Below are 113,137 nucleotides of genomic sequence, written 5' to 3'. Positions count from 1 at the left end.
TCCTTCTTCGTCGAGGGTGGGGTCGCGCTGACGCGCCGCCGATCACCGGGCGGTGGTGACCGTCCGGTGGGGGTGAGGGGAGAGCGGCGTCGTCGATCCCGACCGTATGACCGGGATCCCGAGAGGTCACGGAGGTTGACAGCTCCCCCCGCCGCGCGAGAGAGTGCGCCGTATTCGGGGGACACGATGTGTCAGCGCACGGTCGCGTCCGGCTCGTCCCAGTTCTCGACGGTCTGCAGCACCCAGAACGCCGCGAACAGCGCCAGCGCGGCCGCCTCGCCGATCAGGAGCCACTGGTCGCCCAGCAGACTCGCGCCGCTGCCCGTGGCGACGAGCGCGATCAGCAGCACCTCGACCAGAGCGATCAGGGCCGCGAGGGCCGCGTAGCAGCGCGCGTAGACGACGGGCGAGCCCGGTCCGGTGACCCCCTCGGCGCCGACCTCCGCCGCGTGGATCCCGGCGACGGCGGCGATCAGCACGAAGAAGGCACCGGCGGCCGCGTAGTGCGCGACGAGGCCGAACGACGGCTGCGTCGACCAGAGCCCGACGGCCGCGAGCAGGAGCGCGGCGATGCCGCAGCGCAGGACGGCCCAGCGGTCGAGGGAGCGGTCGAGTGCGAGGAAGACGACGGAGGCGGCGAGCACCGCGGCCGACACGGTCAGGTAGGCGAGCATCCCCACCGCGACCTCGTCGACAGTGCCCGCGGGCAGGCAGCGCGCGGCGCCGTCGGCGCAGCCGGCGCCGGGCAGCTCGCCGGCGTCGAGCGGAACGGGGACCAGCGCGATGATCGGCGCGATCATCCCGGCCAGGAGGAGCAGGTAGCGCCGGACACTGCGGCCCGCCAGCACGACGAGCGCGACGGCTACGGCGACGAGGGCGCCGACGAAGACGCTGCGCGCCGGCGTGTAGTACGCGGCGCTGATCGAGCGGAGGGGACCGAGAGCGATCAGGTGCCAGACGACGCCGACGCCGAGCAGGAGAACGGCTGCGCAGAGCGAGACGCGGACGTAGCGGTAGGTGCGCTGCGACGAGACGGGTGCACCCCGGCCGAGGGCGTCGGAGCGGGGCACCCGGCTACTCCGCGCGGAGGCCCGAGGAGGCGAGGGCGAAGTCGACGTCGATGCGGATGGCGACGCGGAGCGGGTTCGGGCGCGGCGTCCGGTACCGAGCGGAGTAGAGCTCGACCGCGTGCGCGACGGCATCGGGCTCCTCCTCGATCGTCGCGGGGCCGCCGAGGCTGAGCCAGCGGATGCCGTCGACCTGGCTGACGGTCGCGGTGCCGCCGCGACGGACGTTCAGCACCTTCTGGCTCTCGCGCGAGGTGATGACGCGCACCACTCCGTCCTCATAGGTGAACCCGACGGCGACGACGTGGAGGCGCCCCTGCTGCCACGGGGTCGAGAGGGTGGCCAGGTGGCGATCGGTCACGAAGGCGAGGCCGTCGGCGCTGAGGATGCTCATCCGTCGAGCGTATCCGGGAGCGGAGCTGCGGCCCTCGGGCTCGGTGCTCCTCCACGGCGTCGCACTTGGTTGCCTGTGCACGGCCGGCGTCGCGGAGTGCATACTGAGATGGTACTGCGACATATGCTCACCTCGTCGAGACGGATCGGCCGTCTCGCATCGAGGAGGAACACCATGTCACTGCGCACACGTCGGATCGCGGCAGCGATCGCCGCCGCTCTTCTCGCCGGAGCGGTCGCCGCTCCGGCGGAGGCGTACGGGTCGGGCCAGGCCAGGATCACCCCGGGAGGCGGCTGCAATGCCGGCACCTACTACTACCGGAGCGATGCGGGCAGCGGCAGAGCCAACGCCTTCACCTCGTTCGACGGGTACTGCTGGGGCAACAAGTCGGCGGGGGCGCAGCCGATCGCCGGAGCGTCGGTCGGCAAGTGGCAGTACAACTGGGGCTCGGTGAGCGCCTCGATCACGAAGCCCGCGAACGCCACGGTGTACGGCAACCACTCCATCAACGGCGGATACGTGCGGAGCACCTGATGGGGCGTCGAGGTCTCGCGCTCTCCGGCTCGGGAGCCGTCGTGCTGCTCGTGCTCGCGGGCTGCTCGGGAGCGGTGCCGGACGACTCCGTCCGGCACGAGCCGCTGTCGTCCGCGCAGATCGAGGCCCTCGGGGAGCAGGAGCGCGAGTCGGGTCACGACGAGCAGGCGGAGTCCCTCGAGGACGGCGTCGTGACGTTCGAGGAGTACGACGCGTCCTTCACCCGCTACGCCGAGTGCCTGACCGGCAAGGGCTTCACGGTCGAGGGTCCTCAGGTCAGCCCGGTGGACGGTGTCAGATACGAGTCGTCGACCGACATCGGCACGCGGGAGCGGTCCGCCGCGCTCGCCGACATCGACGAGTGCCAGGCGAGGTACTCGACGAGCGTCGCCCAGGCCTACGAGCTGTCCCGACCGCAGGTCATGGATCCCCCGCTCGCGACGGCGACCGGGGAGTGCCTGACCGGGAGGGGCCTCTCCGCGACGGGGGAGGAGGCGAACGTCGTCGACTTCGTCGAGTCGGTCGGAGAGGCCGAGGACGACGTGGTGATGGACTGCGTCCTCGATGAGGCGACCCGCCTCTATCCCGAGATGCCCGCCCTCTCGGTGGGGTACTGAGGCGGCACCGGACCGCGGGGAGCGGCATCGGCGGGCCCGCGATTGACGCTTCGCTCCTCCACAGGAGCGGAAGAGCACGCAGTCGTCCCGAGACGTGCCGATCACCATCCGAGTATGGGAGGCTGAGTCCTACGATCTGAGCACTACTCACCTCGGGGCGGATCCCACCCGCCCCGCCATCAAGGAGGAATCATGTCTCGTCGATCACGGCGCACAGCTCTGGTCGCCCTCGCCTCGGCGGCCCTCGTCGCAGGTCTCGCCGCGCCCACGGCTCTCGCCTACGGCTCGGGGTCGAGTCAGATCACGCCGGGCGGCGGCTGCAACTCGGGCGCGTACTACTACCGCAGCAACCCGAGCGGAGGCCAGGCCGTCGCCTTCACGTCCTTCAACGGGTACTGCTGGGGCAACAAGTCCGCGGGTGCCCGCGCGATCGCCGGAGCCTCGGTCGGATCGTGGCAGTACAACTGGGGGAGCGTCACCGCGAGCCGGTCGAACCCGCAGTCCGCGACGGTCTACGGCAACCACTCGATCAACGGCGGATACCCGCGGAACACGTGATGCGACGATCCATCACCGCGCTCGCCGGTCTCGCCGCGCTCCTCGGGCTCGCCGGCTGCGCCGCCGGAGGCCCGAGCGGCTCCGTCCGTCACGAGCCGATGTCGTCCGGTCGGATCGAGGCGCTCGCGGCCCAGGAGCGGGACGCCGGGCACGAGGAGCAGGCGGAGCTCCTCGAGGACGGCGTCGTGACCTTCGAGGAGTACGACGCGTCGTTCGTCCTCTACGCCCGCTGTCTCACCGACAAGGGCCTGAGCGTCGAGGGCCCGCAGATCAGCCCGGTGGACGGGGTGAGGTACCAGTCCTCGGTCGACATCGGCACGCGCGAGCAGACCGCCGCGCTGGCCGACATCGACGAGTGCGAGGCCGTCCACCGCACGAGCGCGGCCCAGGCCTACGAGCTGTCGCAGCCGCAGGTGATGGACGCACCTCTGGCGGAGGCGACCGCCGAGTGCCTGCGCGGCAAGGGGCTCACGGCGACGGGCGAGGAGACCGAGGTCGCCGACTTCGTCGACTCCGTCGGCGAGGCCGAGGCCGAGGAGGCGGTCGACTGCGTGCTGAGCGAGGCCTCGCGCCTCTACCCCGAGATGACGTCGCTCTCGGCGGGGTACTGACGTGGTGCGAGGAGCGGCGCGGCGATCGCGGATCTCCGCGGGTTCCGTGATCGTGCGCGCTTCCCTCGCACTCGGGCTGCTCGCGTGGATCGCGCTCCCCATCGGCGGGTACCTCGTGCTCGCGGAGTCCACCCGGACGGCGGGGCTCGCACCGAGCATCGACGTCTGGTCGCCGGTGCAGGCGAGCACGGCCGCGTCCCGGCGCGCGGTCGGCGTCGTCGTCGGCAGGCGTGCCGCCGTCGAGCTCTACGCCCCGGCGTGGAGCGGGATCGTCGAGGCGACCGGGATCGCGCCGGGCACCCTCCTGCGCGACGGAGACGTCGTGGCGACCGTCGGCGGGATCGACCGGCCGGCCGTCGCCTCCGATCGACCGTTCGGCCGGGAGCTCCGGCGCGGCGACGAGGGGGCGGACGTCGCCTCGCTCAACCGCCTGCTCGCCCGCCGGGACCTCTCCGCGTCCGACTCGGATGAGTTCACCGCTCGGACCCTGACCGGAGTCCGCTCCCTCGCGGACGATCTGGGGGTGCCGGGGTCTGACGCGCTCGAGGCGTTCGACCCCGCCTGGCTGGTCTTCCTGCCGCAGCCGGAGGTGCGCATCGCGACGACGACGCTCCGCGTCGGAGCGCCGGCGCCCGTCCCGGGAGACGCCGTGGCGACGAGCCGGCCGCCCCTCTCGTCCGCGCTGCTCGACGCGGTGGGGACCTCGGAGGCGGGCGAGGGCGCCGAAGCGACCGTGCAGAGCGCCGTCGTCGCGGCCGCGGGGGAGCGGCTCGAGATCGGCGGGCGGGAGCTCCCCCTGTCGGTCGACCGGCTGGGTGTCGACGCCACCGGCTGGGGTGCGCTCGACGAGATGATCGACCCCGCTCTGGCGAGGATCGACGCCGTGCTGATCGCCGAGCCGACCCCCGGCACCTGGGTGGTCCCGAGCACCGCTGTCGACGAGAGCGGGTCGGGCGCGGCCTGCCTCCTCAGGCGGCGGGCGGGGGCGAGCGGGGAGCCGGTCGAGGTCACCGTCGAGTCGAGCGCGCTCGGTCGCAGCACCGTCTCGGGTCCGCTCGGCGACGACGACGAGGTGCTCGTCGCCTCCGCGACGGGGGAGCCGCCGTGCTCGTGACGCTCGACGGCGTGGGGGTCGTCCGCGGCTCCCGCCCGATCCTCCAGGACGTGTCGCTCGCCCTCTCGTCCGGAGAGACCGTCGCCCTCGTCGGCCCGTCCGGAGCAGGCAAGTCCACCCTCCTCGGCGTCGTGGCGGGAGACCTCCGCCCGACCCGCGGCACCGTGCGGACGGTGGCGCGGGAGAGTGCTGCCTGGATCGTCCAGTCGACCCCCGTGCTCGCCCGCCGCAGCGCCCTCGACAACGTCGCCCTGGGGGCTCTCTCCTCGGGATCCACCCGCCGTGCGGCGGAGAGAACGGCGATCGGGGTGATGACGGCTCTCGGAATCGAGACGCTCGCTCCGCAGGCGGTGCACCGGCTCTCCGGCGGTGAGCGGCAGAGAGTGGCCGTGGCCCGGGCGATGGCCGCGGAGAGCGCGCTGATCCTGGCCGACGAGCCCACCGCCGCGCTCGACGCGGTGTCGCGATCCTTCGTGATCGACGCCCTGACGAGGGCGGCGCAGGAGGGCGCGGCGGTCGTCGTCGCCACTCACGATCCCGTCGTCGCCGAGGCCTGCGACCGCCTCCTCCGGATCGACGCGGGGCTGCTCGTCGACCCTCGGGAGGCCCGCAGTGGCTGACCGGCGCTTCCGTGGAGGCGTCCTCGCGCAGGAGGCGGTCCGGACAGTCGCCGGGCATTCGGCGTTGAGCGCGCTGGCGGTGTCGACCGCGCTCCTCGCGGGTCTGCTGGTGCCCGCGCTCACCGGCGCCGAGGTCGGCGCCGTCGAGACGGAGGCGGCGGAGCGCGTCCTCGCGGGCTCCACCGTCCTGACGATCTCGGCGAAGGATCGCGTCCCTCTCCCCGCAGCCCGCTGCGACGCACTCCGGTCCGTCGCCGGGGTGGCCGGGGCGGGAGGGGTCACCGAGAGCGCCACGGTGCCGGCGGCCGACGGCTCGTCCGTCACCCTGGTCACGGCGACACCGGGCTACGCGGAGGTGGTCTGGCCCGGCGCGGCACTCCGACGGGACGAGTCGCGATCGGCTGTGGCGGGCTCGCTCCTCGGCTCCCGCGCCGGACTCAGCGGATCAGGCACCCTGGCGGGCGTCGTCGTCGACGGCGAGTCCCGCGCCCTCCGGATCGATCAGGTGGCCGCCGCGTCACCCCGGATCCCCTTCCTCGATCGAGCCGTCGTCGTCGCGGAACCCGCCACCGGGACGGTCGTCGAGTGCTTCGTCGAGGCCGACGACGAGGCGCTCGCGGGAGTCGAGGCGATCGCCCTCTCGTGGTTCCCCGCCGAGTACGAGTCGACGATCGCGCCCTTCGATCCCGCTCTCGGCCCCGGCGACGCGCTCGACTCCCGCCTGGCCGGTCGCCTCTCCGCGGCCGGCCCACCGCTCGGAGCCGCGCTCGGCGCGCTGGGCATCGGCGCGACCTGGCTCGCTCGACGCCGCGACCTCGCCCTGTACCGCAGCCTCGGGATGTCGAGCCCGCGCCTCCTGCTCGCCCTCACCGTCGAGACGGCCCTGCAGACGGGAGTGGGGCTGCTGATCGGAGTGGGTGCGGCAGCGGTCCTCCTCCCGTGGTCACCGCTCGCCCTCCGGCTCGCCGCGAGCGATGTCGGAGCACTGCTGGCGCTCACCGCTCTGATCCCCCTGGCGGGCCTCGCCCTCTCTCCGCGCGGCCGAGGCCTGGAGGCGCTGCGGGGCCGATGAGCGAACGGTCACACCCGCAGCAGCAGCGCCTCGCCCTGTCCGCCGCCGCCGCAGAGCGCGGCGACCCCGAGGCCTCCGCCGCGCCGCCGGAGGGCGAGCGCGAGATGCAGGGCGAGGCGCGCCCCGGAGGCGCCGACGGGGTGCCCGAGCGCGATCGCGCCTCCGTCGACGTTGACCGACTCGGGAGCGACGCCGAGATCGTCGGCCGACTGCAGCACCACCGAGGCGAACGCCTCGTTGATCTCGATCAGGTCGAGGTCGGCCACCGCGGCCCCGCGGCGGGCCAGGGCACGGAGGATGGCGGCCGACGGCTGCGAGTGCAGCGAGTTGTCGGGTCCGGCGACCTGCCCGTGCTCGAGGATCTCGGCGATCCAGGGCAGCCGGCGCGCCGCAGCCCAGCCCTTCGACACGACGACGAGCGCGGCCGCCCCGTCGCTGAGTGGAGAGGAGCTGCCTGCCGTGATCGTCCCCTCCGGGGAGAAGGCGGGGGCCAGCCCCGCGAGGATCCCGACCGTCGTCCCGGGCCGGATCCCGTCGTCCTCGGTGACGACCAGGTCGTCGCCCCGGCGCTGGGGCACCGCGACCGGCGCGATCTCCTCGGCCAGGACGCCCGAGGCCCGTGCGGTGGCGGCGCGCTGGTGCGAGAGGGCAGCGTAGGCGTCCTGCCGTTCGCGGCGGATGCCCCGCTCGGCGTTGCCGTCGTCGGTGACCCGCCCCATGATGCGGTCGTCGAAGGGATCGAGCAGCCCGTCGTGCAGCAGCGCGTCCTCGAGCGGGCGTGCACCGACTCCGAGACCCGATCGCGCGCCGAGCAGGAGGTGCGGGGCGCCGGTCATCGACTCCTGACCGCCGGCGACCACGACCGACGCCTCTCCGGTGCGGATGAGACGCGCCGCGTCGATGACGGCGGTGAGGCCCGACAGGCAGAGCTTGTTGATCGTGACGGTCGGCACGTCCCAGCCCAGCCCCGCGCGGACCGACGTCTGCCGCGCCGGACCCTGCCCGGCCCCCGCCTGCAGCACCTGCCCGAGGATCACCGCATCGACGTCGGCCGGCGACGCACCCGAGCGCTCGAGGGCCGCCCGTACGGCGGCGGCGCCGAGCTCGACCGCCGACAGCGAGGCGAAGGCCCCTGAGAAGCGCGCGAACGGAGTCCGCGCTCCTCCGAGGATCACGGGGGTGGTGGCATCGTCCGGCACGGCGGGCTCCTTCGGTGCGGTGGGGGCGCCTACGGCACCAGGAGGATCTTCCCGCGGACGTGGCCGTCCTCGCTCAGCCGGTGCGCCTCCGCGACCTCGTCGAGCGAGAACCGCGGCCCGGTCTCGACCGAGAAGCGCCCCTCGGCGGCGAGCCGCGCCGCGTGCGGCACCGCCTCGCGGCGCAGGCGCTGCTCCTCGTCGGTGAGCGGCACCGGGCTGCCGCCCATCCACGCTCTGATGCCCAGCTCGGCCGCTCGCGCACCGACGACGACCGTCCCGACGTGCTGCGGGTCGTCCACGAGCGCGAGGGAGGCGGCGATCGCCTCGTCGGTGCCCGCCGCGTCGAGCACGCGGTCGACCCCGTCGGGGGCGGCCTCGCGCAGTCGCTCCTCGAGCCCCGGCCCGTAGGCGACGGGCACGGCACCCAGCTCGCGGAGTCGATCGTGGTTCGCCGGGCTGGCCGTCGCGATCACGGTCGCGCCGCGCTCGCGGGCGAACTGGACCGCCGCCTGCCCGACCGCGCCGGCTCCCGCGTGGACGACGAAGGTCGATCCCTCCGCGACTCCGAGCGACACGACGGCCTGGTAGGCGGTGCCGATCGGGATGCCGAGCGCCGCCGCCTCCTCGAACCCCAGGCCCGCGGGCTTCGCGTCGAGCGCCTCGGGCGCCACGACGACGGAGGAGCCGTACGTCCCGGTCGCGCCGGTCACGATCACCTCGTCGCCGATGCTCCAGCCGGAGACGTCGGCACCGACCGCGGTGACGACTCCCGCCCCGTCAGCGCCGAGTCGGCGGGGCGACGTGAGGGGCGGGCTCGGTCGGAGCCCCGAGCGGATCTTCCACTCGATCGGGTTGACGCCTGCCGCGCGGATCGCGACGACGACGCCGTCGGCGGGCGCCTCCGGCTCGGGAGCGTCGACCACCTCGAGCACCTCGGGTCCGCCGATCTCGCGGTACTGCACGATCCTCGCCACGGTGTCCTCCTCAGTTCAGCTGTTCGTGGCCATCAGCCGCTGGCGCACCTCGCGCCGCAGCACCTTGCCGATCAGCGACGTCGGCAGCTCGGTGACGACGTCGACCCGCTTCGGCACCTTGTAGGGGGTGAGGTGCCCGCGGCAGAAGTCGCGGAGCGCCTCGGTGTCGACCGCCGTGCCGGGGCGCAGCACGACCGCGGCGGCCACGCTCTCGCCTCCGTCAGCGCGGGGGAGCCCGACGACCGCGGCGCGCACGACGTCGGGGTGCGACTCGAGCACGCCCTCGACCTCGGAGGGCGAGACGTTGAAGCCGCCCGTGATGATGAGCTCCTTGGCGCGGTCGACGATCGTGACGAAGCCGTCGGCCGAGATGGTCGCGATGTCGCCGGTGCGGAGCCAGCCGCCCGCGAGGAGCGTCTCGGCCGTCTCGTCGGGACGCTTCCAGTAGCCCTGGAAGACCTGCGGGCCGCGCAGCAGCAGCTCGCCCGACTCGCCGGCCCTGCGATCGACGGAGGGGTCGGCCGGGTCGACCAGGCGGATCTCGGTGCTCGGGAACGGCACACCGACCGTGCCCGGGCGCCGGGTCGGACCGACCGGATTGCCCAGTGCGACGGGGGAGGACTCCGTCATCCCGTAGCCCTCGACGAGCAGGCCGCGGCTGGCGCGCTCCCAGCGGTCGACGGTCGCAACCGGGAGCCCCATGGCGCCCGAGATGGCGAAGCGGATGCTGCGCAGGTCGAGCTCGCCCCGCTCGGAGGCGCGCGCGAGCGCCTCGTAGACCGGCGGCACCGCGGGCAGGAACGTCGGGGGAGACGTCTTCGCCGCACCCTTGACCAGCGCCACGTCGAAGGTGGGGAACAGCACGACCTTCGCGCCGATGCTGATCGCGAAGGTGAGGCAGAGCGTCAGTCCGTAGGCGTGGAAGAGCGGCAGCACCGCGTAGAAGGTCTCGTCGCCCTCACGCAGGCCCGGCACCCAGGCGCGCCCCTGCATCGCGTTGGCGCGGAGGTTGGCGTGCGAGAGGATCGCGCCCTTGGGGGTGCCCGTGGTGCCGCTCGTGTACTGCAGCAGGGCGGTGTCGCCGAGCGAGGGCCGCGGGTGCGACCGCGCGAGGCGCCGAGTGCCCAGGAGGCGGTCGAACGGGATGAGAGTGCGGGTTCGGGGCTTCGCGGTCAGCTTCGCGCGCGTCTCCCTGACCGTGGGGAGCGGGAGGCGCAGCGCGAGGCGCTTGGCGAGCGGGAACGACTCCGTCATGTCGACCGAGACGACCCGCTCGATGCCGACGTCGGCCGGCATCGTCGCGACGACGTCGGCGACCTTGTCCCAGACCACCGCGAAGCGCGCGCCGTGGTCCTCGAACTGCCGGCGCAGCTCCCGCGGCGTGTAGAGCGGATTGTGCTCGACGACGATCGCGCCGAGTCGGAGCGCCGCATAGAAGGCGATGACGTGCTCGGGGCAGTTGGGGAGCACGAGCGCGACGCGGTCGCCGGGCCGCACGCCCAGGCGCCGCAGCCCCTCGGCGGCCCGCGCCACCTTCTCGCCGAGCTCGGCGTAGCTGGTCTCGGCGCCGAAGAACTCGAGGGCGGTGCCGCGCCGGTAGCGGGCCACCGAGTCCTCGAGCAGATCGACGAGAGTCTGGGTGGGCGGATCGATCTCGGTGGGGACGCCCTCCGCGTAGGAGGACAGCCACGGCTTCGTCGCCAGGTCGGGGGTTCCGGGGGTCACCCGTGCGAGTATCCGGCACCTGCCTCGGCGGATCCTCCGAGCCGGGCGCAAGGGGTGCCGGGCTCACCCCCTCCGCGAGCAGACTGGCGCCATGAGCGCAGCCATCGACCTCCTCCGCGACGCCTTCGGCCGGGTGCACGAGACCGTGCACGCCGTCCTCGACGACTCCACCCCCGAGCAGCTGGCGTTCCGCGCCGACCCCCAGGCCAACTCCGCCGCCTGGCTGATCTGGCACCTGACCCGCGTGCAGGACGACCACCTCGCGCCTCTCGCCGAGCGCGAGCAGGTCTGGACCGCCGACGGCTTCCACGAGCGCTCCGGTCTGCCGTTCGCGCCGGAGGCGAGCGGCTACGGCCACTCGCCGGCCGAGGTGGCGGCGCTCGCCGCGATGCCGGCCGACCTGCTCTCCTCCTACGTCGACGCCGTGCACGAGAAGACGCTCGCCTATCTCGACACGCTCGCCGACGACGAGCTGGCGCGGGTCGTCGACACCCGATGGGACCCTCCGGTCACCCTCGCGGTGCGCCTGGTGTCGGTCGTCGACGACGACATCCAGCACGCCGGCCAGGCCGCCTTCGTGAAGGGCCTCGCCGAGCGCGCGGGCCGCTGAGCCGACGGCCGTCGCCTCCCGCTACCCTTGACCCCGGCACCGTCGCTCGCGGCGGGGCTCGCGGAGCGAGGACCGCGCCACCGAGAGGACACACCCACGTGACGTCGACCATCCCCACCCCCCTGGTTCGCAAGGGGCGCGACGTCGCCCCCGAGATCGCGCGCTCGTGGCTGCTCGTCAATGCGACCCGCACCGAGACGTTCGACGCCGCTCACGCGTCGCGCGCCGACCAGATCGTGCTCGACATCGAGGACGCGGTCGACCCGAAGGCGAAGCCCGACGCCCGCGCCGATGTCGTCGAGTGGCTGAAGGGCGAGAAGCGCGCCTGGGTCCGCATCAACGACCACTCGACCCCGTTCTGGTCGGACGACGTCGATGCGCTGAAGGGCCTCCCGGGCCTGGCCGGCGTGATGCTCGCCAAGACGGAGGCGGCCGAGCACGTCACCGAGACCTTCGACCGCCTCGGCGGCTCCACCCCCGTCCTCGCCCTCGTCGAGTCCGCGCTCGGCATCGAGGAGGCGGTCTCGATCGCCCGCGCCCGCGGCTGCTTCCGACTCGCCTTCGGCAGCGGCGACTACCGCCGCGACACCGGAACCAGCGCCGACGACCTGGCGATGGCCTACCCCCGCTCGCGCCTCGTCGTGGCCTCGCGCATCGGCGACCTGCCCGGCCCGATCGACGGCCCGACCGTCTCGAACAGCCACCCCGTGCTCCGCGAGCAGTCGGCGCTCACCGTCTCGCTCGGCCTCACCGGCAAGCTCTGCCTCGACACCGAGCAGCTCGCGGTGATCAACGAGGTCATCAGCCCCACCCCGTCGGACGTGGCGTGGGCACGCGACTTCCTCGACGACTTCGAGGCGCGCGGCCGCGTGATCCGCGACGGCAGCGACCTGCCCCGCCTCGGACGGGCCAAGAAGATCGACAAGCTCGCGGCCGCGTTCGGCGTGAACCCGCTCTGACCCCGTCCGGCCGGGGGTGCTCGCGGTACGCGACGCTCCGGGCCGCACCGGCCTCGACGAAGGAGACGCTCATGGGTTCGGTCAGCACGTTCCTCTGGTTCGACAACGCGGCGGGAGAGGCGGTCGACCTCTACACGAGCCTCGTCCCGAACTCCCGCATCCTCGATCGGCAGGTGCTGCCGGAGGGCTCGCCCGCGCCCGGCACCGTGCTGTCGGTGACCTTCGAGCTCGACGGTCAGCGCTTCCAGGCGATCAACGCGGGGCCGCAGTTCTCCTTCACCGAGGCGATCTCGATCGTCGTCTCGGTCGAGGACCAGGCCGAGCTCGACCGGCTGTGGGACGCGCTGGTCGCCGACGGCGGGCAGGAGAGCCGCTGCGGCTGGCTCAAGGACCGCTGGGGCCTCTCCTGGCAGATCGTGCCGAGCGTGCTCGGATCCCTCCTCGGCGGTCCTGACCCCGAGGGTGGACGGCGTGCCCTGCAGGCGATGCTGGCCATGAACCGTCTCGACATCCAGACCCTCGAAGAGGCCTATGCCGGCGCGTGAGTCCGGGCGCCCGCGCCGCTCCACCTCGATGCGCCGCGCCTACCTCCGCGACTACCGCTACGCCTACTCGTCGCGCTTCGCGCACCTGCGCGACGGCTGGGACGTGTCGCACTACGCCTCCGGAGACGGCGCACCCGTGCTGCTCGTCCCGGGTGTCTACGAGACGTGGCAGTTCCTCCAGCCGATCGCCGACCGGCTGCACGCGGCCGGCCATCCGATCCACGTGCTGCCGGCCCTCGGCTACAACACCCGGCCGATCGTCGCCTCCGCCGCCCTGGGGCAGGAGTACCTGCGCGAGAACGACCTGCGCGGAGTCGTGATCGTCGCGCACAGCAAAGGCGGCCTGATCGGCAAGCACATGATGGTCGTCGACGACCGCGACGATCAGCGCATCGAGCGGATGATCGCGGTGTCGACCCCGTTCAACGGGTCACCGCTCGCCCGCATCGCGCCGGCCAGGGCGCTGCGCGAGTTCGCACCGCACCGGCCGGTCATCCGCACGCTGCTCGCCGAGCGCGACGCCGACTCCCGCATCACGTCGATCTACGGGATGCGCGATCAGTACATCCCGGGCGGGAGCCGGCTCGTCGGTGCGCGCGAGAACATCGCGGTCTCGGTGGTCGGGCACTTCGCGCTGCTGTCGCATCCGCGAGTGCTCGACCTCATCGCCGAGCGGGTCGACCCGGCGTGACCGTCAGGCCCAGGGGGTGAGCAGCACGAGCGGGATCTCGCGCTCGGTCTTCGTCTGGTACTCGGCGTAGTCGGGCCAGGCGGCGACGGAGCGCTCCCACCAGATCGAGCGCGCCTCGCCCTCGAGCACGGACGCGGTGTAGTCCTTCTTCTCCGCGCCGTCCTGCAGCTCGACGTGCGGCTCCTTGAGCATGTTGCCGTACCAGACGGGGTGCTCGGGGGCACCGCCCTTCGACGCGACGACGACGTACTCCCCGTCGTGCTCGACGCGCATGAGGGCCGTCTTGCGCAGCTTGCCGCTCTTCGAGCCGACCGTGGTCAGGACGATGATCGGCTTGCCGCGGAGGAGGTTCCCCTCCTGGCCGTTCGTGGCTTCGTACAGCTCCGCCTGCTCGCGGGCCCAGGTCGACGTGCTCGGTTCGTATTCTCCGGTGAGGGGCATGCTCCGATCGTACGACCGGTGTCGCACCACGTCGGCCGAGTCCGCCGGCGAGCTGCGAGAGGTCCTCGTGGCGGACGGTCTGCGGATCGCCCGTGCACGAGGATGGTCCGGTGCAGCCTGCAGACCAGCTCGACCGTGCGCTCCTCGCGCTCCTCCGCGACGACCTCGACCACGCCCACTACCGCGTCGACGCGGTCCGCGAGCTGTGGGGCGAGGCGGCCGGCGAGGCGCTGCACCGCGGCGACCGCGTGCCCGCCCGGCGCGCCCTCGCGGCCGACGACTCCCCGCTGGCGACGCTCGCCCGGCTGTTCCTCCTCGCCGACCCGGTCTCGACGGAGGCGGCGTTCGCCGCGTTCTCGCTGCTCGGTCTCGAGGGGGCGATCTCGCTGGGTCTTGTGCAGTCGGAGGCGGGAGCGGTCGTGACCGCCGCGGTCGACCTGCGTCCGTACGACCTCGTCGACCTGCGCGGTGCCGCCTCGTGGTGGATCGCCTCCGACCTGGGCGAGCTGGCTCTCGGCCGCGCTCTGTCGGAGGACCACGTGCTGGGAGTCGGCGGCGCGAGCCTGACCCTGACCGGCCTGATGATCCAGCGACCGGTCGGCAGCGTGCTCGACCTGGGCACCGGCTGCGGGATCCAGGCGCTGCACGCCTCCCGCCACGCCGAGCGGGTCGTCGCTACCGACATCTCGGAGCGGGCGCTCGCCTTCGCGGCGTTCAACGCGGCGCTGAACGGGATCGAGAGCATCGAGTTCCGGCTCGGCAGCCTCTACGAGCCCGTCGCGGGGGAGCGCTTCGACCACATCGTGACCAACCCGCCGTTCGTGATCACGCCCCGTGCCGCGGGGGTCCCCTCCTACGAGTACCGCGACGGCGGCCTCGAGGGCGACGAGATCGTTCACCGCGTGATCGTCGGCGCGGCCGACCACCTCGTCCCGGGCGGAGTGGCGCAGCTGCTCGGCAACTGGGAGTACCGCGCATCGGCCGACGCCTTCGACCGCGTGCGGGGCTGGCTCGACGACGTCAGGAGCCCCCTCGTGCAGGCGCTCGAGCCGGGCCCCGAGGGGCTGGACGCCTGGATCGAGGGCGCCGCCTCACCGCTCGACGTCTGGATCGTCGAGCGCGAGCGCCAGGATCCGGCGGTGTACGCCGAGACGTGGATCCGCGACGGAGGCACGACCCGCGGCGCGGAGTTCGACCAGCTCGTGGACGCGTGGGTCGGCGACTTCGAGCGCCGCGGAGTCACGGGCGTCGGCTTCGGCTACGTGACGCTGCGCCTGCCCGCGACGGCCCGCCCGCCGCTCCGGCGCTTCGAGCGGATCGACGCGGCGTTCGCCACCGCGGGTCTCGGTGGGCACCTGGCGCACTGCCTCGACGCGGGGGAGGCCCTGGCCGGCCTCGACGACGCGGCTCTCGCCGGTCTCGCGCTCACGGTCGCGGGTGACGTGACGGAGGAGCGGCACTACTGGCCCGGCAACGACGACCCGACGGTCCTGCGGCTGCGGCAGGGCGGCGGCTTCGCACGCGTCGAGGACGTCGACACGGCGCTCGCCGCAGTCGTCGGCGCCTCAGACGGCGAACTGTCGCTCGCGGCGATCGCGTCGGCCGTGGCGTCGCTCCTGCACGTCGACGAGGCGGCGGTGCTGGAGTCGGTGCTGCCGCCCGTGCGCGAGCTCATCGCGACGGGCCTGCTGCACCTGCCCTGATCTTCGGCGCTGCCCGTCCCTCCGTGGGCGGAGAACGCCGGTCCGACAGGATCCGCCGTTTCGCGACTGCGGTGAGGGCGAGAAGTGCCGAACGCCGACGCGGGCCCGGATCGATTCGACAGCTTCTGCCGTTTCCCCGCTCCGGAGAGGGCGAGAAGTGACCAACTCGCGGTCACGTCGGTCGTCGATGGCGAAGCGTGCGTCCGCGGCAACGTCTCGTTGAGAAGCGACTCCCTCGAGGCGCTCAGAAGAGGGTCGCGGGGGCGTCCTCGACGGCGGGGGCGGGAGCGGCGGCGGGCGCGGTGGGCCAGCCCGGCCCGGCGTCGACCGGCCGGCGGCGCTGGTAGGCCGTCGCGGCGGCGCGGGCGCGGACGTCGGCGGCCTCGTTCATCCGGTGATTCGCGTGGCCCTTCACCCACTCGAAGGTGACGGCGCGACCCTGGAGCGCCTCGTCGAGCGCCTTGATGATCTCCACGTTCATCACGGGCTTGCCGTCGGCCTTGCGCCAGCCCTTCCGCTTCCAGCCCGGCAGCCACTCGGTGCAGGCCTTGATGGCGTACTGGCTGTCGCAGAGGATGTGCAGCGGATCGGTCTCGTCCGCCGTCGAGCGCAGCAGCTCCAGCACGGCGGTCAGCTCGCCGATGTTGTTGGTGCCGTGCGACCAGCCGCCGGCGGCCCAGCGCTCGTCGTCGACGTACCAGGCCCAGCCGGCGGGGCCCGGGTTGCCCAGTGCCGAGCCGTCTGCGGCGGCGATGATGGTGCCCACGTGGTGCTCCTCGAGTCCTCGGTGCGCCCGACCCGGCGCCCTTCGAGGGTAGTCGCCCCCGTCCCAGGCCTCGTGCCCGGCGCAAGCCGGTGTCGGATGTCGGCGGTTCGCGGCAGGGTGGAGGCATGACCAGCATCCCCACCCTCACGCTCAACGACGGCACGACCATCCCGCAGCTCGGCTTCGGAGTGTTCAAGGTCGACCCGGAGGAGACCGAGCGCATCGTCTCCGAGGCGCTCGAGGTCGGCTACCGCCACATCGACACCGCGGCGATCTACGGCAACGAGGTCGGCGTCGGCCGCGCGATCGCCGCCTCCGGTCTCGCGCGCGACGAGCTGTACGTGACCACCAAGCTCTGGAACGACGACCAGGGTCGGGCGACCGCACCCGGTGCCCTCGACGCGAGCCTCGAGAAGCTCGGCCTCGACTCCGTCGACCTCTATCTCATCCACTGGCCCAAGCCGGCTCAGGATCGCTACGTCGAGAGCTGGGAGGCGATGCAGGAGCTGCGCGAGTCGGGCCGCACCCGCTCGATCGGCGTCTCGAACTTCCTCGTCCCGCACCTCGAGCGCCTGCTCGACGAGACCGAGGTCGTGCCGGCCGTCAACCAGATCGAGCTGCACCCCTACCACCAGCAGCCCACGGTCACCGCGTTCGGTGCCCAGCACGGCATCGCGACGGAGGCGTGGGGCCCGCTCGGCCAGGGCAAGTACCCGCTCCTCGAGCTGCCCGTGATCACCGGCCCGGCCGAGGCGCACGGGGTCACGCCCGCGCAGGTCGTCCTGCGCTGGCACCTCGACCGCGGCCACATCGTCTTCCCCAAGTCGTCGACGAAGGCCCGCATCGCCGAGAACCTCGACGTCTTCGGCTTCGAGCTCACCTCCGACGAGCGCGACGCGATCACCTCGCTCGAGCGCGCCGGCCGCGTCGGCGGCGACCCCAACGAGGTCTGACCCCCGTGGCCCGCTGCTCGAGCAGCCGCGGCGTGCGGCCCCTCATGCTGGTCGAGTAGCCGCCGCAGGCGGCGTATCGAGACCCACCGCCGTCAGCAGATGGAGCATGCAGAACCTTCTGCTGACGCTGGTGGATCTCGATACGCCCGCTGCGCGGGCTGCTCGATGAGCGGGGACACGCCGCGCTCCGCGGGCTCCGGGCTCGATCAGCGGGAGGCCCGCCGCGCGATCGTCACCCGCGTCGCGTACGGCATCGCGACGCGCCCCTCCGCGCCGAACTCCTCGTCGAGCACCCGCCCGACGGCCGCCAGAGTCGCCGCGCGCTCCTCCTCCGTCATCGCGATCACGTAGCTCCGCGACGCGAACATGTCGAGCACGCCCGCCCGGTCGAGCTCGAACACCCAGTCGAACTCGGCGTACGCCACTCGCGTCAGCGCGGAGCCGAGAGGCGGCTGCACCGTCTCGAACCGCTCCGCGGTCGAGGATCCGGCGACCTCGCCCAGCCGGCGCACCCACGGCACCGACTCGTCGCGGATGTTCCAGACCAGCGCGAGCACACCCTCCGGCACGAGTACCCGCGCGACCTCGGAGCTCGCCCGCTCGGCGTCGACCCAGTGCCACGACTGCGCGGCCGTGACCAGCTCGACGGACGCGTCGGCGAGCGGCAGCGCCTCCGCCGTCCCCTCCACCGCCGTGACCGTCGGCAGATGCTCGCCGAGCCGCGCCAGCATCGTCGCATCGGGCTCGACGGCCGTCACCGTCAGCCCGCGCGCGACGAGCGACGCGGTGAACTTGCCCGTCCCGGCGCCGAGATCCACCACCCGCACCCGGTCGGAGGCGTCCGCACCCGCCTCCCGCGCGCGCTCCGGCACGTAGGCCCCCGCCACGCGCGCCGGCGCGTGCGCGACCAGCCAGTCCACCGCGTCGTCCGGGTACCCGGGCCGTCCGCGGTCGTAGGCGTCGACGGCGGTGCCGAAGGAGCGGGAGAGATCGGAGTCGGTCATGCCCCCGACGCTACGCCTGGCGGGTGTCCGCCTCCAGGCGGCGGGCCAGCACGTCGACCGCGTAGCCGTACCCGGCGATCCCCGCGCCGACGATGACCGCGACCGCGATGTCGGAGAGGTAGGAGTGCTGCCGGAACTCCTCGCGCCGGTGCACGTTGCTGACGTGCACCTCGACCATCGGCAGCTCCGTCGCGAGCACCGCGTCGCGGATCGCGATCGACGTGTGCGTGTAGGCCCCGGCGTTCAGCACGATCCCGGAGGAGGTGCCGCGGGCCGCGTGCAGGCGGTCGATGATCGCCCCTTCCGCACTGCTCTGGAAGACCTCGACCTCGAGGCCCAGAGCGCGGGCGCGATCGGCGGCGAGCGCCTCCGCGTCGGCGAGCGTGTCGGAGCCGTAGAGCTCGGGCTCGCGCGTGCCGAGCAGATTCAGGTTCGGGCCATTGACGACGAGGATCGGGAGGGTCACGGTCCGACCCTACTGCGGGCCTCCGCGTCGGGCGGAGTGGGGCGCTCGACCCGTGCAGAACCGAGGTCCGCACTCCCGAAGCTCCCCTCAGCGCGCCGTCGGCCCCGCTCACCCTCTGTACTGCACGCCGAGCCGAGGCTCACCGGGTCGCGATCGGCAGCGGCGGCAGCTCCGCCCGCAGCCGGATCAGCTCCCGCGCGTGCGCATCGAGCCGCCGGTCCTCGTCCGAGTGCAGCGGGAGCGGCGGCACAGCCTCCGCAGCACCGTCGGACCCGCGTACGACGAACACGCTCATGCACTGCGTGGTCAGCTCGAGCACCCCCGTCCGCGGATCGCCCGAGCGCACGTGGATCGCGAGGTGCATGCTCCGCGGGCCCGTGTGGATGAGCCGCGCCTCCACCTCCACGAGATGCCCGATCCGCACCGGCCGGTAGAAGTGGATGCCGCCGGAGTAGACGGCGACGGTGTCGCGCCGCGTCCAGCCCATCGCGACCGCGTCCGCCGCCTCGTCGATCCAGCGCATCACGATGCCGCCGTGGGCGTTCCCGCCCCAGTTGACGTCGCCGGGAGCGGCGAGGAAGCGGAAGACGATCCGAGGCCCGGTGCCCGCCGCCGTGTACTCCTGCTCGCGCATCACCTCGTGCAGCGCTCGCCGGCCGGTGATGCGGGCAGCGGCGCCCTCGGCGAGCGCCGAGTCCTCGACCGACTGCGGCCGCCACTCCGGCACCGCGCGCGGCCGCTTCTCCTCGTCGACGGCGACGAAGATCAGGAGGCAGTGGGTCGCCTCCTCGTAGCGGCCGGTCCGCGGGTCCGCCTGTGCGACCTCGACCAGGACGTGCATGCTCGTGCGCCCGGTGTGGATGATCCGCGCGCTGGCCTCGATGAGGTTGCCGACCGCGATCGGCCGGGTGAAGTGCACGTTGCCGACGTAGGCGGTGACGCAGTAGCCGGCGCTCCAGCCGACCGCGCAGGCGTAGCCCGCCTTGTCGATCCACTCGAGCACGCGGCCGGCCTGGGCGCTGCGGCCGTCGGCGGTCGCATCCTGCGGGGCGGCGAGGAAGCGGAGGGTGATGCGGTCCATGACGTCCATCGATCGGGAGGGGAGTGGACCCGCGGAGAGGGGTGCGAGGAAAGGGGGGATGTCCCCTCCGCGGGCCACAGGGAGTGCCGGGAGCGCCGGCAGGTTCAGGGTGTCACGCGGCGACCGGCAGTCGCGCGGCCAGCAGCCGGAGGCGCAGCGCGCTCAGCTCGGCGGTCAGAGCGCTGGGGAGGCGGTCGCCGAACCGCGCGAAGAACCGCTCGGTCAGGTCGCACTCGTCGAGCCAGGCCTCGACCGGCACCGAGAAGAGCTCCTCCTTCACGTCGGCCGGCAGGTTCAGCCCGTGCGTGTCGATCGCGAGGGGGAGGTCGCCGATCGCGCTGGGACGCGCTTCCGCCAGCCCTTCGACCCGGCGGACGAGCCACTGGATGACGCGGGCGTTCTCGCCGAAGCCGGGCCAGAGGAAGGATCCGTCGGCGCCCTTGCGGAACCAGTTGACCTGGAAGATCGCGGGAGCCTTCTCGCCGAGGTCCTCGCCGACCGAGAGCCAGTGCGCGAAGTAGTCGGCCATGTTGTACCCGCAGAAGGGCAGCATCGCGAAGGGGTCGCGTCGCAGCTCGCCCACGGTGCCCTCGGCCGCGGCGGTCTTCTCGGAGGCGATGGTCGCCCCCATGAAGACGCCGTGCTGCCACGAGGTGGCCTGCGTCACGAGGGGCACGTTGGTCGCGCGCCGGCCGCCGAAGACGATCGCGTCCAGCGGCACGCCCTCGAACGAGTCCCAGTCGTCCGAGAGCGACGGGCACTGCAGGGCCGGAGCGGTGAAGCGGGCGTTCGGGTGGGCGGCGGGGGTGCCGGAGGCGGGGGTCCACGGCTGTCCGCGCCAGTCGGTCAGACGCTCGGGCGTCTCGTCGGTCAGGCCCTCCCACCAGACGTCGTCGTCCTCGCGGAGCGCGACGTTGGTGAAGATCGTGTTGCCCCACAGGGTCTGCACGGCGTTCGGGTTCGAGGACTGACCGGTCCCGGGGGCGACTCCGAAGAACCCGGTCTCGGGGTTCATCGCCCAGAGGCGCCCGTCCTCGCCCTTCTTCATCCAGGTGATGTCGTCGCCGAGGGTCTCGACGCGCCAGCCCGGGATCGCGGGCTGCATCATCGCGAGATTGGTCTTGCCGCACGCGCTCGGGAACGCCGCCGCCACGTGGTAGCGGCGGCCCTCGGGCGAGACGATGCGGATGAGCAGCATGTGCTCGGCGAGCCAGCCCTCCTCGCGGCCCATCGCCGAGGCGATCCGCAGGGCGAAGCACTTCTTGGCGAGCAGCGCGTTGCCGCCGTAGCCCGAGCCGAACGACCAGATCTCGCGGGTCTCGGGGAACTGGGTGATGTACTTCGTCTCGTTGCACGGCCAGGCGACGTCGTCGCGCGTCGTGCCGTCCGCATCGCGCAGGGGGAACCCGACCGAGTGCACGCCCCGGACGAACGCGGTGTCCTCGGTGAAGGCGGCCAGCGGAGCGGCGCCGACGCGGGCCATGATCCGCATGTTGAGCACGGCGTACGCCGAGTCGGTCAGCTGCACGCCGAGCTGCGACAGCGGACCGCCGACGGGTCCCATCGAGAACGGGACGACGTACATCGTGCGGCCCCGCATCGCGCCGCGGAAGTAGGGGGCGATCTCGTCCTTCATCGAGGAGGCCTCGCGCCAGTTGTTCGTGGGGCCCGCGTCGGCCTCGTCGCTCGTGCAGATGAACGTGCGGTCCTCGACCCGGGCGACATCGTCGGGATCGGTGCGCGCGAGGAACGAGCCGGGGCGCCACTCCGGGTTCAGAGCGATGAGCTTGCCCTCCGCGACCATGCGGCCGGTGAGGCGGTACCACTCGGCGGGCGAGCCGTCGCTCCACTCGATCGCGTCGGGCTCGAGGATCGCCGCCATGTCGCGCACCCAGCGGCGCAGCGCCAGGGGAGCGGCGGGGACTGTGGGCGCCGCGACGGCGGTCGGGGCGGTCATCGTGGCCGGCTCGATCCGGACGGTGTTGGTGAAGATGCTCATGGTGGCTCCGCTTTCTTGTCTGTCGTCGTCGACGGGTGGGGAGTCGTCCTCGAGCGGTGTCGCCGCGGTCGAGGGGCACTCTGTGGCGCCTGGAGCCAGAATGGAGGAGGATCGGGACGTATTCCCGGGACTGATGCAATCAAGAACGGCCGTTTTTTCGCCTCTGTCACAACCGATCACTGGAGCTCGCCGTGACCGACACCGCCGGTACCGATGCCGCCCTGCTGGGGCAGCGCATCCGCCACTTCCGCACCCGTCGAGGGCTGACGCTCGGACAGCTCGCCGAGCAGGTCGGGGTGTCGGGGAGCCAGCTCTCCCTGATCGAGACCGGCCGGAGGGAGCCGCGGCTCTCGCTCCTGCAGCGCCTCGCCTCCGCGCTCGGCGTCGAGCTCGCCGCGCTGCTCTCGGACGAGCCGCCGAGCGAGCGGGCGGCCCTCGAGATCGAGCTCGCCCGGGTGCAGAAGGGGTCGCTGTACCGTTCCCTGGGCCTGCAGGAGTTCAAGGTCAACAAGGCGCTGTCCACGCCCGTCCTGGAGGCGTTCCTCGGCGTGTACCGCGAGCTGGCCCGCCGCAAGAGCGAGGCCAGCGCGACACCGGAGGAGGCCCGCCGGGCCAACACGGCTCAGCGCCTCCAGCTGCGCGAGCGCAACGCCCACCTGCCCGAGATCGAGACGATCGCGGGCGAGATGCTCCGCACCGTCGGCCACCGCGGCGGCGCACTCACCCACAGCTCGGTCTCGAAGATGGCGCGGCACCTCGGCTTCGAGATCATCCACGTCGGCGACCTGCCGCACTCGGCGCGCTCGGTGATCGACCTGGCGAACGGGCGGATCTACCTCCCGCCCGCCTCGATCCCGGGCGGCCACGGGCTGCGAGCGCTCGCCCTGCAGGCGATGGCGCACCGACTCCTCGGGCACGAGCGCCCGGTGACCTACGCCGACTTCCTCCGACAGCGCCTCGAGATCAACTACTTCGCCGCCGCCTGCCTGATGCCGCTCGAGCCGGCCGTCGCCTTCCTCCAGGACGCGAAGCGCGAGCGCGACATCTCGGTCGAGGATTTCCGCGACGGCTTCGGCGTCACGCACGAGGCCGCGGCGCTGCGCTTCACGAACCTCCTGACCTCGCACCTCGACATCCGGATGCACTTCCTGCGGGTCCTCGGCGACGGCTCGATCCAGAAGGCGTACGAGAACGACGGCCTGCCGCTGCCGACCGATGTGACCGGGGCCGTCGAGGGTCAGACGGTCTGCCGCTACTGGTCGGCCCGCTCGGCCTTCAGCCGCACGAATCGCACGACGGAGTACTACCAGTACGTGGACACGCCCGCCGGCACCTTCTGGTCGGCGTCGCAGACCGGCACGACCGCGACGGAGGAGTTCTCGATCACCGTCGGCGTCCCCTTCGCCGAGGCCCGCTTCTTCCGAGGCCGCGACACCGACCGCCGCGAGCTCTCGCGCTGCCCCGACGAGTCCTGCTGCCGCCGCGCCCCCGCCGAGCTCGCCGCACGCTGGGACGGCAACGCCTGGCCCAGCGCGCGCCTGCACGCCCATGTGCTCGCCCCGCTGCCCTCCGGCACCTTCCCCGGCATCGACGACGCCGAGGTCTACGCCTTCCTCGACGCCCACGCCCGCGAATCCTGACCCCCTGGTCGGCTTCGCGAGATGCCACTTTGGTACGCGTGCACCGGCGTGTCGCGTACCCAAGTGGCATCTCGCGGAGGGGGCTGTGGACAACTCGAGCGGGGGAGGGTGCGCTCCGGGCACGCTCTCGTGCATGGAGCACGAGGAGAGTCACGTCATGGCGTCCCGGGATGGTGAGTCGCGGCGCCGCCTCGCCGCCGAGTACCCGGTCGTCGCCTTCCGAGGAGCACGCACGGATGTCGAACCGGGCAGCTATGACGAGAGGATCGCGGCCTACAGCGCGATCATGCGACCCGGCGAGTTCTTCTCGCACGACACCGCCGCCCATCTCCTCGGCCTCCCTGGTCCGATCCTCACGGAGCTGTCGCCGCTGCACGTCTCGGTGGCGCCTCCGCTGCGCGCCGCGAGGCGCCTGGGCGTGCGCTCTCATCACCTGTGGGACGAGGCTGTCTCGGTCGTCGACGCCGGCTTCCCCGTCGCGGACCCGGCGTCGACTTTCTGCCACCTCAGCGATTCCCGCTCCGCCGACGAGCTCGTCGTACTGGGTGATGCGCTCGTCCGCCCCGATGAGGGGGCCGGACGCCGGGGACTGAGGGTCGACCTCGAGATCCTCGCCGAGCGAGCGTCGAGGTTCCGGGGGAGGGGAGGTAGACGCGCTCGCGAGGCGATCGGCTTCGTCCGCGTGGGATCCGAGTCGCCGATGGAGACGCGGCTCCGGCTGCTGCTGATCCGCGCCGGACTGCCCGAACCCGAACTGAACGTGCGGCTCTTCGACGCCGACGGAACGTTCGTCGCCCGGGTGGATCTGCTCTATCGGGACCAGTGGCTCGTCATCGAGTACGACGGCGACCACCACAGAACCGACAAGCGGCAGTACGAGCGCGACATCGCCCGGATGGAGGCGATCGAGGCCCTCGGCTACCGGAGGATCCGGGTGCGGGCCTCCGGCATCTACGACCACCCGGAGGCGACGGTCGCGCGAGTGCGCAACGCCCTGCTCGCCGCCCGGTGACTCCCTGAATACCCCTCGCGAGATGCCACTTGAGTACGCGACGCGCCGATGCGGGCGTACTCAAAGGGCATCTCGCGGAGCCCGCCAGAGGTCAGGAGGAGATCAGCGCGCGCGCCGTGCCCTCGTCGAGGATCAGGTCCGTGATGAGGCCGGCGGCCAGCGCCCCGCGCAGCCCCGGCAGCTTCGACGAGCCCGAGACCACGCAGATCCGCCGCGCCGCGCGTCGCACCGTGGAGAGGTCCGGACCGCTTGCACGTTCGTTCATGGGGATGTCGTCCCATGTCCCGTCCGCGCGATAGAACACCGTCGCCACATCGCCGACCACGCCCGATTCGCTCAGCGAGGTGAAGTCGCTCGCCTCGAGGTACCCGCCGATGTAGACCTTCGACGGCACCGCGGCGAAGGGTGAGCCGAGGCCGAAGAGCGCCACGTCCATCCGCTGCTGGAGCTCGAGCACCCGCTTCGTCGAGCGCTCGCGCCACACCGCCTGCTTCGTGAGCGGGTCGTCGAAGAACGCCTGCACCGGGAACTGCTGCACCTTGGCCGCGTACGCGTCGCCGAAGCGCCGGAGGATCTCGCTCGAGTAGTTGATGCCCGTCGTCTCGGTGTTGCCGGCGCCGTTGAGCTGCACGATCTGGGTGTTGTGCGTCTCCTTCGCGATCAGGTGCCGACTGATCGCGCTCATCGTCGAGCCCCAGGCGATGCCGACGATCATGTTGGAGTCGATGAACTGCCCGAGGATCCGCGCGGCCGAGAGCGCGACCCGCTCGAGCCGGTCGATCTCGCTGGTGTGATCCGGCACCGGCACGATGTGCGCCGTGATGTCGTAGTGCGCCCGCACCTCGGCCGACAGCGCGCTCGCCCGGTCGAGAGGGGAGCGGATCTGGATGTCGACGAGTCCGGTCGCCCGCGCGTGCGAGAGCAGCCGCGACACGGAGGAGCGCGAGGTGTGCAGCTCGTGCGCGATGGCGTCCATCGTCAGGTCCTGCATGTAGTAGAGCTGCGCCGCACGAAGCGCATCCCGCGTCTTGTCCGGATGGGTCGCGTGCGTCGTCTCGTCGAGTTCGACGACCGGTCGGACAGGGGTCATTGCCGCTCCTTGCACGTATTTCCACCCGTATTGACCGGATGTGTTGTCGGGTCAAGGATGGCTGTATTCCTCCGCGAAATCAATCGTCCACCTCTGAGATGGACACTCCGTGAAGGCCTCGACGAAACACCTACGACACGAAGGCGAGTACGAAGTGGCACAGTCTGCCGGAACTCCCGGAAACACCGACCTCCGCGAGAGCGTCACCGCCCTGCGCGACAACCCCCGAGCGACCGTCCTCGTGATCGGAGGCGGCATCAACGGCATCGGGACCTTCCGCGAGCTCGCTCTCAACGGCGTCGATGTCGCCCTCGTCGAGCGCGGCGACTACGTCTCGGGCGCCTCCAGCGCCTCGAGCCACATGATCCACGGCGGCATCCGCTACCTCGAGAACGGCGAGTTCCGTCTCGTCAACGAGGGCGTGCACGAGCGCAACGGTCTGCTGAAGATCGCTCCGCATTACGTGAAGCCGCTGCAGACCACCATCCCGATCTACTCGACCTTCTCCGGGATCCTCGCGGCCCCGCTGCGCTTCCTGACCCACAAGTCCGGAGCGCCCCAGGAGCGAGGCGCGCTGCTGATCAAGGTGGGCCTCACCCTGTACGACTTCTTCTCGCGCGACGGCGGCTCCGTTCCCCGTCACCAGTTCCACGGGCGCAAGCGCTCGCTGGCCGAGCTGCCCAAGCTCGACCCGAAGATCAAGTACACGGCGACCTACTTCGACGCCTCGGTGCACGAGCCGGAGCGCCTCGCGCTCGACGTCCTCCACGACGCGCTCATCGGCGGCAAGAAGGCCCGCGCGGCCAACTACGTCGAGGCCGTCGGCGCCGACGAGAAGGGCGTCGTCCTCCGAGACCGCGAGAGCGGCGAGGAGTTCACCTTCGAGGCCGACGTCGTGGTCAACGTGTCCGGCCCCTGGACCGACTTCACCAACACCGCGCTCGGGACGACCACGAGGTTCATGGGCGGCACCAAGGGCTCGCACATCGTGCTCGACAACCCCGAGCTGGTCGAGGCCTGCGAGGGCCGCGAGATGTTCTTCGAGCACAGCGACGGCCGCATCGTCCTGATCTACCCGCTCAAGGGCCGCGTCATGGTCGGCACGACCGACATCGACGCCGACCCGAACGAGCCTGCCGTCTGCACCGAGGAGGAGATCGACTACTTCTTCGAGCTGGTCAACCACGTCTTCCCGTCGATCCCCGTCGACCGCTCGCAGATCGTCTTCAAGTTCTCGGGCATCCGCCCGCTGCCCCGTCACGACGACGAGGCGCCCGGATTCGTCTCCCGCGACTACCGCATCGAGCCCTCCACGCTCCCCGGAGCGGGCGGCGCGACCGTGCTCAGCCTGGTCGGCGGCAAGTGGACCACGTTCCGCGCCCTCTCGGAGCACCTCTCCAACGAGGTCTTCAAGCGGATCGGCGTCACCCGCCGGGTCTCGACCGTGAAGACGCCCATCGGAGGCGGCAAGGGCTTCCCTCGCACCGACGCGTCCCGCGCGCAGTGGATCAGCCAGCACCGCTCGGGTCTCTCCTCCGCCCGCACCGGCCAGCTGCTCGAGCGCTACGGCACCCGTGCGCAGGAGGTCATCGAGGCGCTCGCCGACGGTCACGACGAGGCCCTCGACTTCGACAAGGACTTCACGACCGGAGAGATCCGCTACCTCGCCCAGCGCGAGAGCGTCGTGCACCTGATCGACCTCGTGATGCGCCGCACCAACCATGCGTTCACCGGTGGTCTCAGCCGCGAGCTGCTCGAGGAGCTCGCCGAGCACACCGGGGCGGTCCTGGGTTGGGACGAGGCCGCCCGCGCCTCCGAGGTCGACGCGACCATCGCGCACCTCAAGCAGTACAACGGGGTCGATGTCGGAGGCTCCTCCGTCCAGACCCCGACCGCCGTCCCCGCGTCCTAGACACGGCGACTGGCGCAGAACGACGGGAGCCCCGGCCGAGGCAGGACCTCGGGCCGGGGCTCCAGTCGCGACTCCGCACAAACGTGCACGCGTCGCTCCTTGTCGGAGGGTCGGGGCGCGGATAACTTCACACACGTCGGGCATCGATGCCCGCTGCGGACGCCCGCGTGCGTCCGTTCTAACAAGAGGAAAAGGTCAACGTGGACAATCTCGGAGTGGTCTTCCTTGCTGAGCTGGTGGGGACGGCGATGCTCGTCCTGCTCGGCTGCGGTGTCGTCGCCAACGTCGCGCTCGTCAAGAACAAGGGCTTCAACGGCGGATTCCTGATGGTCAACATCGGCTGGGGCTTCGCGGTCTTCGCCGGTGTGATCGTCTCCTACAACTCGGGTGCGCATCTGAACCCGGCGGTCACGCTCGGTCTGGTCGCGAGCGGAGCGACGGAGTTCGGATCGGGCGTCCCGGTCAACATCGTCTCGATCCTCATGTACATCCTGGCTCAGATGATCGGAGCCATCCTCGGCGCCGTCTTCTGCTGGCTGGCCTACAAGCAGCACTTCGACGAGGAGCCCGACGCGGCCAACAAGCTCGGCGTCTTCTCGACGGGTCCCGCGATCCGCTCCTACGGCTGGAACTTCGTCACCGAGATCATCGGCACCTTCGTCCTCGTCTTCGTGGTCATCGGCTTCGGCCGGAACGGCGACGCCGGCGGGCTCGCCGCACTCGGCGCTCTGCCCGTCGCCATCCTCGTGATCGCGATCGGCGCCTCCCTCGGTGGCCCGACCGGCTACGCCATCAACCCGGCGCGCGACCTCGGCCCGCGCATCGCGCACGCCCTGCTGCCGATCAAGGGCAAGGGCTCGAGCGACTGGAGCTACGCGTGGGTCCCGGTCGCCGGACCCATCGTCGGTGGTGTGCTGGCGGGCCTCGCGTCCACCGCGCTGCTCCCCATCCTCTGAGCAGACGCACTCCACTTCACCCCCATTACGAAGGAGTAATCACACATGGCTGACTACGTCATCGCTATCGACCAGGGGACCACGTCGTCCCGCGCGATCATCTTCGACAAGAAGGGATCGATCGTCTCGACGGGCCAGAAGGAGCACGAGCAGATCTTCCCCCGCGCGGGCTGGGTCGAGCACGACCCGATCGAGATCTGGAACAACGTCCGCGAGGTCATCGGCCAGGCGCTCTCCCGCGCCGACCTGACCCGCCACGACATCGCCTCCGTCGGCATCACCAACCAGCGCGAGACCGCCGTGGTCTGGGACAAGACCACGGGCGAGCCCGTCTACAACGCCATCGTCTGGCAGGACACCCGCACCCAGTCGATCGTCGACCGCCTCGCGGGCGACGAGGGCGCCGACCGCTTCAAGTCGATCGTCGGCCTGCCGCTGGCGACCTACTTCTCGGGCACCAAGATCGTCTGGATCCTCGAGAACGTCGAGGGCGCCCGCGAGAAGGCGGAGGCCGGCGACCTGCTCTTCGGCACCACCGACACGTGGGTCCTCTGGAACCTCACCGGCGGCACCGACGGCGGCGTCCACAAGACCGACGTCACCAACGCCTCCCGCACGCTCTTCCTCGACCTCGAGACCCTCGAGTGGCGCGACGACATCCTCGAGGCGTTCGGCGTTCCGAAGTCGATGCTGCCCGAGGTGTGCTCCTCGTCCGAGGTCTACGGCCACGTGGAGGCGTCCTCGCTGCTGCGCGAGGTGCCGATCGCCGGCATCCTGGGCGACCAGCAGGCCGCGACGTTCGGCCAGGCGGCGTTCGATCCGGGTGAGGCCAAGAACACCTACGGCACCGGCAACTTCCTGATCTTCAACACCGGCACCGAGATCGTGCACTCCAAGAACGGTCTGCTCACGACCATCGGCTACAAGCTCGGCGACGGCGAGGTGCACTACGCGCTCGAGGGCTCGATCGCGGTCTCCGGCTCGCTGATCCAGTGGCTGCGCGACAACCTGGGCCTCATCGGCTCGGCCCCCGAGGTCGAGGCGCTGGCCGCCACGGTCGAGGACAACGGAGGCGCGTACTTCGTCCCCGCGTTCTCGGGACTCTTCGCGCCGTACTGGCGCTCCGACGCCCGCGGTGCGCTGGTCGGTCTGACCCGCTACGTCAACAAGGGCCACATCGCCCGCGCCGCGCTCGAGGCGACCGCGTTCCAGACCCGCGAGGTCCTCGACGCCGTCAACGCCGACTCCGGAGTGCCCCTGCAGGAGCTCAAGGTCGACGGCGGCATGATCGCCAACAACCTGCTCATGCAGTTCCAGGCCGACATCCTCGGCGTCCCGGTCGTCCGACCGGTCGTCGCCGAGACCACCGCCCTCGGTGCCGCCTACGCCGCGGGGCTCGCGGTCGGCTTCTGGGAGAACCTCGACGACCTGCGCCAGAACTGGCAGGAGGACTCGCGCTGGACCCCGCAGATGGACCAGGACGAGGCCGCGCGCCAGTACCGCCTCTGGAAGAAGGCCGTCACCAAGACGTTCGACTGGGTCGACGACGACGTCGTCTGAGTTCATGTCCACGGCGGTCCTCGCCCGCCGTGGCGCAGTCGGCTTCACGGGGCGGTTGCGTCCCGAGGAGCGTCTCGCGTCCGGCTAGGAGAAATGGCTGACACGCGATCTCTCCGTTCGCCTCGGCCCTGTCTGCTGCTGTCCGGTCATCGACCGGCGGAGCGCCTCGGTTCGACCTTCGGGTCGGGCCGGGGCGCTTCGGCGTTCCGGCGAGGCACGCTCCCGCGAGGCCCGCTCCCGCGAGGCGGAGCCGTCCGGTCCGCCTTCCATGCTGGTCCAGCCCGCAGCCCAGCAGGGGCGTATCGAGCGGCGAAGCCGCGTCGCGTCTCGGTGGTGAGGGAGAAGTCGGCGCTCGTCGCCATGCATGCCGGTCGGGTAGCCCCGGAGGGGCGTATCGAGCGGCGAAGCCGCGCTGCGTCTCTGTGGTGAGGGAAAAGGGGCGCCCGTCGCCCTGCATGCTGGTCGAGTAGCCCCGCAGGGGCGTATCGAGACCCGCCAGCGTCAGCAGATCGGGCTTCTGATCTGGACTTCTGGCGCTGGTGGATCTCGATACGCCCGCTGCGCGGGCTACTCGATCAGCAAGGCAGGGACCACACGCAGGAGGTCACTTTTCCTAGGAGACCCACCGGCGTCAGCAGGTGAGGCGTCTGCCGTCGCCTTCTGATGGACGTGGATCTCGATACGCCCGCTGCGCGGGCTACTCGATCAGCGAGGAGGGGACCACGCGCAAGAAGTCGCTTCTCTTGAGAGACCCCTCTCCCTCCGAACTCCGTCCGCACGCCCGAGGGCGCCGTCAGCGCTCGAGCAGCGGCGGGAGGTCGTCGAGGGTGCCGATGCGCCGCACGCCGAGAGCCACCGCCTCCGTGGGGAGCTCGCGGCCGTGCTCCGGGCCGCCGGGCCGGTCGAGCCAGACGCCGCGGAGGCCGGCGCGGGCGGCGCCGAGGGCGTCGGTGGTGAGGCGGTCGCCCACGTACAGGGCGTCGGAGGCGGCGACGCCGAAGCGCTCGCAGGCGAGCTCGAAGATGCCGGCGTCGGGCTTGGTGACTCCGACCTCGCCCGAGGCGATCAAGTGCTCGATCCACGGCGTCAGACCCAGCTTCTCGACCTTGTTCTGCTGGAAGGCGAGGTCGCCGTTCGTGATGATCCCGATCCGCGCACCGGAGGCGTCGAGGCGGTCGAGCACACGCAGAGCGTCCTCGTGCAGGGTCCAGTTGGCCGTGTAGTGCTCGAGATACGCCGCGAACCACTCGCTCGCCTGCTCCGGTGAGAGCGCGACTCCCGACTCCGCAGCGAACGCGGTCGCCCGGGCGCGACGCTGGCCCTCGTAGTCGAGCTCACCGGCGAGGTAGCGGTGGTAGTGCTCCTCCTCGAGCAGGTACCAGCGGCGCTGGACGTCGTCCCGGGTCGCGGCGTAGGGCGCACCGAGCGCCGCGACCTGGTCGACGATGCCCTCGCGCACCGCGTGGGCGTGAGCGAAGAGGGTGTCGTCGAGGTCGAAGAGCGCCAGCCGGAGGGTCACGTCAGCGGCCGCGGCGGAGGAATCCGAGGCGCTCGTAGGCGACGGCGAGCGTCTGCTCCGCGCTCTCGGAGGCGCGGTCGGCGGCGCGGGCGAGGACCCGGTCGAGCTCGGCCGGGTCGGCCAGGAGCTCTGCGGTGCGCGCGCGGATCGGGTCGAAGGTCGCGGCGACCACCTCGACCAGCCCCTTCTTGAGGTCGCCGTAGCCGCGGCCCGCGTACTCCTGCTCGAGCGACTCGACGGTGCGGTCGGCCAGCACGGAGTAGACGGTGAGCAGGTTCGAGACGCCGGGCTTCTCGGCGCGGTCGAAGCGCACCTCCGACTCCGTGTCGGTGACGGCCCGCATGATCTTCTTCGCGGTCGCCTTCGGGTCGTCGAGCACGCTGAGCAGGCCGGCGTCCGACTCCGCCGACTTCGACATCTTGGCGGTCGGGTTCTGCAGGTCGTAGATCTTCGCGGTCTCGCGGACGATGTGCGGCTCGGGGATCGTGAAGGTGTCGCCGAATCGGGTGTTGAAGCGGTTGGCCAGGTCGCGCGTGAGCTCGAGGTGCTGACGCTGGTCCTCGCCGACCGGCACCGCAGCCGTCTGGTAGAGCAGGATGTCGGCCGCCATCAGGATCGGGTAGGTGAAGAGGCCGACCGAGGCGGCCTCGGTGCCCTGCTTCGCCGACTTGTCCTTGAACTGGGTCATCCGGCTGGCCTCGCCGAAGCCCGTCAGTGTGTTCAGCACCCAGGCGAGCTCGGCGTGCGCGGGTACGTGCGACTGGATGAAGAGGGTCGAGCGCTCCGGGTCGATGCCCGCCGCGATGTACTGCGCGGCGGTCGCGCGAGTGCGCTCGCGGAGCTGCTCCGGATCCTGCGGAACGGTGATGGCGTGCAGGTCGACGACGCAGAAGTAGGCGTCGAACGCCTCCTGCATCGCGACCCACTGAGTGAGCGCGCCGATGTAGTTGCCGAGGTGCAGCGATCCGGAGGACGGCTGCATGCCGGAGAAGAGGACGGGCTTGGCGGGGGAGGTGCTGGTCATGGAGAGGCCTCGGTCGGTCTTCGGTCGTTCGGGGGAGGGGAGGATCAGAGGTCGTAGTCGACGACGACAGGGGCGTGGTCGGACCATCGCGTGTCCCAGGCGGAGGCCCTGTCGATCTCGTAGGTGCGTGCGAGGGCCGCGAGCTCGGGAGTGGCGAGCTGGTAGTCGATCCGCCATCCGGTGTCGGTGTCGAAGGCCTGCCCGCGCTGCGACCACCAGGTGTACGGCCCGGGGACCTCGCCGGCGAAGCGGCGGCCGAGGTCGACCCAGCCGAGGCCGGCACCGGCGTTGTAGTCCTCGTCGCCCTCGGCGCCGACGAACTCGTCGAAGTAGGCGCGCTCCTCGGGGAGGAAGCCCGCCTTCTTCGTGTTGCCCTTCCAGTTCTTGATGTCGAGCGTGCGGTGGCCGACGTTGAGGTCGCCCATCACGACGGCGAGCGGGTTGTGGGCCTGCAGCTCGGGCAGTCGCGCCCTCATCGCGTCGAGGAACTTGTACTTCTCGACCTGCTTCTCGGTGCCGACGCCGCCCGAGTGCACGTACGTCGAGACGACGGTGATCGTGCGGTCGCCGACCTCGTAGTCGGCCTCGAGCCAGCGGCCCGCGGAGTCGAAGTCGTCTGCCCCGAGGGAGACGCGGTGGATCGCGGCGCGCTTGCGCGAGGCGAGCGCGACTCCGGCGCGGCCCTTCGCGGTCGCCTCGTCGTGCAGGACGGCCCACTCGTCGCCCAGCAGGCCGGTGACGTCGTCGGTGGAGGCGCGGACCTCCTGCAGGGCGAGGATGTCGACGTCGCGCGAGGCGAGCCACTCGCCCATGCCCTTGCGGAAGGCGGCGCGGACGCCGTTGACGTTGACGGAGGCGATGCGGAGCTGTGTCACCGTGTCATTCTATTTGGAGCAGCTGCGCTGCTCTTCCGCGGCGGTCCTCGCCCGCCGCGGCGCGGTCGGCTTCTCGACGCGGTGCGCTCCACAGAGCGGGTTGCGCCCGGCTAAGAGAATTCGCTGCCACGCGAATTCCCGGTTCGCCTCGACCTTGAGGAGAACGCGCCGCTGGCTGCCGCGGACCGCGGACGGAAAAGCCGGCGGTGCCAGAGCCGCCGCCGCCCTCGGAGAAGGGGAGGCGACAGCGGTGGCACCGCCGGCAGGACCGCTCAGGACGGTCGGTCGGGGAGCGTCAGACCGCTACGGCGCGGGCCGCGGCGGGCTCCGGCACCTCGGCGACGATCGGAGCGCGCTTGATGCTCTTCGCGATGATCACGGCGATCGCGGTGACCACCATGCCGACGAGGATCGCGACCAGGTACAGAATCGGCTGGCCGACCAGACCGGTCACCCAGACGCCGCCGTGCGGGGCGCGGAGGGTCGAGCCGAACAGCGCGACGAGCGCGCCCGTCACGGCCGAGCCGATCATGGCCGAGGGGATCACGCGCAGCGGGTCGACCGCCGCGAACGGGATGGCCCCCTCCGAGATGAAGGACGCGCCGAGCAGGTACGCCGCCTTGCCGTTCTGGCGCTCCGCATCGGTGAAGAGGCGCTTGCGCAGGGTGGTCGCGAGGGCGAGGCCCAGCGGAGGCGTCATGCCCGCCGCCATCACGATCGCCATCACCTTGAACTGCACCGAGTTCGGGTCGCCGTCGGCCGGGACGGAGGCGAGACCGGTGGTCGCGAAGGCGTAGGCCACCTTGTTGACCGGTCCGCCCATGTCGAACGCCATCATCAGTCCGAGGATGATGCCGAGGATGACGAGGTTGCCGCCCGAGAGTCCCGACAGCCAGGCCGAGAGACCCTCGCTCAGCGCGCGCAGCGGAGCGCCGAGCACCACGAACATCAGGAACCCGGTGATGAAGGTCGCGATCAGGGGGATGATCACGACGGGCATCAGCGACTTGAACGCCGCGGGCAGCTTGATCCGCGAGATGTAGAGCGCCGCATAGCCCGCGATGAAGCCGGAGGCGAGGCCGCCGAGGAAGCCCGCGCCGACGGTGACCGCGACGGCGCCGCCGAGGAAGCCGGGCGCGATACCGGGCCGGTCGGCGATGCCGAAGGCGATGAAGCCCGAGAGCACGGGGACCAGGAACGCGAAGGTCGCGCCTCCGATCAGGAACATCACCCCGGCCCAGTCGGTGATGTTGAAGGCGTCGAAGCCGTTGTCGATGATCTGCTGCGCCGAGAAGTCGACGATCTGGTAGCCGCCGAAGAGGAACGACAGGGCGATCAGCAGACCGCCCGCGGCGACGAACGGGATCATGTACGAGACGCCGGTCATCAGGTTCTGCCGGATGCGCGTGCCGACGCCGACCTTCTTCGGGGCGGCGGCGGGCGCGGGCGCGGCCGTGCGGGCGGGGGCGCCGGCGGCCGGCTTCGCGGAGCGCAGCGCGAGGGCGCGGTCGAGCACCTCGTCGGGCTTGGCGAGCGCCTCGGCGACGCCGACCTGGAGGATCGGCTTGCCGGCGAAGCGGTCCTTGCCGCGCACCTCGAGGTCGGCGGCGAGGATGACGACGTCGGCGGCGGCGATGTCGCCCGCGGTCATCTCCTCGGAGCCCGCGGCCCCCTGCGTCTCGACGTGGATCGGGTAGCCGCGCTTCTTCGCGGCCTGCTCGAGCGCCTCCGCCGCCATGTAGGTGTGAGCGATGCCGGCGATGCAGCTGGTCACGGCGACGAACCGCGGTGCGTCGGAGGAGACGGCCGCGGCGGGCGCGTCCTGCACCTTCGCGACGGCGCGGTCGATGACGTCCGCGGCCTTGGCGAGAGCCTCCGAGGTGCCGACCTCGAGGGTCGGCTTGCCGGCGAAGCGCTCCTTGCCGCGGACCTCGAGGTCGGCGGCGAGGATCACGACGTCGGCGTCGGCGATCGTCCGGTCGGACATGGGGTCGGAGCCTGCTGCGCCCTGGGTCTCGACCTGGATCTCGTAGCCCTTCTTCTTGGCGGCCTGCTCGAGGGCCTCAGCCGCCATGTAGGTGTGCGCGATGCCGGCGATGCAGCTGGTGACGGCGACGATCCTCATGAGACGACGACCTCTCGGGCGATGATGTCCGCGACCTCCTGGCCGCTGGTGGCGGCGCGGAGGGAGCCGGTGAAGGACTCGTGGATCAGCTTGCGGGCGAGCTGGGCGAGGATCTTGAGGTGCGCCTGGTCGGCGCCGTCCGGAGCGGCGATCAGGAAGATCAGGTCGGCGGGCCCGTCGGGGGCGCCGAAGTCGACGCCCTGCTTCGCGATGCCGACGGCGACGCTGGGCGAGACGACGTGCGACGAGCGGGCGTGGGGGATCCCGATGCCGCCGGGCATGCCGGTGGCCATCTGGGCCTCGCGGTCGCGGACGTCGGCGAGGAAGCCGTCGAGATCGGTGACGCGGCCGGCGTCTGCGAGCGTCTTCGCGAGCTGCGCGGTGGCCTCGTCCTTCGTGGCGGCGGTGAGGTCGACGATGACCGTCGACGCCTCGGTGAGAGCAGTCATGCGCTCAGTTCTCCAATCGGGAGGTGTGAATCGGGGTTCTCGACGACGGTGACGTCGCCGAGGCGGAGGGAATCGGGTCCCGGGGCTTCGCTGCCCGGGAGCTGGACGGCGGCGGTGCCCCAGGCGACGGCGGTCGTGAGGCGCTCCGCCTCCGTGGCGTCGGTCGCCGAGAGATAGCCCGCGAGGGTGCTGTCGCCGGCGCCGACGGTGCTGAGGGGCACGACGGCGGGGGCGCCCGCCCACCACGACGAGTCCGCCGTGACGAGGAGGGCGCCGTGCTCGCCGAGGCTGACGAGCGCTCGCGCGTCCGGAAGCTTCAGCAGCGCACGGGCTCCCGCGACGACGTCTCCGACCGTCGGCAGGGAGCGGCCGAGGAGCTCTTCGAGCTCCTCGAGGTTGGGCTTCACCAGGGTGGCGGTGCCGGCCGCGATGATCGCGGTCAGCGGGGCACCCGAGGTGTCGACGGCGAGAGGGACGCCGAAGTGCAGGGCGAGCCGGCCGAGGGCCGGGTAGAAGTCGTCGCCGAGTCCGGGAGGGACGCTGCCGCACGCGACGAGCCAGCGGGGGGCGCCGACCACGTGGTCGCAGATCAGCTGCGAGAAGGCCTTCGCCTCCTCCGGGGTCACGGCCGGGCCGGGCTCGTTGATCTTGGTGGTGCGGCCGGTGCGGTCGTCGACGACGGTGATGTTGGTGCGGATGGGCTGGGCGATCGGCGTGCTGGCCGACGCCACTCCCGCCGCCTCGAGCATCGTCGAGAGGTCGAGCCCGGTGGAGGCGTCCGCCGGGTAGACCGCCGTGGCCTCGACTCCGTTGCGGGCGAGGGCCCGGGCGACGTTGACGCCCTTGCCCGCGGGATCGCGGCGGACGTCGTGCGCTCGGTTGACCTCGCCGAGCTCGAAGCCGCTGGTCGAGAGGGTGACGTCGATGCTCGGGTTGGCGGTGACGGTGACGATCATGCGCGGACGACCTCAGGGCCGGCGGACTCGATGTCGTCGGCGAGCTCGTCGTCGACGTCCGCATCGGTGATGACCGTGTCGACCGCGGACAGCGGGGCGACGTGCCCGAAGTCCTGGCGGCCGAACTTCGAGTGGTCGGCGAGGACCACGACGCGGCGCGCGGAGGCGATGATCGCGGTCTTGACGACGGCCTCGTCGAGATCGGGGGTGGTGAGTCCGCGCTCCCGGCTGATGCCGTTGGTGCCGATGAAGGCGACGTCCACCGAGACGGAGGCGATCGCCTGGGAGACCCAGGGACCGACTGCGGCCTGCGTCACTCCGCGCAGGTGCCCGCCGAGGAGGTGGAGATCGATGTTGGGCCGGCCGACGAGCGCCATCGCGACGGGGAGGGAGTGGGTGACGACCGTCAGCCGGCGGTCCAGGGGGAGCAGCTCTGCGAGGCGGACCGTGGTGGTCCCGGCGTCGATGGCGATCGATCCGCCATCGGGGACCTCGGCCAGAGCGGCGGTCGCGATGCGGTCCTTCTCGGCGGCGAGGTGGCCCTCGCGGGCGGCGACCTCGGGCTCGATGCCCAGTCGCTCGACGGGGATCGCGCCGCCGTGAGCGCGGCGCAGCAGGCCGCGCTTCTCGAGGCTGGTGAGGTCGCGGCGGATGGTCTCGGGCGTGACCGCAAGGGACTGCGCGAGGTCGCGGACCTCGACCCGCCCGTTCGAGCGCGCACGGTCCAGGATCGCCTGGTGCCGCTCCGGTGCGTACATGTGGACTCCGTCGTCTCGCCGTGATGATGCTCGCGATCCGCGGTGTCGTTGCCGACCTCGAATCTGCGTTTACATCTTTTTAGACCCGTTCGTGTGGGATGTCAACAGAAACGGACATGTCCGACAGGAGTCGAGCATCGGAACGTCGTGCCGGCCCTAGGCGTCGAGCTCGGCCAGCTCCTCGTCGAGACGGGCCAGCTGCTTGTCGATCCTGCGGCGCCGGAGGAGGGACGCGTCCGGCAGGGCCGCCCGCAGGCGCTCGCGCTCGGACTCCGCGAGAGTGCGGCGGGCGTCTCGCAGCTGCTCCTCGCGCTCCTGCTCCCGTTCCTCCGCGGTGAGCTTGCGGGTCGCGATGCCCGCGTCGCTCATGCCGACCGAGATCCAGGAGGCGACGATCAGGACGACCTGGCAGACGAGGTTGAACCAGATCAGCAGACCGATCAGCACGGCGACGGAGGCGAGCAGCGGATTCCGCGAGGCACCGCCGAGCAGCTGCGTCCCGAGGATCTTGAGCGCGCCGAGGGCGACGCCGCCCATCAGCGATCCCACCCAGAGGTTCTTCCACGGGATAGGGATGCCCGAGAGGATCCGGAACGAGCCGGCGAGCGTGGCGGTGTCGAGCGCGAGCATGATGAGCAGACCGACGACGCTGCCCGTAACGCGGCCGAGCGTCGAGTCGCTGCCGATCCCGAGGAAGTCGTAGGCGATGTCGACGAGGGACGTGGAGAACACCGAGAGGGCGGCCGACACGATCAGCACCGCGCCGAAGACGAGAGCGAGCCCCGCGTCCTTCAGCTTGAGCAGGATGAAGAGCGTCGTGGGCCCGGGCAGCGCGAAGAGGATCCGGACCGCCTGACGGAGGCTGCCGAGGAAGTTCAGGGCGGTGACGAGGAGTCCGGCTGCGGCGATCGCACCGGTCCAGCCGAGGATGGACGAGTCGAGCAGGGTGTCGACCGACACCAGCGAGCCCTTCCCCTCCCCGATCAGGCCGGGGACGGAGCGGGTGAGCAGGTCGAGCAGCGACTCACGGATGACCGGGTTGGCGCGGACCCAGAATCCGAAGACCGCGAAGAACACGAAGAGCGAGGCGAAGACGGCGAACAGCGCCTGGAACGCCAGCCCCGAGGCGAACAGCGGCCCGCCGGTCTCGGAGTAGTGCAGGAACACCCGGACCGGCCGTGTTCGCATGACCCGCTCGAACAGCGCCGGGATCCCGCGCGGGGTGTCGGGTGCCGCGTCGGTCATGCCTCCAGGGTAGGGCCGCGGGCAGGCCCACCCGCGCCGTGCGGACCGCTTCCGTCGGCTCGTGGCTCGCGGAACCCCGTCGGCCATCTCCGGCTCGTCGTTCCCCGTTCGGCTCGCTGAATCGCGCGATTCCCGCGGGCCGGACGACTCTCCGCGAGCCTGACTCGACTCCGGATGACCTTCGGCTCGTGAAACGACGTTCGGCTCGTCGAATCCGAGGATTCTGACGAGCCGAACGCGCTTCTACGAGCCGGACTTGCTTCTGCGAGCCGGAGGTGGTCAGGCGCGGCCGCGGATGACGGCCTGCTTCACCTCGGCGATCGCCTGCGTGATCTGGATGCCGCGCGGGCACGCCTCCGTGCAGTTGAAGGTCGTGCGGCAGCGCCACACGCCCTCCTTGTCGTTCAGGATGTCGAGGCGCGCTCCGCCCGCGTCGTCGCGCGAGTCGAAGATGAAGCGGTGCGCGTTCACGATCGCGGCCGGGCCGAAGTACTGGCCGTCCGTCCAGAAGACCGGGCACGACGAGGTGCACGCGGCGCAGAGGATGCACTTGGTGGTGTCGTCGAAGCGGGCGCGGTCGGCGACCGACTGCACGCGCTCCTTGCCCTTGGGGGCCGCGGTGTTGGCTATCAGGAACGGCTGCACCTCGCGGTACGACGCGAAGAACGGCTCCATGTCGACGACGAGGTCCTTCTCGAGGGGCAGGCCCTTGATCGCCTCGATGTAGATCGGCTGCGAGATGTCGAGATCCTTGATCAGCGTCTTGCAGGCGAGCCGGTTGCGGCCGTTGATCCGCATCGCGTCCGAGCCGCAGATGCCGTGCGCGCACGAGCGGCGGAAGGTCAGCGACCCGTCCTGGTCCCACTTGATGCGGTGCAGGGCGTCGAGGACGCGGTCGGTCGAGAACATCTCGACGTCGAAGTCCTGCCAGCGCGGCTCGGCGTCGACCTCGGGGTCGAAGCGGCGGATGATGAACGTGACGGTGAACGCCTCCGGGGCGGCGGGGGCCGCGGGCGGCTGCTCGAGGGTAGCGGTCGACATGGCTAGTACTTCCTCTCCATCGGCTGGTACCGGGTGATCACGACGGGCTTCCAATCGAGGCGGATGTGGTCGCCCGCATCGGAGGAGTGCGCGTCACCGGAGAGGTACGCCATCGTGTGCTGCATGTATCCGTCGTCGTCGCGCTTGGGGAAGTCGTCGCGCATGTGACCGCCACGGCTCTCCTTGCGGTTGCGAGCGGAGTAGACGACGACCTCGGCCAGATCGAGCAGGAAGCCCAGCTCGACCGCCTCGAGGAGGTCGGTGTTGAAGCGCTTGCCCTTGTCCTGCACCGAGATGTTGCGGAACCGGTCGCGGAGGCGCTGGATCGTGTCGGTGACCGACTCCAGCGACTCGTCGGTGCGGAACACCTGCGCGTTCTTGTCCATCTCGTCCTGCAGCTCCTTGCGGATCGCGGCGATCCGCTCGGTGCCGGTGGCGTTCCGGAGCGAGGCGAGCATGTCGCGGATCGCGCCGGCCGGGTTCTCGGGCAGGGGAGTGAAGTCGACGGTCTGCGAGTAGTCGGCGGCGTTGTTGCCGCTGCGCTTGCCGAAGACGTTGATGTCGAGCAGGGAGTTGGTGCCGAGGCGGTTCGAGCCGTGCACCGAGACGCACGCGCACTCGCCGGCGGCGTAGAGGCCGGGGACGACCGTGGTGTTGTCCGAGAGGACCTCGGCCTTCACGTTGGTCGGGATTCCGCCCATCGCGTAGTGCGCGGTCGGCATCACGGGCACCGGCTCGACGACCGGGTCGACGCCGAGGTAGGTCCGCGCGAACTCGGTGATGTCGGGGAGCTTCGTCTCGAGCACCTCGGCACCCAGGTGCGTGCAGTCGAGCAGCACGTAGTCCTTGTGCGGGCCGGCACCGCGCCCCTCCGCCACCTCCTGCACCATGCAGCGCGCGACGATGTCGCGGGGGGCCAGGTCCTTGATGGTGGGGGCGTAGCGCTCCATGAAGCGCTCGCCGGAGGCGTTCCGCAGGATCGCTCCCTCGCCTCGCGCTCCCTCGGTGAGGAGGATGCCCAGGCCCGCGAGCCCGGTCGGGTGGAACTGGAAGAACTCCATGTCCTCGAGCGGCAGGCCCTTGCGCCAGATGATGCCGACGCCGTCGCCCGTGAGGGTGTGCGCGTTCGACGTCGTCTTGTAGATCTTGCCGAAGCCGCCGGTCGCGAAGATGATCGCCTTCGCCTGGAACACGTGCAGCTCGCCGGTCGCGAGCTCGTAGGCGACCACGCCGGACGGCTTGTCGACTCCGTCGACCTTCGTCATCACGAGGTCGAGGACGTAGAACTCGTTGAAGAAGTTGATGCCGAGGCGGACGCAGTTCTGGAACAGCGTCTGCAGGATCATGTGGCCCGTGCGGTCGGCCGCGTAGCAGGCCCGGCGGACGGGCGCCTTGCCGTGGTCGCGGGTGTGGCCGCCGAAGCGGCGCTGGTCGATCTTGCCGTCCTCGGTGCGGTTGAAGGGCAGGCCCATGTTCTCGAGGTCGATGACCGCGTCGATGGCCTCCTTCGCGAGGATCTCGGCCGCGTCCTGGTCGACGAGGTAGTCGCCGCCCTTGACGGTGTCGAAGGTGTGCCACTCCCAGCTGTCCTCCTCGACGTTGGCGAGGGCGGCGGCCATGCCGCCCTGCGCCGCTCCCGTGTGGGAGCGCGTCGGGTAGAGCTTCGAGATGACCGCGGTCTTCGCCTTCGGACCGGCCTCGATGGCCGCGCGCATGCCGGCACCGCCTGCTCCGACGATCACGACGTCGAACTGGTGGTAGTGGACTCCGTCGGGTCCGACGGTCTGCGTGAAGGCGCTCTGGTCGGCGCCGCCGTGGGTGTGGCCTGGTGTGCTCACTGGGGAGATGCTCCGATGTGCGGGAAGGGAGGACGGGGGGAGGAGAGTGCCGGGTGCCTGTCGATCACGCCGAGCAGAACGACGCCAGCAGCGCCGGATCCGCTCCGGGCGGGCAGGGGTCGAACGCGAAGACGACCCAGGTGCCGAGGGCGATCAGCGACACCACCGCGACCAGGATGCCGCCCTTGAAGGCGCGGGCCAGCAACGGCGAGGTGGCGTAGTCGTTGACCAGCGTCCGCATTCCGTTGCCGCCGTGGATCAGCGCGAGCCACAGCATCAGGACGTCCCACCACTGCCAGAACGGGTTCGCGAGCTTGCCGCCCACGAAGCCGAAGTCGATGGCCTTGATGCCGTCGCCGAGGAGGAGGTTGAAGATCAGGTGCCCGAAGATCAGGACGATCAGCACGACGCCGGAGGCGCGCATGTAGATCCAGCCCCACTTCTCCCAGTTGGTGCCGGAGGAGCGGGTCGGGGTGTGCGGGGTACGAGGTGCTGCGACGGTGCTCACGGGGACCTACTCGCTGAAGACGTTGATCAGGTGGCGGGGTGCGAAGCCGAGCATCAGCACGACCCACAGGCCGATGACGACCCAGAAGAGCAGGCGCTGGTTGCGGGTCGCCCAGCTCCAGAAGTCGACCAGGATGATCCGCAGACCGTTCAGGGCGTGGAACGCGATCGCGCCCACGAGGCCCGTCTCGCCGAGACCCATGATCGGGTTCTTGTACGTGCCGATGACCGCGTTGTACGCCTCGGGGCTCACGGCGATGAGAGCCGAGTCGAGGACGTGCACGAGGAGGAAGAAGAAGATGGCGACACCGGTGATGCGGTGCAGCACCCACGACCACATGCCTTCGCGACCGCGGTACAGGGTGCCGGCCGGACGCCGGATCTTTCCCTGCTTCCGGGGTGCGAGGGTCTGAGCAGCTGAAACTGACACGGACAACCCTCCCTGGTTGTGCGCTCCGACGGCCTGACCTGATCCGCGTCTCGAGGACGCGGGCGGGGCGGGGGAGCGACGAGAATCTCGCCCTTGGATTGTAAGCATCGCCGCCGACATCCGCGGCTAAGGCGAGCCTTAGCTGCGGTGCGCCACCGCGGACGCGGCGCCCGCGGTCTCGTAGTGCAGCAGCAGCTCCTCGGTCAGCGCGCTCCAGGTTCGGTGGAGCACGCGGCGGCGGCCGGCCTCGCCGAGCCGGGCGCGGAGCCCGGGGTCGCGCACCAGCCGCTCGACCTGCTTGCGCAGGTCGGAGTCGCTCTCGGGTGCGTAGAGCAGACCGTCGACACCGTGCTCGATGAGGTCGGTGGGTCCGCCGGCGTGCGGGGCGACCACCGCGGTGCCCGACGCCTGCGCCTCCTGCACGGTCTGGCCGAAGGTCTCCTCTGTGCCGGTGTGCACGAAGACGTCGAGCGCGGCGAAGGTGGCGGGCAGTCGTTCACCGTCGAGCCGTCCGAGCATCCGCGCCTGCGGCCCGAGACGCGAGGCGACGCGAGCGGAGGAGGGGCCGTAGCCGCCGACCACGATCTCGGCGCCCGGGACCGAGGTCAGGCACGAGAGCCGCTCGACCCGCTTCTCGGGCGAGACGCGGCCGATGTAGCCGACCAGCGCGTCACCGTCGGCGAGGGTGGCCCGGAGATCGAGGGCGTAGGGAGAGGAGCGCATCCGCGGGTGGAAGCGGTCGCTCTGCACGCCGCGGCCCCAGAGGGCGGTCCGCTCGATGCCGGCCGCGGCGAGGTCGTCGAGGGCGCTGCTCGAGGGGGCGAGGGTCAGGTCTGCGCCGGCGTGGATCTGCCGGATCACCTTCCAGGCCAGGGCGCGGGCCCCGCGGATGCCGTAGCGGGCTGCGAAGCGCGCCACATCCGTCTGATAGATCGCGACGCTCGGGACGCCGAGCCGGTTCGCGGAGGCGATGGCGCGTGCCCCCAGTAAGAAGGGCGAGGCGACGTGCACCACGTCGGGCGCGAAGTCGGCCAGCTCGCGGGTGAGGGCGAGCGTCGGGATGCCGACGGGGAAGTCGCGGTAGGCGATCGCGGGGTGCTCCACGACGCGGTGCCCCGCGTAGGAGGCGGGCGCTCCCGCGGCAGGACAGACCACCAGCGCTTCGATGCCGCGGGCCGCGAACTCGTCGAGCACCCGCAGGACGCTCGTGGTCACTCCGTTCAAAGACGGAAGGAAGCTCTCGGTGACGACCGCGACTCTCACACCCCGGACGCTACGGGCTCCGTGTGAACGACGGCGCGCGACCGGGTGAACGGCGGACGCTGTCGGGCGCCCTTGTATCCTGCGGTCATGACACCACCTGAGACCGATGGCCGCGCCCCGCTCGACCGCTTCTACAGCGTGATCCCCGCCGGTGGGATCGGCTCGAGGCTGTGGCCGCTCTCCCGGGCCGATGCCCCGAAGTTCCTGCACGATCTGACCGGCTCCGGCCAGACGCTCCTCCGCGACACCTGGGACCGCCTCGCGCCGATCTCGGGCGCCGACCGCATCATGGTCGTCACGGGCCGGGCGCACCGCGCCGCGGTCGAGCAGCAGCTCGAGCACCTGGAGGACCTGAACGTCGTCCTCGAGAGCGAGCCCCGCGACTCCTCGGCCGCGATCGGCCTCGCCGCGGCGATCCTCGAGCGCCGCGAGCCCGGAGTGATCATCGGCTCCTTCGCGGCCGATCACGTGATCAGCGGTCAGCCCCTCTTCTTCGACGCGGTCGCGGAGGCGGTCGTCGCCGCCGACGCCGGCTACATCGCCACCATCGGCATCACGCCCACCGAGCCCGCCGTCGGGTTCGGCTACATCCGCACCGGAGACCACCTCGGGATCGAGGGCGCACCGCACACCCTCGCCGTCGACTCCTTCGTCGAGAAGCCCGACGCCGAGACCGCGCGCGGCTACGTGGCGAGCGGTCAGTACCTCTGGAACGCGGGCATGTTCATCGCCCGCGCCGACCGCCTCCTCGAGGAGCTCGGCCGGTCGAAGCCGAAGCTGCTCGCGGGCCTCCTCGAGCTCGCCGAGGCCTGGGACACCCCGGAGCGCGGTGCGGTCGTCGACCGCATCTGGCCGGGTCTCGAGAAGATCGCCATCGACTACTCCGTCGCCGAGCCGGCGGCTGTCGAGGGCAAGCTCGCCGTCATCCCGGGTCACTTCTCGTGGGACGACGTGGGCGACTTCGCGTCCATCGCGAAGCTGCACGCGAGCGGCCTGCGCTCCGATCTGGCGATCCTCGGCGAGGACGTCCGCGTCCTGGCCGACTCCGCGACCGGCATCGTCGTCAGCGGCGGCAACCGCCTGATCGCCCTGATCGGCGTGAAGGACATCGTCGTCGTCGACACCCCCGACGCCCTCCTGGTCACCACCACCGAGAACGCCCAGAAGGTCAAGGGCGTCGTCGACGCCCTCCGCCTCTCGGGCCGCACCGACGTCCTCTAGCCCCCTCGCGAAGCGCGGCCCTCCCCTCGGAGGCGCCGCGCTTCGCCGTTCCCGCCACCCCTCCGAGCCCGACCGCGCTCCGCGCGGACCCCTGCACCCGCCCACCCCTCGACCGCGCTCCGCGCGGAGCCCTGCACCCGCCCACCCCTCGATCGCGCGCAGCGCGGAGCCCTGCACCCGCCCACCCCTCGATCGCGCGCAGCGCGGAGCCCTGCACCCACCCACCCTCGATCGCGCGCAGCGCGGAGACCACCCGCCGCCCCGAAGCGCAGCTCACAGCGACGCGCCGGCGTGCTGAGTCGCACCAACTCGGGAGGAGGGCCGCGAGCGGTAATCGCGTGCCAGCGATTCCCGCCAGCCCGACGCAACCCGCTCTGCGGAACGCACCACCCCGCGAAGCCGACCGCGGGGGAGGAGGCGCTCGCGCCTCCTCCCCAATATCAACACTGTGTAACGCTTCCCGAGTTGCACCTCCGCGGCGACTGAGGGAGTTGTCACAGTGGGTAACGTGAGGCCATCGATGCCTGCCGCCCATGCGCGCAAGCCGAATCTTGGAGGACGAATCTTGACTATCACCACGCGTAAGGCCGCGTTCGGCGGTCTCGCCGCTCTGGGCGTCACCGCGCTTCTCGCCGGTTGCGCCTCCGCCCCCGAGGAGAGCGACTCGAGCGCTGCCGCGGGTGGCGACTTCCTGCCCTGCATGGTCTCCGACGCGGGCGGGTTCGACGACAAGTCGTTCAACGAGCTCGGCTACAACGGCCTGACGAAGGCCTCCGAGGAGCTCGGCGTGACGCCGAAGACCGTCACCTCGGAGTCCGAGACCGACTACGCGCCGAACCTCACGAGCCTCGTCGACCAGGGCTGCAACCTGATCATCACCGTCGGCTTCGCGCTGGCCGAGGCCACCTCGGCTGCGGCGGAGGAGAACACCGACATCGACTTCGCCATCATCGACGACGCGTCGATCGATCTGCCGAACGTCAAGCCGATCACCTTCGACACCTCGCAGTCCGCGTTCCTCGCGGGCTACGCGGCCGCCTCGTACTCGAAGACCGGCGTCGTGGGCACCTTCGGTGGCCAGCAGTTCCCGACCGTCACCATCTTCATGGACGGCTTCGCCGACGGCGTCGCCTACCACAACGAGCAGAAGGGGACCGACGTCAAGGTCGTCGGCTGGGACGTCGCTGCGCAGACCGGCTCCTTCACCGGAGGCTTCGCCGCCGGTGTCGAGGCCAAGTCGGCCGCGCAGTCGCTGATCGACCAGAACGCCGACGTCATCCTCCCCGTGGGCGGACCGATCTTCCAGTCGGCCATCGAGGCGATCCGCGACTCCGGCAAGGAGATCGCGATGGTCGGTGTCGACGCCGACCTGTACGAGACCTACCCGGACGGCGGCGACCTGTACCTGACCTCCATCCTCAAGGGGATCGAGGCCGGCACGTCCGACGTCACCAGCTCCGCCGGTGCGGACGCGTTCGACGCGACCCCGTACGTCGGCACGCTCGAGAACGACGGAGTCGGCATCGCGCCGTTCCACGACTTCGAGTCGAAGGTGTCCGCCGACCTCCAGGGCGAGCTCGACACCATCAAGGAGGGCATCATCGACGGCTCGATCACCGTCGAGTCGCCGTCCGCTCCCGCCGCCTCCTAGAGGCGCCCGACGACAGAGGCCGGTCGGCCCGAGAGCATCTCGGAGCCGACCGGCCTCCGTCGTCCCGGCGGGGTCCCTCCACCGGTCGGTGTCCGCTCGATCCCTCCCCGCGCCTCCCCTCCGGGCGATCCACTGGTCCGCACCGAAGTTAGATTGGTTCCATGAAGCTCGAACTGCGGGGCATCACGAAGCGCTTCGGTGCTCTCGTGGCCAACGATCACATCGATCTCACCGTCGAACCCGGCGAGATCCACTGCCTCCTCGGCGAGAACGGCGCGGGCAAGTCGACGCTCATGAACGTGCTCTACGGCCTGTACCAGGCCGAGGAGGGCGAGATCCTGCTGGACGACGTGGTCCAGAGCTTCTCGGGGCCGGGCGACGCCATGAAGGCCGGCATCGGCATGGTCCACCAGCACTTCATGCTCATCCCCGTCTTCTCGGTCGCCGAGAACGTCATGCTCGGCCACGAGCAGACCCGAGCGGGCGGCCGTCTCGACCTCGCTGCCGCTCGTGCGCGGGTGCGCGAGATCTCCGACCGCTTCGGCTTCGACGTCGATCCCGATGCGATCGTCGAGGACCTGCCCGTCGGAGTGCAGCAGCGCGTCGAGATCATCAAGGCGCTCTCCCGTGACGCGCGGGTCCTCGTCTTCGACGAGCCGACCGCCGTGCTCACTCCCCAGGAGACCGATGAGCTGATCGCGATCATGCGCCAGCTGCGGGCCTCGGGGACGGCGATCGTCTTCATCACCCACAAGCTGCGCGAGGTGCGCGAGGTGGGCGACCGCATCACGGTCATCCGCCTCGGCAGGGTGGTCGGCGAGGCCTCGCCCACCGCGAGCAACGCCGAGCTCGCCTCGCTCATGGTCGGCCGCGCCGTCGAGCTGACGGTGCAGAAGGAGCCGGCCCGCGCCGGCGACGAGGCGCTCGTCGTCAGCGCCCTCACGGTGCGCGACGCGAACGGGCAGGCTGTCGTCGACGACGTCTCCTTCGAGGTGCGGCGGGGCGAGATCCTCGCCATCGCCGGCGTCCAGGGCAACGGCCAGACCGAGCTCGCCGAGGCGATCATGGGGCTGCAGGAGCGCGTCGAGGGCACGGTGACGCTCGACGGCAAGCGGCTCGACGGGCTCACGGTCCGCCGCGTGCTCGACTCCGGAGTGGGCTTCGTGCCCGAGGACCGGACCGAGGACGGCCTGGTCGCCGAGTTCACGATCGCCGAGAACCTGATGCTCGACCGCAGCGACGGCGGCCCGTTCGTGAAGGGCCTGAGCCTGCAGCTGAAGGATCTCGACCGCTTCGCCGAGGAGCGCGTGCGCGAGTTCGACGTGCGCGCCCAGGGCATCGGCACCCACGTCGGCCGTCTCTCCGGAGGCAACCAGCAGAAGGTCGTCCTGGCGCGCGAGCTCAGCCGCGAGCTGCGGCTGTTCATCGCGGCGCAGCCGACCCGCGGCATCGACGTCGGATCGATCGAGTTCGTGCACAAGCGCATCGTCGAGACGCGCGACACCGGCGTCCCCGTGATCGTGGTGTCGACCGAGCTCGACGAGGTGGCCGCGCTCGCGGACCGCATCGCGGTCATGTACAAGGGCGGAATCATCGGCATCGTCCCCGCCGACACGCCCCGCGAAGTCCTGGGGCTCATGATGGCCGGGCAGTCGCCCGCCGAGAAGGGAGCGGCGGCGTGAGCGACGCGCAACTGCCGTCGGTCGACCCCGACGCCGAGTCCGAGAAGGCGTCCGGTCTCGAGCCGGGTCAGAAGCCCGGTCAGGAGGCGCGTCCCGGCCCGATCGAGAGCGGTGCGTCGCGGGTCCTCCGCGAGATCCTCTCCGGCACCGCTCTGATGTCGGTGCTCGCGGTCCTGCTGTCGCTCATCGTGGGCGGCGTGCTCATCGCCGCGACCGACAAGGACGTGCAGGCGGCCTCGGTGTACTTCTTCGCGCGACCGCTCGACACGCTGCAGGCGATCTGGCAGTCCGTCGCCGGTGCGTACTCGTCGCTCTTCCAGGGCTCGGTCTACAACTTCCGCCGCGAGGGCTTCGCGAACGGCATCAAGCCGCTGACCGACACGCTGGCGTTCGCGACTCCGCTCATCGCGGGCGGTCTCGGCGTCGCCCTCGCCTTCCGGGTCGGCCTCTTCAACATCGGCGGCCGCGGCCAGATGCTGATCGCGGCGGCGTGCGCGGGCTGGGTCGGCTTCTCCTTCGACCTGCCGTGGGGCGTCCACCTCGTCATCACCCTCGCCGCGGGCATCCTCGGCGGTGCGCTCTGGGGCGGACTCGTCGGACTCCTGAAGGCACGGACGGGCGCGCACGAGGTGATCCTCACGATCATGCTCAACTACGTCGCGTTCTACCTCGTGTCGTACCTGCTCCGCACTCCGGGGGCGCTCCAGGCCCCCGGCTCGAACAACCCGAAGTCGCCCGGGATGAAGGAGACGGCGATCTTCCCCGACCTGCTCGGCTCGGGCTACTCGCTCACGCTCGGCTTCGTGTTCTCGCTCCTCGCGACCGTCTTCGTCTGGTGGCTGCTCACACGCTCGAGCATCGGCTTCAAGTTCCGCGCCGTCGGCGAGAACCCGCACGCGGCCCGCGTCGCCGGCATCGACGTCAAGGGCAGCTACGTCTACGCCATGCTCCTCTCGGGCGGACTCCTCGGGCTCGCCGGGAGCGCGCAGGTGATGGGCACGGTCACCACCGGCTTCACCTCCGGCATCGACGCCGGGATCGGCTTCGACGCGATCACCGTCGCGCTGCTGGGCCGTTCACGACCGTGGGGCGTCTTCTTCGCGGGCATCCTGTTCGGCGCCTTCAAGGCCGGCGGGTACTCGATGCAGGCGGCCGAGGGCGTGCCGATCGACGTCGTGCTCGTCGTGCAGTCGCTGATCGTCCTCTTCATCGCGGCGCCGCCCCTGGTGCGCGCCGTCTTCCGACTCCCGACGCCCGGGGTGGCCCCGAAGCGCCGACCGAAGCGCCGCACCTCGGAGGTGTCCGCATGACCGCCGTGACCGCCTCCGCCGCGCCCTCCCGCGTCGCGATCCGCAGCTGGAAGGCTCCGATCGCGTTCGGAGTCTTCGCGCTGCTCGCCGTCGTCCTCTTCGTGGTCCTCGGCCGCGACGGCACGAGCTCGTTCCGGCTCGCAGCGGGCAACGACTTCTTCGCGCTCCCCGACATCCCGTTCCCGACCAGGGCCACCGGAGTCGTCGTGGCGATCGTGACGGTGGGACTGACCGTCCTCGCGTTCGTGATGACCCGAGCCGCCCGGCGGATCCCGCTCTGGCTGTCGAGCGTCTTCGCGCTCGTCTTCCTGATCGGCTTCCTCGTCTGGGCGTCGGCCGGCGCGGCGCTGCCCGTCTCCGGACTCCTGCTCGGCACCGTCGGACTCGCGACTCCGCTGATCTTCGGCTCGCTCGGCGGGGTGATCTCGGAGCGGGTCGGCGTCGTGAACGTCGCGATCGAGGGACAGCTGCTCGCGGGCGCCTTCACCGCCGCGATGGTCGGCTCGCTCACCCGCCAGCCGGTGCTCGGGCTGATCGCGGCGATGCTGGCGAGCGTGCTCGTCTCGTTCGTGCTCGCGGCCTTCGCGATCAAGTACGTCGTCGACCAGGTCATCGTCGGCGTCGTGCTGAACGTGCTGGTCACCGGGCTGACGAGCTTCCTCTACTCGCAGGTGCTCACGTCCGACGCGGCGACCTTCAACTCGCCCGTCAAGTTCGACCGGCTGCCGATCCCGGTGCTCAGCCAGGTCCCGATCGTCGGCGCGGTGCTCTTCAACCAGACGGTCATCGTCTACCTGATGTACTTCGCGATCTTCGCGGTGTGGTGGGGCCTGTTCAAGACCAAGTGGGGTCTGCGCCTCCGCGCGGTCGGCGAGCACCCGCAGGCCGCCGACACGGTGGGCATCGACGTCGCGCGCACGCGCTTCTGGAACGTCTCGCTCGCCGGGGCGATCGCGGGCATCGGCGGCGCGTACTACACGCTCGACGCCGTAGGAGCCTTCGGCAAGGAGATGACCGCGGGCGCCGGATTCATCGCGCTCGCCGCGGTGATCTTCGGCCGGTGGGACCCGATCCGCGCCACCCTCGCCTCCCTGCTGTTCGGCTTCGCGACGAACCTGCAGAACGTGCTCGGCGTGATCGGGTCGCCCGTGCCGAGCGAGTTCATGCTGATGCTGCCGTACGTGGTCACGATCTTCGCGGTCGCCGGCCTGGTCGGGCAGTCCAGAGGGCCGGCCGCCGCCGGCAAGCCGTACCTGAAGTCCTGAGAGGAGTCGTCGTGACCGACATCGACTGGGAGGCGCTGCGTGCCGCGGCCCTCGAGGCCATGGGCCGTGCGTACGCGCCGTATTCGAAGTTCCCGGTGGGGGCTGCGGCCCTCGTCGACGACGGACGCGTGATCTCCGGCTGCAACGTCGAGAACGCCTCCTACGGCATCGGGCTCTGCGCGGAGTGCGCGCTGGTCTCCTCCCTCCACATGACGGGCGGCGGCAAGCTCGTCGCCTTCACCTGCGTCGACGGCAAGGGCGCCACGCTGATGCCGTGCGGGCGCTGCCGTCAGCTCCTGTTCGAGCACTCCGCCGAGGGGATGGTGCTCGAGACGGTCTCCGGCCTGCGCACGATCGACGAGGTCATCCCCGACGCCTTCGGCCCGCGCACGCTCCAGGCGTACGCGGGGGAGTGATCCCCTCCCACGACGATCCGATCCAGAGGACCCGCATGACCGGCACCACCGCCCCCGTCGAGAGCTTCGACGCCGTCGACATCATCCGCACCAAGCGCGACCGCGGCACGCTCACGACCGCCGAGATCGACTGGCTGATCGACGCCTACACCCGCGGCTACGTCGCCGACGAGCAGATGGCCGCGTTCGCGATGGCGGTCCTGCTCAACGGAATGGAGCGCGACGAGATCCGCGACCTGACCCTGGCGATGATCGCCAGCGGCGAGCGGATGCACTTCGACGGCCTCGGCAAGCGCACCGTCGACAAGCACTCGACGGGCGGCGTCGGAGACAAGATCACGCTCCCGCTGATGCCCCTCGTCGCCTCGTTCGGTGTCGCGGTGCCGCAGCTCTCCGGGCGCGGCCTCGGGCACACCGGCGGCACGCTCGACAAGCTCGAGGCGATCCCCGGCTGGCGCGCGGAGCTCAGCAACGACGAGATGTTCGAGCAGCTGCGCACGGTCGGAGGCGTCATCTGCGCGGCCGGGTCGGGTCTCGCGCCCGCCGACAAGAAGCTCTACGCGCTGCGCGACATCACCGGCACTGTCGAGGCCATCCCGCTGATCGCGTCGTCGATCATGTCGAAGAAGATCGCGGAGGGGACCGACGCCCTCGTCCTCGACGTCAAGTTCGGCTCGGGGGCCTTCATGGTCGACATCGACCGCTCGCGCGAGCTCGCCCGCGCCATGGTCGATCTGGGCAACGACGCGGGCGTGCGGACCACGGCGCTCCTGACGAACATGAACGTGCCGCTCGGCCTCGCGATCGGCAATGCCAACGAAGTGCGCGAATCCGTCGAGGTGCTCGCGGGAGGCGGGCCCGCCGACATCCGCGAGCTCACCCTCGCCCTCGCCCGCGAGATGCTCGCGCTCGCCGGGATGCCCGACGCCGACGTCGAGGGCGCGCTCGACGGCGGGGCGGCGATGGACACCTGGCGAGCGGTCGTCCGAGCCCAGGGCGGCGACCCCGACGCCGCGCTCCCCGTCGCGCGGGAGACCCACGTGGTCGTCGCGGAGCGGGACGGCGTCCTCGTCGAGCAGCGGGCCCTGCCGTTCGGCATCGCGGCCTGGCGCCTCGGCGCGGGCCGGGCGCGTCAGCAGGACGCCGTCCAGCACGCCGCGGGCATCGACCTGCACGCGAAGCCGGGAGACCGCGTGCGCGCCGGCGACCCGCTCTTCACGCTCTCCGCCGACGAGCCCGCCCGGTTCGATCGCGCGCTGGGTGCTCTCGAGGGGGCCTACCGGATCGGCGTCGAGGGCGAGCCCGTCCTCGACGGCGGTCCGCTGGTCGCCGAGCGCATCGCCTGAGCCGGGGCACGATCGCCGTTTCATCGCCTCCGGCGCGCCGACCACCTCCGGCTCGCGGAATCCGGCTTGCGTGACACCTCCGGCTCGCAGAATCCGATTCGGCTCGCAGAATCCCTCGGTTGCTGCGAGCCGAACGCGATTCTGCGAGCCGGAGTTCCCCCCGAACGCGACCGCCCGGTGAGGCCGCGCGGCCGAAGCCCTAGGGTGGTCGGCGAACCGTCGCCCGACCCTGAGGAGCACCGTGACCGACACCATCGAGGAGTACCTCCTCCCGGGCGAGGGCATCCTGATCGACGACCTGCCCAAGGTCTCCCTGCACGACCACCTCGACGGCGGGCTCCGCCCCGAGACGATCGTCGAGCTCGGCACGGCGGCCGGAGTGCCGCTGTCCGCCGCCGACCCCGAGGCGCTGCGGGCCTGGTTCACCACGACCGCCGACTCCGGCTCGCTCACCGACTACCTGGCGACCTTCGAGACCACGATCTCGGTCATGCAGACCACCGCGTCGCTCGAGCGGGTCGCCCGCGAGTTCGTCCTCGACCTCGCCGCCGACGGAGTCGTCCACGGCGAGGTGCGCTGGGCGCCCGAGCAGCACCAGCGGGAGGGTCTCACCCTCGACGCGGCCGTCGAGGCCGTGCAGGAGGGTCTCGAACAGGGTGTCCAGGAGGCGGCGGCCCACGGCTCGCGGCTCCGGGTCGGACAGCTGATCACGGCGATGCGCCACACCGACCGCTCGCTCGAGATCGCCGCGCTCGCGCTGCGCCACCGCGAGCGCGGCGCCGTCGGGTTCGACATCGCGGGAGCCGAGGCGGGTCACCCGGCGTCGCTGCACCGGCCGGCTTTCGAGCTGCTCGCCGCCGCGCACTTCCCGACCACCGTGCACGCGGGCGAGGCCGACGGGCTCGACAGCATCCGCTCGGCGCTGCTCGACGGCCGCGCGCTCCGACTCGGGCACGGTGTGCGGATCGCGGAGGACATCGTGATCGAGCGCCAGGACGACGACGCCAGCTACGTCACCCTCGGGGAGCTCGCCGAGTGGGTCAAGGACCGCGAGATCGCGCTCGAGCTGAGCCCGTCCTCGAACCTGCAGACCGGCGCGGTGGCCGCCTGGGGCACCGACCTCGAGGACCACCCGTTCGACCTGCTCTACCAGCTCGGCTTCCGCGTCACCGTGAACACCGACAACCGCCTGATGAGCGGCACGAGCCTCAGCCGCGAGCTCGCCCTCCTGTCGGACGCGTTCGGCTACGACCTCGACGACCTCGAGGTGTTCCAGGTCAACGCCGCCCACGCCGCCTTCCTGCCGCTCGACGAGCGCCGCGACCTGATCGAGACGATCAGCGCCGGCTTCGAGGCGGCCTGAGCATGCCCCTCGACGCCCTCGCCGACGAGGCGATCGCGCTGCGGCATCCGGCCGCCAGCTGGCGGGAGGCCGTCCTCGAGGCGGGGCGCGCCCTCGAGCGCAGCGGCGCCGTCGATCCGGCCTACTCGCGCCGGATGGTCGAGCAGATCGACGTGCTCGGCCCGTACATCGTCATCGCGCCGGGTCTCGCGCTCGCCCACGCGCGTCCCGGGAACGACGTCCTCGCCGACGGGATCTCGGTCGTGACCCTCGCCGAGCCGGTCGCCTTCGGCCACAGGACCAACGACCCCGTCTCGGTCGTCATCGGCATCGCCGCCACCCAGGCGCACGGACACGTCGGCTTCATCTCGGGACTCGCCGACGTGCTCAGCCGGCCCGACGCGATCGGCGCCCTGGCAGCGGCCAGGACGCCCCGCAGCATCAACGCCGTCCTCACGGGCGACACCCTCGACCACGGAGGAAGCTCATGAAGATCGTCACACTCTGCGGAGCCGGGATCGGCACGTCGGCCATCCTCAAGCTCGGCGCCGAGCGCGCCCTCGAAGCCCTCGACCTCGAAGCGGAGGTGATCGCCTCCGACATCGCCTCGGTCGACGCGCTCTCCGCCGATGCGCAGGTCATCCTGACGTCCAGCGAACTCGTCGACCGCATCGGGAAGACGTTCGCCGAGATCGTCGTCATCGACAACTACCTCGACCAGACCGAGATCACGGCGAAGATCGAGCGCGCGCTGGGGTAGTCCGTCCTTCGGACGGACTACCCGGCGGTGCCGATTCCTGAGTCGCCCCCTGCGCGGCGCAGCGCGGTCGGCTCGGCGAGCTTGTGGGTTCCACGGAGCGGGTCGCGTCGCGCTGCCTCGAATCGCTGGCACGCGATAGGTGCTCATCTCCGCGCCGCCCCCTGTGCGATTCGGCGCGGTCGGCTCGGCGAGGTAGTGGGTTCCACGGAGGGGGTCGCGTCGCGCTGCCTCGAATCGCTGGCACGCGATAGGTGCTCATCTCCGAGCCGCCCCTTGTGCGGCTCGGCGCGGTCGGCTCGGCGAGGTGGTGGGTTCCACGGAGCGGGTCGCGTCGCGCTGCCTCGAATCGCTGGCACGCGATCCTCGGTCGCGCGCTCCACCCTGGGCCTGAGCGCCAGCACGCTGGTCGAGTAGCCCCGGAGGGGCGTATCGAGACCCAACAGCGACAGGAGATCGGGCTTCTGCCCCACCCTTCTGACGCTGGCGGATCTCGATACGCCCGCTGCGCGGGCTACTCGATCAGCGAGGGCTGGGTCCGCGTTCGAGGTCCGATTCACCGGACGCCCGACGCGCGCATCCGGCGTCCCTTCGTGGCCGGCGGCAGCCATCGATCCGGCGCAGACGCACTGTGTGTCCGAGGCGGACGGTGCTTCTCCGACGGATCGATCGCCAGGCGGGTCAGCGCAGGAGCTCCGCGGCGCCGGTGCGCAGGGCGGTGAGGCGCGACTCGACGGCGGCGGAGCGGGCGGCGGCGTCCGGGGCGGACGACCAGGCGTCGAGGTAGAGCTTGACCTTGGGCTCGGTGCCGCTCGGGCGCGCGATGAGGCGCGCCCCGTCGAGAGTGAAGCGCAGCGCATCCGTCGGCGGCAGTGCCCCGCCCGCAGCCAGCAGGTCCTCGGAGCGCTCGACGGCGAGGCCGCCGATCGTCGGCGGCGGATCCGACCGGAGCCGGGCCATGATCCGCGCGATCTCGGACAGGTCGGTGACCCGCAGCGAGATCTGCGCCGACCCGAAGAGGCCGAAGCGCTCGGCGAAGGCGTCGAGCTCGTCCGCGATCGTCCGCCCCTCCTCGGCGAGAGCGCTGGCGAGCGAGAGGAACGCGAGCGCGGCCGAGATGCCGTCCTTGTCGCGGACGACCTCCGGATTCACGAGGTAGCCGAGCGCCTCCTCGAAGCCGAAGACGAGGTCGGGCACCCGCGAGATCCACTTGAAGCCCGTCAGCGTCTCGGCGAAGTCGATCCCGTAGTCGGCCGCCACCGCTCCGAGGGCGGGAGAGGAGACGATCGAGCAGGCCAGCGCGCCGCCGGTGCGACCGGCGAGGCGTGCGGCCTCCGCCGCGCGCCAGCCGAGCAGCGAGCCGACCTCGTTGCCGGTGAGCCGCCGGAACCCGTCCGGCGCGGCCGCGTCCGGCACCGCCGCGGCGAAACGATCGGCGTCGGGGTCGTTCGCGACGATCAGCTCGGCGCGACCCGAGCGCGCGGTCGCGAACGCGAGGTCGAGCGCTCCGTCCTCCTCGGGATTGGGGAAGGCGACAGTCGGGAACGCGGGATCCGGCTCGATCTGCTCGACGACGACCGCCGGTTCGTCGAAGCCCGCGGCGGCGAGGACCCGGTGCGCCGTCTCCCAGCCGACCCCGTGCATCGCCGTGTAGACGACCCGCAGCGGCGCGGACTGGCGCCCGCCCGCGGCAGTGGCGCTGATGTAGGCGGCCACGACCGACTCGTCGGCGATCCGGTACTCGCCGCGGGGCAGCTCCGGCACGCGCCGATCGCGCGAGACGGCGAGGATCCGCTCCGCGATCTCGGAGTCGACCGGCGGCACGATCTGCGAGCCCTCGTCGCCGCCGCCGAGGTACACCTTGTAGCCGTTGTCCTGCGGCGGGTTGTGGCTCGCGGTCACCATGACTCCCGCGTCCGCGCCCAGGTGCCGCACTGCGAAGGCGAGCACCGGGGTGGGGAGGAGGCGCGGCAGCAGCACGGCGTCGACACCGGCACCCGCCATCAGCGCGGCCGAGTCCTCGGCGAAGACGGCCGAGTTCTTGCGACCGTCGTAGCCGATCACGACGACCGGGCGGCCGCCGCCGCGCGCCATCAGGTGATCGGCGATCCCGACCGCCGCCTGCGCGACGAGCACCCGGTTCATCCGGTTCGAGCCCGCGGCGATCGCACCGCGGAGCCCGGCGGTGCCGAAGGCGAGGCGCTGGCCGAAGCGGTCCTCGAGCTCGGCGGAGGCGGTCGCGTCACCCGCCTCATCGGCCAGCAGCAGACCGACGAGCTCCTGTCGCGTCTCGGGGTCGGGATCCTGCGCGAGCCAGTCCTCGGCGAGGGCGCGGACGTCGGTCACAGCGCGCTCGTGATCGCGGCGAGCAGGCGCGCCAGGTCGTCCTCGGCGTTCCGGCCCGCCTCGAGGACCTCCTCGTGGCTGAGCGGCGTCTTCTGGATGCCCGCGGCGAGGTTGGTGATCAGCGACATCCCGAGCACCTCCATGCCGGCCTCGCGGGCCGCGATCGCCTCGAGTGCGGTCGACATGCCGACGATGTGTCCGCCGATGATCCGCGCCATCTGCACCTCGGCGGGGGTCTCGTAGTGCGGGCCGCGGAACTGCACGTAGACCCCGTCGTCGAGGTCGGCGCGGGTCTCGCGGGCGAGGGCGCGGAGGCGGGAGGAGTAGAGGTCGGTGAGGTCGACGAAGGTCGCGCCCTCGAGCGGGGAGTCCGCGGTGAGGTTGATGTGGTCGCTGATCAGCACGGGCGTGCCGGGCGTCCAGTGCTCCTTGATGCCGCCGGCGCCGTTGGTCAGGATCATCACCGAGGCGCCGGTCGCCGCGGCGACGCGGACGCTGTGCGCGACCCGCCGCACGCCGTAGCCCTCGTAGTAGTGGGTGCGGGCGCCGATGATCAGCGCGCGCTTGCCGCTGGGCAGCAGCACCGAGCGGAGGAAGCCGCCGTGCCCGTGCACGGCGGGCTTCGAGAATCCGAGGATGTCGGTCGCCGGCACGGTGGCCGTCGTCTCGCCGATGAGGTCGGCGGCCTTGCCCCAGCCGCTGCCGAGCGTGAGGGCGATGTCGTGCCTCTCGACTCCCGTCGCCGAGGCGATCTGGGAGGCGGCTTCGGCGGCGATCGCGAAGGGATCGGCGTCGGGGGAATCGAGCGGATGGGGGGTCTGGTCGGCCATTCGTCCACCCTATCCACGGTGCGCCGGGGAGCGCCCGACTCCCGGGACGCTCCGCGATTGGGCGGTTTCCCAGCGAGAAGGGATGATGGACGCATGGCTTACGAGTTCGAGCGCACGCAGAGGATCGCCGTTCTCGGAGGAGGACCCGGGGGCTACGAAGCCGCCATCGCCGGCGCGCAGCTCGGCGCCGAGGTCACTCTGGTCGAGCGGGTGGGGGTCGGCGGGTCCGCCGTCATCACCGATGTCGTCCCGTCGAAGTCGCTCATCGCGACGGCGGAGGCGACCAACGCCATCGGCGAGGCCGCCGACCTGGGCGTCCAGTTCTTCACGCGCTCGGAGCAGACCAACAAGCCGGTCCGTCCCGAGGTCGCCGTGAACCTCGCGACCGTGAACAAGCGCCTCCTCGGCCTCGCGCGGCAGCAGTCGGAGGACATGCGCGCGAACCTCGTGCACCACGGCGTGAAGATCATCCAGGGCGACGGGCGTCTCGACGGCTCGAACGCCCTGATCGTGTCGACCGCCGCGGGAGGCGAGGGCATGGACTTCGACCGGATCGAGGCCGACACCATCGTCGTCTCGGTCGGCGCGAGCCCCCGCGTCCTCCCGACGGCCACCCCCGACGGCGAGCGGATCATGAGCTGGACCCAGCTCTACAACCTCAAGTCGGTGCCCGAGCACCTCATCGTCGTCGGCTCCGGCGTGACCGGCGCCGAGTTCGCCTCCGCCTACCGCGCGCTCGGGGCGAGGGTCACCCTGATCTCGTCCCGCGACCAGGTGCTGCCCGGCGAGGACGCCGACGCCGCCGCGGTCATCGAGAACGTCTTCAAGCGCAACGGCATGGTCGTGCTCTCGAAGTCGCGTGCCGACCGCGTCGAGCGCACCGAGAAGGGCGTCCGCGCCGTGCTGTCCGACGGCCGAGTCGTCGAGGGCTCGCACTGCCTGATGGCCGTCGGCTCCGTGCCGAACACCGCGGGCATCGGCCTCGAGGAGGCGGGGGTCCAGCTCACCGACTCGGGTCACATCCGCGTCAACCGCGTCGCGCGCACGAGCGTCCCCTCGATCTACGCCGCCGGCGACTGCACGACGTTCCTGCCGCTCGCCTCCGTCGCCGCCATGCAGGGCCGCACCGGTGTGTTCCACGCGATGGGCGATGCGGTGAACCCGACCGAGGTGCGCAACGTCGCCGCGAACATCTTCACCCAGCCCGAGATCGCGACGGTCGGCTGGAGCCAGCGCGAGATCGAGGAGGGCATCGCGCAGGGTGAGATCTACAAGCTGCCGCTCGCCGCGAACCCGCGCGCGAAGATGATGGGCATCCGCGACGGATTCGTGAAGCTCTTCGCCCGCACCGGCTCCGGCACCGTGATCGGAGGCGTCATCGTCGCCCCCAAGGCGAGCGAGCTGATCTTCCCCCTCGCCCTCGCGGTCGAGCACCGCCTCACCGTCGACCAGGTCGCCCGCGCCTTCACCGTCTACCCGAGCCTCACCGGCTCCATCTCGGACGCGGCGCGCGCCATGCACATCGTCGGCTGAAAGCCGACGATGTGCCGCGCCGTCTTCGGAGCCGCTCCCCGCGCGGCTCCGCGCGGTCGGCTTGTCGAGATGGTGAGTTCCGCAGAGCGGGTTCCGTCGGGCTGTCTCGAATCGCTGGCACGCGATTCTCGATCGCGCCCTCGCGCCTAGTTGGGAGACGTCTGGTGCGCCGCCGGGCCAGCCCGCTGGTCGAGTAGCCCTTGCAGAGGGCGTATCGAGACCCGCCCGCTTCAGACCGTGAGGCTGCAGAACCGGCCCGCTGGAGGCGGTGGGTCTCGATACGCCCCTGCGGGGCTACTCGACCAGCATGGAGGGGAGGGGGCGCCGACGTCTCTCTCCGCTGGTCGAGTAGCCCTCGCGGAGGGCGTATCGAGACCCGCCCCTTCAGAACGTCAGGGTGCAGAGTCGGCCCGCTGAAGCTGGTGGGTTTCGATACGCCCCTGCGGGGCTACTCGACCAGCATGGGAGGAGAGGCGAGGGGACGCCGACGTCTCTCCTCACTGAACGAGCCGCGCAACTGAGGCGGAGAGCCGCCGAAGTGGAAGAACTCGCCGATTCTGGCGTCTCAGCCTTATCGCTGCAGTCGCATCGCGGGGACCGCGCGAAGACGAGTTCGGTTCAGGGGAGAGCGCCGCGACGGGAATCGCGTGCCAGCGATTCACGGCAGCGCGACGCGACCCGCTCTGCGGAACGCACCACCTCAGGAGGCCGACCGCGCTGAGCCGCGCAGGGAGCGGCTCAGACGATGGACAACAAGACGTGGCCGGAGGACACGGTCGTGCCGGCCTCGGCGGCGAGGCCGCGGACGGTGCCGTCCTTGTGGGCGGTGAGCGGCTGCTCCATCTTCATCGCCTCGAGGACGACGACGAGGTCGCCGGCGACGACGGTGTCGCCCTCGGCGACGGCGACCTTGACGATGGTCGCCTGCATCGGCGCCGTGACGGAGTCGCCGGTGACGGTGCTCACGGATCCGGCGCCGCGGCGCTTGGGGGATGCGGCGGTGGTGCCGCGGGCGGGGGCCGCGCCGACGAGGTCGCTGGGCAGGGACACGTCGACGCGGCGTCCGTCGACCTCGACGACGACGTTCTGGCGGGCTCCCGGCTCCGGGATCGCGCCGGGCTCGCCGCTCCACGCCTCGATGGTGTTGTCGAACTCGGTCTCGATCCACCGGGTGTAGATCGTGAACGGGGCGCCGCCCTCGGGGGCGAAGGCCGGGTCCTCGACGATGACGCGGTGGAAGGGCAGGACGGTCGGCAGGCCGGTGACCTCGAACTCGGCGAGGGCGCGGCGCGAGCGCTCGAGCGCCTCCTCGCGGGTGCGGCCGGTGACGATCAGCTTCGCGAGGAGGGAGTCGAACGAGCCCGAGATCACGTCGCCGGCGACGACGCCGGAGTCGACGCGGACGCCCGGTCCGCCGGGGGCCTTGAAGACGTGGATCGGACCCGGGGCGGGCAGGAAGCCGCGACCCGCGTCCTCGCCGTTGATGCGGAACTCGAACGAGTGGCCGCGCGGCTCCGGGTCGTCGTAGTCGAGGGTGCCGCCCTCGGCGAGGCGGAACTGCTCGCGGACGAGGTCGATGCCGGTGACCTCCTCCGACACGGGGTGCTCGACCTGCAGGCGCGTGTTCACCTCGAGGAACGAGACCGTGCCGTCCTTGCCGATGAGGAACTCGCAGGTGCCCGCGCCGACGTAGCCGACCTCGCGGAGGATCGCCTTCGACGCCCGGTAGAGCTCGCTGTTCTGCGCCTCGGTCAGGAACGGCGCGGGGGCCTCCTCGACGAGCTTCTGGTGCCGGCGCTGCAGCGAGCAGTCGCGGGTCGAGACGACGACGACGTTCCCGTGCGAGTCGGCGAGGCACTGCGTCTCGACGTGGCGCGGCTGGTCGAGGTACTTCTCGACGAAGCACTCGCCGCGACCGAAGGCGGCGACGGCCTCGCGGGTCGCGGAGGCGAAGAGCTCCTCGATCTCGTCGCGCTCGCGGGCGACCTTGAGACCGCGGCCGCCGCCTCCGAACGCCGCCTTGATGGCGACGGGCAGGCCGTACTGGTCGACGAACTCGAGCACCTCGGCGGCACCCGAGACGGGATTCAGCGTGCCGGGGGCGAGGGGAGCGCCGACCTTCTCGGCGATGTGTCGGGCCGACACCTTGTCGCCCAGGCTCTCGATGGCGTCGGGGCTCGGGCCGATCCAGACGAGCCCGGCGTCGAGGACGGCGCGGGCGAAGTCGGCGTTCTCGGCGAGGAACCCGTAGCCCGGGTGCACGGCGTCGGCGCCGGAGCGGCGGGCGACCGAGAGGATCTTCTCGATGACGAGGTACGTCTCGGCGCTGGTGGTGCCGCCCAGGGCGTAGGCCTCGTCGGCGAGGCGGCTGTGCACGGCGTCGCGGTCCTGGTCGGCGTAGACGGCGACGGAGGCGATCCCGCTGTCACGGGCGGCACGGATGACTCGGACGGCGATCTCGCCTCGGTTGGCGATGAGCACCTTCGTAATGCGCGACATGGTCCCCAACACTAGGGGGCCGGTCGGCGATGCCTCGCGCGGCTCTCCACAAAGAAGGGAGGGGGCTTCGTCGGTTCCGCACAAGCGCGGCCGGGCGCCTCAGCGGTTCCAGAGCGAGGGCCAGTCGATCCCGAATCCGCGGACCAGCGAGCGCAGGGTGGGCACCGACATGCCGATCACGGTCGAGGGGTCGCCCTCGATCCGGCTGATGAATCCGGCGGCGAGCCCGTCGATGGTGAAGGCGCCGGCGACCTCGAGCGGCTCCCCGGTGGCGATGTAGGCGTCGATCTCGGAGTCGTCGATGTCGGCGGCGAAGGTGACGGCCGCCGAGGTGACGGCTCCGGCCTCGGCGTTCACCCGCCCGCCGCGGTGATCGATCAGCCAGTGGCCGGAGTGCAGACGGCCGGTGCGACCGCGCTGCGCCCGCCAGCGCTCCCTGGCCCGCTCGGGCTCGTGCGGCTTGCCGTGGACGACGCCGTCGAGCACGAAGGCCGAGTCGCCGCCGAGGACGAGCCCGTCGATGTCCGGCCCGAGGACCGCCGTCGCCTTGGCGCGGGCGAGGAGCGCGACGGTCGCATCGGCGTCGAGAGCGGCCCCGCCCTCGGCCTCGGCGCGGGCGACGGCCGCCGGCTCGTCCACCTGCGACGGCACGACGACGGGCTCGATCCCCGTGGCCCGCAGCAGCGCGAGCCGCGCGGGGGAGGTGGAGGCGAGGTAGAGGCGCACGCGGGCTCCCTGCGGTCGCACCCACGCTGTGGGATGCTCGACGGATGGCACAGACTCCGTCCCGCGCGCCGTCCCGCCCCGAGGGGGCCGACCCAGCACTCGGAACCGAGATCGAGGTCGACATTAGCAACGTCGCCCACGGCGGCGTGTTCGTCGCCCGGCACGAGGGTCGCGTGATCTTCGTCCCCGACGTCCTGCCCGGCGAGCGGGTGCGGGTGCGCATCAGCGAGGTCAGGCACGCCAGCTTCTGGCGCGGCGACGCCCTCGAGGTCCTCGAGGCCTCGCCGCACCGCGTCGCGCACATCTGGCCGGAGGCGGCTCTGGACCGGCGTCCCGAGGAGCGCGTCGGCGGGGCGGAATTCGGTCACGCGGCCCTCGATCACCAGCGCGCGTTGAAGCGCCTCGTGCTCGAGGACTCCTTCTCGCGCTTCGCCCGCCGCGAGGTCAGCGTCGAGGTGTCGCCGGTGCACGGCGACGACGACTCCGGCGGCCTCGGCTGGCGCACCCGCAACCGCCTGCACGTCGACGACGACGGTCGCGTCGGGCCCTACGCCGGGCGCAGCCACCACGTCGTCACCGTCGACTCCCTGCCGCTCGCGACCGCCGCGTCGACGGCGGCCGCTCCGCTCGGCCAGCGCCTCGCGCCCGGCTCGGTCGTCGATCTCGTCGACGCCGCGGGGTCGGAGGGGGCCGCCGTCCTCGTTCACGACCCCAGTGACAAGCGCGCGCGGAGGGACCGCACCGTCGTCACCGAGTTCGTCGCCGACCGCACGTTCCGCGTCGACCGCGCCGGCTTCTGGCAGGTGCACCGGGGCGCCGCGACCACTCTCTTCGACGCGGTGCAGGCGAGCGTCGACGCCGAGCTCGCCGATCTCCGCGCGGCGAACCACGACCTCTACGGAGGCGTGGGGCTCCTCGCCGCGGCGCTCACCGACCGCCTCGGCGCGGGCGTGCGCATCACCAGCGTCGAGAGCGACGCGCGGGCGACCGAGCACGCTCTCGAGAACCTGGCCGACCAGCCGGGCGCCCGCGCCGTGACCGCTCGCGTCGACCGCTACCTCCGCGACGCCGTGGCGCAGGCCGACGCCCGGGAGCGCGAGCGCTGGCGCGCCGCCACGGTCGTCCTCGACCCGCCGCGCTCGGGAGCGGGCAGGGCCGTCACCGACGCCCTGATCGAGCTCGCGCCCGCGCAGCTGGTCTACGTGGCCTGCGACCCGGTCGCGCTCGCCCGCGACGTCGGCTCGCTGACGGCCGGCGGCTACGAGCTCGAGCGCCTCGACGGCTTCGACCTCTTCCCGCACACCTCGCACGTGGAGGCCGTCGCCCGCCTCACCCGCCGCGGGGCGTGAGGGCCCGCCTCGCTACGATGAGCCCCGATGGAGTCGACGATGAGCACTGAGCCCCGGGTCCGCGTGGCGATCGTCGACGACCACGAGTCGGTGCGGCTGGGCGTCGCCGCCGCGATCGAGAGCGCGGGGATGCACGTCGTCGCCGCGGCCGAGACCGTCGGGGCGCTGGAGCAGCTGCTCGGAGGCGCCGAGATCGAGGTGCTCGTGCTCGACCTCTCGCTGAACGACGGGTCGAGCATCACCGCCAACGTCAAGTGGGGCCAGGTCCGCGGCTCCGCCGTGCTGGTGCACAGCATCGCCGACCGCGTCGTCGCCGTGCGGGAGGCGCTCGCCGCGGGAGCCGCCGGGGTCATCCCGAAGTCGTCGCCGATGTCGACGGTCATCGCCGCGATCCGCACGGTCGCGCGCGGCGAGGTGCTCAACAATCTCGAGTGGGCCTCGGCGATCGACGCCGACGACGACTTCGCTCGCGCCGTCCTCGGCCGCCGCGAGCGCGACGTGCTGCACCTCTACGCCTCAGGGCTCCCCCTCAAGCTGGTCGCCGAGCGCCTGCAGATCTCGGTCTCGACCGCCAAGGAGTACCTCGACCGCATCCGCGACAAGTACGTCGAGATCGGGCGGCCCGCGCCGACGAAGGTCGACCTCCTCCGCCGCGCAGTGGAGGACGGGATCCTGCCCGGCATCGACCCGGACGACGGCGATGCCGGGCGCTGAGACCCTCGCGGTCCGCGCGCCGGCCAACCGCGAGCGCATCGACCGGATCATCGGCACCGTCGTCTCGTTCTTCGGCTTCGGCTTCGCGCTGCAGACCGTGCCGCCGATCCTCAGCCAGCTCCCCGATCTGCGGCCCGCAGTGGCGTGGCCGGTCCTCGCGCTCGTCTTCGGGGCGCTCGCGGCCTCGGTGGTCACTGCGGTCCTCCGCCGGGGGATGCGGATCACCGCGATCCTGGTCGCGGGCGGGCTCCTCGTCGCCCTCGTCTCGTGGCCGTTCTCGGTGCTCCCGGACGCCGCGGTGCAGGAGACGCCCTGGATCTGGTACCTGATGACCATCGGCACCGCGTTCTGCACGACGGTGGCGCCGCTGCGGATCGCGATCGCCTACGCGGTCACGACGCCGCTGCTGTTCGGGGTGCTCCGCGTCCTCCCCTCGGGCGGCGCGGCGGAGCCCACGCGGGCGATCCTCGACGCGTTCTACGTCGGCATCGTCGGCTTCGTGATGCTCGTCCTGATCACCGTGCTGCGGCAGTCGGCCGACGAGGTCGACCGGGCGCAGACGACGGCCATGGACCAGTACGAGGCGGCGATGCGCCAGCACGCGGGCGAGGTCGAGCGCGTCGAGGTCGACGCCCTCGTGCACGACAACGTCCTCGCGACTCTCCTCGCTGCCGCCACGGCCGAGACGCCCGCCGAGCGCTCGCTGGTCTCGTCGATGGCGCGACGCACTCTCGCCGTGCTCCTCCCCGAGCGCGAGTCCGAGGTCGCGGACGGCGACGTGCCGCTCGAGCTCGTCGAGCGCCAGCTCACCCACGCCGCGTCGACCTTCGCGGCCGATTTCCTCCTCGAGATCGCGAGCGGAGTCGACGCGCGGGCGAGCAGTGTCCCGCGCGCGGTGGCGGAGGCGGTGCTCGGCGCCGTCTGGCAGGCGCTCACGAACAGCGTCCAGCACGCGGGACCGAGCGACCAGGTCCGACGGACCGTCCGGGGCGTGCTCGACGACGGTGCGGTCGACGTCGTCGTCGAGGACGACGGCCGCGGCTTCCGGGTCGCCGAGGTGCCGCGCGAGCGCCTGGGCATCCGCCTCTCGATCGTCGAGCGGATCCAGAACGCCGGCGGCTCGGCGCGGGTCGACTCCGCTCCCGGCGAGGGCACCCGGGTCGCCATCACGTGGCCGCCGTCGGCCGGCGGGGGGCGGCGCTCGTGATCACCTACCCGCGCCCGCTCCTCTACGCCCTCGCCGCGGGCTTCTCGCTCTACCACGTGGTCCTCGCGTTCTTCTCGTACCGCAGCACGCCGCCGAGCACCGCCGACCTCGTCGCCGTCGGGCTCTACGTCGCCGCGACGATCGTCGCCCTCTGGCCCGGCACCGCGATCCGGATGCAGGCGCTCGTCGGGTTCTCCATGACGGCCGTGGCCATCGCCCTGCCGCTGCTCGTGGCCCCCTCGCTCGATCCGGGAGCCTCCAACGGCTACTCCACCTGGTACATCGCCGCCGTCGGCACCCTGATGACCATCGTCTGCGCGAGGCGGCGGCCGATCGCCGCCTGGGCGGGCATGGCCTTCCTCATCGTGCACACGACGATCTGGGCCGGGCCCGTCGCCCTGGCGACGCTGGGCGTGGTCGGCGGTCTCGCCTGGGTGGGGATCGCGCAGCTGCTGATCATCGAGCTCGGGCGGGCGAGCTCCGAGGCCCGCGTCCTGGAGGCGGCGGAGCGCGCCGCCGCCTCGTGGCGTGCGGCGGAGGAGGCGCATTTGAGCGAGCGCGAGGTCAGGCTCGAGCAGACGCGCGCCATCGCCTCGGACATGCTGCGCCGTATCGCGACGAGTGGATCGGAGCTGAGCGACGAGGAGCGCAGGGAGTGCGGCCTGCTCGAGGCCTCGGTCCGCGATGAGATCCGCGGCCGGCGACTGCTCGACGACGAGGTGCGCCGACTCGTGCTCGACGCGAGGCGCCGGGGCGTGACCGTGTCGGTGCTGGACGACGGCGGGCTCGACCGCACCTCGGAGGAGGAGAGCGGCCGGGTCCTGAGCGAGCTCGCCCAGGCGCTGGGAGGGATCCGGGAGGGCGTGGACCGCATCGTCGTCCGCACCGCCTCGCAGGACTCGCCGTCGGCGGTCACCGTCGTCGGGCTCCGGACGGCCGGGGACGGCAGCGCCGGGGCCCTCGGCTCGGATGACGCGGGCGACGAGGTCGAGGCCTGGGTCGAGATCCGGCGCGACGAGCGCGACTCCGCCCGAGCCTGAACTCTGCATCGAGCGCCGGTCGCCGATCGATGCTGAGCAGGCTCGCGTCTCGCGCGCCTGCTCGTTCGAGCTTCGTCGGCTGAGAAGTCCCGTCGGTTAAAAGAGTGCGGCGGGCCGTCCACTCCTCCGAAGAGGGGGCCCGGCCCGCCGTCAAACCCCGAGTGAGGGTGATAACCCGAATATCACCCTCACTCGCCCCCAAAACACCCGCCCGCTTACCCTGGTCGGCGAGTGATTGGCAGCGCCCCCTCCGAGGAAGGAGCACCGAACACGCATAATCATCCTCAGCGGGCGGAGATCCAGATAGTCGGCACTTTAGGGGACTAATCGGGGTACAGATCTCACGTTCGCCGAGACGTCCAGCGCCATCGGGGTACAGAGACCGCCGCAGACGGGTCAGCCGGAGAAGGAGCGCCAGGCTCCCGGCCCCGGGACGAGCGGTGCGCGGACGGCCGACGCTCGTGCGCCCCAGCCCCCGTCGGCGACCTCCGACGGCTCGCGACGGGCGGAGGCCTGCGCCGCCAGCGCGGTCACCACGGCGGTGACGGCGGCGATCTGACGGGCGTCGAGACCCGGGGTCGAGATGACGACGTCGGGCCGGGAGTCGTGAGCGCTCATCCCGCGACGGTACCGCATCGGCCACCGCGGGGGTCGGGCAGCACGGCCGTTCCGGCGTCGACGGGGCGGCCCGCGCTTCACGGCCGGGAGTCGGCGGCACGCGGTTATGCTGGCGCCGGGCGTCGCCGGAGCGGCGTCGTCCGCAGGTCTCGAACAGGAGTGCACACCATGCCGTCGTGGTTCTCGGGGCGCGGCGCCGCACTGGTCCGAGCCGGGCGGCACCTGGTGCGCCGATCGCCCGTCGCCGTCTCCGTGACCCTGGTCCTGCTGCTCGCGAGTGCGGCGACCGGGACCCTCATCGGGCCCGCGAGCGCCGAGACCTCGGCCTGGTGGGCCGCCGGGCCCGGGACGACGCTGGGCGGGCGCCCGTGGACCGCGGTGACGGCGCTCCTGATCGCCTCGGACCCGCCGCAGCTCCTCCTCGACGTCGTCCTCGTGCTGCTCCTGCTGGCCGCTGCCGAGCGCCGGCTCGGCTCCCTCCGCACCGTTCTCGCCTTCACCGTGACCGGCGCGCTCGGAGCGGGCCTCGGCGCCGTGCTCCAGGTGGCGGGCGCGGCGGCGGGGGAGTGGTGGGCGACCGACACCGTCGGCGACGCGACCTTCGACCCGCTGATCGGCGCCGTCGGCGCACTGCTCGCCTCGACCGCGTTCATGGGCGCCCTGTGGCGGCGTCGTCTGCGCGTGACGACCTTCTCGGTCGTGCTCATGTTCGTCCTCTACGCCGGCGACTCCGCCGACGTGTACCGCATGATCGCCGGAGTCGCGGGTCTCGCCCTGGGCGCCGTCCTCGCCGGCGGGGTCGGCGCCCTGCGCCCCCGCACGCCCGCGAGGAGCTCCCACCGCGAGTCGCGCGCGCTGATCGCCGCCGTGGTCGCGGTGACGGCGATCGGTCCGCTGGTCGCGGTGCTCTCCGACTCCGGGTACGGGCCGTTCTCGTTCCTCGGTCGCCTGCTGCAGAACGCCTTCACGGGCACGGGCGACCTCGAGGACCCCTGCGGCGGGATGGTGCGCCACTGCACCCACCACGTTCAGCTCAGCCTCGTGGCGCCGGGGCCGATCGTGCTGACCTTCGTGCCCCTCCTGCTCTTGCTGGTCGCGGCGGCGGGGCTGCGCTCCGGACGACGCCTCGGACTCGTGCTCGCGATCGGCGTCAACGGCGCGATCGCCGTCCTCGAGGTCTTCTCGCTGCAGCGCGCGGCACGCCACTCCGACTTCCCGTACTACGCGGAGTACCTGCTCTGGGTCGCGACGACGGTGATCGTCCCCCTCGCCGTCGTCGCCCTGCTCGTGATCGGGCGTCGGCACTTCCGCATCAGGGCTCCCCGAGCGGCGGCGCGACGCTGGGGGCGGATCGTCGGCGGTGCCTTCGTCGTCGCGCTCGGCGGCTACCTCGCGCTCGCCGCGGCGACGCGGACCAGCTTCGAACCCGTGATCGGAGTCGGACGCCTGCTGATCGACGGGCTGCTCCGCTTCGTCCCGGTCAGCTTCCTCGGCGGTCTCGGCCTGATGGCGGTGCCCCGCGAGCCGGTCGCGCGGGTGGTGTTCGAATGGGTGGGCCCGGTCTTCTGGCTCCTGGTGATCGTCGCCCTCGTCTCGCTCCTGCGCGCCACCGATGTGCAGCGGGTGAGGGGCGACGAGGCCCGCTACCGGGAGCTCCTGGTGCGCCACGGCGCGGGCAGCCTCGGACACCAGGGCACCTGGCAGGGCAATGAGCACTGGATCTCGGCCGACGGCGAGGGCGGTGTCGCCTACCGGGTGGTGGGCGGAGTCGCGATCACGCTGTCCGATCCGGCCTGCGCACCGGAGAGGCGGCCCGAGGTCGTCGCCGGCTTCGTCCGCTTCTGCGACGAGCGGAGCTGGACGCCCGTCTTCTACAGCGTCCACGATGAGCTGCTGCCCGTGTTCGACGCTCTGGGCTGGTCGCGGATCTCGGTCGGCGAGGAGACCGTCATCGAGCTCGAGGGCTTCGAGCTGACCGGCAAGCAGTGGCAGAAGGTGCGGTATCCCCTCAACCGCGGCATCAAGCTCGGCATCGAGGCCGTCTGGACGAGCTGGCCCGAGCTCTCGCTGGGCACGGCGAACCAGATCGTCGACCTGTCGGAGCGCTGGGTCGCCGAGAAGTCCCTGCCCGAGATGGGCTTCACGCTCGGCGGCATGGACGAGATCCGCGACGCCGATGTCGCGCTCCTGCTCGCGGTCGGCCCCGACGGCGTGCTCCAGGGCGTGACGAGCTGGCTGCCCGTGCACCGCGAGGGACACGTCGTCGGCTGGACCCTCGACTTCATGCGCCGCTCCGACGACGCGATGCCGGGGATCATGGAGTTCCTCATCGCCTCGGCCGCGCTGCACGTCCAGCAGGAGGGGGCCGAGTTCGTCTCCCTGTCGGGCGCGCCGCTCGCCGTCGCTCCCCTCGAGGCGGGCCAGGAGGCGCCGGAGCCGACCGTGCTCTCGCGCCTGCTCGAGTTCCTCGCGCGGACTCTGGAGCCGGCGTACGGCTTCACCTCGCTCTTCCGCTTCAAGGCCAAGTTCCACCCGCGCTACGCAGGTCTCTGGATGACCTACCCCGACGCCCTGCAGCTGCCGCGCATCGGCGCCGCGCTCGGCCGGGCCTACCTCCCCGATCTGTCCGCACGGGAGGCGCTGGCCTTCGCCCGCACCCTCGGCGCCCGGCCCGAGGAGCGGGCACCCGCCGACGCGAAGGCGAGCCGACCTGCCGCGGAGCCCCGCGGTTAGAGCAGGAGCTCGCCGCGCAGGACGCGCCCGGCGACGACCGTGAGCGCGGTCGACGTCGATCGCGCGTGGCGGCGGAGGACGTCGAACGCCTCCTCGGTGCTGATGTCCCGCGAGTAGGCGACGGCTCCCTTGGCCTGCTCGATCAGCACCCGGCTGTCGAGGGCGCGCTGCAGCTGGCTGCGCACGAGGTCGCTCTCCTCCAGCGCGCGCTGGTGCAGGATGCCGATCGTCGCCACGTCGGCGAAGGCCTGCACGACCGCCACGTCCTCGGCGTCGAGGACGCCGGGCGCGGTGCCGAACAGGTTGAGTGAGCCGATGCACTCGTTGCGGAGCCGGAGGGGGACGCAGTGCACCGATCGCAGGCCCAGCTCGAGGGCGCGCTCGCGGAAGTGGCTCCACTCGGCCGGAGACTCGGTGATGTCGGCGACGACGACGACCTCCCCGGTGTGCAGGCAGCGCATGCAGGGCCCGGCGTCGTCCTGCAGCTGCAGGAGCCCGATCAGGCGCGAGTCCTCGTTCGTCGACGCGAGCACCTCGGCCACGCCGTGCGCGTCGCGGAGCACGAGGCCTGCCGACGCCGCCTCGAACAGGGAGGCGCTCCGGTCGACGAGCAGCTGCATGAGCTCGACGGTGTCGTAGTCGTCGACGAGGGTGTCGGAGAGCGTCACGAAGGTCTCGATGAGATCGTGCTCACGGGCGCGGGCAGTCATGGTGTCGATCCTAGATTTCGGAGGGTGGCGGGGGGAATCCGGAGCGGCGATCGGCGATCTCCTCCGCGACGTCGGCGACCGTGCGGCCCAGCGCGAACGCGTGGGCCCTCAGCAGCAGGAGCGCATCGCCGGGAGTCGTCCGGTGGCGCGCCACGATCATCCCCGTCGCCTGGTGGATGACGCGCCTCGAGTGCGGATCGTCGGATCCGCCGGTGCCGCCGTCGACCAGCACCTGGACGACCAGCTCGAGGGCGGTGCCGGTGCTCCGTCGGCGGATCGCGTCGACCACCGACACGGGGAGGGGTCCGGGGCTGCTGTTGTGCAGGCCGACGACGCCCACGTCCAGCCCGCCGACGCGCAAGGGGAACGCGTAGACGGCGTCGACCGCGATCCTGGTCGCCTCGTCGGCGAACAGCGGCCAGCGCGGGATCGCCTCGCGCACGTCGTCGACGAGCACCGGTCCGCGGCTGCGCACGGCGTCCCAGCCGGGTCCCTCGCCGAGGTCGAGCTGGATCTCGTCGAGCCGTGCCGCGACGGCATCGCTGGCGGCGACGGTCTCGCCGGCGTACAGCGATCCGATCGTCGAGATCGCCGCTCCGCAGACCGGGAAGTCGTCGACGTAGGTCGCGCAGATCCTGCTCAGTGCATCGATCGGCATCGGCCCTCCGATCTGCACGCTGACCCTCGTCGAGGGCTCACGTTAGCAGCCCTGTCGCGAATCGTCGGATGCGGTCGGCCCGGATCCGAGTGCATCGGCGGGTCGCCATCGACTCGCTGACGGGTCAGAGCGGGATGTTGCCGTGCTTCTTCGCCGGGAGGTTCGCCCGCTTGGTCCGCAGCGCTCGGAGCGCCTTGATGACCGAGACGCGGGTCGCGGAGGGCTCGATCACTCCGTCGAGCTCACCGCGCTCCGCGGCCAGGAACGGGCTCGCGACGTTGTAGGTGTACTCGTTGGCGAGCCGGGTGCGGACGGCGGCGACGTCCTCGCCGGCCTCCTCCGCCTTGCGGATCTCACCGCGGTAGAGGATGTTGACGGCGCCCTGGCCGCCCATGACCGCGATCTCGGCGGTGGGCCAGGCGAGGTTGATGTCGGCGCCGAGCTGCTTCGAGCCCATCACGATGTACGCGCCGCCGTAGGCCTTGCGCAGGATGACGGTGACCAGCGGAACGGTGGCCTCGGCGTAGGCGTAGAGCAGCTTCGCGCCGCGGCGGATCACGCCGGTCCACTCCTGGTCGGTGCCGGGGAGGTAGCCGGGCACATCGACGAGGGTGAGGATCGGGACCGAGAACGCGTCGCAGAAGCGCACGAAGCGCGAGGCCTTCTCTCCCGCCTCGATGTTGAGGGTTCCGGCCATCGCGCTGGGCTGGTTGGCGATGATGCCCACCGAGCGCCCCTCGACGCGGCCGAAGCCGATCACGATGTTGGGCGCGAACAGCGGCTGCACCTCGAGGAAGTCGCCCTCGTCGACGATGTGCTCGATGACGGCGCGCATGTCGTAGGGCTGGTTCGGACTGTCGGGGATGACCGTGTCGAGGAAGCGGTCGGCGTCCGTCGTCTCGAGGTCGACCTCGTTGTCGAAGACCGGGGCGGGCGAGAGGTTGTTGTCGGGGAGGAAGGAGAGGAGCGTCCGCGCGTAGTCGAGCGCGTCGTTCTCGTCGCTCGCGAGGTAGTGCGAGACGCCCGAGATCTTGTTGTGGGTGAGCGCGCCGCCGAGCTCCTCCATGCCGACGTCCTCGCCGGTGACGGTCTTGATCACGTCGGGGCCGGTGACGAACATCTGGCTGGTCTTGTCGACCATGATCACGAAGTCGGTGAGGGCGGGGGAGTAGACCGCGCCGCCCGCCGCCGGGCCGCAGATGATCGAGATCTGCGGGATGACGCCGCTGGCCGCGGTGTTGCGGCGGAAGATCTCGCCGTACTTGCCCAGGGCGACGACGCCCTCCTGGATCCGCGCTCCGCCGGAGTCGAGGATGCCGATGATCGGGACGCCGGTCTTGAGCGCCAGGTCCATCACCTTGATGATCTTCTCGCCGGCGACCTCGCCGAGCGAGCCGCCGAAGATCGTGAAGTCCTGCGAGTAGACGGCCACCTGGCGGCCGTGGATGGTGCCGGTGCCCGTGACGACCGCGTCGCCGTAGGGCCGCTTCTTCTCCATGCCGAAGGCGTGGGTGCGGTGGCGCACGAACTCGTCCAGCTCGACGAACGAGCCCGGGTCGAGCAGGGTGTCGATCCGCTCGCGCGCCGTCATCTTGCCCTTGGCGTGCTGCTTCTCGATGGCGGCCTCGCCGCTCGCGGTGACCGCCTCGTGGTAGCGGGCCTTGAGATCCGCGATCTTCCCGGCGGTCGTGTAGAGATCGGGCGCGGGACGTTCGTTGTTCGCGGTCACTCGCTCACCCTACCGGCGGGGGCGGGGCCACCCCCCTTGTCGGACGTGCACAGGGACAGGGGGTCCGCGCGAGAGGATCCGCACAAGCGGAGACGACCGCCGCCGGGTGCGAGCGGCTCCGAGCCGTCCGGGGATCGCGCCCGGTACCGTGGCCGCATGCAGCTCCCGCTCTCCCGGTCCGTCTCGCCCCGGCTCCTCCCGCTCGAGAGCGCCGGCTCGACGAACGACGAGCTGCGCGAGCGCGCGACGGCCGACCCCGCCGCCTGGCCGCACCTGTCGGTCGTCGTCACCGACGACCAGCGCGCCGGCCGCGGGCGTCTCGGCCGCGTCTGGCAGGCGCCGCCCGGGCGGACCCTGGCGGCGTCGACCCTCGTCGACGCGGCGGCCCTGTCCGCAGTCGCCCTCGGCTGGCTCCCGCTGCTCGCCGGAACCGCGCTCGCCCGAGCGCTCGCGCCGCTCGTCGACGTCGCCGTCTCGGTCAAGTGGCCCAACGACGTCCTGCTCGACGGCCGCAAGGTCGCGGGGATCCTCGCCGAGCGGCTCCCCGACGGGCGGGTGATCGTCGGGACGGGGGTGAACCTCCTCCTCGACGCCGAGGAGCTCCCGGTGCCGACGGCGACCTCGCTCGCGCTCGTCGGAGCCCGGACCACCGACGCGGACGCCGTGCTCTCGGCGTTCCTCACCGAGTTCGAGGCGCTGCTCGCTCCGCTCCTCTCTCTCGGCGACGCCGAGGCGGCCGGCTCCGCCGCGGCCGTGCGCGCCTCGTGCGGCACCCTCGGAGCCGCGGTCCGCGTCGAGCTCCCCGACGGCAGCACCGCCGAGGGCACGGCGGTCGACCTCGACGCTGACGGGCGCCTCGTCGTCGAGCAGGGCGGGGAGCGCCGCTCGTTCTCCGCGGGCGACGTCACGCACCTCCGGCAGTGACGGGTCGCCGATGACGCGCGATCAGGGGCGCGAGCTCGCCCGCCTCACGCCGCGGGCCCGCACGGCGTTCGCGCCGGTCGTCGGCTTCCTCCTGCTGACCTGGTCGGGCTTCTACTTCGCCGCTCAGTTCGAACTCGAGCTGCAGCGCTGGATCATCGCGCTGGGCACCGCGGTCCTCGTGCTGCTGCTCTGCGCACCCGGTGCCGCCCGCTGGGCGGGGATCCGCTACCGGATCTCGGAGCACGGTCTCCGCGCGCGTCGCGGGCTCTTCCGCGTGCGCCGGGCCGAGCTGGACTTCGACCCGCGGATGACCGTGACCGTCAGCCGGAGCCTCTCGCAGCGGATCGCGCGCTGCGCCGACGTCGCGATCGAGCAGGGCGGCGCGGAGGTGTTCGTCCTGCGCGACCTCCCCGACCCCGAGCTGGCCGCCGAGGTCCTCCGCGAGGCCATCGCCGCCGCCCCGGCTCCGGAATGGCCGGACCCCGTCGGCCCTGAGTGAGTGGCACGCCCTAGCATGGAGCCGCCCGGGGGCCCGGGCGGAGAGGGAGGAACGCCATGCGCGTCGGCGTGATCGGAGGCGGCCAGCTCGCCCGGATGATGATCCCCGCGGCGGTCGAGCTCGGCATCGAGATCGCCGTCCTGGCCGAGGGCGAGGGCGCTTCGGCGGCGCTCGCCGCGACCGTGGTCGGCGACTACCGCGACGAGGCGACGGTGCTCGCCTTCGCCGAGACGGTCGACGTCGTGACGTTCGACCACGAGCACGTGCCGCAGCCGATCCTCCGCGAGCTCGTCGCCCGGGGAGTCGCCGTGCACCCCGGCCCCGACGCCCTGCTCTACGCGCAGGACAAGCTGCTCATGCGCCGCCGCCTCAGCGACCTCGGCATCCCGGTGCCCGACTGGGCCGAGGTGTCGAGCTCGGACGAGCTCGCCGCGTTCCTCGAGGACCACGGCGGTCGCGCGGTCGTGAAGACGGCTCGCGGAGGCTACGACGGCAAGGGCGTGCGCGTGGTGCACGGAGCTCACGAGGCCGACGACTGGTTCCAGGCGCTCGCCGAGGACGGCCGGGGCGGAGCGCTGCTGGTCGAGGAGCTCGTCGACTTCCGCCGCGAGCTCGCCCAGCTGGTGGCACGGCGCCCCTCCGGCGAGACGATCCTCTGGCCGGTCGTCGAGTCGGTCCAGCGCGACGGAGTCTGCGCCGAGGTGTTCGCACCGGCCCCCGCCTCCGCCGGCCGCGTCGCCGCCGCGGCGGCCGAGATCGCCGAGACGATCGCCGAGCGGCTGGGTGTCACCGGGGTGCTCGCCGTCGAGCTCTTCGAGACGACGGACGACCGGATCCTGGTCAACGAGCTCGCGATGCGCCCGCACAACAGCGGGCACTGGACGATGGACGGCTCGACCACCTCGCAGTTCGAGCAGCACCTGCGCGCGGTGCTCGACCTGCCTCTCGGAGCGACCGGCTGCCGCGACCCGTGGACGGTCATGGTGAACGTGCTCGGCGGACCGGTGGGGGAGTCTCTGACCGACCGCTACCCCCGCGTCCTGGCCCAGCACCCGGCCGTCAAGGTGCACAACTACGGCAAGGAGCCGCGCCCCGGCCGCAAGGTCGGCCACGTGAACGCGACGGGCGACGAGCTCGAGCTGGTGGTCTACGAGGCGCGTGCCGCGGCGGCCGTTCTCACGGACTGACCCTTAGCATGGGGCGGTGACGAGCCAGACGACCACCCCCGCCCGCCCCCTCGGAGACCTCTCGTGAGCGGGCGGGTCGGCGAGGGCACGCCGCTGGTGGGCCTGGTGATGGGATCGGACTCCGACTGGTCGGTCATGCAGGCCGCCTCCGCGACCCTCACGGAGTTCGGGGTCGCGCACGAGGTCGGCGTGGTGTCGGCGCACCGCACCCCGCAGGCGATGATCGACTACGGCCGCGGCGCGCACGCCCGCGGGCTGAAGGTCGTGATCGCCGGCGCCGGCGGAGCAGCCCACCTCCCCGGCATGCTCGCGGCCGTCACCTCCCTGCCGGTGATCGGCGTCCCGGTGCCCCTCGCGCGCCTCGACGGTCTCGACTCCCTCCTCTCGATCGTGCAGATGCCGTCGGGAGTGCCCGTGGCCACCGTCTCGATCGGCGGTGCCCGCAACGCGGCGCTGCTCGCGGTGAAGATCCTCGCGACCGCCGACCCGGCGCTGACGGCTCGGCTCGACGCCTTCGCGGCCGACCTCGAGAGCCAGGTCGCCGCCAAGGACGCCGCACTGGTGGCCGGCCTGTGACGGCGATGACGCTGCCGCTGCGTCATCCGGACGTCCGCTCGCGCTCGTTCATGACGCGGCGCGCGTGGTGGCTGCTCCTGGGCAACTTCCTCGTCCCCGGCTCCGCGCAGGTGCTCGCGGGCAACCGCCGCCTCGGGCGCCTCGGCCTCGGCTTCACCCTCGGACTGTGGATCGCGCTGCTCGTCGCGGTCGTCCTCTACATCGTCTTTCCGGCCGGTCTCTACACGCTGGTCACCTTCGATCTGTCGATGCTGGCGCTGCAGGCGGCGCTGGTCGTCTACGGCGTCGTCTGGCTGGTGCTCACCCTCGACACCCTCCGGCTGATCCGCGTGGTGCGGGTCCGCCCGAGGATGCGCGGCGTGCTCGCCTTCGCCACGATCGCGCTGATGGCGGTCTCGGTCGGCACGGCCGGCTACGGCACGTACCTCGTCGGAGTCACGCGCGGCACGCTCTCGTCGATCTTCGGCGGCGGAGCGATCGAGGCGCCCATCGACGGCCGCTACAACGTGATGCTGCTCGGCGGCGACGCGGGCGAGGATCGCGACGGCCTGCGCCCCGACAGCATCTCGGTCGTCAGCATCGACGCGTCCAGCGGCGCGGCCTCGATCATCGGAGTGTCGCGCGAGTTCGTCGACTTCCCGTTCCCCGAGGACAGCCCGATGCACGAGCTGTACCCCGACGGCTACAACACCGACAACTGCAACGTCGACGTCTGCAAACTCAACTCGGTCTACACCGAGGTCGAGCTGAAGGACTCGGACCTCTACCCCGAGGCGGTCGCGGACGGCAGCGAGCCCGGCATCGAGGCCACCCGGGACGCGGTCGAGGGGATCCTCGGGCTGAAGATCCAGTACTACGCGCTGATCGACATGGAGGGCTTCGCCCAGCTCATCGACGCGCTCGGCGGCATCGACGTCGACTACCAGGGCACCGAGCCGCTGCCCCTCGGCGGGCTCCCCGACTCCGACGGCGAGATGCAGGGCGTCAACCAGTGGATCGACCCGGGCCAGTACCACTTCAACGGCGAGCAGGCGCTCGCCTACGCGCGCTCGAGGTACACCACGAGCGACTACGACCGCATGGCGCGGCAGCGGCAGGTCCAGGAGGCGCTGCTCGCGCAGTTCGAGCCGGCCAACGTCCTCTCGAAGTTCCAGGACGTGGCCTCGGCCGGGTCGCAGGTGATCAAGACCGACGTGCCGCAGGGGATGCTCGGCTACTTCGTGCAGCTCGGGCTCAAGACCAAGTCGCAGCCGGTGCAGGCGATCGAGCTGGTGCCGCCGGCCGTCGATCCCGAGGATCCGGACTACGACGTCGTGCACTCGATGGTGCAGGACGGGCTGTTCCCCGACTCCGCCGCGCAGTAGCTCCTGCCGCCGCCGAGGGAGCCGGTTCCCGGTGAGAACCGGCTCCCCCGGACAGCGGCTACAGGTCCGCGTGCAGCGCCCAGACCCGCTCCGCGGAGTCGCGCCAGCTGAAGGCGCGGGAGCGGTCGCGGCCGGCGACGGCCAGGCGCTCGCGCAGTCCGGTGTCGCCGAGCACGCTGCTCATCGCGAGGGCGAGTCGCTCGGGATAGTCCTTCGCGTCGGCGCGCTCCACCGCGACTCCGGCGTCGGCGGCGACCTCGAGCAGGGCCGGGTCGTCCGAGTGCACGACCGGGACGCCGAAGTGCATGGCCTCGAGCACGGGGAGCCCGAAGCCCTCGGCGATGCTGGGATAGACGAAGAGGGTCGCCCGGTCGAGCACGACCGCGAGGTCGGCGTCGCTGAGCACGCCGAGCGCGCGCACCCGGTGCTCGTCGAGGCCCTGCTCGTCGGCGACGGAGGCGATGTCGAGCTCGCCCCATCCCGTCGGCCCGACGATCAGCAGCGGGATCTCGGGCGCGGACGCCCCGCCGAACGCCGTGATCAGCGAGACGAGGCCCTTGCGCGGCTCCAGGGTGCCGACGCTCAGCACGTACTCGTCGGGCAGCGCGAGGGCCTCGGCCCGGGCGTCGGCGTCGTCGGGCAGCACGAGCGAGGAGCCGACCGCGCCGCCGATGACGCGCAGCCGGTCGCCGAAGTCGAGCACCTGCGAGAGCTGATGGGCGACCGCGTGGGTCGGCACGACGACGGCGTCGGCGAACTTGCGGGCCCGCTTCGCCATCGCGCGGTGCCACTTCGCTCCGTGCGGGGTCAGGGTCTCCGGATGCGTCCACGGCACTGTGTCGTGGATCGTGACCGCGATCTGCTCGCCCTCGCGACCCTCGTGACTGCGCAGCGGCGCGAACAGGCTGGGGGCGTGCATCATCCCGCCGCCGGTCGGGATGCCGATCCCGTACTGCCAGGCGCGCGAGAGCTCGCGGCGGCCGAGGTGCAGGCGGTGGATCCGGGCGAGACCGGGGAGGCGGAGCCGCAGCTCCTCCTCCTTCTCGGGCGGGTGGGCCGACACGACGGCCTCGACCTCGCAGTCGCGGGGTGCCGTGCTGATGAGGTCGCGCGTGAGCTCCTCGGTGTAGCGTCCGATGCCGCCCGGGACCCGGGCGAGCATCTGGTCGACCACGACGCGGAGGGTGGTCGTCACGGGGTCACCGCGTCGAGCGGCGCGGCGGCGAGGGCGTCCTGCCACGAGCGGAGCGGCGGCAGGCCGGCGGCCGCCCAGCCGTCGTGGCCGAGCACCGAGTAGGCGGGCCGCGGGGCGGGGCGGACGAAGCTGCCGCTGTCGGTCGGGCGGATCCGCTCGGGATCGAGACCCGCCTTCTCGAACACGGCGCGGGCGAAGCCCAGCCAGGTCGTCTGTCCGGCGTTGGTGCCGTGGTAGACGCCCGCGGGTGCTCCCGAGTCGACGAGGGCGACGAGGCGCTCGGCGAGATCGCCCGTCCAGGTGGGCTGGCCGCGCTGGTCGTCGACCACCGAGAGGGTCTCGTGCGAGCCGGCCAGGCGCACCATGGTCTTCGCGAAGTTCCCGCCGTGGGCGCCGTAGAGCCAGGCCGTGCGGACGACGTAGCCGCGGTCGGGGTTCGCCTCGAGGACGAGCTCCTCGCCCTCGGCCTTGGTGCGGCCGTACGCCGAGATCGGCCGGCGCGGGTGCGACTCGGCGTAGGGGCTCGTGGCGGAGCCGTCGAAGACGTAGTCGGTCGAGACCTGGACGATCGCCGCGCCCACCTCGGCCGCCGCGACGGCGAGGTTGCCGGCGCCGAGCGCGTTGACCCGGCGCGCCTGGGCCTCGTCGCTCTCGGCGTCGTCGACGCGCGTATAGGCGGCGCAGTTGAGCACGGCGTCGTGGCCGGCGACCGCGGCGCGGACCGCGTCGAGGTCGGTGACGTCGAGGTCGCGGCGACCGAGCGCCGTGAAGGGGCGGTCGCCGAGTGCGGTGCGGAGGTCGGTGCCGAGCATGCCGGAGGCGCCCGTGATGAGGAAGGTCACTCCGACATCATGCCGGAGCCCCGTCGGCGGCGGGCGGTGCCGCACCGGCCCCCGGTGACGGCGCCGGACACGCTCTCGTTACACTGGCGACCGTGCAGATCAGAGAGCTCGGTATCCCCGACGTCTACGAAGTCACTCCGCGCCAGTTCCCCGATGATCGCGGGGTGTTCTACGAGTTCTACCGCTTCGATCATCTCGCCGAGAAGGTGGGCCACCCGCTGGAGCTCCGGCAGGGCAACACCTCGGTGTCCAAGCGCGGCACCGTGCGCGGCATCCACTTCGCGCAGATCCCGCCGTCGCAGGCGAAGTACGTGTCGTGCTTCTCGGGCGCGGTGCTCGACTACGTGATCGACGTGCGCGTCGGCTCGCCGACGTTCGGCCAGTGGGAGTCGATCCTGCTCGACGACGTCGACCGCCGCTCCGTCTACATCGCCGAGGGCATCGCCCACGCGTTCGTGGCGCTGACGGAGGGTGCGGTCGTCTCCTATCTCGTCAACGCGACCTTCGACCCGGTGCGCGAGAAGGGCATCGACCCGCTCGACGAGCAGATCGGCCTGCGCTTCCCGGAGGAGGCCGGCGAGCTGCTGCTCTCGCCGAAGGACACCGACGCGCCGACCCTGGCCGAGGCCGAGGCGGCGGGCATCCTGCCGACCTGGGACGAGGCCCGCGCGTTCTACGCCGAGCTCGACGGGGCCTCCTCATGAAGGGGATCATCCTGGCGGGTGGTTCGGGGTCGCGGTTGTGGCCGATCACGAAGGGCATCTCGAAGCAGTTGATGCCGATCTACGACAAGCCGATGGTGTACTACCCGCTGTCGACGCTGATGATGGCGGGCATCGATGAGGTGCTGGTGATCACGACTCCGGAGTACAACAACCAGTTCCAGGCTCTGCTGGGCGATGGGTCGTCTCTGGGCATGTCGATCTCGTATGCGGTGCAGGAGTCGCCGGACGGGTTGGCGCAGGCGTTCCTGATCGGTGAGGAGTTCATCGGGGACGACTCGGTGGCGCTGGTGCTGGGGGACAACATCTTCCACGGGTCCGCGTTGGGGACGGCTCTGGCGGCGAACACGGACATCGAGGGTGCGGTGATCTTCGCGTACCAGGTCGCGGATCCGCGGGCGTACGGGGTGGTGGAGTTCGATGGGGAGTTCCGTGCTCTGTCGATCGAGGAGAAGCCGGAGAGACCGAAGAGCAACTACGCGGTGCCGGGGCTGTACTTCTACGACAACGCGGTCGTGGGGTATGCGAAGACGATCGAGCCGTCGGCGCGGGGGGAGCTGGAGATCTCGACGATCAACGAGCGGTACCTCGAGGCGGGCACGTTGAACGTGCAGGTCCTGGATCGGGGGACGGCGTGGCTGGACACGGGGACGTTCGACTCGATGATCGAGGCGACGGAGTTCGTGCGGGTGATCGAGCAGCGTCAGGGGTTCAAGATCGGCTGCATCGAGGAGATCGCCTGGCGCCACGGCTGGATCGACGACACCCAGCTCGCGGCCCTCGCGGCGCCGCTGGTCAAGAGCGGCTACGGCGCCTACCTCAACCGACTCCTCGAACTCGGTCGCTGATCCGTCAGCGGTGCGGGCGGAGCCGCATCAGGGTCACTCGCGCGCCGAGCCCGACCCGCACGGCCGCCCGCACCGGAGCCTGGTACCAGGCGCCGTACTTCTGCGCGAGGTAGAGGTAGGCGCTGCGGTGGTGCACCGCGAGCATCCGCGCCGATGCCAGGCGCGTCGAGTGTCCGCCGAGGTGCGAGACGACCGCGTCCGCGAGGTACACGTTCGACCAGCCGAGCCGACCGAGCGAGTCGCCCAGCTGGACGTCCTCGAAGTACATGAAGTACCGCTCGTCGAAGCCGCCGATCTGCTCGAACGCGGTCCGGCGCACCATCACGCAGGCTCCCGAGAGCCAGCCCGCCGTCATGCTGCCTCGCTCGAGCGTCTCGACCGCGCGCGAGCGGCGGTAGGTGGCCGACCACGGGTTGCCGGGCCAGACGTGGGCGAGCAGGGCGTGGCCGATGCCGGTGCCGAGCGACGGCAGCGCCCGCGCCGAGGGGTAGATGCTGCCGTCGGAGTCGAGGATGCGCGGGCCGATCGAGCCGATGCCCGCGTCGGCGGTGGCCGCGGCGTACAGGGCGTCGATCGAGCCGGGGAGGAACACCGTGTCGGGGTTCGTCACCAGGATCCACTCGAACTCCGGTCCGAGCCGGTCGACGGCGTAGTTGACCGCCCTGCCGTAGCCGAGGTTCTCGCCCGTCTCGTGGAAGACCACGTGGGGCAGCCGCTCGACCACGGTGCGCACCGAGTCGTCGGTGGTCGCGTTGTCCACGACCACGACGCGGACGTCGTGCTCGGTCGCCTCCGGGATCGACTCGAGGCAGGCGCGGAGCACCTCGCCCGAGAAGTGGGTGACGACGACGACCGCGATGGGCAACGTCGAGCGGGCGATGAGAGCCTCCGGGGATACGCGTCGACGGAGGAGCCCGTCGGAAGAACTCGACGAGGCTAGCACGCGGCTCGCGATGGCCCGAGGAGGCTCAGCGCACCGTGTCCAGGGGCTCGGTGCTGACGGCGACGGCGGCGGGAGAGAAGGTCTCGCCGACCGAGAGGGCCTCGACGGCCGGGGTCTTGAAGACGACGAACTTGTACATGCAGAAGTTCCAGACAAGGCCGACGAACACGGCGGCCGCCTTGGCGACGTTGATCGCGAGGAAGGCGTTCTCGCCCGCACTCGGCAGGAACAGCAGCGAGGTGCCGAACCGGGTGTCGAAGAACACCTCGAAGCCGTAGATGATCAACGACTGCAGCACGAGCGAGCTGAAGCCCGTCACGGCGAAGAACTTCGCGAAGGTCCGGAACGAGGGCCGGCCCTCGTGCCGGAACACGAAGTAGTGGTTGAGCCCGTACGACACCGTGATGCCCACCAGGACCGAGAAGACGTTGGCCAGCAGGGTCGGCAGGCCGACCAGCAGCGACAGCGCGTTCAGGATCAGGAAGTCGAGGGCCGTGTTCAGAGATCCCGCCACCATGAATCGAACTGTCTGCGACTGCAGCCAACGTGGCACAGGTGCTCCTCCGCGTGGTCCCGACGGCACCCGGTCGGGCGCGGTGATGCCGAAGTTACCGCCCCCACCTGGGGTACAGCCTGCAAGGTGGGTGCCGGTTCTCAGGAGCAGGACCGCCGACGTTCAGCCGATGGACACCCTGCAGACGGTGAAGCGGCTCAGGGGACGAAGAGCAGGTAGCGCTTCGCCGGGTCCTCGCTCGTGAGCGACGGGGTCGCGGAGTCGGTGACGGCGCCGACGAGGGTCGACCAGGCCTGCGGGTCGTCGGGGTAGGCGGCCGTGTCGACCAGGATCGCGCAGGCACCGGAGTCGCGGAACTCCTGGGCGAAGCCCTCGGGCGTCGTCGCGCCGTTCCACTCGTCCCCGGCCTCGGTGCCGCGGACGGCGCCGTAGCTGAAGCGCAGGTCGTCGTCGGTGCTGTAGACGTACGGCAGGCCCTCGTCGTAGTCGCCCATGCCGCCGATCGGGCCCGTCTCGGGGAACCCCTTGAACGGGAGCTGCGCGACACCGCAGCCCTCGGGCAGCTCCTGGTCCATCGTGGTCGTGAACTGGCGGAGGATCGAGTCGTCCGTCGGGTCGATCGGGACCGCCGCATTCACGCCCGCGAGCTGATCGACCGCCGCGATGACCGAGATCAGCGCGAGCGTCGGCACGAGCGCACGCAGCCGCTTCGCGAGCATGTCGATGAGGACGGCCAGGGCGCCCAGGGCGAGGAAGTCGATGACGATCGCCAGCCGCGACCACACGCGGATCTCGGGGCTGACGTAGTACGCGAGCATCGTGCCGAGGCCGCCGACGATGAAGAACAGCAGAGCGAAGACGAAGGCGACCGTGAGCGCGCCGACGCGGGGGTCGTCGAGGAAGCGCAGGTACGCGGGCTGCACGTCGCGGCGTCGGAGCGACGAGCCGGCGAGCATGCGGATCAGGACGACGACCAGGACGAGCACGATGGCGAGCAGGGCGATGACGGAGGTCGACGGGTTCTCGCCGGTCGTCACGAGCTGCGTCTCGCTCTGGTAGTCCCTCGCGAGGTCCCGGAGGAACGGGACACCGCTCGTGGTCGAGGGCAGCAGCAGCTGCTGCAGCTTCCCGCCGTAGTACTCCGACTCCTGCGGCGTGCGGCCGGAGAAGTACTTGGTGTACCGCTCGCCGAAGTCGAGGGACAGCAGCGCGACCTGCGCGAGGATCAGCACCCCGAGCGATCCGAGGGTGAACGTCGGCCAGGCGAGGTCGCGCAGCGGGCGCCGCCGGAGCAGCGTCACGACGACGGAGACCGCCCACGTGGTGCCGAGGACGATCGCGCCGAACACGTAGTAGTACGAGACCGTCCAGGCGACTCCGGCGGACAGCCCCACCAGCAGCGCGGCGGTGACGAGCCGGCGCCGACGAGCGGAGGATATCCCCGAGACGACGCGCGCCACCGGATCGGTGGCGGGACCCGCGACGACGAGCACCAGGATCCCGATCAGCGGGACCGACCAGTAGTTCGCCAGGAACGGGTGCCCGTAGTCGATGCGGACGAAGTGGTAGGGGAGGACGGCGCCGATGACTCCGAAGACCGTGGCGATCGCCGGGCGGACCCGCAGCGCCCGGAAGAAGAGGTAGGCGGTGGCGCCGATGCCCGCGAATCCGGCCAGGTAGTACAGGTTGAGCACCCAGATGCCGTTCGGCACGAAGGGGCCGGCCATCGCGACGAAGAGCGCCGACCACGGGTCGAACAGCGGCGAGAACAGGAGGTTCTGCGAGGCGGGGAAGCCGAGCTGCGTGTTCGGGAAGTAGGGGAAGACGTCCTGAGCGCTTCCGAAGATCGTGTAGTGCAGGATCTGGTCGTTGCCGCCGGCCGTCCACCGCAGGGCGAGGTCCGAAGGCGAGATGCGCAGGGCGAGGACGCCGAGCACCGTCGCGATCACCGCGGTCAGCGCGGTCCGGCCGAGCTCCACCAGCATCCGACGCCGCGTCGACCGGGGCTGCTCGCGATCGGCGCCCGCGGCGGGAGCGGGGCGGACGGCGGCCCGGGTGTCGTGTGCCATGCTCGTGCGCGTCTCCTGTCGGGGGTCCTCGGCGCAGGCGGCCGGAGGGGCGATCGGGGATCGCGCGGGTCAGCATACGACACGCCCTCTCCGCACCGGGGGATGCCCGACGCGGCGCGCCCTCCGCCTGGGAATCGCGTCCGCGCGGCACGGTCCCGGCGGCGGAGGAGGGCGGCGCTGGTAGCCTTCCACCGCTTCCACCGGCGGACGGTGCTCGTTCCCGCGACGAAATCGGATACAGATGCTCTCCCTCGCAATAGTCACGCCCACCTACAACGAGGCCGCCAACATCGGCGAGCTCCTGCGTCGGATCGCGGCCGTCGCTGCGCTCGAGCCGGGCACGCGCATCCGCTCGGTGATCGTGGACGACTCGTCCCCCGACGGCACGGCCGAGCGGGCGCGGGTGCTGGGCGCCGAGCTCGCGACGCCGAACTTCTCGGTCGAGGTCCTCGAGCGAGCGACGAAGGAGGGCCTCGGCGCCGCGTACATCTGGGCGTTCCGGCGGATCCTCGAGGGCGAGGACGCCCCCGAGTACGTGCTCCAGATGGACGCCGATCTCTCGCACGACCCGAAGTACCTCCGCGACTTCCTGCGCGAGGTCCGGAACGGGGCCGACTTCGTCGTGGCGTCGCGGTACATCCCGGGCGGCGGGACACCCGACTGGACCTGGGACCGCAAGCTCCTCAGCCGCGGCGGCAACATCTACACCCGCCTGCTCCTGGGCTCGCGGCTGACCGACTGGACGGGCGGCTACAACCTCTTCAGCACCGAGCTGCTGCACCGGATCTCCTTCGAGACCGTCGATGCCACGGGGTACGGCTTCCAGATCGCCCTCAAGCACCGCACGCTCGCGGCGGCGAAGCGCATGCGCGAGATCCCCATCGTCTTCCTCGACCGCACGGAGGGGACCTCGAAGATCCCGGGTAACACCCTGCTGCGCAACCTGCTCCTGGTCCTGCGCATCCGCGCCGGTCGGAGCGGCGGGCGATGACCTCGACGGTCGCACCGACGGCGCGGGGGCGCTGGAACGCGATCGGCCGCGAGGCCGCGGGGCTCCTGCTCGTTCTCGCCGCCACGCTCCTGGTCCTCTGGCGGCTCTCGAGTACTCCGTGGTGGACCTATCTGCTCTCGGAGGGCGACTCGCTCGCCCTCCCGCTGCTCGTCGAGTCGGTGCAGCGGGGCGAGCCGATGCAGTGGGTCATGACGAGCCAGCTCCTGGTGTTCCCGGAGCTGCCGCTCTACCTCGTGAGCCTCGTGCTCGCCGGCGGGGGATCGGCAGGGTCGCTCGTCGCGAGCGCCTTCGTCAACGTCGCCGTAATCTACCTCGCGCTGCGCTGGCTCGCGGCGAGCGTGCTCGCCGGCCGGTCGCCGCTCCGCCGCGTCGCCGCCGCGACCGTCGCGACCGTCGTCGTGCTCCTCCTCGTCGCCACCGAGGGCCGCGGGATGATCAACGGCGGAGCGTTCGCCAGCGGGATCCTGTTCACCACCTACTACTCGGGGGTCGTGCTCGCGGGCCTCGTCGTGCTCGCCCTGATGGGCCGGGCGACGGGCGGGTTCGACCCGGCGCGTCCTCCGAGCCGCCGTCGGCTGCTCCTCTCCCTCGTGGGCATCGCCGCCGTCTCGGCGGGAACGACTCTCTCGAACCCCCTGTTCGCCCTGCAGTTCACGGCCCCGGCGGTCGCCTCGCTGCTCGTCGTGCTCGTGCTGCGGCGGATGGCCTGGCGCCGCGTGGCCGTGCTGTCGGCGGTCCTCGTCGTCTCGGCCGCGGTCGGCCTGGCGGCGCGGGGACTGCTGATCAGGTTCGTCGCCGTCGACGCCTCGACCTACCTCCACCTCGAGCGTGCCGGAACGGCGGTCGACGGCTTCATCCTGCAGATGCGCGAGGTCGGGGCCGCGCGGTCGGGCAAGCTCGAGATCCTCGTCGTCGCGTGCCTCCTCCTCGCGGCGGCGGCCACCCTGGTCGTCGCGGTCGCGGCCCAGGTGCGCCCGGAGCGGGCGCGGCAGGTGCGCGATGCGAGCGTGGTGCTCGCCATGTTCGTCCTGGTCGCCGCCGCCTCCCTCCTGATCGGCCTGATCATCACGGGGAGTCTCGTGAGCCGGTACCTGCTGCCTCTGGCGGTCTTCCCGGTGCTGATGATCGTGCCGCTGGCGGGGCTGCGCCTGCCGCGCTCCGTCGCCGAGCGGCTCAGGGCAGCGGTGGCCGGAACCGCCGTGCGGTGGGGGGCGATCGCCGGGGTCGTCGCCGTGGTCGGGATCTCGATCGCCGTCGCGCTCCCTCCGGTGCGGGCCGCCGCGGCGACCGCCGGCAGCACCGCCGACCGCGCCTGCCTCGAGAGCTGGATCGCCGGGCGCGAGGTCTCGGGCGTCGGCTCGTTCTGGAGCACGCGCGCCCTCGAGCTCTACGGGGACGAGGAGGTGGACGTGCAGCAGGTCAACTTCGACTTCAGCGTCCAGCTCTGGATGAACAACGCGGCGTCGTACCGGGACACGACCTTCAGCTACGTGCTGGCCGACCGCGATCCCGACTGGGCCGCGCTCGCGATCGCCCAGCTGGGCGAGCCGCGCGAGATCACCGCATGCCCGACCTTCGACGTCTACGACTACGCGGGCACCCCCGGGGAGGCCGTGCTCAACGAGCGGGTCGCCGCGAGCCTCGCCGCAGAGAGTGCCGCGCATGGCTTCTGAGCCCGGTGCCCGCACGAGACGCCGCCGCCGCCTCGCGCTCGAGCTCGGCTGGGCGGGCGCGGCGGCCGTCGTCAGCACCCTCGCCGCCGCGCTCGCGCTGAGGGTGACGCCCGACGTTCTCACCGAGCGCTGGCAGCTCGGCGGCGACGACCAGATCCTGCACTACCTGCTCTTCCGCAGCGCGACGCAGAGCTTCCCGTTCTCCGAGAACGGCGCGCTCGGCTTCCCCGACGGCTTCAACGCGTTCTTCACCGCGCAGTTCGACATCGCCTCCGCCCTGCTCGCCGCGGCGCTGGCGCTCGTCGTCCACGACGGCTTCGTGCTGCTCAACCTCTTCTACCTGCTGACCTTCGCGCTCGTCGCGCTCACCGGCTACGCCTTCTTCCGCTGCCTCCGCACGCCGCCGTGGACGGCGGCCCTCACAGCGATCCTCTTCAGCCTCGCTCCCTACCACTTCCTCCGGCTGGGGGCGGGCCACGCTTTCCTCGCCAACTACTGGGCGATCCCGCTGCTGGGGATCCTGGTGCTCGCGGTCGCAGGCGAGCGCACGGACCCCTTCCGTGCGTGGATCGCGCGCGGGGCGACGAGGCGCGCTCGACTGCTGCGCGGTGCGGTGCCGGTCGTCGTGCTGCCGCTCCTGATCGCGAGCTCGGGCGGCTACTACTACGTCTTCAGCCTCCTCGTGCTCGCCGGGGCGTGGCTCCTGGGGTCGCTCGCCGCGGTCGCGACCGGCGCGAGAATCCGCGAGGCCCTCGTGCGCGCGCTGCCGCTCGTCTCCCTCGGGGTGCTGGTCGGCGTCGAGCTGCTGCTGCTCGGCGGCGGGTACGGGGAGCGGTCGGAGCGCTACTTCGAGAGCCGGGGACCGGGGGAGTCGGAGACCTTCGGCGGCAAGATCCTGACGCTGTTCCTGCCGTGGCAGGGCACCCAGGTGCCCAAGATCGGCGCGCTGACGAACATGTACGAGAACGCGGCGGCCGTCGCGAAGGCCACCGAGCCGCCCGGCATGCCGCTGATCGGCATCGCCGGACTCTGCGTCCTCCTGATCGCGCTGCCCCTGGTGGGTCTGGCGGGCGGTCGCGCTCTCCGCGCCACGGCACTCGGGCGACTGGTGTCCGACGAGCGCATCCGCGTGCTGGCCGTGGCGACCCTGTGGACGCTCCTCTTCTACGTCATCACCGGATTCGGCATGGCCGTCGCCGTGTTCGCCAGCACGACCGTGCGGGCGTGGTCCCGCCTGTCCATCGTCCTCGTGCTCTTCGCGCTCGGAGCCGTGGCCGTCGTTCTGGCGCGCGTCTCGGGCCGTCGGCTGCGGGCCGTCGTCGTCGCGGCCGTGATCGCCGTCGCCGTCGCCGACCAGCTCGCGGGAGTGGCGCGGTTCGTTCCGCTCGCGCCGACCGAGGACGCGGAGATGGTCGCGCTCGTCGACCAGGTCGAGCAGGCCCTGCCGGACGACTGCGGAGTGGTGCAGCTGCCGATCAAGAGCTTCCCGGACAGCGGGCGCATCGGCGCGATGGCCGACTACGACGAGGCGCTGCCCTACCTCTACACCGAGGAGGGGCAGCTGGAGTGGAGCTACGGGTCGATCAGCGGGACCAGCGGCTTCGAGGTCTTCGGCGACGCCGACACGCCCCAGGAGTTCGCCTCGGCCGTCGAGTCGAGCGGCGCGTGCGCGATCTACGTCGACACCGCCGCCTACACGGAGCAGGTCGGCGCCTGGCAGGACGACGTGGTCGCCGCGAGCGGTTCGCTGACCCCGCTCGCCGCGTCGTCGTCCGGTCGCTGGCTGGTGTTCGCCGTCGTCCGCTGACGCGGCCGGCGATCAGCCGACCAGGAAGAGCTCGTACCGTCCGTCCTCGGAGTCGAGCGCGGGCGCGTCGGCGTCGCTGACCTCGTCGACGAGGGGCTGCCAGCCGCCGACGTCCTCGGTGTACGCGCTCAGGTCGACCAGCACCGCGCAGGCGCCCGACTCCTGGACCTCGTCGCCGAAGACGGCCGGGGTGGTCGCGTCGTTCCACTCGTCGGCGCCGCGCGTGCCCACGACGGCTCCGTAGCTCCAGCGCAGATCGTCGCGCGAGCTGTAAATGTAGGGAAGGCTCTCGTCGTAGTCGCCCATCGCTCCGATCGCCCCCGTCTCGGGGAAGTCCTTCAGCGGCAGCTGCACGATGCCGCAGTCCTCGGGGAGCGTGTCGTCCACCTCCGCCGAGAACTCCCTCAGCGCCGTGTCGGGGGCGGGTCCGAGCGGCAGGGCCGCACTCACGCCTCCGAGCTGATCGACGAGGGCGACGGCGGCGACGAGCGCCAGCACGACGATGCGGACGACGCGCTTGCGGACGAGGGACTCCAGCGCGATCGCGGCGACGCCGAGGGCGAAGAGGGAGAGCACGATCGAGAACCGCGACCAGGCGCGGATCTCGGGGGAGGCGTAGTAGGCCAGGAGCGCCCCGAGCCCTGCGGTCGTGAAGAAGAGGAGGGCCACGACGAAGGCGCCCGACATCGCGCCGACCCGCTCGTCGGAGAGGAGCGCGGGCGTCGCCTCCTCCCCGCCGCGGGTGCGGAGGCGAGGAGCGAGCAGCCTGGCGAGGACGACGACGACGATCACCACGTAGGCGATCGACACGACGACGGCGGTGCTCGCGCTCTCGGAGGTCTGCAGGATCCCCGTGGTGTCGGCGTAGTCCTGCGCCAGCGACGCGAGGGGCGCGAACCCGCTCGAGCGCGCGGGGAGCAGGAGGTCCATGATCTTCCCGCCGTAGAACTCCGACTCCTGCGGGGTCCGGCCCGCGAAGTACTTCGCGTAGCGCTCGCCGAGGTCGAGCGACAGGATGGCGAGCTGCGCGCCGATCGAGGCGAGGAGCACGCCGACGGTCACGGTCGGCCACAGCATCGACCGCCATGAGCGGGTCGCTGCGGCGACGATGACGCGGACGAACCACACCGCCCCGACGACGAGGGCGGCGAAGACGAAGTAGTAAGACTGCGTGAAGGCGGTGGCCCAGCACAGCGCGAGGATCGGGACGAGGCGCCGGGCGAGCCGCATCCGCCTGCCGGCGCCCGCTTCGATCCACTCGCCGAACGGATCGGCACGACCGCCCGCGACGACGAGCACGAGCAGCCCGAGGAGCGGGACGGCCCAGTAGTTCGCCAGGAACGGGTGCCCGAGCGCGAGCTGCACGAAGTGGTACGGCAGCACGGCGAAGACGACCGCGACCACGAACGAGGTCGAGCGGTGCAGCCGCAGACCGCGGAAGAAGAGGAACGCCGTGAAGGCCGTGCCGACGAAGGCGAGGAGGTTGTAGACGTTCAGCGCCCAGACGCCGTCGGGGAGGACGAGCGCCAGCGCCGAGACCAGGACGGCCGACCACGGATCGAAGAGCGGCGCGAAGAAGAGGTTCTGCGAGGCGGGGAAGCCGAGCTCGTCGTTGGGGAGGAACGGGAAGACCTGCGAGGCGCTGGTGAAGATGGAGTAGTGCAGGATCTGGTCGGCGCCCCCGGTCGCCCAGCGCAGCCCGAGATCGGCCGGCGAGACGCGCCACGCGAGGACGGCGAGAAGCGCACTGAGCAGCCCGGCTGCGAGGGCCAGGGCGGCCTCGATGCCGAGGAACCGCCATGGCGCGACACCGCGGATCCCGGTGGCGGCAGGAGGAGCGGACGGGGATGGCGAGGTCATGCTCGTTCTTTTCGTTCGGTTCGGAGCGGTCGGGAATCGCAGCGTCCTCAGATCCCTCCCGAAGTGGCCGGCGCGACCGACCCCATCACGGCGGCCACAACCCTAGACCATCGGTCGAGGCGGCTCCGCGCGGCACGCGTTCGACCGGTCGGGCCCCGTGCTACTGTCGTCCGGTTCTCGCACCGGCGAGCGACCGAATGCACCGGAAGGCCGAAGCACCATGAGCAGACGATTCCTCGTCGCCGGAGGGGCCGGGTTCCTCGGTTCGAACCTGACCGCCGAGATCCTGCGTCGGGGCGACTCGGTCGTCGTGCTCGACAACCTGATCACCGGCTCCACGCGGAACATCGGCGAGTTCCTCAGCCACCCGTCCTTCACCTTCGTCGAGGACGACGCCGAGAAGGCCGCCGCGATCCCCGGCCGCTTCGATGTGGTGCTGCACTTCGCGTCTCCCGCGTCGCCTCCGCGCTACCTCGCGCACCCGATCGAGACCCTGCACGCCGGCTCCTCCGTGACCGAGGCGCTTCTCGAGGTCGCCAAGCGCGACGGCGCCCGCTTCGTCGTGTCCTCCACCTCGGAGGTGTACGGCGACCCCGCCGTGCACCCGCAGACGGAGGAGTACTGGGGCAACGTGAATCCGAACGGCCCTCGCAGCGTCTACGACGAGGCCAAGCGCTACGCGGAGGCGATCACCTTCGCGTACCGCCGCTACTTCGGGGTCGACACCGGGGTCATCCGGATCTTCAACACCTACGGCCCGAACATGGACATCGACGACGGCCGCGCCGTGCCCGCGTTCGTGAAGGCGGCCCTGGCGGGGCTGCCGATCCCGATGCACGGCGACGGCACGCAGACCCGCTCCCTCCTCTACGTCGACGATCTCGTCGACGCGATCCTGCGGATGGCCGACTCCGACGACTCCGGCCCGATCAACCTCGGCAGCGTCGACGAGCTCGAGCTGGGCGAGATCGCCCGCCGCATCGTGGCGATCATCGGCAGCGACTCCGAGATCCGCTACGAGGCGCGCCCGATCGACGACCCCGAGCGGCGCAAGCCCGACATCAGCAAGGCCCGCGAGATCCTCGGCTGGGAGCCGACCGTGTCCGTCGAGGACGGCCTCGCACGGACCATCGCGTGGTTCGAGTCCACCATCGTCACCGCTGCGCCGTAGAGCGCCGCGCACCGACGACGCCGCAGCGACCACACCCGTAGAAAGAGACCCGCGACCCGTGAAGCTCTCCATCCTCATGCCCGTCTACAACGAGCAGGCGACGCTCCAGAAGGCCGTCGACCGCGTTCTCGCGATCCGGTTCCAGGAGGGCGTCGAGATCGAGTTCGTGATCGTCAACGACGGCAGCAGGGACCGCACGAAGCAGATCCTCGACGCGCTCGAGGACCCGCGGATCCGCGTGTTCCACCAGAGCGTCAACCAGGGCAAGGGCGCGGCGATCAGCCGGGCCGTGCAGGAGGCGACCGGCGATTACGTCATCATCTGCGACGCCGACGAGGAGTACCGGCCCAGCGAGATCCCGTCGCTGCTGCAGCCCGTCCTCGACGGCGACGCCGAGCTCGTCTACGGCAGCCGCACGTTCGGCAGCCACACCTCGTTCTCGTACTGGTACGTCATCGGCAACAAGGGCGTGAACCTCGTCACGAACATCCTCTTCAACGCCTACATCTCGGACGTCGAGACCTGCTTCAAGCTGATGCCGCTCGCGCTCTACCGCTCGCTGGACATCAAGGAGAAGGGCTTCGGCATGGAGGCGGAGGTCACCGCCAAGCTCCTCGCCCGCGGACACCGCCCCTACGAGGTCCCGATCAGCTACAAGGCCCGCACCCGCGAGGAGGGCAAGAAGATCACCGTCAAGGACGGCTTCGAGGCCCTCTGGATCCTCGCGAAGATCCGCGTGCGCGAGGGCTCGCGCACCCGCCCGCCGAAGACCTCCTGAGATGAGCGGAGCCGAGACGGGCGCCACCGCTCGACCGGGTCTCGTGGCCCGGGGCAAGGCCGTCTACCGCGGTCTGATCGCCTACGCCCTCAAGTTCGGGGTGGTCGGCGTCCTCGGGCTCGTCGTCGACATCACGGTCTTCAACCTGCTGCGCCTCAGCGGCGAGCATCTCCTCTCGGGTCCGATCGGCGCCAAGGTCGTGGCCGTGGCGGCGGCGACGGTGGTGACCTGGTTCGGCAACCGCTACTGGACCTTCCGGGAGCACCGGCGCTCGAACTACCTGCTCGAGCTCGCCGAGTTCGCGACCGTCGCCGTCGCCGGCATGGCGGTCAACCTGCTCCCGCTCTACATCTCGCACTACGTCCTGGGCTTCGACAACCTCGTCGCCGACAACATCTCGGCGAACGTCATCGGGCTCGGTCTCGCGACCGGCTTCCGCTTCGTGCTCTACCGCTACTGGGTCTTCGGGCACCACCGCTCGGGCGGGGTCGTCGAGGCGCGGGAGGCCGAGATCGCCGCGGCGGCGATCTTCGAGGACGACGTGGCGGCGGTCAACGACACGGCGCCGATCCGCCGCCCGGAGTGACGCGACCGGGCACCGCCCGCACCTCCGATTAGAATGTCGGGGTGACAGACGTGAGCGGTGACCCGCGCCTTCGAGCGGGCGATGAGAAGCCAGAAGCCGGTTCCGCGGAGGTCGTCCCCGAGACGGCCGGCGCCCCCGCCCGCACGAGTGCCCGGGTCGAGACCCTCGAGGAGCTCCGGGCCGAGCGCGACGCCCTCCTCAACGATCCGCTCGATGCGTGGCTCAAGCACATGCACGTCGGCGGAGTCGTCGCCTCGGCACCGTTCGAGCAGACGCTCTCGTGGCGCGTGACGAAGCCCCTCCGCGCCGTCCGACTCTTCCAGATCCGCGCCACGCAGCTCGGTCTCCGCGGGGCGATGGGCCACACGGCCCGCTACGCCCAGCGCCGGTTCGGGCGCCGCGGATGAGCAGCACCGACGATCTCGACGCCCCCCTCCGCCGCGCGCTGCTGACCGAGCGCCTCGAGCAGCTCGCGCCCTTCCTCCTGCGGCCCGACGAGATCGAGGCCCTCGCGGGTCGCGGCCCCGGCCCCCTGCTCGACGCGATCGCGCGCCGCACCAAGGAGCGCGCCTCCGACGACCTGACCTGGCTGGCCCTCACGTCGTTCCTCGCGGTCTTCCCGGTCGAGCACTTCTTCCTCTGGTTCCGCCGCTCGCTCGAGTTCTGCGAGCCGCACGAGGCCCTGCGGGTCTTCCTGTCGGCCGGTGCGCGCGCCTCCACCGGCTACGCAGACCTCGGGTCGCGGCTCGAGATCGTCACCGACGCGGTCATCGCCGATGTCGACTTCTGCGCCCGTCACGCGCACCAGACCGGCATCCAGCGGGTCGTCCGCAACACGATGCGCCGCTGGCACGGCCGGCACGAGGTCACCCCGATCGCCTGGGTCAACGGATCGATGGCGATGCGGCGCCTCAGCGAGATCGAGCTCTCGCGCGTCATCGACTACGAGAACATCCGGTCGGAGCCGTGGCGCGACGGCGACCCCGAGGAGGTCCGCTTCGTCGTGCCCTTCCGCTCGACCGTGCTCATCCCCGAGGTCCCCGGCCTCAACCTCTGCGCGCCCTACGCGTCGCTCGCGGCGTACTCGGGCAACCGTGTCGGGCTGATCGGCTACGACGCGATCCCGGTCGTGAGCGCCGACACCGTCCCGGGCATCGAGACCGCGCGCTTCGTCAACTACCTCTCGATCGTCAAGCACGCGAGCCACGTCGCGGGCATCAGCGAGTCGGCCTCCGACGAGTTCCGCGGCTTCGTGGACGCGCTGCCCGCACAGGGCCTCACCGGTCCGCAGGTCGACACCGTCGCGCTCCCGGTCGACCGCCCGAACCTCGTGGACGCCTCGATCGCGCCCTCCACGGTCGGTCCGCTCGTCCTCTCGGTGGGCAGCACCGAGCCCCGCAAGAACCACCTCGCCGTGCTGCACGCCGCCGAGCGGCTCTGGCGCGAGGGGCACGTCTTCACGCTGCGCTTCATCGGCAACGGCAACGACTGGTCGACCAGGGTCTTCGACGTGCGGATCCGCGAGGCCCAGCAGGCGGGCCGCTCGGTGGAGCTGTGGCGCGGGGCGAGCGACGAGAAGCTCGTCGCGTCCTACGAGAACGCGCGGTTCCTCGCCTTCCCCTCCACGCACGAGGGCTACGGCCTCCCCGTCGCGGAGGCGCTCGCGCTGGGCGTGCCCGCACTGACCTCGAGCATCGGCTCGCTGGCCGAGATCGCGGCCGACGGCGGCTGCGTCACCGTGGATCCCGGCGATGACGACGCGATCCACGAGGCCATGCGCGAGATGCTCGAGTCCGACGTGCTGATCGACCGGCTCCGCGGAGAGGCGCTCGCGCGCCCGCGGCGGACGTGGGACGACTACGCGGAAGACCTGTGGGGCGTCCTGGTGGGCGCCGACGAGAACGAGGGAGCGCCCCGTGCGTAAGTCCGTGGCGATCGACCGCATGAGCGTGCTGCTCGAGACCCTCGCGCCCGAGCTCGCGCCCGACGCCGAGGTCGACGGCCTGGTGCGCCAGCTCGCCGGCGTCCTCGTGGCGCCGTCCACGGAGGAGGTCTGGCTGACCCTCTCGGTGCTCACCGGCGCTCTGCCGCTGCGCGACGACGTGGTCGACGCGGTGCGGCTCGTCCGCCTCGACGGGGCGACCGCGCTGCTGCGCTCGCTCCTGCGCGAGCGGGCGAACGGGTTCATCCTCAACCGGCTGCAGATGCCGCGCGTCCGCGTGGTCACGGCCGCCGTCGTCGTGGATGTGCACCACACGGCGCGCACCGGTCTCGCGACCGGCATCCAGCGGGTCGTCCGCAAGTCGATCGCCGAGTGGACCAAGCAGCACCAGATGGTGCTCGTCGGCTGGGACAGTGCCGACCGCACGCTCCGCGAGCTCGATCCTCCGCTGCGCCGCAACGCCCTCTACGGCACCGTGCCCGACGCGAAGGCCGACCCCTCGAGCGACATCCTGGTGCCGTGGCGCTCGCGATACGTCCTCCCCGAGCTCGCGACGGAGGACGAGCGCACCTCGCGGATCGCGGCGATGGCCGAGTTCAGCGGCAACGCCACCTCGACGATCGGGTTCGACTGCGTGCCCCTGACCACGGCCGAGACGGCCCACATCGGCATGAGCGCCGCGTTCTCGCGGACCCTCGTCGCCGTGAGCCACATGGACCGCGTCGCCACGATCTCGGAGGCTGCGGCCGTGGAGTACCGCGGCTGGCGCGAGATGCTGGCCGGAGTGGGGCGGAAGGGTCCGGACATCGAGCCGATCCTCCTGCCGTCCGAGGCCGGAGTCGTCGACGCGGCGGCCCTCGCCCGGGCGAAGGAGAAGCTCGTCACGGGAGACCTCCCGCTGGTCGTCTGCGTCGGCAGCCACGAGCCGCGCAAGAACCACCTCGCCGTGCTGCACGCCGCCGAGCTGCTCTGGCGCGAGGGGCACGAGTTCAGCCTCGTCTTCATCGGCGGCAACGCCTGGAACAGCGAGGGCTTCGACGCCCAGCTCGCTCGGCTGCAGGCCGAGGAGCGCGAGGTGTCCTCCTTCTCGGCGATCACCGACGAGCTCCTCTGGAGCGCCTACCGGCTCGCCCGGTTCACGGTCTTCCCCTCGCTCAACGAGGGATTCGGGCTGCCGGTCGCGGAGTCGCTGGCCGTCGGCACGCCCGTCCTGACGGCGCAGTACGGCAGCATGGCCGAGATCGCCTCGCAGGGCGGAGCGGTCACGGTCGACTCGCGCGACGACCACGACATCGCGCGGGGGATGCGCGAGCTGCTCACCGACGACGAGCTGCTGGCGCGTCTGCAGACGGAGGCGTCTTCGCGCGACAACTCCTCGTGGGCCGAGTACGCCGCCACGCTCTGGGACTTCGTCGCCGCCGAACGCTAGGCGGCGTCGTCACCAGGCGAGACGCGTGTTTCCCGAGTCGGAATTCTCCTCGGCGGTGCTCGGCGCTGGTGCCAGGTCACTCCGCACGGGTGGATTGTGCTCCCGAGCCGTTTCGCCGGTCTGATTCGACTCATCGACGGCGAACCCCTCGGCCACATCGGCCGCGGTGCCTTCTCTGCTCGTCGCGCCTACACCCTCACCTCGACGGTCGTCCCTCTGCCCAGTCGGTTGTGGTTGCATCGCCGGATCTGGGTCCCCTCGGCTTTCAGCGTCGGCGCTACTCGATGTCTTCGCCACTGGACCGCGCGGAGGTGAAGCCTCACCGTCCGATGCTCTCTGTGTCGGCTTCGCTTTGACTGTCGCGGTCTGGACCGCCTGGCTCCCGAAGTAGAAGGCGGCGATAGCGACGACGAGCGTTCCCAGCGTGGTCTGGAGTTGCTGAGACATTTGGAGCGATGGGGAGTCTCCGCCGTCGAGGACGACAGTGACCAGGCGGCCGCCATCCTCGTCGAGGCCGGATCCCTCCTCTAAGAGAGTCCTGGAGACCACTTCCTGGGCAGGATACTGGTCTGCCTGCTCTTGCGTGATGCCCTCTATCCTGCGCACGTCACGGCGGTCGGCGTTGGCGATCAGAAAGACTGACACGACCGCGAATATAACCAGGAGGAGTAGGGCGATGATCGCGCGAATGCTTCCCTCCGGTAGACCCATGGCGTGGTTTCGATTCGCCAAATCGAGCCGGCTGAAGATGATGGCTGCGGACGCGAGCGCAAGGATCAGCACCATCGCAGACGCGATGACGAGGATCGGCAGCGCGATCTCGGCAAGGAAGACCCCTTGGCGGTTGAGGAACCAGAGGGTGAAAGCGAGGGTGGCTATCACGACGAAGAATCCGAAGATGAGAGACCAGACCACGCGAGCGGCACTGCGAACCTGCTTCTGACCGGCTCGCCAGGGTCGATACGCCGGATCGCGTCGTTCGCGCAGGGAGCCGTGGTCTTCCTGGGAAGAAGATGCACCAGTAGATCCCACCACCATGACCCCGCTCCTCACGCCGTCGTGATGGCGCAACGCTACGACCTCTGCTCTCCTGCGTCCAGGAACACGAATCGGCCATGACACTTTCCGCCTGAACCGCCGCGTCGGCACAGGCTCACGCGGCGAGCTCCTCCGCAGTCCGGACGAGAACCTCTGCAGCGTCGGTCCACGGGCGAATGCGCCCGGGATCTACCCGCCGAGGGGCCGCCATTGCGATTTCAAGGGCCTGGACGAGTTCGTCCTGCCGCTCGGGATCAACGAAGACGGCGGCGTCCTCGTGGCCGGCGAGGGCGTCGCGAATTCCCGGGACGTCAGAGGCGATGACCGGCGTACCTGATGCCACGGCCTCGAGAGCCGGCAGTCCGAACCCCTCGTGGTGCGAGACGAGGACGAGAGCTTCAGCCCCCGAGATCAGGGCCGGCAGCACCTCGGCCGGAATCGGCCGTGTGACGATCCGCACATCGGCGCCCGCCTCCGTCGCACTGCGGACTTCCGCAACGATCTCCCCGTCGTCCCACCCGGTCGCACCCACCAGCAAAAGGGTGTGCCCGACCGGTCGGTCGGCGGCAGCGTAGGAACGGATGAGTAGCGGCAGATTCTTCCGGGGCTCGCGCGCTCCGACGAACAGCAGATATCGGTCGACCTGCAGCTCGCCAGCGACGGCGCGCTCCTCCTCGCGGGGACGCGGTCGGAAGACACCGGAGTCGACGGTCGTGGGGAGGACTCGGATCCGGTCGGCGCCGACGCCGAGGAGCTGCTCGATCTCGCGCGCCGCCGACGGCGTTCCCGTCGCCACCAGGCTCGTGCGCCGCAGCCATCCCGGCACGTGGGCGCGGAGGAAGCGGCGCCGCTCCTCCGGGACCATCGCCGGCTGCGCGGCGAAGCAGACGTCGTGCACGAAGGTGATCGACGGGCTGAGCGTCCGCCAGTTGCGGAAGTTCGGGAAGAAGTAGACGCCCCGGCCGATCAGCACGTCGATCGGGAGCGGGGTGCGGGTCAGCAGCCCGAAGACGCGGCGGGGGAGCGGCACCCCGCGCACCCGGACGCCGTCGGGGGCGCGGCGCGCGACGGCGGCCCGCTCCGAGAACGGCGCGAAGAGCGTCGTCTCGACCCGGCCGGCGAAGCGCGGGTCGGCGAGCGCGCGCACGGTCTCGAGAAGGACGACTCCGACCCCGGTCAGCGCCTCCGCCGCGAGCGGTGTCGCATCGACGCGGAGGCGGACGCGACGGCTCACGCCCGGGTGACCCCGCCCACGGTCGCCGAGGCGGCCACGCTGACGAGACCGACCCGCTTGTCGCTCCGCTCGACCGTGAAGCGCGCGCCGACGGGCACGCGGGTGAATTCGCCGTTGCCGAGGGTCGACGCCGAGGCGTGCACCGCGTAGGTCCCGCCGCCGAAGCGGATGTCGGGGAGGTGGAACGCGACGGTGGTCTCCTCCGTGAGCGGAGGGTGCTCGAAGCCGAGCCGCATGGTGTTGGTGCCGAAGACGATCTGCCCCATCGGGGTGTCGACGCCCATGCCCAGGAACCAGTTCTCGAGCGGCGTCGAGCTGAGCGGCCGCAGGGTCACGCGGACCTCGAGGTCGTCGCCCGGGCGGAGCGTGCGGTTGCCGTCCTCGACGGTGCCGCCGTCGAGCTCGATGCTCACGATCTCGGCGGGCTGGATCTGCTCGACCTCCTCGCCGGACTCCTCCGCCTCGACGATCGCCTCAGCGGTCTCGCGCTCGACGCGCTCCTGGCGGGAGGACTCGAAGCCGTTGCGGAGCACCTCGAGGCCCCGGGCGGTCTCGCCGTCGTAGATCACGTGGCCGTGCTCGAGGACGATGGCCCGGTCGCAGAGCTCGCCGACCTGCTCGAGCGAGTGGGTGACGAGGACGATGGTCTTGCCGGCGCGCTGGAAGGCGCGGATGCGGTCCATGCACTTGCGCTGGAAGGGCTCGTCACCCACCGCGAGGACCTCGTCGACGAGGAGCAGGTCGGGGTCGGTGTGGATCGCGATCGCGAAGGCGAGCCGTACGTACATGCCGGAGGAGTAGAACTTCACCTGGGTGTCGATGAAGTCGGCGATCTCGGAGAAGTCGACGATCGAGTCGAACTTCTCCTCGAGCTCCTTGCGGGAGAGCCCGAGGATCGCGCCGTTCAGGAAGACGTTCTCGCGGCCGGTGAGGTCGGGGTGGAAGCCCGCGCCGAGCTCGAGGAGCGCCGCGAGGCGGCCCCGACGCTCGACGATGCCGGTGGTCGGCTGGATGATGCCGCCGATGAGCTTCAGCAGCGTGCTCTTGCCCGAGCCGTTCGCGCCGATCAGGCCGACCGTCGAGCCGAGCGGGATCTCGATGTCGATGTCGCGCAGCGCCCAGAAGTCGTCGCGGTGCTGCTTGCCGCGGCCGAAGTTGACGACGCGCTCCTTGAGGCTCTTGTCCTTGCGGATCACGAAGCGCTTGGAGGCGTTCTGCACGCGGATGATGGTCGGCATCGCCGCCGCAGCGGGGAGGCCGATCTCGGTCTCGAGGGTCATGGGGTCAGATCTCCTGGGCGAAGTTGCCCTCGAGGCGGCGGAAGATGCGGTGGGAGACCCACACCAGCACCAGCCCCACGAGGAAGACGATGAGCAGGTGGAGGGCCATGTCGGCCGGCCACGGCTGCCCGGCGACGGCGCGGAAGGTGCCGTCGGTCTGCTCGACCTGCGTCTCGCGCGAACCCGGTCCCCAGATGGCGCGCTGGAAGGCGAGCATGGCGTTGGTCATCGGGTTCAGCAGGTAGATCTGCTCGAGCCACGGCGGCACCGTCTCGACGACGAACGACCAGGCGTACGTGATCGGCGAGAGCCAGAAGAAGATGAGCAGGCCGACCTCGACGAGGAACTGGATGTCGCGCAGGTAGACGTTGAGCGCCGACAGCGCGAGAGCGAGCGCCAGCCCGTAGACGAGCGTGACCGCGAGGGCCGGGAAGATGAAGAGCAGCTGCCAGCTGAACTCGAACGCGCCGAGGGCTATGGCGCCGACGATCAGCACCAGGAACTGCACCGCGAAGTTGAACAGGGCAGCGCCGATCGTGGCGACGGGGAAGATCTCGCGCGGGAGGTAGACCTTCTTGATCAGTCCGGCGTTCGCGAGGATCGAGGTGGTGCCGGTGGCGACGATCTCGCTGAAGAGGTTCCACAGCGTGAGTCCGCAGAAGACGAAGATCGCGAACACCGGGATCCCGCGGGCGGCGCCGAGGAACTGGCCGATCGCGACGTAGTAGATCATCAGCATCACGAGCGGGCGGATGAGCGTCCAGACGAAGCCGAGGCTCGAGTCCTTGTAGCGGGCCTTGAGCTCGCGGTTGACGAGGAGCTTGAGGAGCTCGCGGTGCTTGAAGATGTCGACGAGGGACGAGACGAAGCCGCTCTTGCGCCCGACGCCCGGCTGCGTGCCGCTCTGGTGGAAGGGCTCGCGATCGATCGCGTCGACGCGGTCAGCCGCGCGCGTGATCGTCGAATTCCTGGTGCTCATCGGTCTCCCAGCCATAGCACTGCCGTGGCGGCAGCCAGATCATTGTACGTACCCTCCCCGGAGCACCGCCGTGGCGGCACGGGAGGGAGCGTGTGCGGCGTCAGCGTGCTCGGCGGGCGAGCTCGAGGTCGTTCTCGACCATCCTCGCGACGATGTCCTCGAAGCCGACGGTCGGCGCCCAGCCCAGGGCCTCGCGGGCCTTGGAGGCGTCTCCGCGCATCTCGGGGGCGTCGACCGGGCGGGCGAAGCGCGGGTCGATGACGACGCGGTCCTCCCACTCGTCGATGCCGGCGGCCGCGAAGGCGGCGCCGACGAACTCGCGGACCGAGTGCGCGACCCCGGTGGCGACGACGTAGTCGTCGGCGCTCTCGGCGCGCGAGGCGCGGAGCAGGGCGTCGACGTAGTCGGGCGCCCAGCCCCAGTCCCGGCGGGCGTCGAGGTTCCCCAGCGAGAGCTCCTCGGCCGCGCCGACGGCGATGGCCGCGACTCCGGCCGTGATCTTGCGGGTGACGAAGCTCTCGGGCCGGCGGGGCGACTCGTGGTTGTACAGGATCGCGGAGGACGCGTGCAGGCCCCGGCCGCGGTAGACACCGACGAGGTGGTGCGCGAACGCCTTGGCCGCGCCGTAGGGCGAGACCGGGCGGATCGGGGTCGACTCCGTCTGCGGGTTCTCGGTGGCGGCGCCGAAGATCTCGGAGGAGGAGGCCTGCACGAAGCGGACCTCGCGGCCCGACGACTCCTGCAGCGCCATCGCGGCCTCGAGCAGCGCCGCAACGGCGGTGCCGGTGACCTCGGCGGTGAGGACCGGCTCCTGCCAGGACTGCGCGACGGAGGAGATGCCGGCGAGGTGGAACACCGCGTCCGGCGCCGCCGCCGCCACGGCGCGGCCGAGACCGGCCGCGTCGCGGAGGTCGCCCTCGAAGGGACGGACGGCGGAGGGGAGCGACGAGTCGTCCCCTCCGCGCACGAGGGCTGCGACGTCCCAGCCGTCCGCGAGCAGGCGCTCGACGAGGTAGCCCCCGTCCTGCCCGCTCGCCCCGGTGACGAAGGCGACCGGCACGGCGACTACCTGTTCAGCTGGGTCTGCTCGGCGAGGTCGTTCTCGACCATCATCGCGACCAGCTCGGGGAAGGAGACCTTGGGCTCCCAGCCGAGGACGGTGCGGGCCTTCGCCGGGTCGCCGATGAGCAGGTCGACCTCGGCGGGACGCATGAACGCGGGGTTCTGCGTGACGTAGGGGGTCCAGTCCTCGATGCCGACGTGCCGGAAGGCGATGTCGAGGTACTCGCGGATCTCGTGCGTCTCCCCGGTCGCGACGACGTAGTCGTCACCCTCGGGCTGCTGCAGCATGCGCCACATCGCATCGACGTAGTCGCCGGCGAAGCCCCAGTCGCGCTTCGCGTCGAGGTTGCCGAGCTCCAGGGTCTCCTGCAGGCCGAGCTTGATGCGGGCGACCGCGAGGCTGATCTTGCGGGTGACGAACTCCGGGCCGCGGCGGGGGGACTCGTGGTTGAAGAGGATGCCCGAGGAGGCGTGCATGTCGTACGACTCGCGGTAGTTGATGGTCATGTAGTGACCGAAGACCTTCGCGACGCCGTAGGGCGAGCGCGGCCAGAGGAGGGTCTCCTCGCTCTGGGGGACCTGCTGCACCTTGCCGAACATCTCGGACGAGGAGGCCTGGTAGAACTTCACGCGCGACATGTCGGAGCCGGCGTAGAGGCGCGTGGCCTCGAGGATGTTCAGGACGCCCTTGCCGGTGACGTCGGTGGTGAGCGACGCGTTCTCCCACGAGTAGGCGACGAACGAGATCGCGCCGAGGTTGTAGACCTCGTCGGGCTGGGCCACGGCGAGCACGCGGACGAGGCTCGAGACGTCGGTCAGGTCGCCCGTGAGCAGCGTGACCTCGGGGACGGTGCGGCGGACGAGCTCGTACTTGGGGTTGTTCTGCCCGCGCACCAGGCCGAAGACCTCGTAGCCCTTCGAGACGAGCAGTTCGGCGAGGTACAGGCCGTCCTGGCCGGTGATTCCGGTGATCAAAGCGCGGGGCACGTGGTGGTCCGTTTCGTCGTGGGTCGATGACAGCGGGCTACATACTACCCATCGGCCTCCCGCAGGCCGGGGATCCGGCCCGGGGCGGCGCCCGAGCGCCCGTCCGCCGCCGCCGCCGGGAGCGGGCCGCGCGGGTATCCTGACCCGGCTCTGGAACGACCGGGGCACCGGATCGATCGGCTTCGCCGGGATCGGAACGCGATTGGACGCCATGCCCGAGAACCTCCCCGTCACCCTCGCCGTGCTCACCGTCGACCCGGGCGGGATGGGCGGCGGCGAGACCTACGCCCGCGCTCTGACGCGCCTCCTGGTGCCCCGCGCCGGTGAGGAGGGACTGCGCGTCAGAGCGCTCGTGCCCGAGAACGCCCGCGGCTTCAGCGAGGGCGTGCCCGAGGTCGTCGCGCGCGGAGTGGTGAGCGGCGCCGGGCACCGCCGTCGCGCGATCGGGATGCTCCAGGCGGCCGTCCGCACGCTCCGGCTGCGCCGGCTGCTCGGCCGCGACGAGATCCTCTACTTCCCCTTCACCGTGCCGCTGCCCTACCCGTCGCGCAGGCAGGGGCACGTGCAGATGGTCTTCGACCTGCAGCACCGCGACCTCCCGCAGCTGTTCCCGCGCATCGAGCGGGTGTTCCGGAGGGTCGCCTACGAGGCCACCGCGCGCCGCGCCGACGCCGTCATCACCATCAGCGCCTTCACGAAGAGCCGCATCGTCGAGCTCCTCGGCATCCCCGAGGAGCGGATCCACGTCTCGCACCTGGGCGTGGACACCGAGCGGTTCCGCCCGAACCTGGGGGAGCGGGAGGACTTCGTCCTCTACCCGGCGCGCGCCTGGCCGCACAAGAACCACGCGCGGCTCTTCGAGGCGATGCGCCTGCTGCGCGCCGACGGCCACCCGCTCCGCCTGGTGCTGACGGGCGGCGACCTCGACCGGCTCGCTCCGCTGCCCGACTTCGTCGACTGGCGCGGTCACGTCACCGAGCAGGAGCTCGCCGAGCTCTACCGCCGTGCAGCGGCGCTGGCCTTCCCGAGTCTCTACGAGGGCTTCGGCTTCCCGCCGATCGAGGCGATGGCGTCCGGCTGCCCCGTCGCCGCCTCCTCTGCGGGCTCGCTGCCCGAGATCTGCGGCGACGCCGCCGTGTACGTCGATCCGCTCGACCCGCGCTCGATCGCCGACGGGATCCTCGAGGCGATCGCGCGCGGCCCCGAGCTCGGGCCGCTCGGTGTCGAGCGCGCCCGCCGCTTCAGCTGGGAGCGCTGCCGCGAGGAGCACCTGGCCGTCCTCCGCGCGGTCGCCGCGCAGAGGGCGGCGTCGAGGGTCAGTCCCTCGGGTGCAGGAGGCGCCGCCAGCTGAGCCCCTGCGCGGCGCGCATCGCGCAGATCACCACGAGCAGCCAGCCCGCGTCGAGCAGGATCGAGCTCTCGGCGAGCGCGGTGATGATCAGCACCGTGAGCACCAGGACGGGCCAGACGTGCACGACCGCCTTGCGCTCGGACGCGATCAGCCAGGAGCGCCAGAGCGCGAGGCCGATCAGGACCAGGAACAGCACCACTCCGACGACGCCGACCTGCAGGGCCAGGTCGAAGACCGCGTTGAGACTCGACGAGTGCGGCCGGCCCGAGAGGTAGTCGATGGCGGTGAAGGGGTACAGATCGGTGCGCCAGTACCCCACCCAGCCCCAGCCGATGATCGGGGCGAGATCGGTGAACCGCCCGACCTGCTCCCAGAGCCGCACCCGGAACTCGAACTCGCTGCCCGCGTTCAGCGTGTCGATGATCCGCGAGCGGAAGATCCACGCGGTCAGAGCGGCGGCGGCCGCGATGCTCACCGTGACGTACTGCCGGCGCCGCCGCTGACCGCCGTCGCCGCGCCGCACCCAGCGGAGGGCGAGGGCGACGACGGCGGCGACGACCAGCACCCCCGCGCTGACGGCCGAGCGCGTGAAGAGCAGGGTGAGAGCGGCCAGCACGATCGAGGCGATGGCGGGGCCGCGGGCGAGCGAGCGCGTCACGAGCTCGATCGAGAAGGTGACGATCGCCAGCAGGCAGACCAGGCCGAGCTGGTTGCGCGTGCCGACCAGCCCCTGGACCGGGCCGCCCGAGGCGAGCAGGCCCTCGACGCCGAGGAAGCGCAGCGGGCGGTCGATCAGCACGCCGGCCAGCACCTCGACCGCCAGGGAGGCGACCAGGACGACTCGCATCACGTCGCCGACCGCGCGGATGATCTGGATGATGTCCCGCGTCAGCCCGATCGCGATCGCGAGGAACGCCAGGGCGAACTGGTACGCCACGCTCGAGACGGTCGCCCACTGGTAGCCGCTCCACAGCACGCTCAGGCCGATCCAGCCGAGGAAGACCAGGATGCTCGTCGGCAGCAGGCCCTCCCAGTCGAGCATCCCGCGCCGGAGGATCAGCATCCCACCCGCGAGGATCGTCAGCGTCGCGATCGCGGCGACGTAGCCCGGCCAGCCGATGACACCGCGGACAGCGGGCGCGCAGAGCACGACGACGAGGGAGGTCTGCGCGAGCGCGGCGGCGAACTGCGGCGAGACCAGTGCGTCCGCGAGGGACGCCGGGAGCGCGGACGGCGTCCGATCGCTCATCGACCGGAGCGCTCGACGGCGAGGGGGATCGGCTCGGCGGTGAGCGCATCCTCCGTCTCGTTCGCGGGCTGCTTCGTCAGGACGGCGAGGGCGACCAGGAGGAGCCAGCCGCCCTCGATCAGGATGCGGCTCTCGGCCAGCGACTGGGCGAGCAGCGCGACGCTCAGCAGCAGCGGTGCGAGCGACGTCGCCGAGTAGGGGAGCGTCGTGGTGGCGCTGCGGCGGGGGCGGTCGACCGCGCGGAACCACGAGCGCCAGAGCGTCGAGGCGGCCAGGGCGACGAAGAGGACGAGGCCGACGATCCCGAGCTGGAACCAGACGTCGAGCCAGGCGTCGTGCGCCTGCAGGTAGAGCACGCCCTTGCGCTCGGCGAGGGTGTCGAAGGGGGCCGCCCACGGCGCCCAGTAGCTGACCCAGCCCCAGCCGAGCACGGGACGCTCGGAGGCGAGAGCCCAGACGGCCCGCCAGATGTCGAGCCGGCCCGTCGCGTCGTCGCTCTTGCCCAGGAGGCCGAGCAGGGCGCTCCAGCCGACGATCGTGCCGGCGACGGTGACGCCGACGATCCCGAGCGCGGTGGCGTACACGGGCCGGCGCCCCGACTCCCCGCGGCGCCGGGCCCAGAGGGCCAGGGCGGCGGCCAGCGCGACGGCGACGGCGCACAGGATCACGGTCGAGGAGCGCGTGAGCAGCAGTGCGGCGACGAAGAGGACGGCCCAGAGCGCGCCCCACCGACGGCGGATGCTGTGCGACGCGAGCTCGATCGCGACGACGATCAGGCCGAGCAGCGCGACGAAGCCCAGCAGGTTGCGGTTGCCGACGATGCCCTGGATCGGCTCGCCGGTGAAGAGGTCGGCCAGCGACCAGTAGAACGCGTCGGGGATGCGGCCGTCGGGCAGGTCGATGACCACCGGCAGGACCGGCTGCCGCACGAACACCGCGATCACCAGCTCGAACAGGAGGGAGAGGCCGACCGTGATCCGCAGCGCTCGCCCGAGGGCGGTCACGAAGGAGCGGACGCCGAGCGTCAGGGCGATGACCACGCCGCCGAACGTGGTGGCCAGCTGCGCGACGATGCCGATCGCGCTCGCGCCGGGGTAGGCCGACCACAGCAGCGACAGGACCGCCAGTGCGAGGAACGCGACCAGCGACTTCGGGGTCCGGCTCCAGCGCAGGCGCGGCCGCTCGCGGACGACCAGCGCGACGCACGCGACGAGGAGCGCCGCGACGACGGCGCCCCAGCCCCACCAGCCGAGCAGGTTGCGCAGCGCCTGGCCGCCCACCATGACCGTGAGCACCGCGACCGCGAGCGCTCGGGGAGCGGCGGGCGCGGCGCGTCGGATCATGGCGATCAGTCTAGGGAGCGGGCGGGTCGGCCCGGCTCAGACGAACGCCGCGCTGCCGGTGATGGCGCGGCCGACGATCAGAGTGTTCATCTCGCGCGTGCCCTCGTACGAGTAGAGCGCCTCCGCGTCGGCGAAGAACCGCGCGACTCCGTAGTCGAGCACGATGCCGTTGCCGCCCATCACCTCGCGGCACCAGGCCACCGTCTCGCGCATCCGCGATGTCGTGTACGCCTTGGCGAGGGCGGAGTGCTCGTCGCGCTGCTCGTCGTCGTCCAGCATCTCGGAGACCCGGGTCGCGAGAGCGATGCTGGCCGTGATGTTGCCGATGCTCTTCACCAGCAGGTCCTGCACGAGCTGGTGCTCGACGAGCGGCTTGCCGAACTGGACGCGCTCGCGGGCGTAGCGCAGGGCCGCGTCGTAGGCGCCGATCGCGACTCCGATCGCCTGCCATGCGACCTCGGCGCGGGTGAGGCGGAGGACCTTCGCGGTGTCGCGGAAGGAGTTCGCGCCCTGCAGGCGGAGCGACTCGGGCACGACGACGCCCTCGAGCACGATGTCGGCGTTCTGCACGGTGCGCAGGCTCTGCTTGCGCGCGATCGCCGTCGCCCGGTAGCCGGGCGCCTGGGTGGGGACGAGGAAGCCCTTCACCTGGCCGTCGGCGACGTCCTTCGCCCAGATCACGGTGATGTCGCTGAAGGTCGCGTTGCCGATCCAGCGCTTGGCGCCGTCGAGCACCCAGCTGTCGCCCTCGCGGCGGGCGGTGGTGCGCAGGCCCTGCGCCGAGTCGGAGCCGGACTGCGGCTCGGTGAGGCCGAAGGCGCCGATCACCTCGCCCGAGGCGAGCTTCGGGAGCCACTCGGCGCGCTGCTCCGGCGACCCGGCGACGCCGACGGTGCCCATGACGAGTCCGTTCTGCACCCCGACGTAGGTCGCGATGCCGGCGTCGACCCGGCCGAGCTCGAGCGCGACCCAGCCGCGGAACACGGCCGAGTTCTCGATCGCCCGGGTCTCGGGCCACGAGAGGCCGACGACTCCGGAGGCGTGGATGCCGGGGATCAGCTGCCGCGGGAACTCGGCGCGCTCCCAGTAGTCGTCGGCGATCGGACGCACCTCGGCCTCGAGGAAGGCGCGGACGCCGGTGATCAGCTGCTTCTCGGCGGGCGTGAGCCGCCCCTCGAACCCGTAGAAGTCGGCCGCCAGGATCTCGAAGGTCGTGCTGTCCATGCTCCATCGCTCCGTTGCTCTCGTGGCGCATCGACCGGTGCCGCGGGAGCGGCGACGATGCGGCTCCTCCCAGCGTACGAAGGAGGGGCGCGCCCGCCGCGCCCGCTGGCGGAGAGCGCCAAGGGCGCCGCCGTCAGCGGCCGTCGGCCTTGTAGATCCTGCTAGCGTCGGGGCGGAGCGGCCCCGGGACGTGCGGCTCCGACCCCACTGTCTCGACGGAAGGCGGCCGCCCCGTGTTCATCCCGATCGGCAACACCCCCCGCGACTACGCCTGGGGCTCGCTCACCGGCATCTCGGAGGCGCTCGGCACCCCGGCGTCCGGATCGCCCGAGGCGGAGCTCTGGCTGGGGGCGCACCCCGGCTCGCCGTCGCGCATCCTCGACCCCGCCTCCGTCGGCGCCTCGACCCTCGCGGAGTACCTCGCGCACGACCCGGAGGCGGCGCTCGCCGGGGTGCAGGGCTCGGTGGACCCGGTCTCGGGCGCACCCCGCCTGCCGTTCCTCCTCAAGATCCTCGCGGCCGGCGGACCGCTCTCGCTGCAGGCGCACCCCTCGTCCGAGACCGCGCGGCGCCGCTTCGTCGAGGAGGACGAGGCCGGCGTCCCGCGCGACGCGGCGAACCGCAACTACAAGGACCCTTTCCACAAGCCCGAGCTGATCTACGCGCTGAGCGAGACCTTCGACGCGCTCTGCGGGTTCCGCGAGCCCGCCGGCACCCGGGCGCTCCTCGCCGACCTCGCCGGCCGGGCCACCGGGCCCGCGGCAGAGGCGATCACCGCGTTCGCGCGGACGCTCGAGGGGGAGCCGGAGGCGGTGCTGCGCCACGCCGTGACCTGGCTGCTCGAGGACGGCGACCGCGACGAGGTGGCGGCGCTGGTCGCCGCCGTCGTGGCGGCGTCCGAGGGCGACGACCGGCTCGAGACCGCCACCGTCCGCGATCTCGCGGACAGCTACCCCGGCGACCCCGGGATCGCGCTCTCGCTGCTGCTCAACCGGGTGCGCCTCGCGCGGGGCGAGGTGCTCTATCTGCCGGCCGGCAACATCCACGCCTACCTCCTCGGCACGGGCGTCGAGCTGATGGCGGCCTCCGACAACGTGCTGCGCGGCGGGCTCACCCCCAAGCACATCGACGTGCCCGAGCTGGTCGACGTCCTCGACTTCTCGCCGCTGCCGGTGCCGTACCTGCACCCGGAGGAGCCGGCCGCCGGGCTGCGCGTCTACCGCCCCGACGTCCCCGACTTCGTGCTCTCGGTCGTCGAGCCGGTGTCGGAGGAGCCGGTGACGGTGCCGATGACGGGTCCGGCGATCGCGATCGCGACCGCGGGGGAGTTCACGCTGCGCGGCGCGGAGGGGGAGACCCGGATCGAGCGGGGCGGGAGCGTCTACGTCACTCCGTCGGAGCAGGCGCTGGCCGTGACGGGGCACGGGACGCTGTTCGTCGCCACGGTCTGACGCGGTACTGCTGCGAGAGGCGCCTCCCGACGCCTCTCGGGCTCGTGGAACGACTTCCGGCTCGGAGAACTGCGTCCGGCTCGCGCGATGACGTCCGGCTCGTCGGAATCACCTGATCCTGCGAGCCCGTGTGGATTCCACGAGCCGGAGGTGCGCCCGGCGGCGGTCGTCGGCACTGCTCAGGAGGCCTCGGCACAGGCGAAGGTGCGGCGGTAGGCCGCCGGCGTCGTCTGCAGCACCCGCACGAAGTGGTGCCGCATGACGGCGCCCGTGCCGAACCCCACGCGGCCGGCGATCGTCTCGAGGGGCAGGTCGCTCTCCTCCAGGAGCTGCTGCGCGCGCAGCAGGCGCTGGCGGTTCAGCCAGGCGAGCGGAGTGGTGCCCAGGTCGGCGCGGAACCGGCGCGCGAAGGTGCGCGGCGACATCAGCGCGCGGCGGGCGAGGACCTCGACCGTCAGGTCCTGGTCGAGGTTGTCGAGCATCCAGTCGGTGACACCCGCGAACGAGTCGGCGCGCACCTCGGCGATCGGGGTGCGGATGTACTGCGCCTGGCCGCCGTGGCGCTGCGGGGGCACGACCATCCGCCGGGCGACGACGTTGGCGACCGCGGCGCCGAGCTCCTCGCGGACGATGTGCAGCGACGCGTCGATCCCGGCCGCGGTCCCGGCGCTGGTGACGATCCGGCCCTCCTGCACGAAGAGCACGTCGGGGTCGACCCGGACGGCGGGGAAGCGCTGCGCCAGCTCGTCGGCGTGCATCCAGTGCGTCGTCGCGCGCCGGCCGTCGAGGAGCCCCGCCTGCGCGAGAGTGAAGGCGCCGCTGCAGACGCTGAGGATCCAGGCGCCGCGGGCGTGCGCGCGCCGCAGCAGCTCGAGGACGCGCTCGTCGACGGGACCCCGGGAGTGCGCGGGCACGGCGATCAGGTCGGCGCCCTCAGCGGCCTCGAGCCCCTCGGTGATCACCATGTCGAAGCCCAGGCTGGTGCGGACGGGGCCCGGGTCGGCGGTGACGATCGTGAAGTCGAAGGCCGGCCCGCCCTGCTCGCTGCGGTCGATGCCGAAGACCTCGCAGACGACGCCGAACTCGAACGGCGCGAGGTCGGGGAGGGCGACGAGGGCGACGGAACGGAGCATGGCGGCAGGATAGCCCGCTGCGTCGAGTTCCTGCCAGGCCGAGCCGTTCCCCGGGCGCCGATAGGGTGTCATCCGGCGCGCGGCGCGGGCGCCGGACAGCGAGGGAGAAGCGCATGGCATGGCTGGTCACCGGGGGAGCCGGGTACATCGGGGCGCACGTGGTGCGCGCGTTCTCCGAGCAGGGCATCGACCCCGTCGTCATCGACGACCTGTCGTCGGGTCACGAGTCGTTCGTCCCCGAGGGCGTCCCGTTCCACCGCGGCTCGATCCTCGACGAGGCGCTGCTCGACAGCGTCTTCGCCGAGCACTCGATCGAGGGCGTGGTGCACGTCGCCGGGTTCAAGTACGCCGGAGTGTCGGTCCAGCGCCCTCTGCACACCTACGAGCAGAACGTGACGGCGACGATGCGCGTGCTGGCCGCGATGCAGCGCGCCGGAGTCTCCTCCATCGTCTTCTCCTCCAGCGCGGCCGTCTACGGCGCGGTCGACGTCGATCTGGTGACCGAGGCCACCCCCAAGAGCCCGGAGTCGCCCTACGGCGAGTCCAAGCTGATCGGCGAGTGGCTGCTGGCCGACGCGGGCCGGGCGCACGGCGTGCGGCACGCCTCCCTCCGCTACTTCAACGTCGTCGGCTCGGGGTACCCGGACGTCTACGACACGAGCCCGCACAATCTCTTCCCGCTCGTCTTCGAGGCGCTGCTCGCGGGGAGGACGCCGCGCATCAACGGCGACGACTACCCGACCCCCGACGGCACCTGCGTCCGCGACTACATCCACGTCGCCGACCTCGCCCTCGCGCACGTCGCCGCGGCCCGCCGCCTCTCGGCCGGCGAGCCGATCGACCCGGTCTACAACCTCGGCAGCGGCACGGGCGCCTCGGTCGGCGAGATCATGCGCGCGATCGCCGACAGCACGGGAATCGCCTTCACCCCCGAGGTCGCCCCGCGCCGCCCCGGAGACCCGCCCCGCATCGTCGCCTCGGGCGAGACCGCGGCGCGCGACCTGGGCTGGGAGATGCGCCACAGCATCGCCGAGATGGTCGAGAGCGCCTGGCAGGCCCGGAGCAGCGCCGCAGCCTGACGTCGTCCGCGAGATCGGACACGGTCGCGACACGCCGGTGTGTCGTGAACCCTCCACGGAGGGTTGAGGGTTTACAGTCTGCGACTTGACCTGAGCGAATGACACCGGTGTAATTACCTTGCGGCAGCTCCGGTGAGGAGCGGCTCGCTGTTCATCGGTCGCAGGCGGGGTAGGAGACGTTATGGCACTTCCCGACAGTCT

At 71.6% G+C, this 113,137-nt stretch carries 102 protein-coding genes and 1 pseudogene (1 of these 103 only partly in view); 54 read left to right on the top strand and 49 right to left on the bottom strand.

Translation table 11 applies throughout. From position 1 onward, the window contains the following. Positions 1-191: 191 nt before the first annotated feature. Positions 192-1,070: a hypothetical protein gene (locus GRS92_RS12580; RefSeq protein ID WP_159856863.1), complete on the bottom strand. Its 879-nt coding sequence runs from the start codon at positions 1,068-1,070 to the stop codon at positions 192-194. A gap of 4 nt (positions 1,071-1,074) precedes the next feature. Further along, positions 1,075-1,461: a pyridoxamine 5'-phosphate oxidase family protein gene (locus GRS92_RS12575; protein WP_159856861.1), complete on the bottom strand. Its 387-nt coding sequence runs from the start codon at positions 1,459-1,461 to the stop codon at positions 1,075-1,077. Between the two features lie 174 nt (positions 1,462-1,635). Between GRS92_RS12575 and GRS92_RS12570 the strand changes: the two genes are divergently transcribed. The 7 genes from GRS92_RS12570 (at position 1,636) to GRS92_RS12540 (ending at position 6,587) form a co-directional block, all read left to right on the top strand. Beyond that, entirely contained in the window at positions 1,636-1,995 is a 360-nt protein-coding gene (locus tag GRS92_RS12570; protein ID WP_159856859.1) for a hypothetical protein, read from the top strand. After that, positions 1,995-2,612 (top strand): hypothetical protein, encoded by a 618-nt coding sequence (locus tag GRS92_RS12565; RefSeq protein ID WP_159856857.1) that lies wholly within the window; start codon positions 1,995-1,997, stop codon positions 2,610-2,612. Before GRS92_RS12570 ends, GRS92_RS12565 begins: the two co-directional genes overlap by 1 nt. A 192-nt stretch (positions 2,613-2,804) precedes the next feature. After that, entirely contained in the window at positions 2,805-3,170 is a 366-nt protein-coding gene (locus GRS92_RS12560) for a hypothetical protein (RefSeq protein ID WP_159856855.1), read from the top strand. Beyond that, positions 3,170-3,781, top strand: coding sequence for a hypothetical protein (locus tag GRS92_RS12555; RefSeq protein WP_159856853.1), 612 nt, complete (start codon positions 3,170-3,172; stop codon positions 3,779-3,781). Before GRS92_RS12560 ends, GRS92_RS12555 begins: the two co-directional genes overlap by 1 nt. A 52-nt stretch (positions 3,782-3,833) precedes the next feature. Further along, a complete protein-coding gene (locus GRS92_RS12550) occupies positions 3,834-4,895 on the top strand; it encodes a hypothetical protein (RefSeq protein WP_159856851.1) in 1,062 nt (353 codons plus the stop codon). Further along, the gene (locus tag GRS92_RS12545) at positions 4,886-5,515 is read left to right on the top strand and encodes an ATP-binding cassette domain-containing protein (RefSeq protein WP_159856849.1); all 630 of its coding nucleotides are present in this window, start codon (positions 4,886-4,888) and stop codon (positions 5,513-5,515) included. Before GRS92_RS12550 ends, GRS92_RS12545 begins: the two co-directional genes overlap by 10 nt. After that, positions 5,508-6,587: a hypothetical protein gene (locus GRS92_RS12540; RefSeq protein WP_159856847.1), complete on the top strand. Its 1,080-nt coding sequence runs from the start codon at positions 5,508-5,510 to the stop codon at positions 6,585-6,587. The genes GRS92_RS12545 and GRS92_RS12540 overlap by 8 nt, the downstream gene beginning before the upstream one ends. Before the next feature lie 8 nt (positions 6,588-6,595). Here the strand turns inward: GRS92_RS12540 and GRS92_RS12535 are convergent, their stop codons facing one another. The 3 genes from GRS92_RS12535 to GRS92_RS12525 are packed head-to-tail and all read right to left on the bottom strand — an operon-like array spanning position 6,596 to position 10,485. Continuing rightward, positions 6,596-7,786 carry an acetyl-CoA C-acyltransferase gene (locus tag GRS92_RS12535; protein ID WP_159856845.1) on the bottom strand — a complete coding sequence of 397 codons (1,191 nt, stop codon included), beginning with the start codon at positions 7,784-7,786 and terminating at the stop codon, positions 6,596-6,598. 29 nt (positions 7,787-7,815) lie between these two features. Beyond that, positions 7,816-8,760 (bottom strand): NADP-dependent oxidoreductase, encoded by a 945-nt coding sequence (locus GRS92_RS12530; protein WP_159856843.1) that lies wholly within the window; start codon positions 8,758-8,760, stop codon positions 7,816-7,818. A 15-nt stretch (positions 8,761-8,775) separates the two neighbouring features. Next, on the bottom strand, positions 8,776-10,485 hold the full coding sequence (locus GRS92_RS12525) for a long-chain-fatty-acid--CoA ligase (protein WP_159856841.1): 1,710 nt from the start codon (positions 10,483-10,485) through the stop codon (positions 8,776-8,778). A 91-nt stretch (positions 10,486-10,576) separates the two neighbouring features. Here GRS92_RS12525 and GRS92_RS12520 point away from each other — a divergent pair, with 91 nt between their 5' ends. From GRS92_RS12520 to GRS92_RS12505, 4 genes are all read left to right on the top strand, one after another. Beyond that, positions 10,577-11,095 carry a mycothiol transferase gene (locus GRS92_RS12520; protein ID WP_159856839.1) on the top strand — a complete coding sequence of 173 codons (519 nt, stop codon included), beginning with the start codon at positions 10,577-10,579 and terminating at the stop codon, positions 11,093-11,095. 98 nt (positions 11,096-11,193) lie between these two features. Next, entirely contained in the window at positions 11,194-12,054 is an 861-nt protein-coding gene (locus GRS92_RS12515; protein WP_204162098.1) for an HpcH/HpaI aldolase/citrate lyase family protein, read from the top strand. Positions 12,055-12,125: 71 nt separating this feature from the next. Then, positions 12,126-12,599: a VOC family protein gene (locus tag GRS92_RS12510; RefSeq protein WP_159856837.1), complete on the top strand. Its 474-nt coding sequence runs from the start codon at positions 12,126-12,128 to the stop codon at positions 12,597-12,599. Then, positions 12,586-13,290, top strand: a complete 705-nt coding sequence (locus GRS92_RS12505) for an esterase/lipase family protein (RefSeq protein ID WP_159856835.1) — start codon at positions 12,586-12,588, stop codon at positions 13,288-13,290. Before GRS92_RS12510 ends, GRS92_RS12505 begins: the two co-directional genes overlap by 14 nt. A gap of 3 nt (positions 13,291-13,293) precedes the next feature. On the opposite strand, the gene GRS92_RS12500 is transcribed toward GRS92_RS12505, so the two are convergent. After that, positions 13,294-13,731 carry a nitroreductase family deazaflavin-dependent oxidoreductase gene (locus tag GRS92_RS12500; RefSeq protein WP_159856833.1) on the bottom strand — a complete coding sequence of 146 codons (438 nt, stop codon included), beginning with the start codon at positions 13,729-13,731 and terminating at the stop codon, positions 13,294-13,296. Between the two features lie 110 nt (positions 13,732-13,841). Between GRS92_RS12500 and GRS92_RS12495 the strand changes: the two genes are divergently transcribed. Further along, positions 13,842-15,434, top strand: a complete 1,593-nt coding sequence (locus GRS92_RS12495) for a DUF7059 domain-containing protein (protein ID WP_159856824.1) — start codon at positions 13,842-13,844, stop codon at positions 15,432-15,434. 256 nt (positions 15,435-15,690) lie between these two features. On the opposite strand, the pseudogene GRS92_RS12490 reads toward GRS92_RS12495, so the two are convergent. Then, positions 15,691-16,200 (bottom strand): annotated as a pseudogene (locus GRS92_RS12490) (ribonuclease H family protein); the annotation flags it as partial. A 125-nt stretch (positions 16,201-16,325) separates the two neighbouring features. Here GRS92_RS12490 and GRS92_RS12485 point away from each other — a divergent pair. Next, a complete protein-coding gene (locus tag GRS92_RS12485) occupies positions 16,326-17,153 on the top strand; it encodes an aldo/keto reductase (RefSeq protein WP_159856820.1) in 828 nt (275 codons plus the stop codon). 206 nt (positions 17,154-17,359) lie between these two features. On the opposite strand, the gene GRS92_RS12480 is transcribed toward GRS92_RS12485, so the two are convergent. From GRS92_RS12480 to GRS92_RS12465, 4 genes are all read right to left on the bottom strand, one after another. Beyond that, positions 17,360-18,157 (bottom strand): class I SAM-dependent methyltransferase, encoded by a 798-nt coding sequence (locus tag GRS92_RS12480; protein WP_159856818.1) that lies wholly within the window; start codon positions 18,155-18,157, stop codon positions 17,360-17,362. Positions 18,158-18,167: 10 nt separating this feature from the next. Continuing rightward, the gene (gene aroQ / locus GRS92_RS12475) at positions 18,168-18,623 is read right to left on the bottom strand and encodes a type II 3-dehydroquinate dehydratase (protein ID WP_159856816.1); all 456 of its coding nucleotides are present in this window, start codon (positions 18,621-18,623) and stop codon (positions 18,168-18,170) included. Positions 18,624-18,762: 139 nt separating this feature from the next. Next, positions 18,763-19,704 (bottom strand): acyl-CoA thioesterase, encoded by a 942-nt coding sequence (locus GRS92_RS12470; protein ID WP_235021994.1) that lies wholly within the window; start codon positions 19,702-19,704, stop codon positions 18,763-18,765. Positions 19,705-19,816: 112 nt separating this feature from the next. Continuing rightward, entirely contained in the window at positions 19,817-21,661 is a 1,845-nt protein-coding gene (locus GRS92_RS12465; RefSeq protein ID WP_235022014.1) for a phosphoenolpyruvate carboxykinase (GTP), read from the bottom strand. 233 nt (positions 21,662-21,894) lie between these two features. Here GRS92_RS12465 and GRS92_RS12460 point away from each other — a divergent pair, with 233 nt between their 5' ends. Both GRS92_RS12460 and GRS92_RS12455 read left to right on the top strand, forming a co-directional pair. After that, positions 21,895-23,343 (top strand): helix-turn-helix domain-containing protein, encoded by a 1,449-nt coding sequence (locus tag GRS92_RS12460; protein ID WP_159856810.1) that lies wholly within the window; start codon positions 21,895-21,897, stop codon positions 23,341-23,343. 157 nt (positions 23,344-23,500) lie between these two features. Next, positions 23,501-24,355: an endonuclease domain-containing protein gene (locus GRS92_RS12455; protein ID WP_159856808.1), complete on the top strand. Its 855-nt coding sequence runs from the start codon at positions 23,501-23,503 to the stop codon at positions 24,353-24,355. 91 nt (positions 24,356-24,446) lie between these two features. Here GRS92_RS12455 and GRS92_RS12450 read toward each other — a convergent pair whose 3' ends face one another. Then, complete coding sequence (locus tag GRS92_RS12450; RefSeq protein ID WP_159856806.1) at positions 24,447-25,445, bottom strand: sugar-binding transcriptional regulator; 999 nt, start codon at positions 25,443-25,445, stop codon at positions 24,447-24,449. A 154-nt stretch (positions 25,446-25,599) separates the two neighbouring features. Between GRS92_RS12450 and GRS92_RS12445 the strand changes: the two genes are divergently transcribed. The 3 genes from GRS92_RS12445 (at position 25,600) to glpK (ending at position 29,873) form a co-directional block, all read left to right on the top strand. Beyond that, the gene (locus tag GRS92_RS12445) at positions 25,600-27,357 is read left to right on the top strand and encodes a glycerol-3-phosphate dehydrogenase/oxidase (RefSeq protein WP_159856805.1); all 1,758 of its coding nucleotides are present in this window, start codon (positions 25,600-25,602) and stop codon (positions 27,355-27,357) included. Positions 27,358-27,605: 248 nt separating this feature from the next. Then, positions 27,606-28,313, top strand: a complete 708-nt coding sequence (locus tag GRS92_RS12440) for an MIP/aquaporin family protein (RefSeq protein WP_235022013.1) — start codon at positions 27,606-27,608, stop codon at positions 28,311-28,313. 45 nt (positions 28,314-28,358) lie between these two features. Then, positions 28,359-29,873 carry a glycerol kinase GlpK gene (gene glpK, locus GRS92_RS12435; protein WP_159856801.1) on the top strand — a complete coding sequence of 505 codons (1,515 nt, stop codon included), beginning with the start codon at positions 28,359-28,361 and terminating at the stop codon, positions 29,871-29,873. Positions 29,874-30,666: 793 nt separating this feature from the next. On the opposite strand, the gene GRS92_RS12430 is transcribed toward glpK, so the two are convergent. From GRS92_RS12430 to GRS92_RS12370, 13 genes are all read right to left on the bottom strand, one after another. Further along, positions 30,667-31,392 carry an HAD family hydrolase gene (locus GRS92_RS12430; RefSeq protein ID WP_159856799.1) on the bottom strand — a complete coding sequence of 242 codons (726 nt, stop codon included), beginning with the start codon at positions 31,390-31,392 and terminating at the stop codon, positions 30,667-30,669. A gap of 1 nt (position 31,393) precedes the next feature. Beyond that, positions 31,394-32,416, bottom strand: a complete 1,023-nt coding sequence (gene trpS / locus GRS92_RS12425) for a tryptophan--tRNA ligase (RefSeq protein ID WP_159856797.1) — start codon at positions 32,414-32,416, stop codon at positions 31,394-31,396. 44 nt (positions 32,417-32,460) lie between these two features. After that, positions 32,461-33,291, bottom strand: a complete 831-nt coding sequence (locus GRS92_RS12420) for an exodeoxyribonuclease III (RefSeq protein ID WP_159856795.1) — start codon at positions 33,289-33,291, stop codon at positions 32,461-32,463. 295 nt (positions 33,292-33,586) lie between these two features. Further along, positions 33,587-35,416, bottom strand: a complete 1,830-nt coding sequence (locus GRS92_RS12415) for a PTS fructose-like transporter subunit IIB (RefSeq protein ID WP_159856793.1) — start codon at positions 35,414-35,416, stop codon at positions 33,587-33,589. Then, the gene (locus tag GRS92_RS12410; protein WP_159856791.1) at positions 35,413-35,865 is read right to left on the bottom strand and encodes a PTS sugar transporter subunit IIA; all 453 of its coding nucleotides are present in this window, start codon (positions 35,863-35,865) and stop codon (positions 35,413-35,415) included. Before GRS92_RS12410 ends, GRS92_RS12415 begins: the two co-directional genes overlap by 4 nt. Beyond that, on the bottom strand, positions 35,862-36,821 hold the full coding sequence (locus GRS92_RS12405; RefSeq protein ID WP_159856789.1) for a 1-phosphofructokinase family hexose kinase: 960 nt from the start codon (positions 36,819-36,821) through the stop codon (positions 35,862-35,864). The genes GRS92_RS12410 and GRS92_RS12405 overlap by 4 nt, the downstream gene beginning before the upstream one ends. Next, on the bottom strand, positions 36,818-37,579 hold the full coding sequence (locus GRS92_RS12400; protein WP_159856787.1) for a DeoR/GlpR family DNA-binding transcription regulator: 762 nt from the start codon (positions 37,577-37,579) through the stop codon (positions 36,818-36,820). The genes GRS92_RS12405 and GRS92_RS12400 overlap by 4 nt, the downstream gene beginning before the upstream one ends. A gap of 156 nt (positions 37,580-37,735) precedes the next feature. Next, a complete protein-coding gene (locus GRS92_RS12395) occupies positions 37,736-38,824 on the bottom strand; it encodes a YihY/virulence factor BrkB family protein (RefSeq protein ID WP_159856785.1) in 1,089 nt (362 codons plus the stop codon). Between the two features lie 279 nt (positions 38,825-39,103). Next, positions 39,104-39,865, bottom strand: a complete 762-nt coding sequence (locus GRS92_RS12390; protein ID WP_159856783.1) for a succinate dehydrogenase iron-sulfur subunit — start codon at positions 39,863-39,865, stop codon at positions 39,104-39,106. 2 nt (positions 39,866-39,867) lie between these two features. Further along, the gene (gene sdhA, locus GRS92_RS12385; protein WP_235022011.1) at positions 39,868-41,607 is read right to left on the bottom strand and encodes a succinate dehydrogenase flavoprotein subunit; all 1,740 of its coding nucleotides are present in this window, start codon (positions 41,605-41,607) and stop codon (positions 39,868-39,870) included. 160 nt (positions 41,608-41,767) lie between these two features. Then, positions 41,768-42,211, bottom strand: a complete 444-nt coding sequence (locus tag GRS92_RS12380; protein WP_159856779.1) for a succinate dehydrogenase hydrophobic membrane anchor subunit — start codon at positions 42,209-42,211, stop codon at positions 41,768-41,770. A 6-nt stretch (positions 42,212-42,217) separates the two neighbouring features. Then, entirely contained in the window at positions 42,218-42,640 is a 423-nt protein-coding gene (gene sdhC / locus GRS92_RS19050) for a succinate dehydrogenase, cytochrome b556 subunit (RefSeq protein ID WP_442966236.1), read from the bottom strand. Positions 42,641-42,778: 138 nt separating this feature from the next. Further along, the gene (locus tag GRS92_RS12370; protein WP_159856775.1) at positions 42,779-43,903 is read right to left on the bottom strand and encodes a glycosyltransferase family 4 protein; all 1,125 of its coding nucleotides are present in this window, start codon (positions 43,901-43,903) and stop codon (positions 42,779-42,781) included. An 87-nt stretch (positions 43,904-43,990) separates the two neighbouring features. Between GRS92_RS12370 and GRS92_RS12365 the strand changes: the two genes are divergently transcribed. The 10 genes from GRS92_RS12365 to GRS92_RS12320 all read left to right on the top strand — a co-directional run bounded on the left by GRS92_RS12365 (position 43,991) and on the right by GRS92_RS12320 (position 54,896). Continuing rightward, the gene (locus GRS92_RS12365) at positions 43,991-45,124 is read left to right on the top strand and encodes a mannose-1-phosphate guanylyltransferase (RefSeq protein WP_159856773.1); all 1,134 of its coding nucleotides are present in this window, start codon (positions 43,991-43,993) and stop codon (positions 45,122-45,124) included. A gap of 565 nt (positions 45,125-45,689) precedes the next feature. After that, positions 45,690-46,775, top strand: coding sequence for a BMP family lipoprotein (locus GRS92_RS12360; protein ID WP_159856771.1), 1,086 nt, complete (start codon positions 45,690-45,692; stop codon positions 46,773-46,775). Between the two features lie 161 nt (positions 46,776-46,936). After that, positions 46,937-48,457, top strand: a complete 1,521-nt coding sequence (locus GRS92_RS12355) for an ABC transporter ATP-binding protein (RefSeq protein WP_159856758.1) — start codon at positions 46,937-46,939, stop codon at positions 48,455-48,457. Beyond that, on the top strand, positions 48,454-49,767 hold the full coding sequence (locus tag GRS92_RS12350; protein WP_204162097.1) for an ABC transporter permease: 1,314 nt from the start codon (positions 48,454-48,456) through the stop codon (positions 49,765-49,767). The genes GRS92_RS12355 and GRS92_RS12350 overlap by 4 nt, the downstream gene beginning before the upstream one ends. Then, complete coding sequence (locus GRS92_RS12345) at positions 49,764-51,032, top strand: ABC transporter permease (protein ID WP_159856756.1); 1,269 nt, start codon at positions 49,764-49,766, stop codon at positions 51,030-51,032. Before GRS92_RS12350 ends, GRS92_RS12345 begins: the two co-directional genes overlap by 4 nt. An 11-nt stretch (positions 51,033-51,043) precedes the next feature. Then, the gene (locus GRS92_RS12340; RefSeq protein WP_159856754.1) at positions 51,044-51,448 is read left to right on the top strand and encodes a cytidine deaminase; all 405 of its coding nucleotides are present in this window, start codon (positions 51,044-51,046) and stop codon (positions 51,446-51,448) included. A gap of 35 nt (positions 51,449-51,483) precedes the next feature. After that, positions 51,484-52,794 (top strand): thymidine phosphorylase, encoded by a 1,311-nt coding sequence (locus GRS92_RS12335; RefSeq protein WP_159856752.1) that lies wholly within the window; start codon positions 51,484-51,486, stop codon positions 52,792-52,794. 241 nt (positions 52,795-53,035) lie between these two features. Continuing rightward, positions 53,036-54,157, top strand: coding sequence for an adenosine deaminase (locus GRS92_RS12330; RefSeq protein WP_159856750.1), 1,122 nt, complete (start codon positions 53,036-53,038; stop codon positions 54,155-54,157). Between the two features lie 2 nt (positions 54,158-54,159). Beyond that, positions 54,160-54,627, top strand: a complete 468-nt coding sequence (locus GRS92_RS12325; protein WP_159856748.1) for a PTS sugar transporter subunit IIA — start codon at positions 54,160-54,162, stop codon at positions 54,625-54,627. After that, positions 54,624-54,896 carry a PTS sugar transporter subunit IIB gene (locus GRS92_RS12320; protein ID WP_159856746.1) on the top strand — a complete coding sequence of 91 codons (273 nt, stop codon included), beginning with the start codon at positions 54,624-54,626 and terminating at the stop codon, positions 54,894-54,896. Before GRS92_RS12325 ends, GRS92_RS12320 begins: the two co-directional genes overlap by 4 nt. A gap of 678 nt (positions 54,897-55,574) precedes the next feature. Here the strand turns inward: GRS92_RS12320 and GRS92_RS12315 are convergent. Next, complete coding sequence (locus GRS92_RS12315) at positions 55,575-57,239, bottom strand: phospho-sugar mutase (RefSeq protein ID WP_159856744.1); 1,665 nt, start codon at positions 57,237-57,239, stop codon at positions 55,575-55,577. Next, the gene (locus GRS92_RS12310; RefSeq protein ID WP_159856742.1) at positions 57,236-58,069 is read right to left on the bottom strand and encodes a purine-nucleoside phosphorylase; all 834 of its coding nucleotides are present in this window, start codon (positions 58,067-58,069) and stop codon (positions 57,236-57,238) included. Before GRS92_RS12310 ends, GRS92_RS12315 begins: the two co-directional genes overlap by 4 nt. A 93-nt stretch (positions 58,070-58,162) precedes the next feature. Here GRS92_RS12310 and GRS92_RS12305 point away from each other — a divergent pair, with 93 nt between their 5' ends. Then, complete coding sequence (locus GRS92_RS12305) at positions 58,163-59,602, top strand: NAD(P)H-quinone dehydrogenase (protein WP_159856740.1); 1,440 nt, start codon at positions 58,163-58,165, stop codon at positions 59,600-59,602. A 738-nt stretch (positions 59,603-60,340) separates the two neighbouring features. Here GRS92_RS12305 and GRS92_RS12300 read toward each other — a convergent pair. Beyond that, complete coding sequence (locus GRS92_RS12300; protein WP_159856738.1) at positions 60,341-62,101, bottom strand: acetyl/propionyl/methylcrotonyl-CoA carboxylase subunit alpha; 1,761 nt, start codon at positions 62,099-62,101, stop codon at positions 60,341-60,343. Between the two features lie 99 nt (positions 62,102-62,200). Then, the gene (locus GRS92_RS12295) at positions 62,201-62,827 is read right to left on the bottom strand and encodes a Maf family protein (RefSeq protein ID WP_159856736.1); all 627 of its coding nucleotides are present in this window, start codon (positions 62,825-62,827) and stop codon (positions 62,201-62,203) included. Positions 62,828-62,871: 44 nt separating this feature from the next. Here GRS92_RS12295 and GRS92_RS12290 point away from each other — a divergent pair, with 44 nt between their 5' ends. The 4 genes from GRS92_RS12290 to GRS92_RS12275 are packed head-to-tail and all read left to right on the top strand — an operon-like array spanning position 62,872 to position 67,137. Beyond that, positions 62,872-64,176 (top strand): class I SAM-dependent RNA methyltransferase, encoded by a 1,305-nt coding sequence (locus GRS92_RS12290; protein ID WP_159856734.1) that lies wholly within the window; start codon positions 62,872-62,874, stop codon positions 64,174-64,176. 39 nt (positions 64,177-64,215) lie between these two features. Further along, on the top strand, positions 64,216-64,890 hold the full coding sequence (locus tag GRS92_RS12285; RefSeq protein WP_159856732.1) for a response regulator transcription factor: 675 nt from the start codon (positions 64,216-64,218) through the stop codon (positions 64,888-64,890). Then, positions 64,877-66,097: an ATP-binding protein gene (locus tag GRS92_RS12280; protein ID WP_159856730.1), complete on the top strand. Its 1,221-nt coding sequence runs from the start codon at positions 64,877-64,879 to the stop codon at positions 66,095-66,097. The genes GRS92_RS12285 and GRS92_RS12280 overlap by 14 nt, the downstream gene beginning before the upstream one ends. Beyond that, entirely contained in the window at positions 66,094-67,137 is a 1,044-nt protein-coding gene (locus GRS92_RS12275) for a hypothetical protein (protein ID WP_159856728.1), read from the top strand. Before GRS92_RS12280 ends, GRS92_RS12275 begins: the two co-directional genes overlap by 4 nt. 396 nt (positions 67,138-67,533) lie before the next feature. On the opposite strand, the gene GRS92_RS12270 is transcribed toward GRS92_RS12275, so the two are convergent. Further along, the gene (locus GRS92_RS12270; RefSeq protein WP_159856726.1) at positions 67,534-67,755 is read right to left on the bottom strand and encodes an acyl-CoA carboxylase subunit epsilon; all 222 of its coding nucleotides are present in this window, start codon (positions 67,753-67,755) and stop codon (positions 67,534-67,536) included. Positions 67,756-67,923: 168 nt separating this feature from the next. Here GRS92_RS12270 and GRS92_RS12265 point away from each other — a divergent pair, with 168 nt between their 5' ends. After that, complete coding sequence (locus tag GRS92_RS12265; RefSeq protein WP_159856724.1) at positions 67,924-70,488, top strand: bifunctional lysylphosphatidylglycerol flippase/synthetase MprF; 2,565 nt, start codon at positions 67,924-67,926, stop codon at positions 70,486-70,488. On the opposite strand, the gene GRS92_RS12260 is transcribed toward GRS92_RS12265, so the two are convergent. The 3 genes from GRS92_RS12260 to GRS92_RS12250 all read right to left on the bottom strand — a co-directional run bounded on the left by GRS92_RS12260 (position 70,485) and on the right by GRS92_RS12250 (position 73,585). After that, the gene (locus tag GRS92_RS12260) at positions 70,485-71,198 is read right to left on the bottom strand and encodes a GAF and ANTAR domain-containing protein (RefSeq protein ID WP_159856714.1); all 714 of its coding nucleotides are present in this window, start codon (positions 71,196-71,198) and stop codon (positions 70,485-70,487) included. The two genes, GRS92_RS12265 and GRS92_RS12260, sit on opposite strands and share 4 nt — an antisense overlap. Positions 71,199-71,208: 10 nt before the next feature. Then, positions 71,209-71,856: a GAF and ANTAR domain-containing protein gene (locus GRS92_RS12255; protein ID WP_159856712.1), complete on the bottom strand. Its 648-nt coding sequence runs from the start codon at positions 71,854-71,856 to the stop codon at positions 71,209-71,211. Positions 71,857-71,980: 124 nt separating this feature from the next. Beyond that, the gene (locus GRS92_RS12250; protein ID WP_159856710.1) at positions 71,981-73,585 is read right to left on the bottom strand and encodes an acyl-CoA carboxylase subunit beta; all 1,605 of its coding nucleotides are present in this window, start codon (positions 73,583-73,585) and stop codon (positions 71,981-71,983) included. A 156-nt stretch (positions 73,586-73,741) separates the two neighbouring features. Between GRS92_RS12250 and GRS92_RS12245 the strand changes: the two genes are divergently transcribed. From GRS92_RS12245 to GRS92_RS12225, 5 genes are all read left to right on the top strand, one after another. Further along, positions 73,742-74,509 carry a biotin--[acetyl-CoA-carboxylase] ligase gene (locus GRS92_RS12245; RefSeq protein WP_159856708.1) on the top strand — a complete coding sequence of 256 codons (768 nt, stop codon included), beginning with the start codon at positions 73,742-73,744 and terminating at the stop codon, positions 74,507-74,509. 10 nt (positions 74,510-74,519) lie between these two features. Further along, complete coding sequence (locus GRS92_RS12240) at positions 74,520-75,008, top strand: PH domain-containing protein (RefSeq protein WP_159856706.1); 489 nt, start codon at positions 74,520-74,522, stop codon at positions 75,006-75,008. 56 nt (positions 75,009-75,064) lie between these two features. Continuing rightward, positions 75,065-76,195: a 5-(carboxyamino)imidazole ribonucleotide synthase gene (locus GRS92_RS12235; protein WP_159856696.1), complete on the top strand. Its 1,131-nt coding sequence runs from the start codon at positions 75,065-75,067 to the stop codon at positions 76,193-76,195. A gap of 108 nt (positions 76,196-76,303) precedes the next feature. Further along, a complete protein-coding gene (purE, locus tag GRS92_RS12230; protein WP_159856976.1) occupies positions 76,304-76,771 on the top strand; it encodes a 5-(carboxyamino)imidazole ribonucleotide mutase in 468 nt (155 codons plus the stop codon). 5 nt (positions 76,772-76,776) lie between these two features. Next, positions 76,777-78,135: an LCP family protein gene (locus GRS92_RS12225; RefSeq protein ID WP_159856974.1), complete on the top strand. Its 1,359-nt coding sequence runs from the start codon at positions 76,777-76,779 to the stop codon at positions 78,133-78,135. A gap of 58 nt (positions 78,136-78,193) precedes the next feature. Here GRS92_RS12225 and GRS92_RS12220 read toward each other — a convergent pair whose 3' ends face one another. Together GRS92_RS12220 and rfbD are read right to left on the bottom strand one after the other, a co-directional pair. Beyond that, entirely contained in the window at positions 78,194-79,330 is a 1,137-nt protein-coding gene (locus GRS92_RS12220; RefSeq protein WP_235021992.1) for a glycosyltransferase family 4 protein, read from the bottom strand. After that, positions 79,327-80,172, bottom strand: coding sequence for a dTDP-4-dehydrorhamnose reductase (gene rfbD / locus GRS92_RS12215; RefSeq protein ID WP_159856694.1), 846 nt, complete (start codon positions 80,170-80,172; stop codon positions 79,327-79,329). Before rfbD ends, GRS92_RS12220 begins: the two co-directional genes overlap by 4 nt. 92 nt (positions 80,173-80,264) lie before the next feature. On the opposite strand from rfbD, the gene GRS92_RS12210 reads away from it, so the two are divergent. Together GRS92_RS12210 and rfbA are read left to right on the top strand one after the other, a co-directional pair. After that, positions 80,265-80,876 (top strand): dTDP-4-dehydrorhamnose 3,5-epimerase family protein, encoded by a 612-nt coding sequence (locus GRS92_RS12210; protein WP_159856692.1) that lies wholly within the window; start codon positions 80,265-80,267, stop codon positions 80,874-80,876. Then, positions 80,873-81,742, top strand: coding sequence for a glucose-1-phosphate thymidylyltransferase RfbA (gene rfbA, locus GRS92_RS12205; RefSeq protein WP_159856690.1), 870 nt, complete (start codon positions 80,873-80,875; stop codon positions 81,740-81,742). The genes GRS92_RS12210 and rfbA overlap by 4 nt, the downstream gene beginning before the upstream one ends. 4 nt (positions 81,743-81,746) lie before the next feature. Here the strand turns inward: rfbA and GRS92_RS12200 are convergent, their stop codons facing one another. The 3 genes from GRS92_RS12200 to GRS92_RS12190 all read right to left on the bottom strand — a co-directional run bounded on the left by GRS92_RS12200 (position 81,747) and on the right by GRS92_RS12190 (position 85,268). Next, entirely contained in the window at positions 81,747-82,607 is an 861-nt protein-coding gene (locus GRS92_RS12200; protein WP_235021990.1) for a glycosyltransferase family 2 protein, read from the bottom strand. A 103-nt stretch (positions 82,608-82,710) separates the two neighbouring features. Further along, positions 82,711-83,202 carry a GtrA family protein gene (locus GRS92_RS12195; protein WP_159856688.1) on the bottom strand — a complete coding sequence of 164 codons (492 nt, stop codon included), beginning with the start codon at positions 83,200-83,202 and terminating at the stop codon, positions 82,711-82,713. Between the two features lie 194 nt (positions 83,203-83,396). Further along, a complete protein-coding gene (locus GRS92_RS12190; RefSeq protein ID WP_159856686.1) occupies positions 83,397-85,268 on the bottom strand; it encodes a hypothetical protein in 1,872 nt (623 codons plus the stop codon). Between the two features lie 241 nt (positions 85,269-85,509). On the opposite strand from GRS92_RS12190, the gene GRS92_RS12185 reads away from it, so the two are divergent. The 3 genes from GRS92_RS12185 to GRS92_RS12175 are packed head-to-tail and all read left to right on the top strand — an operon-like array spanning position 85,510 to position 89,760. Then, positions 85,510-86,259, top strand: coding sequence for a polyprenol monophosphomannose synthase (locus GRS92_RS12185; RefSeq protein ID WP_159856684.1), 750 nt, complete (start codon positions 85,510-85,512; stop codon positions 86,257-86,259). Continuing rightward, a complete protein-coding gene (locus GRS92_RS12180) occupies positions 86,256-87,953 on the top strand; it encodes a hypothetical protein (protein ID WP_159856682.1) in 1,698 nt (565 codons plus the stop codon). Before GRS92_RS12185 ends, GRS92_RS12180 begins: the two co-directional genes overlap by 4 nt. Further along, entirely contained in the window at positions 87,943-89,760 is a 1,818-nt protein-coding gene (locus GRS92_RS12175) for a hypothetical protein (RefSeq protein ID WP_159856680.1), read from the top strand. Before GRS92_RS12180 ends, GRS92_RS12175 begins: the two co-directional genes overlap by 11 nt. A gap of 12 nt (positions 89,761-89,772) precedes the next feature. Here GRS92_RS12175 and GRS92_RS12170 read toward each other — a convergent pair whose 3' ends face one another. Continuing rightward, positions 89,773-91,620 (bottom strand): hypothetical protein, encoded by a 1,848-nt coding sequence (locus GRS92_RS12170; protein WP_159856678.1) that lies wholly within the window; start codon positions 91,618-91,620, stop codon positions 89,773-89,775. Positions 91,621-91,840: 220 nt separating this feature from the next. On the opposite strand from GRS92_RS12170, the gene GRS92_RS12165 reads away from it, so the two are divergent. From GRS92_RS12165 to GRS92_RS12140, 6 genes are read left to right on the top strand one after another with little or no spacing between them, the layout of a single operon-like run. Then, positions 91,841-92,791, top strand: a complete 951-nt coding sequence (locus GRS92_RS12165; RefSeq protein ID WP_159856676.1) for an NAD-dependent epimerase/dehydratase family protein — start codon at positions 91,841-91,843, stop codon at positions 92,789-92,791. 58 nt (positions 92,792-92,849) lie between these two features. Beyond that, positions 92,850-93,569, top strand: coding sequence for a glycosyltransferase family 2 protein (locus tag GRS92_RS12160; protein WP_159856674.1), 720 nt, complete (start codon positions 92,850-92,852; stop codon positions 93,567-93,569). A gap of 1 nt (position 93,570) precedes the next feature. Continuing rightward, positions 93,571-94,155 (top strand): GtrA family protein, encoded by a 585-nt coding sequence (locus GRS92_RS12155; RefSeq protein ID WP_159856672.1) that lies wholly within the window; start codon positions 93,571-93,573, stop codon positions 94,153-94,155. 41 nt (positions 94,156-94,196) lie between these two features. Beyond that, positions 94,197-94,562, top strand: a complete 366-nt coding sequence (locus tag GRS92_RS12150; protein ID WP_159856670.1) for a hypothetical protein — start codon at positions 94,197-94,199, stop codon at positions 94,560-94,562. Continuing rightward, entirely contained in the window at positions 94,559-96,079 is a 1,521-nt protein-coding gene (locus tag GRS92_RS12145; protein ID WP_159856668.1) for a glycosyltransferase family 4 protein, read from the top strand. Before GRS92_RS12150 ends, GRS92_RS12145 begins: the two co-directional genes overlap by 4 nt. Further along, complete coding sequence (locus tag GRS92_RS12140) at positions 96,072-97,526, top strand: glycosyltransferase (protein WP_159856666.1); 1,455 nt, start codon at positions 96,072-96,074, stop codon at positions 97,524-97,526. The genes GRS92_RS12145 and GRS92_RS12140 overlap by 8 nt, the downstream gene beginning before the upstream one ends. A 9-nt stretch (positions 97,527-97,535) precedes the next feature. Here GRS92_RS12140 and GRS92_RS12135 read toward each other — a convergent pair whose 3' ends face one another. The 6 genes from GRS92_RS12135 to GRS92_RS12110 form a co-directional block, all read right to left on the bottom strand. Further along, a complete protein-coding gene (locus GRS92_RS12135; RefSeq protein ID WP_159856664.1) occupies positions 97,536-98,441 on the bottom strand; it encodes a hypothetical protein in 906 nt (301 codons plus the stop codon). A 238-nt stretch (positions 98,442-98,679) separates the two neighbouring features. Next, positions 98,680-99,798, bottom strand: a complete 1,119-nt coding sequence (locus GRS92_RS12130; protein ID WP_159856662.1) for a glycosyltransferase family 4 protein — start codon at positions 99,796-99,798, stop codon at positions 98,680-98,682. After that, positions 99,795-101,078 (bottom strand): ABC transporter ATP-binding protein, encoded by a 1,284-nt coding sequence (locus GRS92_RS12125; RefSeq protein ID WP_235021988.1) that lies wholly within the window; start codon positions 101,076-101,078, stop codon positions 99,795-99,797. The genes GRS92_RS12130 and GRS92_RS12125 overlap by 4 nt, the downstream gene beginning before the upstream one ends. A 4-nt stretch (positions 101,079-101,082) precedes the next feature. Further along, complete coding sequence (locus GRS92_RS12120; protein WP_159856660.1) at positions 101,083-102,057, bottom strand: ABC transporter permease; 975 nt, start codon at positions 102,055-102,057, stop codon at positions 101,083-101,085. 100 nt (positions 102,058-102,157) lie between these two features. Continuing rightward, positions 102,158-103,117: a GDP-mannose 4,6-dehydratase gene (locus GRS92_RS12115; protein WP_159856658.1), complete on the bottom strand. Its 960-nt coding sequence runs from the start codon at positions 103,115-103,117 to the stop codon at positions 102,158-102,160. Positions 103,118-103,122: 5 nt separating this feature from the next. Beyond that, positions 103,123-104,106, bottom strand: a complete 984-nt coding sequence (locus tag GRS92_RS12110) for a GDP-mannose 4,6-dehydratase (RefSeq protein ID WP_159856656.1) — start codon at positions 104,104-104,106, stop codon at positions 103,123-103,125. 211 nt (positions 104,107-104,317) lie between these two features. Between GRS92_RS12110 and GRS92_RS12105 the strand changes: the two genes are divergently transcribed. Further along, the gene (locus tag GRS92_RS12105) at positions 104,318-105,457 is read left to right on the top strand and encodes a glycosyltransferase family 4 protein (RefSeq protein WP_159856654.1); all 1,140 of its coding nucleotides are present in this window, start codon (positions 104,318-104,320) and stop codon (positions 105,455-105,457) included. Here the strand turns inward: GRS92_RS12105 and GRS92_RS12100 are convergent. From GRS92_RS12100 to GRS92_RS12090, 3 genes are read right to left on the bottom strand one after another with little or no spacing between them, the layout of a single operon-like run. Next, positions 105,423-106,706, bottom strand: coding sequence for an O-antigen ligase family protein (locus GRS92_RS12100; RefSeq protein ID WP_159856652.1), 1,284 nt, complete (start codon positions 106,704-106,706; stop codon positions 105,423-105,425). The genes GRS92_RS12105 and GRS92_RS12100 overlap by 35 nt on opposite strands. Next, on the bottom strand, positions 106,703-108,049 hold the full coding sequence (locus tag GRS92_RS12095; RefSeq protein ID WP_159856650.1) for an O-antigen ligase family protein: 1,347 nt from the start codon (positions 108,047-108,049) through the stop codon (positions 106,703-106,705). The genes GRS92_RS12100 and GRS92_RS12095 overlap by 4 nt, the downstream gene beginning before the upstream one ends. 36 nt (positions 108,050-108,085) lie before the next feature. Further along, positions 108,086-109,273 (bottom strand): acyl-CoA dehydrogenase family protein, encoded by a 1,188-nt coding sequence (locus GRS92_RS12090; protein WP_159856648.1) that lies wholly within the window; start codon positions 109,271-109,273, stop codon positions 108,086-108,088. A 233-nt stretch (positions 109,274-109,506) separates the two neighbouring features. Here GRS92_RS12090 and manA point away from each other — a divergent pair, with 233 nt between their 5' ends. Next, on the top strand, positions 109,507-110,724 hold the full coding sequence (manA, locus tag GRS92_RS12085; protein ID WP_159856646.1) for a mannose-6-phosphate isomerase, class I: 1,218 nt from the start codon (positions 109,507-109,509) through the stop codon (positions 110,722-110,724). A 179-nt stretch (positions 110,725-110,903) separates the two neighbouring features. Here manA and GRS92_RS12080 read toward each other — a convergent pair whose 3' ends face one another. Continuing rightward, positions 110,904-111,857, bottom strand: coding sequence for a GlxA family transcriptional regulator (locus GRS92_RS12080; RefSeq protein ID WP_159856644.1), 954 nt, complete (start codon positions 111,855-111,857; stop codon positions 110,904-110,906). 113 nt (positions 111,858-111,970) lie between these two features. On the opposite strand from GRS92_RS12080, the gene galE reads away from it, so the two are divergent. Next, positions 111,971-112,936 (top strand): UDP-glucose 4-epimerase GalE, encoded by a 966-nt coding sequence (gene galE / locus GRS92_RS12075; RefSeq protein ID WP_159856642.1) that lies wholly within the window; start codon positions 111,971-111,973, stop codon positions 112,934-112,936. A gap of 181 nt (positions 112,937-113,117) precedes the next feature. Then, positions 113,118-113,137 carry the start of a WhiB family transcriptional regulator gene (locus GRS92_RS12070; RefSeq protein ID WP_159856640.1) on the top strand. Its footprint extends 358 nt past the window's final position, so 20 of the gene's 378 nt are visible here — the first part of the coding sequence; its start codon is at positions 113,118-113,120; its stop codon lies off the right edge, out of view.

This window comes from Rathayibacter sp. VKM Ac-2754, from assembly GCF_009807095.1.
In the GTDB taxonomy this organism is placed as follows: Bacteria; Actinomycetota; Actinomycetes; order Actinomycetales; family Microbacteriaceae; genus Rathayibacter.
This window is presented reverse-complemented; position numbering and strand designations above follow the sequence as displayed.

What these genes read in the sequence shown, in the direction of transcription:
- GRS92_RS12365 (WP_159856773.1), top strand. Translation starts at nt 43,991, where the DNA reads ATGACACCACCTGAGACCGATGGCCGCGCCCCGCTCGACCGCTTCTAC.
- GRS92_RS12175 (WP_159856680.1), top strand. Translation starts at nt 87,943, where the DNA reads ATGGCTTCTGAGCCCGGTGCCCGCACGAGACGCCGCCGCCGCCTCGCG.
- rfbA (WP_159856690.1), top strand. Translation starts at nt 80,873, where the DNA reads ATGAAGGGGATCATCCTGGCGGGTGGTTCGGGGTCGCGGTTGTGGCCG.
- GRS92_RS12095 (WP_159856650.1), bottom strand. Translation starts at nt 108,049, where the DNA reads ATGATCCGACGCGCCGCGCCCGCCGCTCCCCGAGCGCTCGCGGTCGCG.
- GRS92_RS12510 (WP_159856837.1), top strand. Translation starts at nt 12,126, where the DNA reads ATGGGTTCGGTCAGCACGTTCCTCTGGTTCGACAACGCGGCGGGAGAG.
- GRS92_RS12560 (WP_159856855.1), top strand. Translation starts at nt 2,805, where the DNA reads ATGTCTCGTCGATCACGGCGCACAGCTCTGGTCGCCCTCGCCTCGGCG.
- GRS92_RS12290 (WP_159856734.1), top strand. Translation starts at nt 62,872, where the DNA reads ATGGCACAGACTCCGTCCCGCGCGCCGTCCCGCCCCGAGGGGGCCGAC.
- GRS92_RS12270 (WP_159856726.1), bottom strand. Translation starts at nt 67,755, where the DNA reads ATGAGCGCTCACGACTCCCGGCCCGACGTCGTCATCTCGACCCCGGGT.
- GRS92_RS12310 (WP_159856742.1), bottom strand. Translation starts at nt 58,069, where the DNA reads ATGGCCGACCAGACCCCCCATCCGCTCGATTCCCCCGACGCCGATCCC.
- GRS92_RS12235 (WP_159856696.1), top strand. Translation starts at nt 75,065, where the DNA reads ATGCGCGTCGGCGTGATCGGAGGCGGCCAGCTCGCCCGGATGATGATC.
- GRS92_RS12335 (WP_159856752.1), top strand. Translation starts at nt 51,484, where the DNA reads ATGACCGGCACCACCGCCCCCGTCGAGAGCTTCGACGCCGTCGACATC.
- GRS92_RS12165 (WP_159856676.1), top strand. Translation starts at nt 91,841, where the DNA reads ATGAGCAGACGATTCCTCGTCGCCGGAGGGGCCGGGTTCCTCGGTTCG.
- GRS92_RS12180 (WP_159856682.1), top strand. Translation starts at nt 86,256, where the DNA reads ATGACCTCGACGGTCGCACCGACGGCGCGGGGGCGCTGGAACGCGATC.
- GRS92_RS12480 (WP_159856818.1), bottom strand. Translation starts at nt 18,157, where the DNA reads ATGACCGACTCCGATCTCTCCCGCTCCTTCGGCACCGCCGTCGACGCC.
- GRS92_RS12325 (WP_159856748.1), top strand. Translation starts at nt 54,160, where the DNA reads ATGCCCCTCGACGCCCTCGCCGACGAGGCGATCGCGCTGCGGCATCCG.
- GRS92_RS12280 (WP_159856730.1), top strand. Translation starts at nt 64,877, where the DNA reads ATGCCGGGCGCTGAGACCCTCGCGGTCCGCGCGCCGGCCAACCGCGAG.
- GRS92_RS12125 (WP_235021988.1), bottom strand. Translation starts at nt 101,078, where the DNA reads ATGACCCTCGAGACCGAGATCGGCCTCCCCGCTGCGGCGGCGATGCCG.
- GRS92_RS12500 (WP_159856833.1), bottom strand. Translation starts at nt 13,731, where the DNA reads ATGCCCCTCACCGGAGAATACGAACCGAGCACGTCGACCTGGGCCCGC.
- GRS92_RS12120 (WP_159856660.1), bottom strand. Translation starts at nt 102,057, where the DNA reads ATGAGCACCAGGAATTCGACGATCACGCGCGCGGCTGACCGCGTCGAC.
- GRS92_RS12195 (WP_159856688.1), bottom strand. Translation starts at nt 83,202, where the DNA reads ATGGTGGCGGGATCTCTGAACACGGCCCTCGACTTCCTGATCCTGAAC.
- GRS92_RS12505 (WP_159856835.1), top strand. Translation starts at nt 12,586, where the DNA reads ATGCCGGCGCGTGAGTCCGGGCGCCCGCGCCGCTCCACCTCGATGCGC.
- GRS92_RS12320 (WP_159856746.1), top strand. Translation starts at nt 54,624, where the DNA reads ATGAAGATCGTCACACTCTGCGGAGCCGGGATCGGCACGTCGGCCATC.
- GRS92_RS12260 (WP_159856714.1), bottom strand. Translation starts at nt 71,198, where the DNA reads ATGACTGCCCGCGCCCGTGAGCACGATCTCATCGAGACCTTCGTGACG.
- GRS92_RS12405 (WP_159856789.1), bottom strand. Translation starts at nt 36,821, where the DNA reads ATGATCGTCACCGTCACCGCCAACCCGAGCATCGACGTCACCCTCTCG.
- GRS92_RS12100 (WP_159856652.1), bottom strand. Translation starts at nt 106,706, where the DNA reads ATGAGCGATCGGACGCCGTCCGCGCTCCCGGCGTCCCTCGCGGACGCA.
- GRS92_RS12155 (WP_159856672.1), top strand. Translation starts at nt 93,571, where the DNA reads ATGAGCGGAGCCGAGACGGGCGCCACCGCTCGACCGGGTCTCGTGGCC.
- GRS92_RS12455 (WP_159856808.1), top strand. Translation starts at nt 23,501, where the DNA reads ATGGCGTCCCGGGATGGTGAGTCGCGGCGCCGCCTCGCCGCCGAGTAC.
- GRS92_RS12465 (WP_235022014.1), bottom strand. Translation starts at nt 21,661, where the DNA reads ATGACCGCCCCGACCGCCGTCGCGGCGCCCACAGTCCCCGCCGCTCCC.
- GRS92_RS12305 (WP_159856740.1), top strand. Translation starts at nt 58,163, where the DNA reads ATGGCTTACGAGTTCGAGCGCACGCAGAGGATCGCCGTTCTCGGAGGA.
- GRS92_RS12145 (WP_159856668.1), top strand. Translation starts at nt 94,559, where the DNA reads ATGAGCAGCACCGACGATCTCGACGCCCCCCTCCGCCGCGCGCTGCTG.
- GRS92_RS12390 (WP_159856783.1), bottom strand. Translation starts at nt 39,865, where the DNA reads ATGTCGACCGCTACCCTCGAGCAGCCGCCCGCGGCCCCCGCCGCCCCG.
- purE (WP_159856976.1), top strand. Translation starts at nt 76,304, where the DNA reads ATGGGATCGGACTCCGACTGGTCGGTCATGCAGGCCGCCTCCGCGACC.
- GRS92_RS12285 (WP_159856732.1), top strand. Translation starts at nt 64,216, where the DNA reads ATGAGCACTGAGCCCCGGGTCCGCGTGGCGATCGTCGACGACCACGAG.
- GRS92_RS12190 (WP_159856686.1), bottom strand. Translation starts at nt 85,268, where the DNA reads ATGGCACACGACACCCGGGCCGCCGTCCGCCCCGCTCCCGCCGCGGGC.
- GRS92_RS12470 (WP_235021994.1), bottom strand. Translation starts at nt 19,704, where the DNA reads ATGGACCGCATCACCCTCCGCTTCCTCGCCGCCCCGCAGGATGCGACC.
- GRS92_RS12245 (WP_159856708.1), top strand. Translation starts at nt 73,742, where the DNA reads ATGCAGCTCCCGCTCTCCCGGTCCGTCTCGCCCCGGCTCCTCCCGCTC.
- GRS92_RS12240 (WP_159856706.1), top strand. Translation starts at nt 74,520, where the DNA reads ATGACGCGCGATCAGGGGCGCGAGCTCGCCCGCCTCACGCCGCGGGCC.
- GRS92_RS12345 (WP_159856756.1), top strand. Translation starts at nt 49,764, where the DNA reads ATGACCGCCGTGACCGCCTCCGCCGCGCCCTCCCGCGTCGCGATCCGC.
- GRS92_RS12485 (WP_159856820.1), top strand. Translation starts at nt 16,326, where the DNA reads ATGACCAGCATCCCCACCCTCACGCTCAACGACGGCACGACCATCCCG.
- GRS92_RS12565 (WP_159856857.1), top strand. Translation starts at nt 1,995, where the DNA reads ATGGGGCGTCGAGGTCTCGCGCTCTCCGGCTCGGGAGCCGTCGTGCTG.
- GRS92_RS12400 (WP_159856787.1), bottom strand. Translation starts at nt 37,579, where the DNA reads ATGTACGCACCGGAGCGGCACCAGGCGATCCTGGACCGTGCGCGCTCG.
- GRS92_RS12520 (WP_159856839.1), top strand. Translation starts at nt 10,577, where the DNA reads ATGAGCGCAGCCATCGACCTCCTCCGCGACGCCTTCGGCCGGGTGCAC.
- GRS92_RS12415 (WP_159856793.1), bottom strand. Translation starts at nt 35,416, where the DNA reads ATGAGGATCGTCGCCGTCACCAGCTGCATCGCCGGCATCGCGCACACC.
- GRS92_RS12265 (WP_159856724.1), top strand. Translation starts at nt 67,924, where the DNA reads ATGCCGTCGTGGTTCTCGGGGCGCGGCGCCGCACTGGTCCGAGCCGGG.
- GRS92_RS12255 (WP_159856712.1), bottom strand. Translation starts at nt 71,856, where the DNA reads ATGCCGATCGATGCACTGAGCAGGATCTGCGCGACCTACGTCGACGAC.
- GRS92_RS12575 (WP_159856861.1), bottom strand. Translation starts at nt 1,461, where the DNA reads ATGAGCATCCTCAGCGCCGACGGCCTCGCCTTCGTGACCGATCGCCAC.
- GRS92_RS12170 (WP_159856678.1), bottom strand. Translation starts at nt 91,620, where the DNA reads ATGACCTCGCCATCCCCGTCCGCTCCTCCTGCCGCCACCGGGATCCGC.
- galE (WP_159856642.1), top strand. Translation starts at nt 111,971, where the DNA reads ATGGCATGGCTGGTCACCGGGGGAGCCGGGTACATCGGGGCGCACGTG.
- glpK (WP_159856801.1), top strand. Translation starts at nt 28,359, where the DNA reads ATGGCTGACTACGTCATCGCTATCGACCAGGGGACCACGTCGTCCCGC.
- GRS92_RS12440 (WP_235022013.1), top strand. Translation starts at nt 27,606, where the DNA reads ATGCTCGTCCTGCTCGGCTGCGGTGTCGTCGCCAACGTCGCGCTCGTC.
- GRS92_RS12105 (WP_159856654.1), top strand. Translation starts at nt 104,318, where the DNA reads ATGCCCGAGAACCTCCCCGTCACCCTCGCCGTGCTCACCGTCGACCCG.
- GRS92_RS12450 (WP_159856806.1), bottom strand. Translation starts at nt 25,445, where the DNA reads ATGACCCCTGTCCGACCGGTCGTCGAACTCGACGAGACGACGCACGCG.
- GRS92_RS12395 (WP_159856785.1), bottom strand. Translation starts at nt 38,824, where the DNA reads ATGACCGACGCGGCACCCGACACCCCGCGCGGGATCCCGGCGCTGTTC.
- GRS92_RS12570 (WP_159856859.1), top strand. Translation starts at nt 1,636, where the DNA reads ATGTCACTGCGCACACGTCGGATCGCGGCAGCGATCGCCGCCGCTCTT.
- GRS92_RS12080 (WP_159856644.1), bottom strand. Translation starts at nt 111,857, where the DNA reads ATGCTCCGTTCCGTCGCCCTCGTCGCCCTCCCCGACCTCGCGCCGTTC.
- GRS92_RS12185 (WP_159856684.1), top strand. Translation starts at nt 85,510, where the DNA reads ATGCTCTCCCTCGCAATAGTCACGCCCACCTACAACGAGGCCGCCAAC.
- GRS92_RS12355 (WP_159856758.1), top strand. Translation starts at nt 46,937, where the DNA reads ATGAAGCTCGAACTGCGGGGCATCACGAAGCGCTTCGGTGCTCTCGTG.
- GRS92_RS12410 (WP_159856791.1), bottom strand. Translation starts at nt 35,865, where the DNA reads ATGACTGCTCTCACCGAGGCGTCGACGGTCATCGTCGACCTCACCGCC.
- GRS92_RS12225 (WP_159856974.1), top strand. Translation starts at nt 76,777, where the DNA reads ATGACGCTGCCGCTGCGTCATCCGGACGTCCGCTCGCGCTCGTTCATG.
- GRS92_RS12300 (WP_159856738.1), bottom strand. Translation starts at nt 62,101, where the DNA reads ATGTCGCGCATTACGAAGGTGCTCATCGCCAACCGAGGCGAGATCGCC.
- trpS (WP_159856797.1), bottom strand. Translation starts at nt 32,416, where the DNA reads ATGACCAGCACCTCCCCCGCCAAGCCCGTCCTCTTCTCCGGCATGCAG.
- GRS92_RS12090 (WP_159856648.1), bottom strand. Translation starts at nt 109,273, where the DNA reads ATGGACAGCACGACCTTCGAGATCCTGGCGGCCGACTTCTACGGGTTC.
- GRS92_RS12555 (WP_159856853.1), top strand. Translation starts at nt 3,170, where the DNA reads ATGCGACGATCCATCACCGCGCTCGCCGGTCTCGCCGCGCTCCTCGGG.